The organism is Vibrio sp. 1151_11, assembly GCF_029478525.1.
In the GTDB taxonomy this organism is placed as follows: Bacteria; Pseudomonadota; Gammaproteobacteria; order Enterobacterales; family Vibrionaceae; genus Vibrio; species Vibrio anguillarum.
Window position 1 is genome coordinate 57,672 of record NZ_SHMN01000001.1, and the last position, 115,343, is coordinate 173,014.

At 44.2% G+C, this 115,343-nt stretch carries 103 protein-coding genes (2 of these 103 cut by a window edge); 69 read left to right on the plus strand and 34 right to left on the minus strand.

Translation table 11 applies throughout. The annotated features are described in order from the left end of the window. The 3 genes from tssC to EXZ60_RS00240 all read right to left on the minus strand — a co-directional run. On the minus strand, window positions 1–97 hold the beginning of the coding sequence (tssC, locus tag EXZ60_RS00230; protein WP_026027753.1) for a type VI secretion system contractile sheath large subunit. 1,379 nt of this gene lie to the left of the window's left edge; only the first 97 of its 1,476 coding nucleotides appear in the window; its start codon is at window positions 95–97; its stop codon lies beyond the left edge, outside the window. 49 nt (window positions 98–146) lie between these two features. Next, window positions 147–656, minus strand: coding sequence for a type VI secretion system contractile sheath small subunit (gene tssB, locus EXZ60_RS00235; RefSeq protein ID WP_017043584.1), 510 nt, complete (start codon window positions 654–656; stop codon window positions 147–149). Window positions 657–1,043: 387 nt separating this feature from the next. Further along, a complete protein-coding gene (locus EXZ60_RS00240) occupies window positions 1,044–2,132 on the minus strand; it encodes a sel1 repeat family protein (protein ID WP_277435084.1) in 1,089 nt (362 codons plus the stop codon). A gap of 574 nt (window positions 2,133–2,706) precedes the next feature. Here EXZ60_RS00240 and EXZ60_RS00245 point away from each other — a divergent pair. From EXZ60_RS00245 to EXZ60_RS00290, 10 genes are all read left to right on the plus strand, one after another. Continuing rightward, complete coding sequence (locus EXZ60_RS00245) at window positions 2,707–4,404, plus strand: RluA family pseudouridine synthase (protein WP_277435085.1); 1,698 nt, start codon at window positions 2,707–2,709, stop codon at window positions 4,402–4,404. Between the two features lie 94 nt (window positions 4,405–4,498). Next, entirely contained in the window at window positions 4,499–5,932 is a 1,434-nt protein-coding gene (locus tag EXZ60_RS00250; RefSeq protein ID WP_064626564.1) for a DUF3404 domain-containing protein, read from the plus strand. Then, window positions 5,929–6,582, plus strand: a complete 654-nt coding sequence (locus tag EXZ60_RS00255; RefSeq protein ID WP_064626563.1) for a response regulator transcription factor — start codon at window positions 5,929–5,931, stop codon at window positions 6,580–6,582. The genes EXZ60_RS00250 and EXZ60_RS00255 overlap by 4 nt, the downstream gene beginning before the upstream one ends. Further along, window positions 6,575–7,402, plus strand: coding sequence for a DUF2861 family protein (locus EXZ60_RS00260; protein ID WP_064626562.1), 828 nt, complete (start codon window positions 6,575–6,577; stop codon window positions 7,400–7,402). The genes EXZ60_RS00255 and EXZ60_RS00260 overlap by 8 nt, the downstream gene beginning before the upstream one ends. A 75-nt stretch (window positions 7,403–7,477) precedes the next feature. Beyond that, window positions 7,478–9,775 (plus strand): glycoside hydrolase, encoded by a 2,298-nt coding sequence (locus tag EXZ60_RS00265; RefSeq protein WP_277435086.1) that lies wholly within the window; start codon window positions 7,478–7,480, stop codon window positions 9,773–9,775. 173 nt (window positions 9,776–9,948) lie between these two features. Continuing rightward, window positions 9,949–10,545 (plus strand): TetR/AcrR family transcriptional regulator, encoded by a 597-nt coding sequence (locus EXZ60_RS00270; protein ID WP_038148298.1) that lies wholly within the window; start codon window positions 9,949–9,951, stop codon window positions 10,543–10,545. A gap of 84 nt (window positions 10,546–10,629) precedes the next feature. Further along, entirely contained in the window at window positions 10,630–11,661 is a 1,032-nt protein-coding gene (locus EXZ60_RS00275; RefSeq protein ID WP_105976657.1) for an NADP-dependent oxidoreductase, read from the plus strand. A gap of 13 nt (window positions 11,662–11,674) precedes the next feature. Beyond that, on the plus strand, window positions 11,675–12,289 hold the full coding sequence (locus EXZ60_RS00280; protein ID WP_064626559.1) for a glutathione S-transferase: 615 nt from the start codon (window positions 11,675–11,677) through the stop codon (window positions 12,287–12,289). A 145-nt stretch (window positions 12,290–12,434) separates the two neighbouring features. Continuing rightward, the gene (locus EXZ60_RS00285) at window positions 12,435–13,988 is read left to right on the plus strand and encodes a YjjI family glycine radical enzyme (RefSeq protein WP_170907349.1); all 1,554 of its coding nucleotides are present in this window, start codon (window positions 12,435–12,437) and stop codon (window positions 13,986–13,988) included. Next, a complete protein-coding gene (locus EXZ60_RS00290; RefSeq protein ID WP_277435087.1) occupies window positions 13,988–14,869 on the plus strand; it encodes a YjjW family glycine radical enzyme activase in 882 nt (293 codons plus the stop codon). Before EXZ60_RS00285 ends, EXZ60_RS00290 begins: the two co-directional genes overlap by 1 nt. Window positions 14,870–15,122: 253 nt before the next feature. Here EXZ60_RS00290 and EXZ60_RS00295 read toward each other — a convergent pair whose 3' ends face one another. Then, complete coding sequence (locus EXZ60_RS00295; RefSeq protein WP_050934249.1) at window positions 15,123–16,859, minus strand: SulP family inorganic anion transporter; 1,737 nt, start codon at window positions 16,857–16,859, stop codon at window positions 15,123–15,125. A gap of 216 nt (window positions 16,860–17,075) precedes the next feature. Between EXZ60_RS00295 and EXZ60_RS00300 the strand changes: the two genes are divergently transcribed. Next, window positions 17,076–17,732, plus strand: a complete 657-nt coding sequence (locus tag EXZ60_RS00300) for an HAD family phosphatase (RefSeq protein WP_064626556.1) — start codon at window positions 17,076–17,078, stop codon at window positions 17,730–17,732. Between the two features lie 129 nt (window positions 17,733–17,861). Here the strand turns inward: EXZ60_RS00300 and EXZ60_RS00305 are convergent, their stop codons facing one another. From EXZ60_RS00305 to EXZ60_RS00315, 3 genes are all read right to left on the minus strand, one after another. After that, the gene (locus tag EXZ60_RS00305) at window positions 17,862–19,097 is read right to left on the minus strand and encodes a Rid family detoxifying hydrolase (RefSeq protein WP_064626555.1); all 1,236 of its coding nucleotides are present in this window, start codon (window positions 19,095–19,097) and stop codon (window positions 17,862–17,864) included. Between the two features lie 446 nt (window positions 19,098–19,543). Further along, complete coding sequence (locus tag EXZ60_RS00310) at window positions 19,544–20,770, minus strand: DEAD/DEAH box helicase (protein WP_064626554.1); 1,227 nt, start codon at window positions 20,768–20,770, stop codon at window positions 19,544–19,546. 45 nt (window positions 20,771–20,815) lie between these two features. Beyond that, complete coding sequence (locus EXZ60_RS00315; protein WP_017046832.1) at window positions 20,816–21,568, minus strand: UTRA domain-containing protein; 753 nt, start codon at window positions 21,566–21,568, stop codon at window positions 20,816–20,818. Window positions 21,569–21,780: 212 nt separating this feature from the next. Here EXZ60_RS00315 and EXZ60_RS00320 point away from each other — a divergent pair, with 212 nt between their 5' ends. From EXZ60_RS00320 to EXZ60_RS00375, 12 genes are all read left to right on the plus strand, one after another. Beyond that, complete coding sequence (locus tag EXZ60_RS00320) at window positions 21,781–22,842, plus strand: ABC transporter substrate-binding protein (RefSeq protein WP_277435088.1); 1,062 nt, start codon at window positions 21,781–21,783, stop codon at window positions 22,840–22,842. Window positions 22,843–22,851: 9 nt separating this feature from the next. Then, window positions 22,852–23,655: an alkaline phosphatase family protein gene (locus tag EXZ60_RS00325; RefSeq protein ID WP_129532922.1), complete on the plus strand. Its 804-nt coding sequence runs from the start codon at window positions 22,852–22,854 to the stop codon at window positions 23,653–23,655. Beyond that, on the plus strand, window positions 23,655–24,554 hold the full coding sequence (locus EXZ60_RS00330) for an ABC transporter permease subunit (RefSeq protein ID WP_277435195.1): 900 nt from the start codon (window positions 23,655–23,657) through the stop codon (window positions 24,552–24,554). Before EXZ60_RS00325 ends, EXZ60_RS00330 begins: the two co-directional genes overlap by 1 nt. Then, window positions 24,541–25,344: an ABC transporter permease gene (locus EXZ60_RS00335; RefSeq protein ID WP_277435089.1), complete on the plus strand. Its 804-nt coding sequence runs from the start codon at window positions 24,541–24,543 to the stop codon at window positions 25,342–25,344. The genes EXZ60_RS00330 and EXZ60_RS00335 overlap by 14 nt, the downstream gene beginning before the upstream one ends. Further along, entirely contained in the window at window positions 25,341–26,390 is a 1,050-nt protein-coding gene (locus EXZ60_RS00340) for an ABC transporter ATP-binding protein (protein ID WP_017046834.1), read from the plus strand. Before EXZ60_RS00335 ends, EXZ60_RS00340 begins: the two co-directional genes overlap by 4 nt. A gap of 4 nt (window positions 26,391–26,394) precedes the next feature. After that, complete coding sequence (locus tag EXZ60_RS00345) at window positions 26,395–27,054, plus strand: HAD family hydrolase (RefSeq protein ID WP_019280796.1); 660 nt, start codon at window positions 26,395–26,397, stop codon at window positions 27,052–27,054. Window positions 27,055–27,151: 97 nt separating this feature from the next. Further along, window positions 27,152–28,108 (plus strand): HlyD family efflux transporter periplasmic adaptor subunit, encoded by a 957-nt coding sequence (locus EXZ60_RS00350; protein WP_064626548.1) that lies wholly within the window; start codon window positions 27,152–27,154, stop codon window positions 28,106–28,108. Continuing rightward, a complete protein-coding gene (locus EXZ60_RS00355; RefSeq protein WP_017044975.1) occupies window positions 28,108–29,034 on the plus strand; it encodes an ABC transporter ATP-binding protein in 927 nt (308 codons plus the stop codon). The genes EXZ60_RS00350 and EXZ60_RS00355 overlap by 1 nt, the downstream gene beginning before the upstream one ends. Continuing rightward, window positions 29,031–30,128, plus strand: a complete 1,098-nt coding sequence (locus EXZ60_RS00360) for an ABC transporter permease (RefSeq protein ID WP_277435090.1) — start codon at window positions 29,031–29,033, stop codon at window positions 30,126–30,128. Before EXZ60_RS00355 ends, EXZ60_RS00360 begins: the two co-directional genes overlap by 4 nt. 50 nt (window positions 30,129–30,178) lie before the next feature. Further along, entirely contained in the window at window positions 30,179–30,553 is a 375-nt protein-coding gene (locus EXZ60_RS00365) for a rhodanese-like domain-containing protein (RefSeq protein ID WP_017049317.1), read from the plus strand. Between the two features lie 154 nt (window positions 30,554–30,707). Further along, window positions 30,708–32,261, plus strand: a complete 1,554-nt coding sequence (locus EXZ60_RS00370; protein ID WP_277435091.1) for a cryptochrome/photolyase family protein — start codon at window positions 30,708–30,710, stop codon at window positions 32,259–32,261. Window positions 32,262–32,359: 98 nt separating this feature from the next. Then, window positions 32,360–33,118, plus strand: coding sequence for an EAL domain-containing protein (locus EXZ60_RS00375; protein WP_026028439.1), 759 nt, complete (start codon window positions 32,360–32,362; stop codon window positions 33,116–33,118). 32 nt (window positions 33,119–33,150) lie between these two features. Here EXZ60_RS00375 and EXZ60_RS00380 read toward each other — a convergent pair whose 3' ends face one another. After that, window positions 33,151–34,179 (minus strand): VirK/YbjX family protein, encoded by a 1,029-nt coding sequence (locus EXZ60_RS00380; protein ID WP_017046842.1) that lies wholly within the window; start codon window positions 34,177–34,179, stop codon window positions 33,151–33,153. A 113-nt stretch (window positions 34,180–34,292) separates the two neighbouring features. Here EXZ60_RS00380 and slyA point away from each other — a divergent pair, with 113 nt between their 5' ends. Genes slyA through EXZ60_RS00395 form a run of 3 tightly spaced genes read left to right on the plus strand, consistent with a single transcriptional unit; the run spans window position 34,293 to window position 36,884 of the window. Beyond that, window positions 34,293–34,775 carry a transcriptional regulator SlyA gene (gene slyA / locus EXZ60_RS00385; protein ID WP_019283056.1) on the plus strand — a complete coding sequence of 161 codons (483 nt, stop codon included), beginning with the start codon at window positions 34,293–34,295 and terminating at the stop codon, window positions 34,773–34,775. Window positions 34,776–34,781: 6 nt separating this feature from the next. Further along, complete coding sequence (locus tag EXZ60_RS00390; RefSeq protein WP_277435092.1) at window positions 34,782–35,837, plus strand: HlyD family secretion protein; 1,056 nt, start codon at window positions 34,782–34,784, stop codon at window positions 35,835–35,837. 12 nt (window positions 35,838–35,849) lie between these two features. After that, entirely contained in the window at window positions 35,850–36,884 is a 1,035-nt protein-coding gene (locus EXZ60_RS00395) for a DUF2955 domain-containing protein (RefSeq protein WP_277435093.1), read from the plus strand. A gap of 46 nt (window positions 36,885–36,930) precedes the next feature. On the opposite strand, the gene EXZ60_RS00400 is transcribed toward EXZ60_RS00395, so the two are convergent. Together EXZ60_RS00400 and EXZ60_RS00405 are read right to left on the minus strand one after the other, a co-directional pair. Beyond that, on the minus strand, window positions 36,931–38,166 hold the full coding sequence (locus EXZ60_RS00400; RefSeq protein ID WP_019283053.1) for a zinc-dependent metalloprotease family protein: 1,236 nt from the start codon (window positions 38,164–38,166) through the stop codon (window positions 36,931–36,933). 55 nt (window positions 38,167–38,221) lie between these two features. Further along, entirely contained in the window at window positions 38,222–38,878 is a 657-nt protein-coding gene (locus EXZ60_RS00405; protein WP_277435094.1) for a hypothetical protein, read from the minus strand. A 1,177-nt stretch (window positions 38,879–40,055) separates the two neighbouring features. Between EXZ60_RS00405 and EXZ60_RS00410 the strand changes: the two genes are divergently transcribed. The 3 genes from EXZ60_RS00410 to nhaD all read left to right on the plus strand — a co-directional run bounded on the left by EXZ60_RS00410 (window position 40,056) and on the right by nhaD (window position 43,904). Further along, the gene (locus EXZ60_RS00410; RefSeq protein WP_013868258.1) at window positions 40,056–40,499 is read left to right on the plus strand and encodes a DoxX family protein; all 444 of its coding nucleotides are present in this window, start codon (window positions 40,056–40,058) and stop codon (window positions 40,497–40,499) included. Between the two features lie 482 nt (window positions 40,500–40,981). Then, the gene (locus tag EXZ60_RS00415) at window positions 40,982–42,286 is read left to right on the plus strand and encodes a dicarboxylate/amino acid:cation symporter (protein WP_258428556.1); all 1,305 of its coding nucleotides are present in this window, start codon (window positions 40,982–40,984) and stop codon (window positions 42,284–42,286) included. Between the two features lie 178 nt (window positions 42,287–42,464). Beyond that, complete coding sequence (gene nhaD / locus EXZ60_RS00420) at window positions 42,465–43,904, plus strand: sodium:proton antiporter NhaD (protein WP_277435095.1); 1,440 nt, start codon at window positions 42,465–42,467, stop codon at window positions 43,902–43,904. Here nhaD and EXZ60_RS00425 read toward each other — a convergent pair. From EXZ60_RS00425 to EXZ60_RS00440, 4 genes are all read right to left on the minus strand, one after another. Next, entirely contained in the window at window positions 43,901–44,830 is a 930-nt protein-coding gene (locus tag EXZ60_RS00425) for a Gfo/Idh/MocA family oxidoreductase (RefSeq protein ID WP_277435196.1), read from the minus strand. The genes nhaD and EXZ60_RS00425 overlap by 4 nt on opposite strands. 105 nt (window positions 44,831–44,935) lie before the next feature. After that, complete coding sequence (locus EXZ60_RS00430; RefSeq protein WP_010319258.1) at window positions 44,936–45,466, minus strand: MltR family transcriptional regulator; 531 nt, start codon at window positions 45,464–45,466, stop codon at window positions 44,936–44,938. 61 nt (window positions 45,467–45,527) lie between these two features. Beyond that, window positions 45,528–46,676: a mannitol-1-phosphate 5-dehydrogenase gene (locus EXZ60_RS00435; RefSeq protein ID WP_094133868.1), complete on the minus strand. Its 1,149-nt coding sequence runs from the start codon at window positions 46,674–46,676 to the stop codon at window positions 45,528–45,530. Between the two features lie 116 nt (window positions 46,677–46,792). Further along, window positions 46,793–48,742, minus strand: a complete 1,950-nt coding sequence (locus tag EXZ60_RS00440; RefSeq protein ID WP_277435096.1) for a PTS mannitol transporter subunit IICBA — start codon at window positions 48,740–48,742, stop codon at window positions 46,793–46,795. 639 nt (window positions 48,743–49,381) lie between these two features. On the opposite strand from EXZ60_RS00440, the gene EXZ60_RS00445 reads away from it, so the two are divergent. Together EXZ60_RS00445 and EXZ60_RS00450 are read left to right on the plus strand one after the other, a co-directional pair. Beyond that, window positions 49,382–50,329 (plus strand): M23 family metallopeptidase, encoded by a 948-nt coding sequence (locus EXZ60_RS00445; protein ID WP_017044959.1) that lies wholly within the window; start codon window positions 49,382–49,384, stop codon window positions 50,327–50,329. 8 nt (window positions 50,330–50,337) lie between these two features. Next, a complete protein-coding gene (locus tag EXZ60_RS00450) occupies window positions 50,338–50,634 on the plus strand; it encodes a polymer-forming cytoskeletal protein (RefSeq protein WP_305951630.1) in 297 nt (98 codons plus the stop codon). Between the two features lie 127 nt (window positions 50,635–50,761). Here EXZ60_RS00450 and nagB read toward each other — a convergent pair whose 3' ends face one another. Beyond that, a complete protein-coding gene (gene nagB / locus EXZ60_RS00455; RefSeq protein WP_277435097.1) occupies window positions 50,762–51,562 on the minus strand; it encodes a glucosamine-6-phosphate deaminase in 801 nt (266 codons plus the stop codon). A gap of 311 nt (window positions 51,563–51,873) precedes the next feature. Here nagB and EXZ60_RS00460 point away from each other — a divergent pair, with 311 nt between their 5' ends. Further along, the gene (locus EXZ60_RS00460) at window positions 51,874–52,125 is read left to right on the plus strand and encodes a DUF3081 domain-containing protein (RefSeq protein ID WP_017044957.1); all 252 of its coding nucleotides are present in this window, start codon (window positions 51,874–51,876) and stop codon (window positions 52,123–52,125) included. Window positions 52,126–52,391: 266 nt separating this feature from the next. Here EXZ60_RS00460 and EXZ60_RS00465 read toward each other — a convergent pair whose 3' ends face one another. Then, on the minus strand, window positions 52,392–52,751 hold the full coding sequence (locus EXZ60_RS00465) for a DUF413 domain-containing protein (RefSeq protein ID WP_013868249.1): 360 nt from the start codon (window positions 52,749–52,751) through the stop codon (window positions 52,392–52,394). A 148-nt stretch (window positions 52,752–52,899) separates the two neighbouring features. On the opposite strand from EXZ60_RS00465, the gene EXZ60_RS00470 reads away from it, so the two are divergent. From EXZ60_RS00470 to EXZ60_RS00485, 4 genes are all read left to right on the plus strand, one after another. Continuing rightward, on the plus strand, window positions 52,900–53,790 hold the full coding sequence (locus EXZ60_RS00470) for a LysR family transcriptional regulator (protein ID WP_094134235.1): 891 nt from the start codon (window positions 52,900–52,902) through the stop codon (window positions 53,788–53,790). 177 nt (window positions 53,791–53,967) lie between these two features. After that, a complete protein-coding gene (locus tag EXZ60_RS00475) occupies window positions 53,968–55,320 on the plus strand; it encodes a DNA-3-methyladenine glycosylase 2 family protein (RefSeq protein ID WP_194663132.1) in 1,353 nt (450 codons plus the stop codon). Between the two features lies 1 nt (window position 55,321). Beyond that, window positions 55,322–55,813, plus strand: coding sequence for a methylated-DNA--[protein]-cysteine S-methyltransferase (locus tag EXZ60_RS00480; protein ID WP_019283044.1), 492 nt, complete (start codon window positions 55,322–55,324; stop codon window positions 55,811–55,813). Next, window positions 55,810–56,217: a hypothetical protein gene (locus EXZ60_RS00485; RefSeq protein ID WP_194574743.1), complete on the plus strand. Its 408-nt coding sequence runs from the start codon at window positions 55,810–55,812 to the stop codon at window positions 56,215–56,217. Before EXZ60_RS00480 ends, EXZ60_RS00485 begins: the two co-directional genes overlap by 4 nt. Window positions 56,218–56,232: 15 nt before the next feature. On the opposite strand, the gene EXZ60_RS00490 is transcribed toward EXZ60_RS00485, so the two are convergent. Then, window positions 56,233–57,090 (minus strand): Vmh family MBL fold metallo-hydrolase, encoded by an 858-nt coding sequence (locus EXZ60_RS00490; protein WP_194663069.1) that lies wholly within the window; start codon window positions 57,088–57,090, stop codon window positions 56,233–56,235. 241 nt (window positions 57,091–57,331) lie between these two features. On the opposite strand from EXZ60_RS00490, the gene EXZ60_RS00495 reads away from it, so the two are divergent. Next, a complete protein-coding gene (locus tag EXZ60_RS00495; RefSeq protein WP_017044953.1) occupies window positions 57,332–58,198 on the plus strand; it encodes a hypothetical protein in 867 nt (288 codons plus the stop codon). A gap of 79 nt (window positions 58,199–58,277) precedes the next feature. Here the strand turns inward: EXZ60_RS00495 and EXZ60_RS00500 are convergent, their stop codons facing one another. From EXZ60_RS00500 to EXZ60_RS00510, 3 genes are all read right to left on the minus strand, one after another. Next, a complete protein-coding gene (locus tag EXZ60_RS00500) occupies window positions 58,278–58,709 on the minus strand; it encodes a YccF domain-containing protein (protein WP_026027764.1) in 432 nt (143 codons plus the stop codon). Between the two features lie 73 nt (window positions 58,710–58,782). Next, the gene (locus EXZ60_RS00505; RefSeq protein ID WP_013868241.1) at window positions 58,783–59,505 is read right to left on the minus strand and encodes a sulfite exporter TauE/SafE family protein; all 723 of its coding nucleotides are present in this window, start codon (window positions 59,503–59,505) and stop codon (window positions 58,783–58,785) included. Between the two features lie 115 nt (window positions 59,506–59,620). Next, window positions 59,621–60,259 (minus strand): NAD(P)-dependent oxidoreductase, encoded by a 639-nt coding sequence (locus EXZ60_RS00510; protein WP_017043238.1) that lies wholly within the window; start codon window positions 60,257–60,259, stop codon window positions 59,621–59,623. 125 nt (window positions 60,260–60,384) lie between these two features. Here EXZ60_RS00510 and EXZ60_RS00515 point away from each other — a divergent pair, with 125 nt between their 5' ends. The 6 genes from EXZ60_RS00515 to EXZ60_RS00540 all read left to right on the plus strand — a co-directional run bounded on the left by EXZ60_RS00515 (window position 60,385) and on the right by EXZ60_RS00540 (window position 66,020). Then, window positions 60,385–61,272 (plus strand): LysR family transcriptional regulator, encoded by an 888-nt coding sequence (locus tag EXZ60_RS00515; protein WP_017043237.1) that lies wholly within the window; start codon window positions 60,385–60,387, stop codon window positions 61,270–61,272. 620 nt (window positions 61,273–61,892) lie between these two features. Beyond that, window positions 61,893–62,273: a hypothetical protein gene (locus EXZ60_RS00520; protein WP_115339970.1), complete on the plus strand. Its 381-nt coding sequence runs from the start codon at window positions 61,893–61,895 to the stop codon at window positions 62,271–62,273. Window positions 62,274–62,314: 41 nt separating this feature from the next. Beyond that, window positions 62,315–62,710: a hypothetical protein gene (locus EXZ60_RS00525; protein ID WP_277435098.1), complete on the plus strand. Its 396-nt coding sequence runs from the start codon at window positions 62,315–62,317 to the stop codon at window positions 62,708–62,710. A gap of 185 nt (window positions 62,711–62,895) precedes the next feature. Then, complete coding sequence (locus EXZ60_RS00530) at window positions 62,896–63,786, plus strand: hypothetical protein (protein ID WP_277435197.1); 891 nt, start codon at window positions 62,896–62,898, stop codon at window positions 63,784–63,786. Window positions 63,787–63,798: 12 nt separating this feature from the next. Further along, window positions 63,799–64,908, plus strand: coding sequence for a cytotoxin MakA (gene makA, locus EXZ60_RS00535; RefSeq protein WP_017049338.1), 1,110 nt, complete (start codon window positions 63,799–63,801; stop codon window positions 64,906–64,908). A gap of 50 nt (window positions 64,909–64,958) precedes the next feature. Further along, a complete protein-coding gene (locus EXZ60_RS00540) occupies window positions 64,959–66,020 on the plus strand; it encodes a non-hemolytic enterotoxin lytic component L1 (protein ID WP_277435099.1) in 1,062 nt (353 codons plus the stop codon). Between the two features lie 35 nt (window positions 66,021–66,055). Here the strand turns inward: EXZ60_RS00540 and EXZ60_RS00545 are convergent, their stop codons facing one another. From EXZ60_RS00545 to EXZ60_RS00565, 5 genes are all read right to left on the minus strand, one after another. Beyond that, a complete protein-coding gene (locus EXZ60_RS00545; protein ID WP_088729338.1) occupies window positions 66,056–67,309 on the minus strand; it encodes an aromatic amino acid transport family protein in 1,254 nt (417 codons plus the stop codon). A gap of 444 nt (window positions 67,310–67,753) precedes the next feature. Next, window positions 67,754–68,617, minus strand: coding sequence for an NAD(P)-dependent oxidoreductase (locus tag EXZ60_RS00550; protein ID WP_088729337.1), 864 nt, complete (start codon window positions 68,615–68,617; stop codon window positions 67,754–67,756). 167 nt (window positions 68,618–68,784) lie between these two features. Continuing rightward, window positions 68,785–69,501: a YebC/PmpR family DNA-binding transcriptional regulator gene (locus tag EXZ60_RS00555; protein ID WP_017044945.1), complete on the minus strand. Its 717-nt coding sequence runs from the start codon at window positions 69,499–69,501 to the stop codon at window positions 68,785–68,787. 89 nt (window positions 69,502–69,590) lie between these two features. Next, entirely contained in the window at window positions 69,591–69,800 is a 210-nt protein-coding gene (locus tag EXZ60_RS00560; RefSeq protein ID WP_017046863.1) for a DUF3283 family protein, read from the minus strand. 159 nt (window positions 69,801–69,959) lie between these two features. Next, window positions 69,960–70,157, minus strand: coding sequence for a hypothetical protein (locus EXZ60_RS00565; RefSeq protein WP_017043498.1), 198 nt, complete (start codon window positions 70,155–70,157; stop codon window positions 69,960–69,962). Between the two features lie 355 nt (window positions 70,158–70,512). Between EXZ60_RS00565 and EXZ60_RS00570 the strand changes: the two genes are divergently transcribed. Next, complete coding sequence (locus EXZ60_RS00570; RefSeq protein WP_013868228.1) at window positions 70,513–70,968, plus strand: hypothetical protein; 456 nt, start codon at window positions 70,513–70,515, stop codon at window positions 70,966–70,968. Between the two features lie 189 nt (window positions 70,969–71,157). Here EXZ60_RS00570 and EXZ60_RS00575 read toward each other — a convergent pair whose 3' ends face one another. After that, the gene (locus tag EXZ60_RS00575; RefSeq protein WP_017043500.1) at window positions 71,158–73,134 is read right to left on the minus strand and encodes a replication initiator protein RctB domain-containing protein; all 1,977 of its coding nucleotides are present in this window, start codon (window positions 73,132–73,134) and stop codon (window positions 71,158–71,160) included. A 1,229-nt stretch (window positions 73,135–74,363) separates the two neighbouring features. On the opposite strand from EXZ60_RS00575, the gene EXZ60_RS00580 reads away from it, so the two are divergent. Next, the gene (locus EXZ60_RS00580) at window positions 74,364–75,581 is read left to right on the plus strand and encodes a ParA family protein (RefSeq protein ID WP_026027506.1); all 1,218 of its coding nucleotides are present in this window, start codon (window positions 74,364–74,366) and stop codon (window positions 75,579–75,581) included. 7 nt (window positions 75,582–75,588) lie between these two features. Further along, entirely contained in the window at window positions 75,589–76,560 is a 972-nt protein-coding gene (locus EXZ60_RS00585) for a ParB/RepB/Spo0J family partition protein (protein ID WP_194574871.1), read from the plus strand. Window positions 76,561–76,632: 72 nt separating this feature from the next. Here the strand turns inward: EXZ60_RS00585 and EXZ60_RS00590 are convergent, their stop codons facing one another. Continuing rightward, on the minus strand, window positions 76,633–77,667 hold the full coding sequence (locus tag EXZ60_RS00590) for a spermidine/putrescine ABC transporter substrate-binding protein (protein WP_017044942.1): 1,035 nt from the start codon (window positions 77,665–77,667) through the stop codon (window positions 76,633–76,635). A 173-nt stretch (window positions 77,668–77,840) separates the two neighbouring features. On the opposite strand from EXZ60_RS00590, the gene EXZ60_RS00595 reads away from it, so the two are divergent. From EXZ60_RS00595 to EXZ60_RS00660, 14 genes are all read left to right on the plus strand, one after another. Next, a complete protein-coding gene (locus EXZ60_RS00595) occupies window positions 77,841–79,904 on the plus strand; it encodes a GNAT family N-acetyltransferase (protein ID WP_277435100.1) in 2,064 nt (687 codons plus the stop codon). Window positions 79,905–80,211: 307 nt separating this feature from the next. Continuing rightward, window positions 80,212–80,475 carry an STAS domain-containing protein gene (locus tag EXZ60_RS00600; protein WP_019283030.1) on the plus strand — a complete coding sequence of 88 codons (264 nt, stop codon included), beginning with the start codon at window positions 80,212–80,214 and terminating at the stop codon, window positions 80,473–80,475. 23 nt (window positions 80,476–80,498) lie between these two features. After that, the gene (locus EXZ60_RS00605) at window positions 80,499–80,858 is read left to right on the plus strand and encodes a response regulator (RefSeq protein ID WP_040122889.1); all 360 of its coding nucleotides are present in this window, start codon (window positions 80,499–80,501) and stop codon (window positions 80,856–80,858) included. Window positions 80,859–80,917: 59 nt separating this feature from the next. Beyond that, window positions 80,918–83,074 (plus strand): chemotaxis protein CheA, encoded by a 2,157-nt coding sequence (locus EXZ60_RS00610; protein WP_277435101.1) that lies wholly within the window; start codon window positions 80,918–80,920, stop codon window positions 83,072–83,074. Between the two features lie 21 nt (window positions 83,075–83,095). After that, a complete protein-coding gene (locus EXZ60_RS00615) occupies window positions 83,096–83,626 on the plus strand; it encodes a chemotaxis protein CheW (RefSeq protein ID WP_017044938.1) in 531 nt (176 codons plus the stop codon). After that, window positions 83,626–84,090 carry a chemotaxis protein CheW gene (locus EXZ60_RS00620; protein ID WP_013868216.1) on the plus strand — a complete coding sequence of 155 codons (465 nt, stop codon included), beginning with the start codon at window positions 83,626–83,628 and terminating at the stop codon, window positions 84,088–84,090. Before EXZ60_RS00615 ends, EXZ60_RS00620 begins: the two co-directional genes overlap by 1 nt. A 10-nt stretch (window positions 84,091–84,100) precedes the next feature. Next, on the plus strand, window positions 84,101–86,125 hold the full coding sequence (locus tag EXZ60_RS00625) for a methyl-accepting chemotaxis protein (protein ID WP_094132875.1): 2,025 nt from the start codon (window positions 84,101–84,103) through the stop codon (window positions 86,123–86,125). Beyond that, window positions 86,110–86,970: a protein-glutamate O-methyltransferase CheR gene (locus EXZ60_RS00630; protein WP_017044936.1), complete on the plus strand. Its 861-nt coding sequence runs from the start codon at window positions 86,110–86,112 to the stop codon at window positions 86,968–86,970. The genes EXZ60_RS00625 and EXZ60_RS00630 overlap by 16 nt, the downstream gene beginning before the upstream one ends. A gap of 10 nt (window positions 86,971–86,980) precedes the next feature. Next, window positions 86,981–87,622 (plus strand): chemotaxis protein CheD, encoded by a 642-nt coding sequence (locus tag EXZ60_RS00635; protein WP_019283027.1) that lies wholly within the window; start codon window positions 86,981–86,983, stop codon window positions 87,620–87,622. Continuing rightward, complete coding sequence (locus EXZ60_RS00640) at window positions 87,619–88,662, plus strand: chemotaxis response regulator protein-glutamate methylesterase (protein WP_277435102.1); 1,044 nt, start codon at window positions 87,619–87,621, stop codon at window positions 88,660–88,662. The genes EXZ60_RS00635 and EXZ60_RS00640 overlap by 4 nt, the downstream gene beginning before the upstream one ends. 44 nt (window positions 88,663–88,706) lie before the next feature. Further along, entirely contained in the window at window positions 88,707–89,885 is a 1,179-nt protein-coding gene (locus EXZ60_RS00645) for a methyl-accepting chemotaxis protein (RefSeq protein WP_277435103.1), read from the plus strand. Between the two features lie 11 nt (window positions 89,886–89,896). Beyond that, a complete protein-coding gene (locus EXZ60_RS00650) occupies window positions 89,897–90,196 on the plus strand; it encodes an STAS domain-containing protein (RefSeq protein WP_013868210.1) in 300 nt (99 codons plus the stop codon). An 18-nt stretch (window positions 90,197–90,214) separates the two neighbouring features. Further along, window positions 90,215–91,909, plus strand: coding sequence for a fused response regulator/phosphatase (locus EXZ60_RS00655; RefSeq protein ID WP_017044934.1), 1,695 nt, complete (start codon window positions 90,215–90,217; stop codon window positions 91,907–91,909). Between the two features lie 188 nt (window positions 91,910–92,097). After that, entirely contained in the window at window positions 92,098–93,774 is a 1,677-nt protein-coding gene (locus tag EXZ60_RS00660) for a FapA family protein (RefSeq protein WP_094128638.1), read from the plus strand. Between the two features lie 81 nt (window positions 93,775–93,855). On the opposite strand, the gene EXZ60_RS00665 is transcribed toward EXZ60_RS00660, so the two are convergent. From EXZ60_RS00665 to EXZ60_RS00680, 4 genes are read right to left on the minus strand one after another with little or no spacing between them, the layout of a single operon-like run. Then, complete coding sequence (locus EXZ60_RS00665) at window positions 93,856–95,970, minus strand: type I secretion system permease/ATPase (protein ID WP_013868207.1); 2,115 nt, start codon at window positions 95,968–95,970, stop codon at window positions 93,856–93,858. Window positions 95,971–95,984: 14 nt separating this feature from the next. After that, window positions 95,985–97,895, minus strand: a complete 1,911-nt coding sequence (locus EXZ60_RS00670; RefSeq protein WP_013868206.1) for an EAL domain-containing protein — start codon at window positions 97,893–97,895, stop codon at window positions 95,985–95,987. Window positions 97,896–97,900: 5 nt separating this feature from the next. Then, window positions 97,901–98,563, minus strand: coding sequence for a transglutaminase-like cysteine peptidase (locus EXZ60_RS00675; protein WP_026027195.1), 663 nt, complete (start codon window positions 98,561–98,563; stop codon window positions 97,901–97,903). Window positions 98,564–98,607: 44 nt separating this feature from the next. Further along, a complete protein-coding gene (locus EXZ60_RS00680; protein WP_013868204.1) occupies window positions 98,608–99,999 on the minus strand; it encodes an HlyD family type I secretion periplasmic adaptor subunit in 1,392 nt (463 codons plus the stop codon). A gap of 297 nt (window positions 100,000–100,296) precedes the next feature. Here EXZ60_RS00680 and pdxH point away from each other — a divergent pair, with 297 nt between their 5' ends. Beyond that, window positions 100,297–100,932 (plus strand): pyridoxamine 5'-phosphate oxidase, encoded by a 636-nt coding sequence (gene pdxH / locus EXZ60_RS00685; protein ID WP_013868203.1) that lies wholly within the window; start codon window positions 100,297–100,299, stop codon window positions 100,930–100,932. A 39-nt stretch (window positions 100,933–100,971) separates the two neighbouring features. On the opposite strand, the gene EXZ60_RS00690 is transcribed toward pdxH, so the two are convergent. The 3 genes from EXZ60_RS00690 to EXZ60_RS00700 form a co-directional block, all read right to left on the minus strand. Further along, window positions 100,972–101,688: a helix-turn-helix transcriptional regulator gene (locus EXZ60_RS00690; RefSeq protein WP_017044931.1), complete on the minus strand. Its 717-nt coding sequence runs from the start codon at window positions 101,686–101,688 to the stop codon at window positions 100,972–100,974. Between the two features lie 309 nt (window positions 101,689–101,997). Next, window positions 101,998–103,818 (minus strand): SUMF1/EgtB/PvdO family nonheme iron enzyme, encoded by a 1,821-nt coding sequence (locus EXZ60_RS00695; protein WP_277435104.1) that lies wholly within the window; start codon window positions 103,816–103,818, stop codon window positions 101,998–102,000. Window positions 103,819–103,974: 156 nt separating this feature from the next. Then, a complete protein-coding gene (locus EXZ60_RS00700) occupies window positions 103,975–105,078 on the minus strand; it encodes a PEGA domain-containing protein (RefSeq protein ID WP_026028446.1) in 1,104 nt (367 codons plus the stop codon). Window positions 105,079–105,504: 426 nt separating this feature from the next. Between EXZ60_RS00700 and EXZ60_RS00705 the strand changes: the two genes are divergently transcribed. The 8 genes from EXZ60_RS00705 to EXZ60_RS00740 all read left to right on the plus strand — a co-directional run. Next, entirely contained in the window at window positions 105,505–106,329 is an 825-nt protein-coding gene (locus EXZ60_RS00705; RefSeq protein ID WP_017042345.1) for an AraC family transcriptional regulator, read from the plus strand. Between the two features lie 291 nt (window positions 106,330–106,620). Beyond that, entirely contained in the window at window positions 106,621–109,743 is a 3,123-nt protein-coding gene (gene putA, locus EXZ60_RS00710) for a bifunctional proline dehydrogenase/L-glutamate gamma-semialdehyde dehydrogenase PutA (RefSeq protein WP_277435105.1), read from the plus strand. Window positions 109,744–109,764: 21 nt separating this feature from the next. Then, entirely contained in the window at window positions 109,765–110,463 is a 699-nt protein-coding gene (locus EXZ60_RS00715; protein WP_017042347.1) for a 1-pyrroline-5-carboxylate dehydrogenase, read from the plus strand. Window positions 110,464–110,531: 68 nt separating this feature from the next. After that, window positions 110,532–112,022: a sodium/proline symporter PutP gene (gene putP, locus EXZ60_RS00720; RefSeq protein ID WP_017044927.1), complete on the plus strand. Its 1,491-nt coding sequence runs from the start codon at window positions 110,532–110,534 to the stop codon at window positions 112,020–112,022. A gap of 215 nt (window positions 112,023–112,237) precedes the next feature. After that, entirely contained in the window at window positions 112,238–112,465 is a 228-nt protein-coding gene (locus tag EXZ60_RS00725) for a hypothetical protein (protein ID WP_013868195.1), read from the plus strand. A 218-nt stretch (window positions 112,466–112,683) separates the two neighbouring features. Next, window positions 112,684–114,573 carry a methyl-accepting chemotaxis protein gene (locus EXZ60_RS00730; protein ID WP_013868194.1) on the plus strand — a complete coding sequence of 630 codons (1,890 nt, stop codon included), beginning with the start codon at window positions 112,684–112,686 and terminating at the stop codon, window positions 114,571–114,573. A 221-nt stretch (window positions 114,574–114,794) separates the two neighbouring features. Beyond that, window positions 114,795–115,277: an Lrp/AsnC family transcriptional regulator gene (locus EXZ60_RS00735; protein WP_010317305.1), complete on the plus strand. Its 483-nt coding sequence runs from the start codon at window positions 114,795–114,797 to the stop codon at window positions 115,275–115,277. A gap of 21 nt (window positions 115,278–115,298) precedes the next feature. Then, on the plus strand, window positions 115,299–115,343 hold the beginning of the coding sequence (locus EXZ60_RS00740; protein ID WP_088729797.1) for a coniferyl aldehyde dehydrogenase. It continues 1,371 nt past the right edge of the window; 45 of the gene's 1,416 nt are visible here — the first part of the coding sequence; the start codon lies at window positions 115,299–115,301; its stop codon lies beyond the right edge, outside the window.

Below are 115,343 nucleotides of genomic sequence, written 5' to 3' on the forward strand. Positions count from 1 at the left end.
CTTCAGTCGGTGCAATGCGCGTTTGTGCCATGATTTCATCAAGTAAACTGCCTTGGGTGGCACTTTGTCTCTCTAAGACGGCTTCAGTAGTAGACATCAATTTCGTTCCTAAATTTGATTAAATAAAAAGTTGGGTTGATCAAGCCTTATGCTTGAGGCTCTTCTTCTTTGCCGCTCACTAGGCTTAGCTCAGATAGAAGTTTTTCACGCGATTCTTCCGAATTTAGTAGCTCTTGTAGACGCTCTCTAAACGCGGGAATATTGCCCAAAGGACCTTTTAAGGCCACAAGAGCTTGGCGTAGCTCAACCAATTTATTTAATTCTGGAACTTGTGCTGCCACTGAATCCGGTTCGAAGTCAGCAAGAGATTTGAAACTAAGCTCAACAGGAAGCTCAGCATTTTCATCGCCACTCAGTTTATTGCGCACTGTAGTGGTCAGTTTCAAATCGCTTTCACGCATAACCGCTTCAAAGTTGTTCTTGTCCACTGAAACGGTCTGTCTCTCTTCAAGTGGGGTCTCTTCGGTATGGCCTTTAAAATCACCCACCACCAGAGTTTTTAGCGGTAACTCAACTTCAGCCTGTGCATCTCCCGTTGCTGGAATATACTTAATATTAATCCGCTCTTTAGGAGCTACACTTCCTTCTTTAGACATATTACGTCTCCAATACCTATGCCAATCATTGTCAAAATTACGGACAAGAGCGTAGCTAAACTTAGTTACCACTTACTCAGGCCGAGGGTTACATAACGTTGTAAAAATTAAAGTTAAATCTATTGGACTTAAGTTCTAATAGAACTCAAGTCTCTTAATATTTATTATCTGGTAGATTTTAATGAGCATTTAAACAATAAATCCCATTAATTAGCATTAGCTATTAAATTCTTCCCTAAACTACCCCATCAGATTTATCGATATTTTCATGGGGATTTAAAATTCTCGGCACATTCTATTCATATAGGAGCATTTTAAATATAAAAAATCACAAAAACATGATCTTCACCCAAAAAAATATGCCGTTTCTAATACTGTATAATTTAACTAATTAATATCCCAAAAGACATCATGATAATAAAAATTCAGACTATTCTTATAGTTAACAAATATGCCATTAGCTTGTGCTTTTTCTTCCTCACTCATCTTACCAGCAAGGCTTTCTTCCTCTAATTCCAATATTGAGTAGAGCGACTGCATACGTTCAGTACCAGCAGCAGAGAGATATAAATCTAAATAGGCTTGCGCTTTGATCCGATCGGGAGTCACAAAATGATAGGATGCGCTATCGCCGAGCAGAATCTTAACTACCGTTGCCAAAGAGGTAATATCACCTTGCTCTAACGCCATCAGTCGCCATTGATAGGCATCTTCAAAACGGCCTTTGCTCTCTAAAATACCGATGTAGCGTCTCATCGCAGGGATATAGTTTGTCTTCGCAGCCGCGAGATAGAGCTCTCTCACCTTGGTCTCCCTTTCTCCAGGCATTAAAAACAGGCCTCCACCCGCTTGAACTTGCTTTGCTTTATCCATCAATGCTCGTGGATGATTAAAACTGACCGCTTTATCGAGATAGTAGCTATACATCTCGTTATCCATACCTTTGTAAAACTGGGCAAGCTCGTAAGTGGCTTGTGCAGGTTCATCTCGTCCTAAACGAATCAAACTATCGTAATACTGGCTTTTCCAATACTGCACATCGCGATCTCTTAACCACTTGGCATCAGTATAAAGATGTTTCATGGCGCGACGATTGCCTAATTCTGCGGCTTTAAGCAGATATTCACGCGCTTCAGGAGGCGTTCTAATGGTCGTTTTGTAGTTCGAAAGCTCCATCGCGTAGAGAAAGGCGGCATCCGAATTGTCGTTGTCTGCCGCGTACTGGAGGTATGGTCGCGATTCCATATTTTTGTATTGCGCTCGAAGCAGTCGTCCGGTAGCAAACGCTTTTTCTGGAGACATATTTCCTACTTCATACACTTCTGCTGCAGACGTTTCTTGCTCAGCATGTAACACCATCGAAGGAAATAAGGAGAGCGCTAAAATGGCATATGTTTTATTAATCCACATTGACGCGACTTCCAAACTTGACGCTTGCGGAACACACAATGATAGACGTTGGCAGAAATCCATCATGAACCGTTTCCATATTACCCACTACAATACTCTGACTCATTATATTTCCTTAACTGACTAACCATTTATCCATAAACACGTAAGCAAAAATCATTCCCTTCAATTACGCTTACTTAAGAATAAAGCCCCACAGCCCGAGCGGGCAAAAAATTGCCCAACCGAGCAACAAATTGCCCGAGCGGGCATAATATTGCCTATATGATAATCAATACTCAGCCTTTACCCATCAAAATTAAAAACAATACACTCATTAAATTAAATAGAATCAGGAACCAATCACTACAAATAGAATTAATGACAAAAAACTAACATAAATCTGACATTATTTTTCTCGGAAATAAAATTAATTAATCCTCCAATCATTCTATATGTTTTAAATAAACGTATAGCATCAGGTTAAATCGACACTGTTAACTTATTTTTTTGGGATTCACTAGGCTATATTAATGATATTAATAAGCTAGTTACATTAATTAATCGTGTCATCATCGACGTTCAACCAGAAACTGGCATTTCTAGGTCAAATCAGTACAATTCTGCGTTCTCCACCACCATCCACTGCGAGCCAGAGAAAATGCCGACACCAGCGCCCTGTTTTACTGCCTTTAAAAAACCGATTGAAGGCTACTCTCTGCCTGAGCGTTTTACTTTCCCATTTTGTTACGAGCCGCATCCGCTTTGCGAATTAGCGGCAAGCCAGCTGCAACAACACCTGCTGAACCAGCAGAATTGGCAACATAATTTTGGGCTCGATAATCACGGCGTGCTAAACCAGCATCCGGAAGCTATCGGGAAAATGTTTGGCGTTTTAGTGGTGCGTAAACAAAGTGGAGAGCTAGGGTACCTGTCTGCATTCTCGGGAAAGTTAGCTGAGCAAAACCTGCTGCCGCATTTTGTGCCGCCTATATTTGACATGCTCACTAACGATGGTTTTTTCTTGGAAGGCAGCGTACCAATCAATCAAATTAATCAGCAAGTTGAACAATTGGAGTGCGATCCACAGCGTGCGCTACTTCAGCGGCAATGGGCCACGGCCCAACAGCAGGCGCAAGATGAATTAGAAGCGCATCGCCAACTGATGATTCAAGGTCGTGAACAGCGTAAACAGCAACGCATCCTTGCCGAACAATCAAATGATGCCCAACAATTGCGTGAAACCTTAGATTGTCTCGCCAAACAAAGTGTGGCTGAAAAAACGTTCCTCAAGCAATTAAAACGAAAATGGGACGTCAACCTCAACGAACTACAAGCGCAAATAGACGCATTTCAAGAACAGATTGATGCATTAAAAGAGCAGCGTAAAAATCTCTCTAATGCGTTGCAGCAACGACTTTTTTCTCACTATCGGTTTCTCAATCAATACGGCACTGAAAAATCTCTGGGGGAGATTTTCCGTCTTACGGCTAACCCTGTTCCACCAGCAGGATCTGGAGAATGCGCCGCACCAAAATTGCTGCACTACGCGTTTCAACATCAGATGACACCGATTTCACTCGCCGAATTCTGGTGGGGAGCGTCACCAAAATCTGAAATTCGTCAACACAAGAAATTCTATCCTGCTTGTCAAAACAAGTGCCAACCGATTTTGGCTCACATGCTTGATGGGCTGAAGCTCGATGATAACCCGCTATTGCATAACCCAGCGCAAGGCAAAGAGATCGACATCATCTATCAGGATGAAGCCATTATTGTCGTCAACAAACCTGCCGAGTTTCTATCCGTTCCCGGAGTCAACATTCAGGACTCGGTTTATACTCGTCTGCAACAAATGTTTAGCTCAGATGAAGGGCTTTTTGTGATCCACCGCCTCGATATGTCTACTTCAGGTTTATTGGTGTTTGCTCTCACCCGCCGAGCCAATAAAAGCCTGCAGAAGCAATTTATTACTCGCGGCGTTGAAAAACGCTATCTTGCCTTACTCGCTGGTGAATTACAGCAATCGCATGGTGACATTCGCTTACCGCTGCGGGGCGATTTAGATGACAGGCCGCGTCAATTGGTCTGTTTTGAACATGGCAAACCCGCTGACACTCACTGGCAATTAATTGAATGCCGGGATGGATTCAGTAAAGTCTACCTCTACCCCAAAACAGGACGAACCCACCAATTGCGCGTGCATTGCGCTCATGTGGAAGGACTCAACCTGCCCATCGTTGGCGACGATCTTTATGGCACGAAAGGAGCGCGTTTACATCTACATGCTGAGTCACTGAGCTTTGATCATCCTTATACCAAGCAAAGGATGACATTCACGGTGGATGCCGAGTTTTGATCGACCATTCCGCTTTAGTGACATTGAGGTGACAAATCCTGACTTAGCACAGCTATAATTTCGTGAATGCGAACCTTTTTCTAAGTGCTTAACGTTGAGAACACGGCTGCTGTACCTTTTGATCACACTCACCGCAGTGCTAGGGCAATCAAACCTAGCACACGGGCAAGAGCAAACGCTGCAAGATCGTTGGCAGCATTTTCTACGCCAAGCCGAATCGCTATCGGCTGCGCGAGCCTTGCCATTGCAAAGTATTAACTCATACCCTGTCGATCTTCTGCTCAGCGCCAGCGCCTATCCTGATTTTTCCCGTTATTCATGGCAAACCATAACCGAGCTCAAAGCGATAGCCTCACAGTGCGCACTGTCGCCCGGTTTATCAAAAACCTTGGCATCACGCCCTGAATTGCAAAAAGCAGCGTCGTTTGAACTCGCTTTATGCCAAGGCGATGAATTGCCCATCCGTTGGTTTAAGACGGCTCCGTTTCTGCATCCTGCAGGCGGGAGCTACGCAGAGCGATACTTAGCTTTTTCTACTCATAACATAACGGCCGAGCTACAGCCCTACACGACTCTCTCTGACCCTCATCATCCGCTGTACACCTTTTTTACCGATTTAGAAACGGCAGGGCGAGATGCCTTGGTCAGCGGTTATCGCGCTTATATTGACCGTCAACAACGGCTATGGATCAGTGGCGATTTCGGTATTCGCGTACTGAGCGCATTGCAATGGAAAAAAGTCGCGCTCGATCAGCAATTGGTATTGTCGGCCATCACAGCGGCTACTCAAAGTTGCCAATTACGCTACAGTAATCTGTGTATCTCTAGCCAAGAAAAACCCAATATCTCACTGTGGTTATCGGTCATATTACTGCTGTTACTCGCAGCAACGCTGAGTAGGACGCTCTGGTTACGCCGCCAACAAGCCAAAGAAAAACGCTTTATTTTACAGTTGCTAACGCATGAACTACGCACCCCTATCACCAGTCTTGGCTTGACCGTTGAGCAGTTTCGCCAGCAATTTGATACTCTGCCAGAGCCAGCCCAAGATACATTCGGCCGCTTACTGGCCGATCACCAACGTTTAGCTCAGCTTGCTCAGACCAGTAAAGGATTTTTGAGTAGCGACCCAAATGAGCCGTTTCAATGTCAAACCGCTTATCTCTCAGATTGGTTAGATCACTGCGTAGCGAAACACGAACTCAGCTATGAACTGACACAAGATATCGAGCTCACACTGCCGTATTACTGGCTTGGGATCTGTTTGGATAACTTGATCCGTAATGCCAAGCAACATGGTCAAGGGACAATCTCAATAACGGCCAGCGTGACTGACACTCAACTGCGGCTTTGCGTTAGCGATGAAGGCGAGTTTCCCTCTCGTCTAAAACGGCTATTTTCCCGTTCTCGCACGGCTTCCAATATGGGGATTGGGCTCCGTCTTGTGAGCCATTTGATGCTTAAAATGGGTGGTAAACTGACGTGTAAAGCCCACCCCACTCGCTGCCAATTGGAATTACCATTATGAACACACTGTTATTGGTCGAAGATGATCCCCTACTCGGGCAAGGTTTGCATGATTACTTGCTACAGCAAGGTTTTGATTGTTTGTGGGTACAGCAGCTCTCACAAGTCAAAAAAGCATGGTTTCGCGCCGATTTGGTGATTTTAGATAGGCAACTGGCTCAAGGAGACAGCTTGGATCATCTGCCTCAATGGCTAATGGCCAAAGCCGTGCCAGTGATCATCCTGACGGCCAAAATCGAGGTTGAGCAAAAAATAGCAGGTCTGATGGCGGGGGCGAAAGACTACGTCACCAAGCCATTTTCGCAACAAGAATTACTGGCGCGAATTCAAGCGCAACTGCGACCATTAGGAGAAAGCTTGCTTTCCTACGCTGATATTGCCATTGATCTCTCAAAGCGCAGCGTTACCTTAGGTGAGCAGTTGATGATGCTAAAACCGAAACAGTTTCAGCTATTACTGCTGCTGGTTCAAAACCAAGGACGTGTTTTTCACCGTGATGAACTACTCAATAAAGTGTGGGGCTACCAAGCCTTTCCCTCAACTCGAACCGTCGATAACCATGTTTTACAGCTAAGGCAGCAGTTACCCTCACTCAATATCGAAACCGTTCGTGGCGTTGGGTACCGTTTAGTCGAGGTGTCCAATGCGTAACCTTTGGCTGTTTGCACTGTTCGTCGTTAGTCCAAGCCACGCCGTGAGTGATGATTGGTTTATGGCCACACCACTGCAATCAACCTATCGCGCTTTAGCGAACCATCAGCCACAGCTTGCCTGGCAAGAGTTGGTCCTCGCACTCAATAACCAAACCATTGCCACGCCATACTGGGCAAGCGTCAAAAATACCATTATTGAACAAACCCAATGTGGCCAACAGCTCTTAAGCGATGTGGTACCAAATGCGGCGCTGATCAAAGTCTCGATACAAAAAAAAACCAACGTGATGCAGCAAGGTTACCAGTTCAAATTATCAATGGAGGGAGCGAAGCTGCCTAGCCAGGTTGAACTTCTTGGCCCTGACAATGGCTTGATCATCTCACAGAGCCAAGTAACGTCATCAGCCCCTTATATAGAATTAGAAAGCCCAGAACTGCTCTTTGCTCCGCAAGATGGCGTTTATCGACTGACACTCGACAAACAACACTATTGGTTAGTTCTTACCATGCCTTTTGGCTCCACATGGTTGCAATCCGCCTCTCCCAACGGTGGCTACCCACTAACACTTGAGTCCCCCACAGTATTGACAAACTGCCCCCCAACAAGCCTTGCTTGGCAATGGTTTGACGACCAATTTCAGTTAATCAAGCAGCAAGATATGGTAGCTATGAGTAATACTCAGCAATTATTAAATAAACCAAGCTCATCCCCCAGCTCGGCTAAATGGCTCAGTACTCTGATCAAAACTGTCGAATATCAAGGAGCAATCAAAGTGGAATATGTACAACGTTTGACTCTGCCAAATCAGGCTCAATGAAGACATCAGGGTGACAATTGATTTGTCGATTTCTTATGTAATCAACACACCGAGACACACTGGAAATGACAAACCATGTATAAACCACTTTGTTCTTTATTGATCACTTGTACGCCACTTTTGGCGTTGGCTAGCCAATCACAACCGGCGTCAATTACACTGCATAATCAAAACCAAACCGTGCAAATAGAGCCACAAAATTTTGCTATTGATTGGCAGCAAAATGCCCAGCTAACCATTAACCAAGGCCAGCTAACCGTTAACGGCCAGCCACAGCAAGTCAGCCAACTGCAACAAGATAATCAACATCACGCCTCTTGGCTGCTTGTTCCTAGCCAGTTAAAGGTTGAGGCCAATTTACAACAAACATTGAAGCTGTCGATTACCGCGAGCGCTGAGAGTAAGATCTCTCGTGCTAAACCGTTAACCGTGCAGTGGTTTGAACTGCCTGAGCAGCAAAGCAAAACGCTCATTCTTCCTTTTAGTGAAGGAATGCGGATTCCAACTGATAACCCACAGTGGGTGAACTACCTCATAGCGGAACGCTCTACCAGCAATACCACCCAAGATCTCAAAATGCCATTTTGGAGTGTAGAAGCTGGCAATGAGCAGTATGTGAGCTACCAACTCAATACCGCCACCAACAACAAACTCAATTTTAGCGCCAAGCAAAACAAGCTGGACATGCAAGCCACGCACGCTTTCACTGTGCTCAATAAAGATGAGCCTTTTGAGGTGGAAATCTCCCTTGGCAACTCACCACTAGATGGTGCCAAACGCTACCGTCAGTGGCGAAAAGAGAATGGGTTATCACAAACGCTCGAACAAAAAGCGCAGCAAAACCCAGCCATAAAACAGCTTATCGGCGCAAGCCATGTCTATCTGTTTGGTAGAGACTTACTCTCTGAGCAAGATGTTAGCGACTTCTGGGCATTGAAAGCTTGGTATTTTGAGCAGCCGCAGTGGACAGCATCAAACGAAGCACTCAAAGAACTCAAACCGCTCATCAAGGGCAAAGATTTCTTAAGCCGCTATCATAAACGTTTGCTGATTGAAGAGGTGAATAATGGGCTGAACTCTTGGATCAAAGAGTCGCCCTCAAATAACGAGGCTGGGATCGCCAGCCAGTATCAAGCCGCTCAGGCACGAAAAGCATGGCTCGCAGAGCAGAAACTACCGTTTCTACGTGATGCCAGCACTTGGGGACAGGGGCTATCGACATCCATGATTGACGCACTCAGCTCAGCTGGTTTGCAGCACCTCTGGCTAGGTTTGGATAATTGGATGCCCGCCTTTTACCAGCCACAAGTGGTTGATCAAGCAAAACAGGCTGGCTACTTAGTTGGGGTATACGACTCCTACAATACCGCCATTGCAAAAGGCATCAACGATGGTTGGCTTACCGCGCAGCTACCGGATGCAATGCGCAAGCAATGTGCGATAGAAAACGCCGACGGCAAAAAACAAAAAGGGTTTCGTGGCAACGGCTTTTACCTTAACCCAGCCTGCCAATTAGGCTTTGTGCAGCAACGCATTGAGGCGATTTTAAAATATGGCCGTTTTAACAGCCTGTTTCTTGATGTAGATGGGACCGGAATGGCCCGTGAAGATTACTCATACCAAGAGGGCCAAGGAATGAAAGAAAGCGCGATGCTGGAGGCATTTAATCAACGCATGCGCTGGATAGCCAATGAACAGAATGTGGTTCTCGGCTCTGAAGATGGTAACAGCCTGACGACACAAGGGCTCTCTTTTGCTCATGGTTTAGAAACGGTAGGATTTGGCTGGACAGATCCTGATATGAAAACTAACCGCCAATCGCCTTACTTTCTTGGAGCATGGTTCCCAACAACGAGCCCAGATTTTTTCTTTAAACCCACACAAGTCAAAGAGCCGTACAAAACACTGTTATTTGCACCGCAATACCGTATTCCTATCTATCAGACCGTGTTCCATGATGAGGTGATCAACAGTCACCACTGGCACAACGACAGCGTGAAGTTTTCCAACGTGCAAGCGGAGCGAGATTTAATCGCCATGCTGTACAACACCCCAGCGATGATTCACCTTAGCCGTGATGAAGCGACGCCTAACAGCGCACGAGTTAACGCATTACGCCGTTATCAGCAAGGGTTTGCACCAATCCATGGAGTCGTGTGGAACCAACCTTTAGTCGATTTTAAATGGCTTGATGAACAAGGGATGGTACAACAAACAACCTTTGGTGATGGCAGTAAAATTACCGCCAATTTCTCTACGCAGCCATATAAAAAAGAGGATAAGGAAATAGTTCCAGCCTTGAGTATTCAAGCTGAACTCAGCAATGGGCAAAACCTCATTTGGGCATCGGATACGCTAAAGACAGAAAAATAGTCTCATCTCTCACTCATTAAAAGATAAATAACTCATTAAAAGATAAATAATAGTGCGACACTTCAAGGAGGAAGTGTCCATTTCTATCATTCAGCAACCATAGCCAGTAGCACAAATACAATATGAACAAACAAAACTAGACGACTGGTCTAATTTAAATTATAGTGCCGTCCATGAATACAAAAACCCATGATACTCGCCAACACATCCTTGAGGTCGGTTACCAACTTGTCGTAACCAAAGGCTTCACCAGCGTAGGCTTGTCTGAATTATTAAAAACCGCTGATGTGCCCAAAGGCTCTTTCTATCACTACTTTAAGTCAAAAGAGCAATTTGGCGAGGCACTGATTACGGACTATTTTCAGCACTATTTAGTACGGATTAATGCCCTTTTTGACCAAGAAGAAGGCAACGCCTATCAACACTTGATGCATTATTGGCAATGTTGGTATGAGCAGAGCAATGGCTTATGTAACGCACAGCGCTGCTTGGTGGTGAAATTAAGCGCTGAAGTTTCAGACTTGTCTGATGCGATGCGTATTGCTTTACTTAAAGGTGCAGATAGCATTATTGAGGCGGTCGGAAAATGTATCCAGCAAGGGATCGACGACGGCTCCATTCACGTACAACACAGCCAGCAAACCGCAGAATTGCTTTATAACCTTTGGCTCGGCGCAAGTTTGCTCAGTAAACTGCGTCAAGATAACCAAGGGCTTGCACAAGCGCTTACGAGCACCGAACACATTTTGCAAGGCCAGTGCCCTAGTTAAGATTTACCCCGCTATTTCGATAGCGGTTTTTTTGAAACTCAAACTAGACGACTGGTCTAATTTAAAATAATAAAGGACTCTCCAATGACTGAACAAACTAACCGCCGCATTGTACTCGCTTCACGCCCTGTCGGTGCACCAACGCCTGCTAACTTTCGCTTAGAACATGCGCCTAAACCAACACCTGCCGCTGGTGAAGTGCTGCTGCGTAGTGTTTATCTTTCACTTGACCCCTACATGCGCGGCCGCATGAGTGACGCTAAATCGTACGCCGATCCTGTCGCAATTGATGATGTCATGGTAGGCGGGACCGTGTGTCAAGTGGAAGTATCAAACCACCCAAAATTTGAGCAAGGTGAGTGGGTACTCGCTTATACCGGATGGCAGGATTACGCTATTTCTAACGGCGAAGGTTTACTCAAACTCGGTAAAAATCCAACCTCACCCTCATACGCACTAGGCATAATGGGAATGCCCGGTTTTACCGCTTATATGGGTTTGCTAGACATCGGCCAACCGAAGCAAGGTGAAACTGTGGTAGTCGCCGCCGCCACTGGCCCCGTAGGGGCAACGGTTGGTCAAATTGCTAAAATCAAAGGCTGCCGCGTGGTCGGCATTGCTGGCGGTGAGGAAAAATGTCGTTACGCTAAAGAAGTATTAGGTTTTGATGAATGTATTGATCACAAAGCTGACGATTTTGCAGAGCAATTGGCTAAAACATGTGCTCAAGGGATTGACGTTTACTACGAAAATGTCGGTGGCAAAGTCTTTGATGCGGTTTTACCTCTGCTTAACACAGCAGCGCGAGTTCCGCTGTGTGGCTTGATTTCTCAATACAATGCAACGTCGCTGCCTGAAGGACCTGATCGTCTCTCTATGCTGATGGGCACCTTGCTTACCAAACGAATCCGCATGCAAGGTTTCATTATTTTTGATGACTACGGCCATCGCTATAACGAATTTGCTACTGACATGACTCAATGGCTAAGCGAAGGGAAAGTGAAATACCGCGAGCAACTGATTGACGGTTTAGAAAACGCACCACAAGCCTTTATTGGTCTATTGGAAGGCAAAAACTTTGGCAAACTGGTTATCCAAATCAACCAACCACTTTAATAAGGACCACATAATGATCAAACTTCACCATCTAAATAAATCACGCTCTAAGCGCATTATCTGGTTACTTGAAGAGTTAGGGGTTGAATATCAAGTGGTTCCATATCAACGTGATAGCGTGACCTTTCTGGCACCGCCGGAGCTAAAAAGCGTGCATCCGTTAGGTAAGTCACCTGTGATTGAAGACAATGGCTTGGTGATTGCTGAATCTGGCGCCATTACCGATTACTTGATAGAAAAATACGGCCAACACTTTGCGCCTCAGCGTGGCAGCGTGGAATATGTGCAATACCAGCAATGGCTCCACTTTGCGGAAAGCTCTGCCATATTGCCGCTGCTATTAAAAATGTTTGTTGCCAAAGATGGCTGCCAAACCAATTTCCTTGGTGGCTATGCAGAAAGCGAAACGGCCAAAGTGATGAGTTATTTTGACCAGTGTTTAGCGGATAAACGCTACTTAGTAGCCGATCAACTCACTGGCGCTGATTTCATGATGTCATTCATTGCTGAAATATTGCTGACCAACGGAGCGATTACTCACTTCCCGAATATTGAACGTTACTTAGAGCAGCTCGCCACTCACCCTGCTTATCTAAAATCGAACCAAATCGAAGCGCAATACGCCTAACCTTAGGTTCCTGATGACGCCACTTCGACGATAACGAAGTGGCGTTTTTATTTCCATAATGGAAATGACTACTTGATGTATTATCAATAGTGAAAAGTAACCAAACACATTAGGATTAAACCACAATAATATAAGGGTTTAATTCATGAGCCATTCACTCGATACACAGCAACGCTTCCAAGCCATCGTTACTGACGCACACCTCTCGCCTAAACAAAAGTCACACTTCCTTGCGCTAGAGGCCGAAGCAAGCTTGCCCTATCTGAAACTCTCTCCTGAGTTGGCTCGAGCAATGGAACAAGGCATTATCTGCGATATGTTTGAAGGCCATGCCCCTTTTAAACCACGTTACGTGTTGCCTGACTACGCAAAATTTTTAGCACAAGGCAGTGAGTATTTAGAGCTTTCGCCTGCCAGTAATTTTGATGAAGCACTCAATATGCTGACCATTTTGTACCATCACGTGCCTTCAGTGACCTCTATTCCTGTCTATTTGGGGCAATTGGATAGCGTGTTATTGCCCTATGTGGGCGAACTGAGCGAAGCGTCGATTTATCAAAAATTGAAGCTGTTTTGGATCATGCTTGATCGTACTCTGCCCGATGCTTTCATGCACGCCAACATCGGCCCGAGCGACAATATTATTTGTCGTACTATTTTACATATCGATGCTGAACTGAAACAGATCGCTCCCAACCTTACCTTCATGTATGACCCTTCCATCACTCCTGACGATTTACTGCGCCAAGCGACCGATAATATCTGTCAATGCAGTAAACCGCACATCGCCAACTATCCGATTCATACCACCGCCTATGGCGAGCAAGGTTTTGGTATTGTCAGTTGCTACAACTCACTTCCTTTAGCGGGAGGCTGCAATACTTTAGTCAGAATGAATTTAAAAGAGGCCGCGAAAAAAGCCAGTGACCGCCAAACATTTTTAGATCAGATTCTACCCACTTACAGCCAATATATGATTGAGCTGATGGATGTTCGAGCTGCTCATCTACACCAACAATCTCATTTTTTTGAAGGTTTTCTGACTCAAGAAGGGTTGATTGAAGAATCCCGTTTCGCACCGATGTTTGGCATTTATGGTATGGCAGAAGCCGTTAATCTATTACTGGAAAAGGAGCAGAGTAACGCTCGTTATGGCCATGATGATATCGCCAACCAATTAGGCATCGCCATTTCCGCCAAGCTGGCCGACATTGTACAAAACTCACCAGTCAAATATGGCTTCAACGGCCGTGCTTTGCTGCACGCGCAAGGTGGTATTAGCCTTGATCTTGATGTCACTCCGGGCGTGCGCATCCCTTATGGTACCGAACCCAACCCGATTGAATATGTGCAAGCAACGGCTGGACATCATCAATATTATACCTCTGGTATCAGCGATATTTTAACTCTGGATGAAACCATAAAGGCCAACCCAGAGGCGATGTTCAACCTATGTAAAGGAGCCCTCCACTCGGGCTATCGCGAATTTACGGCCAACGTGGCTTCGAACGATTTAGTTCGCATTACGGGTTACATGGTGAAATTATCTGAAATAGCGCAATTTGAGCAGCGCGGATCACGCACCAACACCACATTTCTTGGGGCAGAAGCGGCCAAAAACACAGCCGTGCTCAAGCGAAAAGCACGCGTGGTTAGCCATGAAATGCAATCGGCTTATCAACCAAACTCTGTCAACTAATGGTGAGTGGAAAACAGCCGCTCCGAGCAAAAGTCAGCCGAGTGCTGACTTTCTCCTGCGTTGATGGCCCGGGCAACCGACTGGTCATTTTTATGCAAGGTTGCAACTTCAATTGCTTGTCTTGCCATAACCCACATACGATTCGTCACTGTCACCATTGCGGTGATTGTGTGCCAACCTGCCCATCGCAAGCACTGCGCCTCAATGCTGACCAGCAAGTCGAATGGCTAGCGAATAAATGCACTCACTGCGATCGCTGTATTGAGCACTGCATGCACCAATCAAACCCAAAAATTCATCACTACAGCGTTGAACAACTCGTGGAACTTATCCGCCGAAATCATTATTTCTTAGCCGGTATTACCATTTCAGGAGGGGAAGCAACCCTACAACTTCCGTTTATCATCGCTCTTTTCAAAGCCATCAAACACGATGAAGAATTGAAACATCTCAGCTGTTTTATTGATAGTAATGGCTCACTATCAGAATCGGGATGGGACAAAATCTCGTCCTATTTGGATGGAGCGATGATCGATTTAAAAGCTTGGCAAGAGGAAACCCATCGGTGGCTAACCGGACGCAGTAACCATAGAGTGATACGCACTATTTTCCACCTCGCTACACTGAATAAACTGCACGAAGTGCGACTGCTGCATATACCGGACAAAAGTGATTTAGAGACTGAAATTACCGAAGTGGCGCATCTGATTAACCAGTTGCCTGCGAACGTCAGCATTCGGCTCAACGCCTTCCAACATCACGGTGTGGTCGGCAAGGCCTTAACTTGGCAACCATGCAGTGAAGGTGCAATGTTGCAGTTTCATCGAAAACTGGCCGCTCAAGTACAGCGAACTATTTACCTGCCGACACGCTACGCCTAGCGTCGAAAACCACCATATCCATAGGCTACCTATATTAGATTAATAACCCGTACCATTTTGCCTAATGCATAACGCTCACCTATGCTTATCCAAACAGGCACCAACCGTTTAGCAAAAGGCCGAGCACTCGCTCTCATCACATAAAAAGGAAAGCATCATGATTGAATGGGATTTCTTACATCTTTTCGATACTCAAGAGCTCTTTATCTTTTATTAACGAGAACCAATATTATTAACGAGAGCCAACCTCATTTTAAATAGCAGCCGCAATTTCACCTTCAATATCCTTTTGCGGCTCTTTTTGTACTGGCGGAACTTGCCCTTCTTCTACAGCGTGTTGGTAACATCCACTTAGCTTAATGGCTAAATACATGTCCGCACGAATCACCACGCCGCCATCACCCGTTGAAATTCCAGCGATCTCACACCATTTTCTCAAACTGCGTTTACGCCCCGCTAGCACTAAACGAATGCCTCGTTTTTTCAGAATGCTTTGCACGTCCGATAACATCGCCATGACGCTTAAATCTAAATGGGTAAAACTCGACACCGCATCAATAATCACACACCCCACACTCATGCCCGCCGATTCAGTGTGAAATAAAATACGACGTTTAAAGTAAGGCGCATTGAAATAAGTCAGCGGAGAGTTGAAACGATAAATCACCAAACCCGGTATTGGTTTCGCCTTCGCTGACGTATCAATCGTGCGAATCGTGCCTTTATCATCCAAACCCAATGTTTGATCACTTGGCCGCATCACGGTGCGTAAGAACTGGAACAGACCCAGTAATACCGCAAGAGTGATGCCGGGGATAACGCCAATGACCAATACAGCGATGAAGGTTAAGCTTGCCAAATAAAAGGCGTCTTTATCACGCTTGTGTAAACTCCAAATCCCTTTCAGATCCAGCAACGAGATAGACGCAATAATCAACACCACCCCCAATGCAGCAATCGGAATGTATTGTAGTGGCTGATACGCCACAATCGCGACAAATCCAATCACAATCGCTGCAATAATCGAAACTAATTGCGATTTTCCACCATTAGCGTCATTCACCGCCGTACGTGAATCCGCCCCACTGATGGCAAAACCTTGTGAAAATGCAGAAGCGATATTAGCTAAGCCAAGCGCGCGAAACTCTTTGTCGGCGTCAATATCGTAACCATTTTTTGCCGCAAAACTGCGCGCAGTGAGCATCATACTGACAAAGCTCACCATCGCTAAGTTCAAAGCGGGCATGACTAATTCGCGGCTCACCCCTAGATCAAATAGAGGGGTTTGGAATATCGGTAACCCACCTTGGATTAAACCAACGACTTTAACGCCAAGATGTTCAGCGCCAAAAAACCACACCCAAAATGCAGCAGCGATGATAGCCAACATCGCTGCTGGCCAATTGGGCCTGACACGCTTACACAGAAAATAAACCACCACTGTCAGCGCACTTATCAATAAGGTTTGCCAATGCAAATCAATCAGTAAGGATGGCGCTTCCACGATACGCTCTAGTAGATATTGCTGCTCATATTTCAGCCCAAACACTTTAGCAAATTGACCCACGATAATGGTCAGAGCAACACCGTTTAACAACCCAAGTAAAATAGGGCGAGAGAGAAAATCGGCTAAAATACCGAGTTTGAAACGACTGGCCAGCAAACACCATACACCAGTCATTGCCGTCATTGTCATGACCAACTGCCAGTGTTTGAGAGGATCGCCCATCGCCAGCGGTGTCACTACCGCCGCAATCACTGCGCAAGTTGCCGCGTCTGGGCCTAAGATCAACTGCCTAGACGTGCCAAAAATCGCGTAAACCAACATCGGCAATACGCAGGAATATAAGCCGACAATCGCGCTTACTCCAGTGAGCTGCGCGTACGCTATCGCGACAGGCAGTGCAACCGCAACCACAGAAAGCGCCGCACGTACGTCATCCATCAACCAGCGAGTTTCATAGTCTTTCAGTTGGTGTAAACCCGGCATCCACTGTTGTACAAATGCACTATTCAAATTGCTTCCCCCTCTTCTCGCAACAAGGTTTTCACATTAAGCATAACTCATTGCTAACAAACTAGCGCTTATAATTGGCTGATTTTATTGAAGTATGAGAAAAAGAAAAAGTGCAGGAAAAAGATCGCCTCCATAGGTCGACTTATGTGAAAATAGCCCACTCCATTTCACTCGCCTAAAGTTGTACTTATGAAATTTCAAGCTGCCATTTTTGATATGGATGGACTGTTACTCGACACGGAACGTGTCTGCCTTACAATATTCGAACAAGCTTGCCACGCAGTTGGCGTCCCATTTTTAAAAGAGGTTTATCTCTCGGCTATTGGTCGCAATGCGGCAGGCATTGAACAAGCACTGCGCGCAGGCTACGGGCCAGAATTAAACTATCCGGTATTACATACGGAGTGGCGTAAACGTTACGATGCCGTGGTGAAACACCAGGCGATCCCAGTGAAAGAAGGGGTTATCGAGTTATTACAATGGTTAAAAGCGAATCGTGTTCCTACTGCCGTCGCAACATCAACCCAAAAAGACGTGGCACAAATTAAGCTGCGCCTTTCAGGCCTTGAGCAATACTTTGACTCGTTCACAACCGGTTGTGAAGTGACACATGGCAAACCCGATCCAGAGATTTATCTACTCGCTGCGCAACGTCTTGGCGCTGAACCGACCCAATGTTTAGCCTTTGAAGATTCTAATAACGGCGTGCGATCCGCCGTGAGTGCGAATATGATCACCTACCAAATTCCTGATCTCGTCGAACCCAGTGAAGAAGTTTTGGCGCTTGGACACCAAGTGGTCCCCTCACTACATCACGTTTTAACGGCCCTGAAAAACAGTAATTGAGCGGTTTTTCATGCGTCGGCTGATTTTGATTACCACAGCCAGGCAGCGTGGTATTGCAATTACAGGTAGCTAACAAGTAACAAGGGGATATCGTTGATACCCCCTTCTTTAGTCAATAATAAAGATTCGTTAATGTTTAGGTGGCGTACCTTCACAATTAGAAACCACCGCGTCAATTTGTATTAACGCATCCATAGGCAGCTCTGAAACACCAATCACGGTTCTCGCAGGTAGCTCATGGTTAAAGAAGGTTGTGTAAACTTCATTGACAATATTAATGTCATCCATATTTTTTATTTGAATATTGACTTTAACAATATCATCCATAACATGCTCAACACTTTCTACAATATTCTTTATATTTTCTAAACACTGCTTAACTTGTTCTTTTATTCCACAAGCAACAACTTCATTATTTTTTGGAGATAAAGGTAACTGACCTGAAATATGATTATAATGAGAAAAAGCAACAGAGTGGGAATAGCCGACTTTAGGTGCATTCACGGTATTATTTGCTTCAATCACAAGTAAGCGAGCATCTTCAGGAAGCTGTGGCGGTGTACCATCACCATGTGACACAACAACATCAATTTGCACCAATGCATTCATAGGCAAGTCAGCAACACGAACTAGGCTTCGCGCAGGCACATAACTTGGGAAAAATTGTCCACAGACTTCATTGATGGCTTCTGCATCAGATATATCTTTAAGAAATATCGTTGTTTTAACGATATCAGCCATCGTATGACCAATACTTTCTAAGATAGCATTAATATTATTCAAACACTGTTGACTCTGTTCTTTAATACCACCTTGTACTATTTCTCCCGTTTTAGGTTCAATCGGCAATTGAGCCGAGAGGTTATTATAATGAGAGAAGGCCGCGGTTTGAGAGTATAGACCTTGAGGTGCATGCTCAGTATTCCTTGACACTTTGATGAGCTCACAAGGCGCTTGTGGAGCAGTGCCTTCACCGTTTGAAATAAGAGCATCAATTTGCACTAAAGCATCACTGACAGGTAAAGCCGTAACCGCCGCTATGGTCACTGTAGGAAGCGGCCCCTGAAAAAAAGTGGGGTATACTTTTTTGATGGCATCAATATCTGAAATATTCTTTACAAAAATATTCATTTTGACCACATCATCCATAACGTGACCAATACTTTCTACGATAGACTGTATATTATTCAGACATTGCTTTGTTTGGTCATTTATACAACCAATAACAATTTCACCCGTTTTAGGATCTATCGGTAGTTGTGCTGAAATATTATTATAATGAGAAAAAGCGACAGTTTGTGTAGAGACAGCACATATAGGTGCATTTTCTGTGTTTCTTGAAACCTTTACAATATCGGCAGCCATATCGAAATTTATCCTATTATTAGTAGAAATAAGAATTTATATTTAATAAGTGTTTTTTGATAAAACAATCAAAGTGGCGAAATGGTAAGTTAAAAAATTTTCAGTAAATGTGACATACATTAAAATATTATTTGACTAGAAAGTCATCGCTTATATTGATAATGATTGATTAACGACTAATTATCCACAATCGTGTTAATAACGTGGATTAAAGAATATTTATCCTAGAAATGATTCTAAAATTGTGAATATAATCTCATGAAACTGAATACTGCATTTTCTTGATTTAGTCCAATAATGATAGGTTGTTCACAATAAGCTGCTGAAAATTTACACATAAACTCGATTAATGTGCCATTTCAATCGTAATAAATGCATAAATTTCCTGAGTCACTTAGTTTCCTTACTCCATCAAAACGCACAATAGCATGCGTATATTGAGCTACTTAATGGCTTGTTTTCTGCTGAAACTGCTTCACGCTGCGCTTTTGAGCACTGCGGCGGTTGGCTTGCTTATCGCGCGGTTTGCGCTTCGGTTCACCGCTAGTAGGTTGGTCTGTCACTGGAAAATCGGTCAACGCCTGCAGCGGTAAAGCGCGCTGCGTTAAGCTGCGGATTGCCTCCAGCGCTTGGCTTTCACCATGGCAGACCAGTGAAATTGCCACACCACCTTGACCAGCACGCGCTGTGCGGCCCACGCGGTGAATATAAACTGGCGCACTAGGCGGTAAATCAAAATTGATCACCACTGGCAGCGCGTCAATGTGAATACCACGCGCCAGTAAATCGGTGGCCACCAGTACATCCACTTGATTCGCTTTGAAATCGGCTAACGTTTGCTCGCGAATAACTTGATCTTTTTCACCATGCAAAGCTGCCGCACGAATACCCGCTTTGAGTAATTTTTTCGCGACCGCGTCAGCACTATCACGAGCGCTAATGAACACTAATACTTGCTGCCCAGCCCGCTGTTTAATCAGAGCAATTAATGCTTGTGCTTTACTGCCCTTATTCACAAGGTAGAGCTGCTCTTCAATTTCTTCCACCACTTGATTGGCTTGATTCGCCTCTATCTTTACCGGGTTATTTAACACGGCCAATGCCACCTGTTCGAGATCGGCGGCGAGTGTGGCGGAAAACAACAACGTTTGTTTGGTTTGGGGCATAAAACTGAGCAGGCGTTGTACATCCGGCCAAAACCCCATCTCTAACAGTCTGTCAGCTTCATCTAACACCACACAGTGCATCGACTCCAATGAGATCAGTTGCTGTGTGAGTAAATCAAGCAAGCGGCCCGGTGTCGCGACGATTAAATGCGGTAATTTGGCCAACTGCGCAAGCTGCTCTTCTTGGGCCACTCCCCCGCATAAAGTGCATAAGCTAATGCCCATTTTGCTTGCCACGGTACTCAGCTCTTGGCTGACTTGTTGTGCTAATTCACGGGTAGGAACAATGACAACCGATTGAATTTCAAGAGTATTAACTTCAATCCGTTGCAGTAAAGGCAAACCATAAGCTAACGTTTTACCACTGCCCGTCTGCGCGAAGGCAAGCACATCTTGCCCAGAAAGTACGGCTGGAATAGCCAATTGTTGGATTTTGGTCGCCGTGTGTCGCGACGCAGGCAGCGCAGCCATCAAAGGGGCGCTTAAGTTAAGCTTAGAAAAATTCATAAACGACTAGCAGGGTGAAAAAGGTTGCGCCGAGTCTAAAGCTATTCATTCTCCATCACAACTGTCGATACGGATCAGGACTGAATCTGGCCGCCAGTACTCAAATTCGCAGTCCATGATCTCGCCATCTTGTTTGTAATTAACTCGACAAATTTTCATTACAGATTGGCCAGCAGCCAAGTTAAGGGCTTTTGCCACATGAAGAGGCGCAGCCGTAGGGATCACCTCAAAACGAGAACGCGTGGTGATGTAACCGTATTTTTGCTGATAGAGATGCGTTAACGAAGCGGTTAAATTTTCCTCTAATATCTTTGGAAACCACTGCGCAATCAGGCAGTTTTCGACAAACAGTACCGCTCGCCCGTCAATCGAGCGCAACCGTTCAATAATATGAATGGGCGTAATTCGGTCAATATCCATCGCTCTTGCATACTCACGAGAAGCCATCACGCTGCGTACCGCAACTAGCTTAGTTTCTGCGATTCGGTGCTGCTCGCGGATCATCTGGTGGAAGTGGCAACGCGATAGCGGGTTATAATGAATTCGCGCCGGAGAGACAAACCAGCCACGCCGCTCTTCTCGGTAAATCAACCCTTCGGTTTCCAGTGAAACCAAAGCGTCTTTAATTGTAATGCGCGTTGTATTAAACAATTCACTCAATTCACGTTCAGATGGCAGTTTTTGTCTGTCGCTCAGCATCCCACTGCAAATTTGCTCACGAAGGGTGCCTTTAATATTACCAAGTTGGGTCTTTTCTAAAGGAGCATTTGCCACTGGCAAAGGGCTGCGAAATCTCATGCGTGACCTAGTCCAATATTATACAGAGTGAATAAACGTCTTTTAGACTACTTAAGGCAGATAACAGATTTATGACAGGCTAATTGATTGAATTTGAAATAAAAGTGCAATAGAAAATCATCAAAAATGTCAAATAACTACACCGAAAACGTCACAATTCTTCCCTAGGATAAAAATCGAACTTACTGACCTAGTCCAGAAGGATAGCGACAATGAAAACCTTATTTACCCGCGCAACGACTGCCACAGCACTTGCGCTGACTCTTTCAACTTCGGCTTTTGCTAAAGAGGCTGATTTACAATCTTTGATCAACGCAGCGAAACAAGAAGGCCAAGTGTACAGCATTGGTATGCCCGGCAGTTGGGCTAACTGGCAAGATACGTGGAGCGATTTAGGTAAGATTTATGGCCTAAAACACCAAGATACGGATATGAGCTCAGCGCAAGAAATTGCCAAGTTTGAAGCCGAAAAGAAAAATGCGACCGCCGATATCGGTGATGTTGGCTTTGCGTTTGCTCGCGTGGCGGTGAAAAAAGGCGTAACTCAAGCGTACAAACCGAGCACTTGGAATGACATCCCTGACTGGGCCAAAGATAAAGATGGCCACTGGGCTCTGGCTTATACGGGCACCATTTCATTTATCTCGAACAATAATCTAGTCAAGAATGCGCCAAAAACGTGGAACGATTTGCTCAAAGGCGATTACAAAATCAGTATTGGTAATGTCGGTGTTGCTGCGCAAGCAAATAATGCCGTACTAGCCGCTGCTTTTGCTCATGGTGGCAGTGAAAAGAACCTCGATCCGGCAATCGAATTTTTTGCCAAACTCGCCAAGCAAGGGCGCTTATCATTTACAGACCCAAGTATCGCTAACCTCGAAAGAGGTGAAGTTGAAGTGGCCGTATTGTGGGATTTCAACGCCCTAAGTTACCGTGACCAAATTGACCGTAACCGCTTTACCGTTAACATTCCGCAAGATGGTTCTGTGATTTCCGGCTACACCACCATCATCAATAAATACGCCAAAAACCCAAACGCGGCCAAGCTAGCACGTGAATACATCTTTAGCGATCAAGGCCAAATCAACCTTGCACAAGGCTATGCTCGCCCGATCCGCAGCAACGTTGCACTGCCTGCTGCGGTACAAAGCAAATTGATTGCTAACGATCAATACCAGAACGTGAGCCCAATTAGCGACTTTAATGCTTGGGAAAAATCAGCTCGTCAATTGCCACGTCAATGGCAAGAAAATGTCATTATCCACCAGCAGTAAGAGGCAACCATGAACAATAAGGTGATCCTTGTTGTTCTTGATGGACTCAATTATTCCGTAGCCCGTGATTGCATGGGCTACTTAAACGGCTTAATTGAGCAGCAAAGAGCAACCTTATACTCCCTACAATGTGAATTGCCTTCGTTATCGCGTCCTTTGTATGAATGTCTACTCACTGGCGTAAAGCCTGTCGAAAGCGGCATTGTTCATAACCACATTGTGCGCCTTTCACATCATCAATCCATCTTCAGTTTGGCAAAAGAGCAAGGGCTGACAACAGCCGCAGCGGCGTATCATTGGGTCAGCGAGCTCTATAACCGCACGCCTTTTGATGCAACGCGCGATCGTTTTACCTGTGATAAAACACTCAATATTCAGCATGGCTGTTTTTATCACTGGGATCACTATCCCGATGAAGCACTGTTTTTAGACGCCGAACACTTACGTCGTACTCATCAGCCTGATTTTTTACTGATCCATCCAATGAATATCGATGATGCTGGACATAAGTTTGGCCTTGATTCAGGACAGTATCGTAATAGTGCACGCATGGCCGATGCGCTGTTATCTCACTTTTTAGAAAGCTGGCTAAACGATGGCTACCAAGTGATGGTGACCAGCGATCACGGCATGAACAATGACAAGTCACACGGCGGAATATTAACCGAAGAGCGCAACGTCCCGCTTTTTGTATTGGGCGATCAATTTTCGCACCAAGCTTGTGAGATCAAACAAACTGAGCTCTGCGGCCTATGCTGCCAACTGCTTAATCTTGATCACAATAAGCCCTTTTCTGCGGAGTGCTTAGCATGATCAGTAGCCAAGTTATTAGCAAGCCTAGCGCCGTGCTGAGCCAATCAACACACTGGGCACGCAAACTCAAACCTGCGTTATGGCTTACTCCTTTTGCGCTGTTTTTCTACTTATTTCAGCTCGCCCCCATGCTGTGGGTTTTGTTCAACAGCTTTATCTCTGACGATCAATGGTCACTAGACCATTATCGCGAAATCTTCAGCTCATCCTTTATTTTACAAGGGCTGGGCAATAGTTTGTGGCTCGCCATATGGTCCAGCGTCGCGGGCCTTGCGATTGCGGCAATGTTGGTCGCCTCCTTACGCCGAGTCGATGGCAAGCTGCGCGATGGTGTGATCGCCTTTACCAATATGAGCAGTAATTTTGCTGGCGTCCCTTTGGCATTCGCTTTCATTATTATTCTTGGGGTCAACGGCGCACTGACTTTGTTGCTCAAGCAATACGGTTTGATTGAAGAGTTCAACCTGTACGGCAAATGGGGACTGCTGGCGATGTATATCTACTTTCAGATCCCTCTTGGCGTGCTGCTGCTCTATCCTGCATTTGATGCGCTCAGTGATGACTGGCAAGCGGCGGCGTCCACTCTGGGTGCCAACGGATGGCAATATTGGCAAAAAATCGCCTTGCCTGTGCTTTCACCAGCCCTACTCGGCACCTTGATTATCCTAATCGCCAATGCGATGGGCGCATATGCCAGCGTCTACGCACTCACATCCGGCAACTACAACGTCATTACGGTACGCATTGCCAGTTTAGTGGCGGGAGATCTGTTCTTAGAGCCCAATTTAGCCGCCGCCATTTCCGTGGTATTGATGCTAATTTTAGCCTTCATTACTGTGATCAATCAGTGGCTAATTGCGAAAAGCTATAGCGCAAGGAGCACTCATGCAAAACGCTAATCCTACCCTTAATAAAATCACCTTTCATAAAAGCGTGGTCTATTCCATCGTGGGAGTGATGTTGCTGCCCATTTTGGCCACCTTGGTTTATTCCTTTTCTTCACGCTGGGGCGCAACGATTTTACCCGATGGCTTCACCTTTGACTGGTATCTCAAACTGCTGACCGACCCTCGCTTTCTCGATGCATTTGGCCGCTCATTGCTGATTGGCATCGCTTCTCTGACACTCAGCGCGGTTTTGATTATTCCGGCGATCTTCGTGGTGTTTTACTATTTCCCTCGTCTCGATAAAGTAATGAACCTGCTGATTTTAATCCCTTTTGCGGTACCGCCTGTGGTCTCTTCAGTTGGATTACTGCAACTGTACGCCGATAGCCAATTTCCAATTGTGGGTACACCTTGGATTTTGATTGGCACTTATTTCACCATTGCGCTGCCGTTTATGTACCGTGCAATTGCCAACAGTTTTGAGGCGATCCATCTGCACGATCTCATGGACGCCGCGCACCTGCTCGGCGCAAGCACCAGCCGTGCTTTTTTACTGATCGTACTGCCAAACATTAGAAAAGGGTTGATGGCTTCGCTGTTTCTATCCTTCTCTTTTCTACTTGGCGAGTTTGTATTTGCGAACATTCTGGTCGGCACGCGCTATGAAACCTTGCAGATTTATCTCTACAACATGCGTCAGACTAGTGGTCACTTCACCTCCGCGTTAGTGATGACTTACTTCCTATTTATCTTTTTACTGACTTGGCTCGCCAGTCGTTTTAGCCGAGGATCCACTCAATGAATTCGACGACCCACACAACCTCTCGCTCTGATTACGTCCACGTCGCCAACCTCACCAAACGCTTTGGCAACAATACCGTTTTTGAAGGGATTGAATTTTCCATTGAGCAAGGGGAATTTGTCACGCTACTTGGTCCGAGCGGCTGCGGGAAATCGACTCTATTACGCAGTTTGGCTGGCTTAAATCCCGTCGATGACGGCGAAATTTGGGTCAACGGTGAAAACATCACTAACCAAACACCACAGCAACGCGGCATTGGCATGGTGTTTCAATCCTACGCTCTGTTTCCGAATATGACGGTGGCTGAAAACATCGCTTTTGGCCTCAAAATGCAAGGGCAAGACAGAGCTTACATCGCGCGCGAAGTACAAAAAGTGGTCGAACTGGTTTCGCTGATAGGGAAAGAAAAACACTATCCCAACCAGCTCTCGGGTGGGCAGCGCCAACGCGTCGCTTTAGCTCGCGCCTTAGTGGTCAAGCCGCGTATTTTGCTACTTGATGAACCCCTTTCAGCACTGGATGCCAAAATTCGCAAACACTTGCGCCAGCAGATCCGTGATATTCAAAAAGAGCTCAATCTCACCACCGTATTTGTAACCCATGATCAAGAAGAGGCGATGATTCTCTCTGATCGTATTTTTTTAATGCACCAAGGTGAAATCGTTCAGCAAGGCTCCCCAGAAAGCATTTATACTCAGCCAGCCAATGAGTTTGTGGCTGGTTTTATGGGCCATTACAATTTAGTAGAGGCGGCCACCGCCAAGCAGTTGTTTAACATAGACACGGCTTGGAAAGTGGCTATTCGCCCCGAATCCATCTACGTCAAGGAAGCTGGGCGGAGCTATGGTGCCCATGTTTCTGCGCCGCAACATGGCACCATCAAGCATCACCAATTACTGGGTAATGTCATTCGCTACCATGTGGATGTGCGAGGCTGCGAGCTCACGGTCGATTTACTCAATCGTTCGTCAGAGCGATTATTTGCCACTGGCAGTCAGCTAGAATTACTGTTTAACCTTAACGAAATACAACCTGTGAGAGCCTAAATAGATGCCGACACCTCTATACGTTTTTGATATGGACGACACATTGATTGACGGCGACTGCGCAATGATTTGGAGCGAATATTTGGCCGATAAGGGCATAGCGAGCGACCCTGATTTTGTCGCGCAAGATAGGCTGATCATGTCACGCTATGCCAGCGGTGAAATGGACATGGAAGATTACCTCGATTTTGCGATGCAACCTTTGCTCACCCTACCCACAGAGCAAGTCCAGCGCTTGGCGGACGATTGTGTCGCTACACGCATCGTACCTAGGCTATTTCCTCAAGCCAAAGCACTCATTAAACAGTTAACGGACGAGCGTATTCAAATGCTCATTATTTCGGCGTCGGTCAGTTTTTTGGTTAAAGCTGTCGCCCGTAAAATAGGCGTTGCAGAGGCGATGGGTATCGATATGGTCATAGAGAACAACCATTACACCACGCATATTTTGGGAACACCCACCTACCGAGACGGTAAAGTCACTCGCTTAAATGAATGGCTAGCTAAGCGCCCACAATACGTGGGTCAAGTGCATTTTTTCACTGACTCGATCAATGATTTACCTTTGTGTCTACACGCCGATTTCACCTATTTGGTCAACCCATGCACGCGCCTCATCCAATACGCTCAGCCCCAACAATGGCCGATATTAAAGTGGGGCTAATCACATCCTCTACTTTTGATGAACCATGTAGCTTGAGGCGCTGGCGGTAAACTTCTAGTATGAAGACAATAAGTTAACCGAGCCTCTCGCCATGAGCATGAAACATCGCATTGCCTTTATCTCTCTTTTACTGTCAACTCTCAATGCTTGCTCGCCGGAAAATAGCGCGCAAGCATTGGGCACTTTAGAGCGAGACCGCATCACTTTTTCCGCCACCGCCAATGAGATCATTCGCGCGCTTCCTGTCGCGGAAGGCAGCGCAGTGCATGCTGGCGAAGTATTGGTTCGACTAGATACCAGAAATCAGCAGGCGGTGCTGGCCCATGCACTCGCAGAGGCGGCCAAAGCGCAAGCGTATTTGCTCAAACTGAGTAATGGTGAACGCCAAGAAGACACGGCAGCCGCACAAGCCAAAGTCAATCGCGCACAAGCCAAACTGACAGAGGCGTTGCAAAACTTCAAACGTGTGGAAGAACTGGTTGGTAAAAAGCTCCTCAGCCAATCAGAAAAAGACAGCGCCACCGCCACGCGTGACGCCGCTCGTGCCGAACTCGATTCTGCAAAAGAAGAGTTTGCTAAGCTCACCGCTGGCACTCGCCCTGAAGATATTGAACAAGCCCAAGCGGCGCTGACCGCCGCCAAAGCCGACGTCTCACTGCAACAGCAAAAGCTCGACGAGTTAACCATTGTCGCAACCCGCGATGGAATTTTGGATAACCTCCCATACAACTTGGGTGAGCGCGTTCCAAGCAACGGCATTGTCGCCATCATCCAAGCCAGCCGCATCCCTTATGCTCGCGTCTACGTTCCCGCACCACACCGTTTAGCTGTCGTGCCGGGCGCACAATTTCCAGTGCATATCGACGGTATAAAAGAGCCGTTGCAAGGCACAGTGCGTTGGGTGGCAACGGAACCCTCTTTCACGCCTTACTACGCACTGACCGAAAATGAACGCGCCCGCTTAATGTATCTAGCCGAAGTGGATCTGCCCGAATCCGCGCAATCGCTCCCTTCTGGCATTCCAGCGCAAGTCGATTTAGCGAGGCAAAAATAGTGACTGAACTCGCCATTCACGCCCGTAATGTGGTCAAAAAATTTGGTGATTTCACTGCGATTGAAGGCATCAATCTGAGTGTCCCCAAAGGAACCATTTACGGTTTTCTCGGCCCAAATGGTTGTGGCAAATCGACCACAATTCGCGTGCTCACGGGTTTATTAAGCCCTACCTCCGGCAGTGTTGATGTACTGGGGTTAGCGATCCCAAAACAATCCGAGCAATTGCGCCTAAAAATTGGTTATATGACGCAAAAATTTTCGTTATACGATGATTTGACCGTAGAGGAAAACCTACAATTTATTGGGCAAATTTTTGGTATGCCGCGCAAAGCATTGGCACAACGGCTCAATGAACAGTTGTGCACTTATGGGCTTGATCAGCGCCGAAAACAACGCGTAAGTGGGATGAGTGGCGGCCAAAAGCAGCGCTTGTCACTAGCAGCAGCCACGATGCATAAACCTGAACTGCTGTTTTTGGATGAACCAACGTCGGCGGTCGATCCTGAAAATAGACGGGAATTTTGGGAACAATTGTTCGATCTTTCAGACCAAGGCACCACCATTTTGATCACCACTCACTACATGGATGAAGCGGAACGCTGCCACCGTTTAGCCATCATGGAATCGGGTTTAATTCGTGCAGATGGTGAGCCAGAAACCTTAATGAACACGATGGGCGTCAACATTGTCGAAGTCCGAGCCCATAATTTGCGCCAATTAAAAGAAAAAGTCATGGCTCGGGCGGAGGTTCGCTCTGCTGCGCAACTTGGCATCCGCTTGCGGATCCTTATTCATCAACAAGTCACACAACCTATCGCGTGGCTAAAAACAACCTTCCCTGAACTGGCTGAAGCTGAGATGAATCTAGCTCGCCCAAGTTTGGAAGATGTCTTTGTCACTGTGACTGGCAAGGGGCGTCAATGAAAGCACTGTTTCGAATGAAAGCGGTGATGGTGAAAGAGATACGCCAACTCTCGCGAGACAGAATTACGTTTGGCATGGTAGTGATGATCCCACTGATCCAGTTGTTGCTATTTGGCTTTGCCATCAATACTGACGTACGCAATATTCCGATCGCCATCGTTGATCAAAGTGAAAGTACCCTCGGACGGTTAATTGTAGAGTCAGTCAAAGCCACACAGGTTGTGAGCGTCAAACACACTTTTGCCACAGCAGATCAAGCTGAACATGCAATTGAACAAGGTAACGTGAGAGCAGCGCTGATCCTGCCAAAAGATCTCACCCAGCGCGCGGTGCAAAACCGCGTGTTAGGCCAGTGGATTGTTGATGGCTCCGATACGATGATCAGTGCCTCCATTTTAGGTCTGCAATCCATGCCGCTGACCGATTTTGATTTTGACATTCGTCCAGCTACCGTCAAAACCTTTGAAGTCACGCTGTTTTATAACCCCACTCGCCGCTCTGCGGTTAATATCGTGCCCGGTTTACTGGGGGTTATTTTAACCATGACGATGATCCTCTTCACCAGTGCCGCGATTGTGCGAGAAAAAGAGCGCGGCAATTTAGAACTGCTGATCACAACGCCAATTCACTCTATTGAGCTTATGGTCGCCAAAATTGTGCCCTATATTTTTGTCGGATTAATTCAGGTCTTCATCATCTTGGGCTTAGGGCATTTTATTTTTGACGTGCCCATTAATGGTACGATCAGCCAAATTCTCTTCGGTACTTTGCTGTTTATCGCCGCCAGTTTGACCTTAGGTTTGGTGATTTCAACCATTGCTTCCACTCAACTGCAAGCCATGCAAATGACTGTTTTTATCTTACTGCCTTCAATTTTACTTTCTGGATTTATGTTTCCCTACGAAGGCATGCCAGTAGCAGCGCAGTGGATTTCTGAAGCGTTGCCCGCGACCCACTTTATGCGCATGATCCGCGGGATTGTGTTGCGCGGTGCTAACCTCATGGATCTATGGCGAGATGCATTATGGATGTTAAGCTTTACCGTCGGTGGGATTATCGTCGCGTCGTTGAGATTTAAGAAATCCCTTGATTAACGCCATTCACATTTGAAGGCTAATTTTTAAGCCAAAAGAAGGAAACTAACATGTTAAAGTCACTGATGACCAAAGCGTTATTGTGTGTAGGCCTGATCTCCAATACCTCAGATGCATTGGCATCAGAGCGCTCAACGATAGCATGGCAATGGATTGAAAATGGCGCGCTTTTAGTCGATGTTCGAACCGCAGCAGAATTTGCAGCTGGCCATATTGAAGGTGCGCTAAACTACCCACTTGATACTGTTAGCAGTGCTTTTTCTCACATCGATAAACAACAACCGATTGTGGTTTACTGCCGCAGCGGCAATCGATCGGGCCAAGCCATGGCCTATTTACTCGAGCAAGGATTCACTCAAGTACATAACGGCGGCGGTTTAGAGGAAATGATCATTCATCCTTCGGCAATAAAGCCACTCAATTGATGTTAGCCTACTCACATTCACGTTATCGCTCTGTTTGTTCTTAATTGGCTCTCAAAGCGCAACAGAAAGACAGCGCTTGTTATTCGGCAACAATGATCGATTTTTTGATTGGAACGTAGAAGATGTTCGATAACCAATCTCAACGGTATACAGCATGCGAACGTACAAAACCTTACGCTTGATCCTAGGCGATCAGCTCAACATCAAGCACTCTTGGTTTAACAAAACGGATGATTCCGTACTGTACGTGATAGCTGAACTTAAACAAGAAACAGGCTATGTAAAACATCACATTCAAAAAATCTGCGCCTTTTTTGCCGCGATGGAAGCTTTTGCCGAATTATTGCAAAGTGAGGGACACCAGGTTCTCTACTTGACCCTTGATGAAACTGCCGATTATTTGCAGCTACCACCATTGATTAGCGATCTGTGTCATCAGATCAACGCAGAATACTTTCACTATCAGCGACCTGATGAATACCGAGTTTGGCAACAGTTGCAGGAGCTAAACCTCTCTCATACACAAGTGACTTGTTTTGATACTGAACACTTTTTATTGCCTTTTGACGAGATCACTCAGCATTTTAACACCAACAAAACCACTATTATGGAGCCGTTTTATCGCAAAATGCGTAAGCGATTCGGTATTCTTCTGCAAGATGATCATCAAACGCCTTTGGGTGGGCGTTGGAATTTTGATCACCAAAATCGCAATAAGCTCAGCGCGCAAGACATAGAAAACCTACCCAAACCACTTAGCTTTCAAAACGATGTCAGTGCAATTTATAACCGTTTACAGCACCATAATATTCACGTTTTCGGCCTGTATACTCCTTCATTGTTATGGCCGATTAACCGCTCACAAGCGCTGTCATTATTGGCCCACTTTTGTCAGTACGGCTTGCCGCTGTTTGGTCGCTTTCAAGATGCAATGACGGCAAAGAGCCCACATCGTTGGAGCCTCTACCATAGCCGGCTCTCTTTTGCACTCAACTGCAAACTACTATCGCCTGCAGAAGTCATTCAAAGTGCACTCATGCGATTTGAGAATGACAATACGATGGATTTAGCACAAATCGAAGGATTCATTAGGCAAATTTTGGGCTGGCGTGAGTACATTCGAGGCATTTATTGGGCGAACATGCCCCAATACGCCAAGCACAACGCCCTTGACGCTCAACGACCTCTTCTTCACTATTATTGGACAGGGGATACTCGTATGCATTGTGTTAAACAAGCCGTAACTCAATCACTGGAATTTTCCTACGCACATCATATCCAACGTTTGATGATCACGGGTAATTTTGCACTCCTATCAGGTTGCGAGCCGGATGAGGTGGATGACTGGTACTTAGGTATTTATATTGATGCATTGCAATGGGTAGAAATGCCCAATACCCGAGGTATGGCTCTGTTTGCTGATGGGGGAATTGTTGCTACCAAGCCTTATGCCGCAAGCGGCTCTTACATCAATAAAATGAGTGATTACTGCAAAGATTGTCACTACCAAGTAAAGAGCCGTAGTGGTCTAAATTCATGTCCATTCAATAGTTTATATTGGCAGTTCATGCTCACTCATCGTGAACGGTTAGCCAAAAATCCAAGGATAGGTATGATTTATAAAAATTGGGATAACACTGAAAACGCCACTCAACAAGCAATCTTAGATCAAGCTCAATACTATCTACACCATATTGAAGAGCTGTAGCTCGTCGGCTTACTGGTCACGTTTTTATTTATGCAATTTGGTGAGCACGCTGCAAGTAACTATAATCATGCTATTCGATTAAATATCAGTGAGTGATTATGCAACAACAGCAAGTCCATATGGACCAACGTATTTGCCAGCAATGCTCAGAAAAACAAAACTTGCCTTTTGACTTCACCATGGCTTTCCAACCCATAGTGAACGTTGCAGATAACACCATCTTTGGCTACGAGGCACTCGTACGAGGTCTGAATAATGAATCGGCTTACTCCATCATTGAACAAGTCAGTGATGACAACCGATACCGCTTTGACCAACTTTGTCGAATCAAAGCGATTAAACTCGCGGCTAAACTAAAACTGTCAGGTATTTTGAGCATTAATTTTTTACCTAATGCCGTTTACCAACCAGAGCGCTGTATCCGCACCACATTAGAGGCAGCAAAGCAGTTCGGTTTCCCGACAGAACGGATCATGTTTGAATTTACTGAGGTGGAAAAAATCGTAGACACAGCGCACATAAAACGGATCGTCGCTTATTACTCCAACCTAGGATTTACTACCGCGATTGATGATTTCGGTGCAGGCTACGCCGGGCTTGGGCTATTGGTTAACTTCCAAACTAAAATAGTAAAATTAGATATGTCACTGCTGCGTAATATCGATCAAGACATCACGAAGCAAGCAATCGTCCGTCATACTGTCGCAATGCTCATTGAGCTAGGGATTTGTCCACTCGCTGAAGGTATTGAAACTCAACAAGAAATGTTATGGCTAAAACGACTCGGCATTGAACTCATGCAAGGCTACTATTTTGCGAAACCTGAGTTTGAAGCATTGCCTACAGTGACGTTTTGAACCATAACATCAGCCTCTAATTTTGGGATCCATCAAACCACGAAATGCTTGGGCATAAGTTTCAACTGTTCAATACGGCCCGACATGGCTGTTTCCACCTCGGCTAACCACTCATAACGTTTAGTATATAGACGGCGTTTATTGCGATTTAGCGTCTCAACACCTTTACGGTTTGGTGTGGTTGGCAAACGGTACAAATATTTACTCATTTTCTCTGCTTCGTACTCTGTCCACAGTTCATCGTAATCAAAGCTTACTGATTTGCGCTTTGAGCCAATATAACGCAACGCTTGATACATATGGCCGCGGTTAGAAATCGCATACAGGTTCTCAACCCCTAAAATACGCGCTAGCGTCATGATCATTTCAACCATCAGTGCTTTAGTTCTTAAGCCGTGAGTCGTGCGCGTCAAATCTTTAATGATTTGATTACGATCGGTCACACCACTGCTTGGACCTTGTAGTGAACCAATGTAAATACTGCGCCCTTGATCAGAAACATTGAAACTGATCGAGTAAATTTTCTGCCCTTTTTCATCCGTCAGTTGCAGCCCCAACGAGCCTTCTCTTATCTCTCCACTGCACAGGCTTAATGAATAACTCGCCCCATTTTTGTCGTAAAAATCAAAAATAGAGAAGCCTGATTCTGAGAAAAACTTCGCAGCATTAAAGCCAAACTGTTCAACTAAGTAGATAAAATGTTGATTAATGTGCCATGTACGCTCTTTGGCAGACCAATTGACGCAGAGATAAGGTTTTAATGGTTTTTCCAAAAACTGTGGGCATTGCTTCAATACCTCCGCTAACTCGGAGCACGAAAACAGCCTCAGCATACTTTTTAGAGCATAGGCATTGGTCACGCCCCATAAACAAAAACGGATATTCTTCCTGATTTTAGACCAGCCTTTGGTATTGGGGTAAATCGTTTCGGAGAGTTCAGACAGGCTAAACAGGTAGTCGAGTTTATTTTCAATTATCATAGTATGGACCAGAATTTCAGCAGCTAGGACAGCCTCAAACATTGGGGAGTCGCTCATTGAAAATAATGTACAGTGTTTCATTGAGAGGTGCTGTCCTGAGTTTGTATGAAAATGTCAGCCTTCGTCATTAGCTATTTACTTAGCGCGCTAACTAAACTATATTACTTAGCACGCTAAGTAATATGTGACTCGTTATGATTGAAAACACACACACCCTGAAAGAATTATCACTCGCTGAGCAGTTTGCTCGTCTCTCACGCTTATGGAAAATGGTGGCGGACCGAGAACTCTCACCCTTGGGCCTTACCCATCCTCGTTGGACCGCATTGTGGAAATTACAGCGTCTCGGTGACAACGTCAGTCAAAAAACCTTAGCCGAAGCGTTAGAAATAGAACTGGCTTCTTTAATGCGAACTTTAAAGCAGCTCGAAGAACAATCGCTGATCGAACGTCACTGCTGTCACAACGATAAGCGCGCTCGAATCGTCAGTTTGACGAGTAACGGGCGTGCTCTTATCAAGCAGATGGAAACCCGTATTTTGCAAGTTCGCCAAAACTTACTGGGTAATATTGACGATCAACAATTGCACCAACTGACTCTTACGCTCGAACAAATCTCACACAACGCTCTAGATACGCTCAGCAAACCGATAGCAACACCTTCAAAGGAACAATAATTACTTATGACACCTGATCAAAAATTTGCACTTTGGATCAAATATTCCATCGTTGCTTTTGTGGCGCTCTTTGCCTATTTTTTGGTGGCCGATTTGGCTATGCCTTTAACACCGCAAGCCATGGCAACGCGGACTGTGACCAAAATATCTCCCCGAGTTAATGGTCAAATCAGTGATGTTTTTGTCACTAATAATCAAACCGTACACAAGGGTGAAGCACTTTTCACCATCGACCCACAACCCTATCAACTGGCGGTAGAGCAGGCCCAACTCAATTATGAACGTGCGGTACAAGGTAACGCTCAATTGGATGCATCGATTGCAGCCGCAGAAGCTAATGTCACGGCAAGCCGTATCGTTGCCGATCAAAAGTTGCGCGAAGCTAACCGATTAAACACTCTGTTTGCACGCAATGGGACTTCTCAGCAACTTAAAGACGATGCACAAAGTGGCGCTACCGCCGCGAAAGCCAATTTGGTTGCAGCGCAAGCTCACCTGCAAGAATTGCACGTCAGTCGAGGTAATAGTGACGAGAGTAATGTCAGCATTCGCGCCGCTTTGAACCAATTGGCGCAGGCCAAGCTAAACCTTGCCTACACACAAACGCTAGCAGAGCAAGATGGTGTCATTACCAACTTACAGCTTGAAACGGGCACCTACGCCGCAGCAGGTATGCCGTTAGTTGCGTTGGTAGCGACGGATGTAGACGTGATTGCTGATTTTAGAGAAAAAAGCTTACGCCATTTCCCAGACAATAGCCGCGCCCTAGTTGCTTTTGATAGCAAACCCGGCGAAGTCTTTACCGCGCGTATTCGTAGCCTGGATGCTGGGGTAAGCACTGGTCAGTTTGATGCGAATGGGCGTTTAGCCACTCCAACAGAATCTAATCGCTGGGTGCGTGATGCACAACGCATGCGTGTGCACCTTTCGCTCGATGAAACGATGTCAACATTGCCTTCCGGTGCTCGTGCGACGGTACAGTTGCTACCAGAAAGTGGCCCGTTTGCTTGGCTGGCAAAAATGCAAATTCAGTTTCTAAGCACTCTGCACTACATCTATTAAGCGGAGTAAAAAATGCGACTTTGGGATCATCCATTATCTGAAAATGATTTTCGCCAATGCGTCAGAATTGCAACAGGTGCGACGCTTGGTTTTACCTTTTGTAAACTACTGGGTTGGAACTACGGGGTATTTTTTACCGTAACACCGATGCTGTTACTGGGCATGGTGCCCGTCATGAATACACACGCCGCAAGGCAACTGCTCGCTTCCGCCGTCGTTTGTGGCTTAGAAGTAGCCATTCTCGGGGGGCTGTTTGGCGCTCATCCGGCACTGATGACGATGATGGCTTTCGTATTGTTTCTCTACAAATTTGCTTGTATGTCGAAAGGCAGCTTATTCTTGTTTGGAGCGAACAGCGTATTGAGCTTGAGCATCATGCTGCACTTTGCAAGCTACCCCACAACTGATCTTAGCGATCTGATTACCAGTAACTTTATCGCGAATTTGCTTTCGGTAATGGTCGCTTATCTGGTGACATTTTGTATTCCCGACGTACAGAAAAGGCAACCTCCCGCTCATGCAAGCGTGCCAAAAGAGTCACATCGTATGCGTCATGAAGCGCTCATGGGCGCAACCATTGCCACACTCTCTTTCGTTGTGTTTCAGGTGTTTGATCTGCAAGATTCAATGTCCGCGCAAGCCACAACCTTGTTGCTACTTTTCCCGATGCATTGGAACGGAGCGCTAGGCTACGCACGCAAACGCGCGATGGGTACTCTGCTTGGTGTCACTTTCGGTATTGCGGTCCAACTGCTGCTCTACGATTGGTCAGGTCAGCTTTTATTTGTTATTCCGCTGCTGTGGATAGGTGCGATGCTCTTTAGCTACTGGCATGTAAAAGAATCCAGCGGTTCAGGGGTCGGCTTTGGCTCATTGACTACCTTGGGGATCTTGTTTGGTCAATATTTGACGCCGGGCAATGATTTAATTTTCAGTGCCCTGTACCGAGTCGGCAGTATTTTGTTTGCTATTGTCGCCACATTACTTACAACCTATGTGATCCATCGATTGCTGAATCAATTCAAAGCCACCCAATTTGGCCAGTAATTAAAAACCCTGCACATAGGTGCAGGGTCAACATCACAGCAAACCTTTATTCAAAGGATAAGCGTGCCGAATTTAATACACCAGTTAAACCTTGATAGTGATCCGCCACGACTAAACGCCACTGGCCTTGCACGTTCATTTGTTGCATTCCGCTGAGTGTAAAGCGAACACGATAAGCCGTGTTGCGATCATACTGGTTATACGATTTTAAGTTCCAATAGCCACCATCAGGTGCATACAACTTGACTGAAACATCACCCACAAATGGGTGTTCAATATTAAGTTGAATAGTGGCCGTTTCCGCATTTCCTTGATAAGTTACATTAATCGGAAGTGCTAACTCTCCTTGTGCATGATCGGGAATGGCAAAAGGCCCTTGTAAATCATAGATGGCTTGTTGGGGCGAAGTCGGTTCAGTGGGTGACGTTCCTCCGTCATTACTCCCATCTGGACGTGCATAAATCGCCGCAATGTGTGGTGCGCTCAGGCCAATCGCTCGCACCGAGTTCGCGTAGTCAGTGACACCACATGCTTGACCTTTACACACTTTGCTTGGGTTAGAGAATGTGTAAGAACGGCTATGAATACCAAATAAGAAACCATAGGCCATGGTCGTCGCAAATTGGCCTTGAACCCCATAACCATACGCATCTTGCTCTGTACCATTTGAAAGATGAGGTTCGCCATTGTACTGTTCATGAGCATGGTTCAAGCCCAAATTGTGGCCTAATTCGTGAATAAACGTATCATCGCCACACTCATTCAAATAGCTATGACTGTACATTCTAGATTGCGCATAACGCGCACTATTGTTCCAATACGCGGCAGGGATTATCCATGCTAGACCACAGCTCAGCATGTAAGTACCATTGCCTTTATCTTCATAATCAGGAGAATTTTTAATATCTAGATTACGAAACAGCGCCACCATATCCGCGCCAACCTGCTTACGATATTGCTCAATATCGGCAAACGCCGGATCTTGTTTATTGCCGGGAGTAATCGCATCAAGCGCCTGCTCTTGCGATTTTTTCAGCCCTCTTTGCGTATCGTATTTTACTTCTTTCGTGCCAATTAAGTTGACTTTGATGTCCAGACCACTTTGACGCAGAATTTCATTTCCCACGTTAAATCGGTGCTGGATTTCAGCCACGTGATCTTGCTGAAACCACTCAGCCGTGCCGGGTGTATAAACACCTAGAATATCAATTTCTGTGGTTGCGCTACTCGGTAACGCATGCGTTGCTAACACCACGGCTAATGCCAATGACGCTATTTTCATAAAAAACTCCTACATTATTTATTTTATTAACACACAAAGCCGTGCGTTTGAGGTATCAATGGCTGGTCGAGGTTTCGTCATAGCCATGATTCGGTGGTACTCGGTAAACCCATGCTTCACTGCCGTTGCCTTCAAGCTTCACTTGACCACTGGGATGACCAATAAAACCAAGTATTGCCGTTTTGCCGAAAGTGAATGTGGCCGGGTAAACTTCCCCGTCGAGTTCAAACTGCCCAGACCAAGTCCGGACGCCTTCATTCTGAATTTCTGATGAAGTGACTTGGATATTGACTGGCTGGTTATCAGGCATAGTGACCGTGACAGCATCGCCCGTTGCCAGAACTCGGAATTGTTCAATATTTTCGATTTCGATCGCTTTGATTTCCGTCACTGCATCACTTTTTGGCCTAATGGCTTGCAACGCTGGGCTTGGGTTGATGTCGTGCCATACTTCATCAACGGTTTGCGCCGCAAGCATGCGCTCTTTAGTGATAGGCTCTGAATTCAGAGCAGAACGAGCATCTCCTGCGCTCGATGCATCTTCTCGTGGTAGCTTCATCAGTTGACGCTCATCAGCAACTGTTGCGGCTTTAAAATCAGTATCCTCGTTATTATTCGGTGCTTTTTGGGCAGGCACTAATGTTAATGAACTATGGCTAATGTAATATTTACCAACAATGAGACCGAATATTACTAATAACAAAATGGTCATTATCTTAACTTTCAAACTTTATATCTCCGACAATTAGATGTGGCATATATATAGATACATAAGATGTATGAATACAATTAAATAATGTGATCTTAAGTCAATAAAGTTAAGGTTAAATATAATCAAACTTTATAGATTTGAATGATGATCTAATTTTCAAAAAAATGAACGCAATGCGCTAAATAAAATATCAAGCCAAAAGAAAAACAATAATCCGTAATTAATAAATTAGTTATTATCGTTTGATGGCAATAAACAGAGAAAATTAAAGAAGAGATGGTACTTTTGATAACGGCGAGTCTTATGAAAAAGGCACTTAAAAGCGCAAAAATACAGTTTAGGCTGTCTATGACTAAACAACTTGAAGTTGCAGGTCGATATGGTAAGTGAGCACCCCATAGCAATAGCTAAAAGCGTAGCCAACATCGCTACAGCTACAAGTGGGAAGGAAAAACCTTCATTCTCAACGCTCTTTAATCTATGGCTGAGCACTTTGCTGGAACTGCAAACCAACTAATTTGGTATTTTTTCAAAACGTAATTCACTATTTACCCTAATAACCAAAATAAGATATTTATCTATTCGGACATAAATCTGATTATTTCTTGACATTTATTCCATTATTTTAATATTTGCACTTTTTATAAACCATCGGAAAGAGAAAACAGATGATGAATGACATTGTAAAGAAAGATATAGCTAACGCCCCAAAGGTAGCCCGTTTACTTTAGTAACCTTCTTCGTTTTTTAATTCATTATCTGCTCCTTTGAAAAGACACTACTATGAAGTACAGGTCAATCCGAATACTATTAGCGTCCGTATAAATGATAATATTGTGTATAACTAAACAACTTGAAGTGGCAGGTAGGTTGGAAAGTAAGTCTCCCCCATGAGCATAGATAAACGATTTGATGAAGTGAGCGAACGTAACCAACACCGCTGCAGCTTCAAGTAGGAAGGGGATATCAGACGATCAATCGACATGATTCATCATAGATAGAAGGTCACAACATTCCCCGCGCTAAGAAAAGTACTCGATAAATCTTGTTCAATTTTTTCGAACTTAATCATCAAACGGAGTGAGTTATCTCAGGTTACGAATCACTCTACACTGGCTCCAACAGCTAGGAAGCCGCTGAGCACCTACTACCTTTTAATGAATCTGAGGACACTTTAATGAAAGCACTATTGAAACAACTAACCACATCAACTTCTGGATTTTCTGCGCTTGCGCTTCGTTTCCCAATTGGCATCATTTTTATGGCGCACGGTGCGCAGAAACTCTTTGGCTGGTTTGGAGGATATGGATTAGAAGGCACTGGTCAATGGATGGCTTCAATTGGCTTAAACCCAGGTGTGCTGATGGCATTTTTAGCGGGTAGTGGTGAATTCTTTGGGGGCCTATTCATTTTGCTTGGCTTACTAACTCGCCCTGCCGCCTTGCTTCTTTCTATTACGATGATCGTCGCAATCGCTTCTGTACACTTAGGTAACGGCTTATTCATGGCTAATAACGGTTATGAGTTTGGCCTTGCGCTGCTTGCAGCCAGTGTATCGTTGGTTTTCTCTGGTGCTGGCAAATTGGCACTTGATAACTGGTTAAATAAAAAGCTCGCATAATCTATGCCTAAGGCCAGCATACCGTTTCATTGAAGGAGGCCAAGCCTCCTTCAAACGTTAAAATTTTCAGTCGATAACATTCAACTTAGTATCACTTTCCTTCCTTTCTCTACTTGTGTTGCATGCCCTTCTTTTTATGCTACATAAAAGTGCCGTTGAGACCCTATTCATATAAAGCAACCTTAATGGGTAAATATGCAACCAAACGAGCTTAAAATTGAATGAAAACTAGCGAATTACCATTAGATGAGAATAGTGATATTTGTTAACACAAAAGACTCATGTGTTGCCAAATGATAAAAAATAAAAATTTAAAACCAAAAATAGGTTATTAAAACGTAAAGGATGGGCGATTTTAAGTGATAAAGATCACAGCAATTAACCGTTAACATTATTTTACTTTTTGATTTGCACTCAGCCCTGCTAACCTGCGGCACGCTTTGAAATGATGTCGAAGTGCATAAAATAAAGGAGTGTTCACAATGAATACCAAAAAACCGATGTCGCTTACCGGCCGTGTTATTTTAGGTATGGTAGCGGGTATTTTGACTGGCTTTGCCATTCGAGCCCTATTTGCTGAAAACGGATTTGTTGACGCGTATATCGTTAACGGCTTATTCGATGTTGGCGGAAAAATCTTTATCGCCAGCTTAAAAATGTTAGTTGTACCCCTCGTGTTTGTTTCTCTCGTTTGTGGTACGAGCTCACTGAAAGATCTCACCACACTTGGCCGCATGGGCGGTAAAACCCTAGCCTTTTACATCGCAACCACTGCGATTGCCATCACACTGGCACTGACAATGGGCACTGTGTTTCAACCGGGGTCCGGAGCCGATTTAACCGCAGCAAGCTCATTCCAATCTGCGCAAGCCCCTTCTTTGGGCCAAGTGTTTATTGATATGTTCCCGACCAACCCAATCAGCGCGATGGCAGAAGGTAAAACACTGCAGGTCATCGTCTTTGCAGTACTATTTGGCATAGCCATCAGTGCCGCGGGTAAACCGGGCGAGCGTATTGCGGGCGTTTTTAATGACTTGAACGAAGTTATTATGAAACTAGTCGCCTTGTTGATGAACCTTGCCCCATACGGCGTATTTTTCCTGATGGCAAAACTGTTCACCAGCCTTGGTTTAAGTGCCATTTTGAACCTCGCAGAATACTTCGTAGTACTGACGGTTACCCTGCTGCTACACGGTTTTGTCACCTATAGTTTGATGTTGAAAGGCTTTACTGGTTTAAGTCCAATCACCTTCTTCCGTAAAATGGAAGATGCCATTATGTTCGCTTTCTCTACAGCCTCTTCCAATGCGACTATACCCGTCACCATGGAAACGGCTAAAAACCGCTTAGGGGTTGATAACAAGATAGCTTCTTTCACCATTCCGCTAGGTGCGACCGTTAACATGGATGGCACAGCGATCATGCAAGGCGTTGCGACAGCATTTATTGCCCAAGCGTTCAATATCGACCTAACCATGGGTGACTACGTGATGGTCATCCTCACGGCAACACTAGCCTCTGTTGGTACAGCAGGCGTTCCGGGTGTTGGTCTTGTCATGCTAGCGATGGTGCTAAACCAAGTCGGCTTGCCACTAGAAGGTATTGCTTTGATTATGGGTGTTGACCGCTTATTAGATATGATCCGCACCGCAGTCAATATTACTGGTGATAGCTGTGTGACTCTTATTGTGGCGAAAACAGAAGGCGCGTTAGATGAAGCTCGCTTTAATGATCCACAAGCTGGCGTGAAAGAAGAAGAAGTCCATTTAACAAAAGCTCAAGCCTAACTTTCTTCACTTCCACTAATCAAAATCAAACCCTGTTGCTATTGCTACAGGGTTTTTCTTTATTCGCTTTACAGGTCAAGAATAAGATTAAAAATCAAGTAGATCAGAGCTATCTCACACCGAGCTATCTTCAATAGATCTAGAATTTTATCAGCCTAACTTTCTAGGAGTGAACACAATGATACCTCGACGCACATGGCTTCTTTTGTTCTGCACTTTACCCTTTCCTTCAGTCGCTCTCGCTTCCTCTAACGATATCGATTCGTTAGATCTAACACACTCAACGATTGGTTATGCCTCTTTAGTCATTTTTACTCTGGCATATACTTTGGTCATGATGGAGGAGTACCTTAAGCTACGAAAGTCTAAACCTGTGTTACTTGCAGCTGGTTTAATTTGGGCCATGATTGGTTATGTTTATCAGCAGTATGAATTAACCGAGATTGCCAAAAACGCGCTAGAGCATAATTTGCTGGAATACGCCGAATTATTGCTGTTTCTGTTAGTCGCGATGACCTACATCAGTGCAATGGAAGAGCGGCGATTATTTGATGCATTACAAGCGTGGATGGTGGGAAAAGGTTTTGATTTTCGTGCTCTTTTTTGGATCACGGGGCTGCTTGCATTTTTCATCTCGCCAATTGCCGATAACCTAACCACCGCGCTGTTGATGTGCGCTGTCGTACTAAAAGTGGCAGGAAACAACCCACGTTTTATCAACATTGCTTGTATTAATATCGTCGTAGCGGCTAACGCCGGAGGCGCTTTTAGCCCTTTTGGAGACATCACCACCTTAATGGTTTGGCAAGCGGGCCATGTGCCATTTTCACAGTTCCTTTCTCTGTTTCTCCCTTCTGTGATCAACTACCTTGTTCCTGCATTGCTGATGTCATTTTTTCTGCCCAAGGAAAAGCCAACCACCCTGCATGAACATGTCGAGCTTAAACGTGGAGCCCGCCGTATTGTCGTACTTTTCATGTTAACCATTGCTACCGCCGTAGCATTCCATGCTGTGGTGCGCTTTCCACCCGTGATGGGCATGATGATGGGGCTTGCTTACTTACAATTTTTTGGCTACTTCCTCAGGAAAACCTTACCTACTTCGCTGGCCAAAAAAACCGTAATTGCGATTGCAAATAATGACGAGGCCGCCCTAAAACGTATTGGCTCTGTGGTGCCATTCGATGTCTTTAAGCGAGTTTCACACGCCGAATGGGATACGCTACTGTTTTTCTACGGGGTGGTCATGTGCGTAGGAGGGCTAAGCTTACTGGGTTATTTAGGCTTGATCTCGGAAGTGATGTATAGCCAATGGAACCCCATATGGGCAAACGTGATGATTGGGTTTCTTTCGGCGATTGTCGATAACATTCCCGTCATGTTTGCAGTACTGACGATGGAGCCCGATATGTCCACCGGAAACTGGTTGCTCGTCACATTAACAGCGGGCGTCGGCGGCAGTTTACTCTCGATTGGCTCAGCCGCTGGAGTGGCTCTGATGGGCGCTGCACACGGCAAATACACCTTTGTAGGCCATCTAAAATGGACACCGATTATTGCAACAGGCTACGCCGCAAGTATTGGTGTCCACTTACTACTCAATCACGCTTTGTTTTAACGAATTTGCTTCGCAATATAATGACACAACGCCTCTGCCAGCTGGTGCGAGGCCAAGTTGCGTGCCACCACTTCTGAAGCCAGCTTTCCGCTGTTTATCACGCCAATCCAATCGTCAATCATGGCGCTAAAGCCTTTACTGGTCAGCATTGGCGTCCAATCTTTTAAACTAAGGGCTTGCTCTTGCCCTTGATGCCAACGTTTTCCTTGTGTAAACGAGTCAAACTCAAAACCTTCATTCACAAAGCTCGCGCTGACTCGCTCAGCGGTTATGCCAAACTGGCGATTCATTGAGGCATGCAGCAAACTTTCGCCGTGTTGCCATTGAACATCCAAGCGGGATAACTGACCTTGATGCTGCTGGTAGGTAATATAAGCATCATCCAATGTGGCTTTAGCATTCACGTTTACGCTGTCTAGCGGATGGATAAAATCATCAAAGATAAAGGTGCGCACATCACCGGGCAGATCATAGCGGTGCTTTTCCCAACGAAGCGAACGTAAGTCGTTTCTATTACCAGTTTGCACTGCATTTAGGTGTTGGTTATAGAGCGGAATATGACGGCGATTAAACCCCACATACAAAGGTTGACGATGCTTTTCTGCAAGATCATACAACATTTCACAGGCGCTTGCGCTGTCGGCTAGCGGCTTATCAACAAAGGTTGGAATTCCGTGTTCAAGGAAAAATTGGGCGATTTGAGGGTGAGCCGAGGTCGCCGCATGGATCATAACCGCATCAACGTTATAGCCAAGTAGCTCTCGATAATCCGTGCAATTCTCTGAAATGCGGTAACGCTGCGCTAGTTGCGTAACAAGAGCTGAATTACGAGTACAAAATACCAATTCTAAATCTGGGCGCTGTGTGATGACCGGAAGATACGCCTTTTGCGCGATATCACCTAGACCAATAATGCCAATTTTCATCATCAAATCTCTTTTCGTTAGATGAAGGTTAGGCTAACACAAGAAGATTAAAAAGGGAGGTGTAGAACTCAGTGAAAAGGCAATCCTTGCCTGTCTGGGATGAGGTTAAAATGGGCTCTCTTTGTTCAGCTCATTGCAAATTTCGACAATCGCCAATGAGAGCCCGGATTTGATGATTTGTTGCTGACGCTGAAGTTGAAGCTGGTAAAAATCCAGTTCAATGTCGCCATCCGGTTCCAATACTTCCAACTGCACCATGCCCATTTTGGCCACCAAATGGAGCTTTTTTATCGGCACCAAAATTTTCGGGTCGGTGAACTCGTATTCAGCACCATCACTATTGAGTTGATTACGCAGTTTGATGATATCTTCAATATCGTGATAAACATCATCAGGTAATACCCCAAGGCCAAACAGCAGTTTTAGCCTGACAGACAAGTTGCCGAGTGGTCCAGAATCTTGCAATAGAGGGCCAACTACTGATTGGACAGCGAAGTTATCTTTGCGAAAAATGCGTTGCATTAATGCGTCAATCGCCTCATTGAACACTTCAACCGTCGTAATAAAGAATCCGCGCACCGAATGGGCACTATTCAGTCGTTCAATTATATCGCTTTCGTTAATTCTATCTGCCATACGCTGTACTAATTGTTGTTATAAAGGGAGGGCATTAGCGCCCTCCAAAGTATTTATGTGATTAAAGCTGTTTGTAGATCGCTTCAATTTGCTTAACCTGCTCGCTCTGCTCATCTAACCCTGTGTAATGGGCTAGTGTTTTACATACGCCATATTGGTTCAATGATGTTTGAAGCTCGACCGCTTGAGGATCGCTGTCGTTGGTATACTTAAGGGCCGCCGCAATCCCTTTCAATAGCATTTTGTTTTCAACACCGTACTCGATTGTACCGAGTAATGGCTTGATTAATCTATCATTGGGGCCTAATTTTCGTATTGGCTGACGACCAACGCGATCCACTTCATCCACCAAATATGGGTTGGCAAAGCGGCTCAATATTTTTTCGATATAAGCGGCGTGCAATTCAGGGTCAAAACCGTAACGACGAATGAGTACTTCACCGCTTTCGTGCATGGCTTGCTTCACTTGCTGACGAATTGCAGGATCTTCAATTGCTTCACGAATCGTCTTATGACCACTCAAACAACCCAAATAGGCGGTAATGCAGTGCCCAGTATTTAGAGTGAAGAGTTTACGCTCAACAAAAGCCATCAGATTATTGGTTTTTTCCATCCCTTCAATGTTGGGGATCTCACCTTTAAATTGCTGTTCATCAACAATCCATTCGCTGAAACTTTCAACCGTCACGGCCAACGGGTCATCGTTCGCGGCTTCGACAGGTGGCACAATGCGATCCACCGCGGAATCAACAAAACCAATTAACTCATCGGTTTTAGCATGCAGCGATGGGTCTAGATATTTATACACTTCGCCTTTCAGGTGTGTTGTACCGCGCACCATGTTTTCACAAGCGATCACATTGAGTGGCTGTTCATTGCCCGCTTCAAATCTTTTGGTGATGCCTTTGGCGATCGTTTTCGCAATGATATCAAGCACTGCAGGGCCGACAGCTGTAGTGACTAAATCCGTTTTTACAATGCGATCAATCACATCATTACTGGCTGAATTCACCGCAGTGACATGAGTGACAGTATCAATTTTGCACTCAGAACCCACCACCTTTACTTTGTATTCTTGACGATGACTCAATTGATCGACCAAAGGTTCATTGACATCGGCAAAAGTCACTTCAATGTCTGCATCGGCCAATAATTTACCAATAAAACCACGACCAATGTTACCCGCGCCAAAATGTACTGCATTTTTCATAATCTTACCTACCAAAAACTTATCTAAAAGAGAAAAGAGCGCTTAATGCTTCAATTGAGGTGAGGTCAGCAGTATAGGGGAACAGCCGACCTCGTTTTGCCTCAGGAGCAAAAGCGTTACGCTGCTTGGTTACCCGATAGGATGGCCAAGATATCGCTCACGTCTCTGGTTGAGGTGAGCTTCTCGATAGCATCAGGCTCATCGAGTGCGTTGGTAATGGCGGTAATAACTTGAATATGTTCATCATTTTTGGCGGCAATACCGATAACCAGTTTCGCTACGCCATCTTGGTCGTCCGTAAACTGCACACCAGCAGGATATTGGCAAATCACAATACCCGTTTTAATCACACGGTCTTTGGCGGCGACGGTGCCATGAGGAACGGCAATCGATTCTCCAAGATAAGTGGATACCATTTTCTCACGTTCAAACATGGCATCAACATACTCAGGCTCCGCATAGCCAAGCTCAACTAACTTATTGCCAGCGAAACGAATGGCTTCTTCTTTATTAGCGGCATTCAAACCTAAGTGAATGTTTTCTTTTTGGATTTGAAAAACAGACGGTTTTTGAATTTCAAAGCTGTCGTCATTCGCAGCGAGGATGGATACTTTAACCACATCGCTATCATTCGCCGCCTTAGGGCGTTGAGCTGCCAAAAGCTTAGTCACAAGCTGGTTGTACATTTCACTGTCTAAAAAGTTGCTCAGTGAAATATGCTGTGCACTGGGTGCATGTGTGCGTGCGCGGCCAGTCAGGTCTTTATGAGTAATCACGATTTCTGCGTTCTCCGGCAAACTATTGATGGCAAGGTTAGTGACGTGAATCGCTAAGCCCGCATCTTTGATTTTTTTACGCAACATGCTTGCGCCCATTGCGCTTGAACCCATACCCGCATCGCAAGCGACAATAATGCTTTTCACGTTGGCTAAATCAATATTGCTTTTTTGAGAAGCCGTCGTCACATTGCCCTTTGCGCTCGATTTCATCTCTTTCATTTGTGATGTGGCTTTTTCTAACGCCGCTTCATCACCTTCTTCCTCGGTGCTGCTCTGTGCTTTCATCAATAATGATGCAACGGTAAAGGACACACCTGCCGCACCAAATATTGAGCATAATACGCCAACAATCGATCCTTTCTGTGTCATCAGTAGCACTGCAAAGATAGAGCCAGGAGACGCTGGAGAAACAATACCTGCATTGAAGAGAGTCAAAATGAACACCCCTGTCATACCACCAGCAATCGCTGCAAGAATCAGACGTGGATTCATCAGTATGTATGGGAAATAAATCTCATGGATGCCGCCGAAGAAGTGAATGATGGAAGCGCCACCAGCTGTTTGACGTGCTGTACCTTTACCAAACACCATGTAAGCCAACAAAATACCGAGACCAGGACCAGGGTTTGCTTCAATTAAGAAGAAGATTGACTGCCCCATTTCACTGGCTTGTTGAATACCTAACGGTGAGAAAATACCGTGGTTAATCGCGTTGTTAAGGAACAAGATCTTCGCGGGTTCAACAAAAATAGAGGTGAGTGGTAAAAGGTGTGCTGAAACTAGGAAGTTTACGCCTGCGGCTAAACCACCAGAGAGCACTTTGACAAATGGCCCAATAAGGTAAAACGCCAAGATTGCGCCAAGCATACCAATAATGCCTGCCGAGAAGTTGTTTACCAACATCTCAAAACCGCTTTTTACTTTACCTTCAACACGTTGGTCAAAGGTTTTGATCGCCCAACCACCCATAGGGCCAACCATCATGGCTCCCATGAACATGGGGATATCTGTTCCGACAATCACACCCATTGTGGTGATGGCACCGACAACAGCGCCACGTTCTCCACCAACCAATTTACCACCCGTGTAACCAATCAGCAGTGGTAATAAGTAAGTAATCATCGGCCCAACCATAGATGCTAACGTTTCATTCGGTAGCCAACCTGTTGGGATAAATAGTGCGGTTATAAAGCCCCACGCGATAAACGCGCCAATGTTTGGCATAACCATGTTAGATAAGAAGCGACCAAAATTTTGTATCTTGATCTTTGCATCTGGTGATATCATGTGGATTCCCCGTTCGATGTTCTGATGAATATTGTTGTTGTAACGGTTCTGCGAAAAACCGTTGATTGCTTAGTACACAATCAATTTACCACACAATTTCATTCTGGAACTGACGACGGGTTTTTCGTGATCAGCCCCTCATAAATCCTAGCTTACAAATCATTTCTTCGTGATCATGGTCATTAAATTGACATGTAAATTTACAACAAAAAACAAAAATACAACTTGTCAACAATATTTAATCGATCAATATCATACTTTTTGAATTTTAACTTTTGATAAAAAAGAGATTCAAATCACAATCTAACTCTAATTATTAAAAATTAAAGAACCTAAAGTGATAAACATCACAATTACATCTTTATTTCACTAATCAAAATAAAGCCACCACTTCCATATTGTCTATTTTGTAACTTATATACACAAAACCATATTAATATTAGCTCATACATTAATATGGCTTTTTTTACTAACAACATCGGATCTTCTTCTAAAAGCAGGCCAAGGATACGCTCCAATTCACAAACCGAACAATAAGAGGTGGGACGAGTATAGCCTTACAACGCAAAATGTTTTGACCCTGAGCATTCCCTGTTAGAATCGGCTGTACTGTTAACCATAGACGCTGTGAACGAATTCATGAAAGAAAGAGTGGTTGTTTCCGTTTCATCCATCCATGGGACGAAGCACTTTCATCTCGGTAAATGGTTCCGACATTTTTTAAAAGGTTTTGGCTATGTGCTGGTTGCCAGCATTCTCGCCACTGGCGGCGTTATCTATTACCTTCTTGATGAAGTTGATTTTGCTAAACTCAAGCAACAAGAGTTAGAGAGCCAGTCGATGTCACTGACCGAAGAAGTCACCTCTTTAAAGGAGCTAAAAAACAGCTTAGAGAATGACCTTCTCGAACGAGAAGAGAAGATGCAGGTTGTTTCAGACAGGCTCGGCGATCTTGAAAAAGTATTGGGGATGGATGAAAGCGGAGCGGAATTAGAATCACGTTTAGACACCGCCGCTATCACTTCTTCAGTTAGAATGGTGATGCTGACCCAAATACCCAGCGGTGCACCTGTGCATAATGCGAGAATTTCGTCAGGATACGGTGAGCGTATTCATCCTGTCACTGGCAACGTCAAAATTCACCGCGGGCAAGATTTTGCGGTTAACATAGGCACGCCAATTTATGCACCAGCCGATGGCGTTGCCGAAGTCACTCGCGCCAGTGATAAAGGGTCAGGCAATTTTTTACGCTTACAGCACTCTTATGGATTTACCAGCTCCTATTCTCATTTGCAAAAATTTGCCGTGAAAGGGGGCGATTTTGTACAGAAGGGCGACTTAATTGCTTATTCTGGAAACAGTGGGTTATCTTCTGGCCCACATTTGCACTATGAAATTCGATTTGTCGGCCGTTCATTAGATCCAAGACCTTTTGTTGATTGGGGCGTGAATGATTTTGAAACGATATTTAGTAAGGTAAGAGGTATCCGATGGGAATCTTTAGTAAACAAAGTCGAGCTAAGAGTCAGCACTCAGCTACAACTCTCATCGCAAAAGGCTGTTCCATTAGTGGGGAACTCAGGTTAGAAAGCGACATTCAAATTGACGGGTCGGTAGAAGGTCAATTGCACGTTGATAAAACCATCGTCATTAGTGAAACAGGCACGGTTAATGGTGAGCTGTACGCAGGCCACATCATCATTAATGGCGAGTTCCAAGGCACATGTCACGCGACTAAAATTGAAATTTTAAGCAAAGGGAGCGTCACAGGGTCTATTTATAGCGACGACTTGAGCATTGAACAAGGTGGGCGCTTTAATGGAGTAACCTACCCTGCCCCGGAGAAACAAGTAGTTGAATTAAAAGAAGCGAAAATCGCTGCTGAAGGTTAATTCAACTACCGATTTCGTTCGCACTTCCCCATTTGATAGAAAGTCCCATTTGCTACAAAGTGTAAAAAGGCCTGCTGATGTTAGCAGGCCTTTTGTTTATGAATGTCCTTTCCCAGCAGGGAGAGACTTAGAAACCTTCGATATTTTTTGCTTCTAATTCCGCAAAGTATTTTACGGTTTTCACTTTTAGTTCTTGAGTCGATGGTTCATCACATACAATCACTGATTTCGCATGAAGTTGTAGTGCGGAGACGGTCCACAAATGGTTGACGCTTCCTTCCACGGCCGCTTGCAAAGCCAGCGCCTTATTGTGGCCTGTCACCAAAATCATGATCTCTTCTGAATCTAGCAGTGTGCCTACACCAATCGTTAGCGCGTATTTAGGAACTTGGTTGATATCACCATCAAAGAAACGAGAGTTTGCAATGCGCGTATCTTCTGTCAGTGTCTTAATGCGAGTGCGCGACGAAAGTGAAGAAGCAGGCTCGTTAAATGCGATGTGCCCATCATTGCCCACACCGCCCATAAATAGATTAATGCGGCCGTATGATTTAATTTTGTCTTCATAGCGCTTACATTCTGCATCAACATCTGGTGCGTTGCCATTCAGTAAGTTGATATTTTCTTCTTGAATATCAACATGATTGAAGAAATTGTTATACATAAATGAGCGGTATGACTCCGGATGATTTTCAGGAATACCAATGTATTCATCCATATTAAATGTCACGACATGCTTAAAGCTCACCTCGCCTGCTTTATGCATTTCAATCAGTGCATTATAAGTCGTCAATGGTGTACCACCAGTAGGTAAACCCAATACAAAAGGACGGTCTGCCGTTGGGTTGAATGCGTTGATACGTTTTACGATGTGTGCTGCTGCCCACTTGCCGACTTGTGCAGCATGTTTTAACGGGATAAGTCTCATGATTGGCCCCTAGTTATTGGAATATTATGGTGTAATAGAACATTAATTCGCATTATAAAATAAGTATTGGGTAACTGCCATTGTTTTAGGTCAAATTTTCGCTCTTTCTTCAAATCCGAACCAGAAATGCGCTTAAATTTGTAGCAATTTCTACAGGTAAGCTTAACTAATACGGCACATGCTATAACCAAATGAGATAAAAATTCATCTATAAAATTAAGTAAAGTTTGAGTCGCTATCAATCCACTATCTGGCGAAGCGTGCATTCATTACCCATACTTGGAGTAACAAGCAAGAAAGGAGCAAATGCCATGAAAAACGAACTTGAACCCGCGAAAATTCTCCATGCTTATGAAACAGTAATGGCGCATGGTACACCGACTGAATTCGGGAAAATCTATGAAGGTATCGAAGCTTTTTCAGACTATGACGGCTATAACATTTACATGCGAGGAAATGGTGTGGAGCTAAAAGTTGGCTTCCACAATACCTACCATCTCGATTATGACCAAGAGCATCTACGCGACAGCTTTTTGAAAAAAGTAGCCATTTTGGCTAAGTAGCGGTGTTGACCCAGCTCATGGATTGGCTAAGCGCGACCAAATGAGCAGAGTGGCGATAATGCAAAGCCCGAGTGAATCATCAATACTAGGGCTTTGAGCGAAAGCACTTTTCTCATCTTGATTGAGTCACACTCTTTTGCACAGAGATCTCTTATATGAAAGGCGATGCGAGCGAGTTTGTCAGCCCTATTGAGACAATAAGGCTGAAGAGATAAATGAGAAAGCTGACCAAATTACGGCTTAAGATCCTGCATTAGAGATACAGATTAATCTTCTTCCGTTAAGCTGACTTCTTCATCATTATAATCGTCACCACTTTCCGGTTTATTGCGACCGTTCAACGTATGGAAACGCTTACGACCACGAGCAAGTTGAGTGTATTTTAACCAGACACGCTCTAACTTAGATTTCGCTTTACCTGGGTTTTCAATCGCCTTAACAAAATGAGCTTCTTCAGCATTCTCTGGCGTGAGTTCACCAGATTCAAGACCAAGCATGGTACCACCATAAATGGCGAGAAGTTCTTCTTCTGCAAGAGTAAAATCACCAGACTTAGCAAAGCCTCGTGGAAACTTTGTATTGTCGTAAAAACGTTTTTTTCCGTGACGGAATTCAGTCTCAGACATATCAACCTCATGTGAATGGCGCTACTACCATGTAGCGATAGATCACGCGAAAATTAGGCGTAAATCTCCGAAAAGAAAAACAAAAATTTTTTATCGTCATAATTGCACTTCCTTGTTAATCTGACGGGGTAATTTCAGAGGATTTAATATGGATGTAAAAGTTTTTCGCACTTTTCTCGAACTCGCCAAAGTACGTCATTTTGGGCGAGCAGCTGAAAACCTTTATTTGACCCAAGCCGCCGTCAGTGCACGCATCAAGCAATTAGAAAATTATTTTGATGCTCAACTGTTTACGCGTGATCGCAACAACATAAAGCTCACATCGGCAGGAGAACGACTCGTTGGCTATGCCGAAGTGATGGTGGCAACCTTGCAACAAGCCAAGTTTGAGCTCTCTTTGGAAAATGGCCGAGCTTTACAGCTGACATTAGGGGGAACGCCCAACGTTTGGGATGCTCATCTACAAAACTGTTTAAGCGTTGTGACTGATGCTTTTAGCGGTTATGGGTTTATGGCGGAAGTCATGGGGCGCGAGCAGCTCAACCGCAGCCTACTGGAGCGTACCTTAGATATGGCGTTTGCCTTTGACCCAATTAAAGCCGAAGAGCTAAACTGCAAAAAAGTCGCAGATTTAGTACTGGTGTTGGTTTCGACGCGTCCTGACACACTGGAAACCGCCTTTGATAATAAATACGTGTACGTCGATTGGGGAAGCCGTTTCGCCTCCGAGCATGCTGAGCGACATCCGAAGACGCCAACCCCCTATTTACGCACCTCGACCGCTCGTATCGCACTTGATTTCATTTTAGAAAAAGGGGGAAGCGCTTACCTTCCTACCTCACTTGTTGAACCTTTTATCCACTCTGGCCAATTGTATCGAATTGGCAATGTGGAAGATTGGCAGCGTCCCATCTTCCTCAGCTACCGAAAAAACAGCTCATCGATAGAAGCCATTATGCAAGTGGAAAAGTTAGTCAAAAACATCAACCCTAGTAGTGCTTACTCATTACAACAAGCGGGCGAGGTCATTCTCGACTGACCCAACAAATTCATAACGCTGTAGCGGGTATTGAATACAGCGTTATGAATATCCTTTTTCAAGAGAAGCCTCAGGAAAAGCCATCCAGTTCCGAAAATGGCTAGTATCGACAGAATTCATGCATACACTTAGCTTATAAAAACTGCATAAGGCTCGTTATACCAAATGACACCATGGATGGAACTCGATAAAGAACAATGCCAACAGGCTCGCACTAGCCGTGATCCGCGATTTGATGGACGATTTTTCGTTGCCGTCAAAACAACCAACATCTTTTGTCGCCCAATATGTCCGGCAACCCTGCCAAAAGAAAAGAATGTTGAATACTTCGCCAACTCCGCACTGGCTCTACAAGCGGGCTATCGGCCATGCCTGCGTTGCCGCCCAGACAGTGCACCTCATTCTTGGGCATGGAAAGGGGTTGAAACCACCTTTTTGCGTGCAATCAAGCTTATTGAGCAAGGTGAATTACAATCGAGCAATCTGGCTCAATTTGCCGAACGTTTGGGGATCAGTGACCGCTATCTACGACAACTGTTTCAAACTCATTTAGGAGTGTCACCGAAACAATATGCTCAGTACCATCAGTTGATGTTTGCTAAGCAGTTGTTGCATTCCAGTGCTCTGTCCATTACCGATATAGGATTCGCTTGTGGGTTCAACAGTACCCGCCGCTTTAACGATGCGTTTATCAAAACGTTGCAACTGACCCCCAGCCAAGTGCGGCAATCTAAAACTGCATTGATGACAAAAAACCTATTAACACTCTCTTTTCGCGGCCCTTTCGATTGGCAACATATGCTAGATTTCTATCGATTACGTGCAGTAAACGCCATTGAACAGGTCAGTAACAATCATTATCAACGCACCTTCAACATACACAATACGACCGGCTGGTTTCGTGCCAGCTTAAACTCTACGACCCATTTAGAGATTGAATTCGAGTTGCAAGACATCACCAAACTGCGTTACTTGGTGGCAAAACTACGCCGCCTATTTGACCTTGAAGCCGACATCAGCCACATCGAGGCCTATTTGGAAAACTGCGCTCCGGGTTTAGTCACTCGTTCAGGAATCCGTATTCCCGGCGTTTGGAATTGTTGGGAGGCGGGAGTCAGAGCTATTTTAGGTCAACAAGTTTCGATAAAAGCAGCCATTGGCCAGCTCAACCGATTAGTCGATGCGGTGAACCCAGCTCAAAACACGAGCAGTTACTTTCCAAGCCCGGAACAAATCGCACAGCTTGACTTGCACTTTTTAAAGATGCCACACAGCCGAAAAGAGACCTTAACACGCTTTGCTCAATTCATGTGCCAACACCCTGAAGCCGATGTTGATGCTTGGCTTTCACTAAAAGGTATTGGGCCGTGGACCGTAAACTACGCTAGGTTAAGAGGTCAGTCCGATTCAGATTGCTTTCTAGACACTGATTTGGTGGTTAAGAAGGCCTTAAGCCATTTTCCTGAGCTGAACGCAGACAAGGTTTCACCTTGGGGAAGTTACGCCACCTTTCACTGTTGGAATTACTAATATGAATAGCTTCACCCACTATCACAGCCCCTTAGGAATCATGACATTGCAAGCCTGCGAGCAAGGTTTATTGGGGGCTTGGTTTGAAACCGAAACCACCATGCCAACAGAGTTAGGGGTAAAATCCGAACACTGCACTATACTCATCAATACTATCAAACAGTTAGATGAGTACTTTTCCGGGAAACGGACTATATTTACTTTACCTTTAGCGGCAAAAGGCACCGAGTTCCAACAATCAGTGTGGCAAGCATTATGCAAGATCCCTTATGGCGAAACTTGGAACTACCAACAGATTGCAGAGGCGATCGGTAACCCCAAAGCCGTAAGGGCTGTCGGCTTGGCCAATGGTAGAAATCCAATTTCGATCATCGTTCCTTGCCATAGAGTGATCGGAAAAAGTGGTAAACTCACTGGCTATGCGGGGGGCTTAAACCGTAAAGCGAGCTTATTAGAACTTGAGCGAACAACAACAGAGGTTGCAGCAACATGATAAGATCTACGGCAAAATCAATCAGTATTCTCGTCCTTACAGCCACTTTACAAGGCTGTTTTCAAGATGACCTTGAACGTTGGTTAAACCGTGAAACTTATGAGTTCAAAGGGACTTATGACAACCAGTTCAATGATGACTTATTGATTTTCGAAGAGGGTGTTGTACGTGCTGAATCTGAAACTCAGCACTGGTCTCGCGCTTACAGCGTGGATGGTAATCAACTGACGATCCAGCTACGCAATAACTCGAAAGAAAAACGGGAAGATATTGTGATGGTGATCCATGGTAAAGGAGAAGTGCTCACATGCAGTGTCTGCGCCATGTATAAATTGAGTAACGTGTGGGCAAAAACAGGTTATGTGGAAGCCAAACCGTCTGGAGTAGACAACGCGAGCCAATGACTCGCGTTGATACTGTTACCAAGTACGCTCACCCATATTCACTTGCGCACTTAATTCAAGGTCCTCTTTACCTGGAAGCGCTGGATAAGCTGCAACCATTTTAGATACCACTTGTGCCGAGTCTTTCGAGGCTGAAATAGCCTGTTCGAATTTCTCCAAGTATGTCTTAGTAAATTTTACGGCTTCGACACCCTGCGGTATATCAGCAAAATAATGTCCAGGAATGACTTTCTTTGGCTTAAGCATCTGCATTTTCTCTAAAGCTTGAACCCACTCACCACGCGCTTTCGGGGTTTGGCTATCAGCCGTCCAAACATGCATACCAGAGACAACCGCTACACCACCGACAATCGTTTTTTCAGAAGGCACCCATAAGTAAGCTTGGTGTGTATTAAGCTCTTTCACTTCGATCTTCTCACCTTCTAATGAAAACTCGCTGTGGTCAAAAATCTTAGGAACAATAATTTTATTTGGCGCACTCTCTCCTAGTATCGGACCCCAAAACTGTAGCTTAGCGTCTTTCGTCGACTTGATATGCTCAACAATCGCTTGGCTTGCTAAAACATCAACGTTAGGAAACGCCGAAACCAACGGTTCTAGACCAAAATAATAATCAGGATCACCAGCGCTAATATAGATGGCCTTAAGTTCTTTACCTGACTGCTTAATCATGTCCACTAAAGCTTGGCCATCTTTTATACCAAACTGAGCATCAATTAAAATCGCTTGTTTCTCACCACTGATCAGTGTTGAGCTAACTGGAAAGACTCCATTTTCCCCTGGGTTGTACGTTTGAAACGTCAATGCGGCTAAGCTTGAGAAAGAAGTGCTTGCTAGCAAAAAACCCGTTATCAACGGTTTTGAAATTGTCATTGTGTTTACCTTTCATTCATTGTTCGAAGTAATAACATCTTATTGTTTTTTATTTAGAACAAATAGATCCAATAATGAACTTCACTGATTCAATTTAAGATACTAATAAAAGCATTATTCACTCAAACCACTCCGTTTTTTAAAAACGATCTCATGCTCTCACACTGTCATTTATTAAAAATTCAAGTAAGGTAGGGATATCAATCTGTTGGATCGATTTCAAGAGAGATAGGAGAGAACGATGGTAGAAAAACATTCAACCTCGGCACTGGCTAAATTGCGTAATACAGACGCTAAACAACTATTCAGTAACCTCCAAAAAGCAGGGTACATTAACCGCTTCGATAACAAGTGGGTATTAACAGAGCTGGGAGCAAAATTTGGCGGCGAATACGCCCAGCACACGCAATATGGCCAATTTATTGTCTGGCCGGAAAACTTGCTCGTCGACACACAAGCCACCAACGGGAAAACGTTAAGTGCCACTCAACTTGGCGATCATTTCAGGCTCAACCCAAAAAAAATAAATCAACTATTGAGTGAGTTAGGCTGGATATCTAAAACAGAAAAAGGTTGGCAAGTAACGGAGGCTGGGCTCAGAGCTGGCGCTCAGCAACGTGAAGATAAATCTTCTGAGCAATTCTTTGTTGTTTGGCATGATACGGTGACTCGCCATAAACGTCTGAAACAATCCATTGTCGAATTTTTAGGGCAAGAGGCTCACAGCCAATCGACCGATAAATCATTGTCCCACTTTCGCCAAAAATTTGAGGCAAAACATCGCACCTTAGACGGCCACTATGTTCGCTCAACCGGCGAATTATTGATCGATAATTGGCTCTATTTGGCGGGCGTCGTCCACGCTTATGAGCGTCAGTTGCCGATAGAAGCTGATGTGATGTGCGATTTTTATCTGCCAACAGGGAAAGTCTATTTACAATATTGGGGTTCAGATAGTGGCGCAACCGACGAAAAAACGCGCTTACAAACTCAAGCGATTTACTACGATCACGGCTTTGCTCTGATTAATATTCATCCGCAAGACATTGCGCATTTAGATGACATTCTGCCTAGAAAACTGCGAGAGTTTGGGATTAAAGCGTATTAATCGCGTTGGCAAGATGCCCCCTTCCCCTCGTCACTGAGAGAGCAACACGAGAGAAAAGGAGCAAAAAATAAAACCTATATTAACGATAAGAAGAATAGCGAGCTCTAGCCGCCTCTTCTTTCGGGACGATGGTTTTACCAATCGGAGCCAAAGAAATAACCGCGAGTTTCAAATGCTGTAGTGCGAAAGGGATGCCAATAATGGTAATAAAACACGCCACCGCCGATAAAATATGACCAACGGCTAACCAAAAACCTGCGAAAACAAACCAAATCACATTGCCGATTAAGCCAAATGGGCTGGTACCAATATCTTGCTGATTGGTCAATTCATCACGGGAAATAGCCTCTTGTCCAAAAGGAAAAAACGAAAAGTTACCGATAACAAAGCAAGCACGCCCCCATGGAATGCCAATAATGCTGATAAAGGCAAGGAGACCAAAAAACCACCAAGCGAGCCCCATAAACACTCCGCCCAGTAAAAACCAAATAATATTGCCGATTGTTCTCATCACTGCTACTCCGTATAAAATAGACCCATAAACCCTTTCAGTATCATTGCATGACCTGAACGGAAGATTAACGCTAAGCTAAACCATGCCATACCGCCGTAACGCCGCTTATCGTACAAAGCAGCAACGCGGCGAAACGGATGTTATCTTTGGGCAGTGATTGCGTGGTCATCATCGCCAACTTATAGCCCAACCAAGCTGAGGGGATAAGCGGAATCGTTATCCATAAATGATGCAACGTCAGAAAACCTGCCGGTATTTGAATGATCAAAGAGATGATCGAGCTAAACACAAAAAATGCCGAAAGATTACCACGCAACTGATTCGCTTCTTGATGCTGTAGGATCAACGCCATCGGCGGCCCACCAATCGCGGAACTGGTGCCAAAGAAGCCGGAGAAAAAACCCGCAATACCCATTTTTATCGGGGTAGGTTCGATGCGATACGGCAATAAACTAACAGCCACGGCAAATAACACCAATAAACCAAGCCATAACGCCAGTACATCCGTCGAGACTAAAACCAGAAGGATACCGCCCGCAATTGAACCGGGAACGCGACCAATCAGCGCCATTTTTAAACCGCCAAGCTCAATGTTCGAGCGATGCTTTAAGGCGTTCAAGATAGAAATAAACAGCGCCACGATACAAATGGGGGCAGGAACGTAATCGGCGGAGATCAAGAACAGCAAGGGCGCTGCGACGATCGCTAAACCAAAACCAATCGCCGTTTGCACAAATGAACCCAAGAAAATAAGAAACATGGCGATAAGCGCCGTACTACTGAACATTTCCATTAAAATGCCTATAAGCGAAACAAAGAAAAGTAATGCCCATAGAGAGCATTACTTCGTTCACGTTATCAGCAATTTTCGATCAAGAGAATAGCCAAATGGATCTATCGGACTGGTATCAGTAAGCAACACCAATACGTTGACGAGGGTGAGCGGCACTTTCTAACTCATCGATCATCGCGAGGGCATAATCACTGACTGAGATTTTGCTGTTACCTTCAGCATCAGACAATAGAGCGTCACCGCCCACACGGTAAGCACCTTGTTTCTCACCCGGGAAAATCTCAGCGGCCGGGCTAACAAATGTCCAATTAACCTTGCTTGTACTCGCACGGAAGAGATCCAACGCTTCGCCTTGCGCTAATGCTTCCCCTTTGTACTCTTCAGGGAAACCTTCTACGGTCACCAATTTGATACCGGGAGCGACTTCCAATGAACCCGCACCACCAACCCACAGTAGACGATCCACACCCACTTGCGGTAGATCCGACAGCAGTTTTTGCGCCGTAGCCGCAACAATATCGTGGTTGCCAGCTGCACGTCCGCCGATAGAAGCGATCACGACATCAACACCAGCTAACGCAGCGCTAATTTTTGACAAAGGCTGTTGTAAGTCAAATAGTTGAACGCTAACACCTTCAGCATCAACTTTACTTGAATCACGCACTAACGCGATCACCTCGTGGCCCCGTGCTTTTGCTTCATTGACAATGTGACTACCAATCCAACCTGATGCGCCTAATACTGCAATTTTCATAATTTATTTCCTCATTCGGTTTCTGTTTCTCGACAACAATTGTAGTCTAGTAGTTAAACGAAGGAGGAAAAACACCCAAAAATGATGTAGATTGTATCAATATTCGTATCTAATAAAGGCCTACCATGGACAGACTAACCGCCATGCGCAGTTTTATCGAAGTGGCAAATACTGCCAGTTTTACCAAAGCCGCAGACAACTTGAGCTTAAGTCGATTACAAGTGTCACGTCATGTCCAAGAAGTTGAGGATTGGTTAAAGCAGAGGTTACTGCACCGCACGACACGCAAAGTCAGCCTAACCACCGCCGGTGAAGAGGCTTTAATCCGTTGCGAACAAATTTTGCACCAAACTGCCGAACTTGAAACACGGGCGTTGGAACAGTCACAACTCTTAAACGGTACCATTCGCATTGCCGCGCCGATAGGCCTTGCTCAAAACATGTTATTGGCCGTTGTTGAAGACTTCACGCAACGACACCCCAATGTGTTAATTGACATTGTCGCTTCAGATCGCCTTTCACAACTGGTCGATGAACGCGTGGATATTGCCCTGCGTTTTACCCAACAGCCGGATGATACGCTCATCGCTCGCCGTTTAATGAGCGTCGGCACCGTCATATGTGCTTCCCCCAGCTATCTCAACCAACACCCTCCTATCAATACACCCAGTGACTTAACCCAGCACAACTGCTTTGTGCACATGAGTAATAACAAGTGGGATGTGGTTAAAGACAATGAACAGCTCTCTGTTACCGTGAATGGAAACATCCGCGCTAATGATATGGAAATTTTATGCCGCGCTGCCCTACATCACAAAGGCATCGTACGGCTACCATGCGATCTTGCAAATGTCTTTATCGCCTCAGGAACACTAGTACGCGTTTTGCCAGAGTTTCACAGCCCAAGCAGCGCACTATGGGCTGTGTATCTTTCTCGTAGCTATCAAACCCCATTGGTTCGCCAATTCATTGATTTCATCGCTCAAAGCTGGAAAAACGATCTCATCGCTTAGCGTTAAGTCATTCTAGCTAATAATTTAATCAATATTATTAGCTAGATTAAACATAGCGTTAATGCCAAAAATGAAATTATCTATAATTAATATTGTAGATGACCTCATTTATCTCACAGACATACCACCTACCTATTAAAAAGTTAAGTAAAAATATATTTTTACTTACACTAAAACAATCAACAATAAATATTGATAAATCACCCAATACTATTAAGTAAAAATAATCAGCATCGTTGAAATCATCGTTTAACCATGAAATAAAAATTTCATCAAGTAAATGAGCATTTATTATCCCTTTCAATATCTCACGCAAAAACATGATTAAGCCAGCAAATTAAGCGCTTAATAAATAACAAAAATGAAATTAAACTTAAGATCTATCCATTGATATCATTATAAAATTATTTTATTTACATACTGATATGTACATATTAGTTATGCAACCTTGATTAACTGAAATCACTAACTATATTTAGCCACATAAAGATTATAAACATGTAAATATCAACACTAATATCAATAATATTTAATAGATATAACCACAAAAACCATTCGAAATGGTTAAATCAGTACAGTGATATTCTGTGGATCCATAAATAAACGTCAGTAGGTATTGAATGAAAAAAATAGAAATACTTATCGTGGTTGATTGTGCCGGAGCATTAACAACCACGAGCTTAATGGATAACGTTTACTTAATTGATAGTAACCAATGGCTTGGTTCTTGGGATGAAGGAACGTGCCAACTCCACACGGTATCTCAAGATGGTCAGTTTATTTGCTGGCGTAGCTGCGCCATTTCGCCAGATGACGAAGTCAATATAACGGGATTCTCTGGCGACATGATTGATCAAAAAGCTTGCTTACCAAGCCCTGTTAATGACGCGTGGGAAGGTAGAGTTCAGACTCGCGGGGATACTGGGCGTTATCTATATACCATTTCTCTTTCAATAAACGGAATAACAATGAATTTGTCACCTTATCTCGAAGTTCAATAACTCTATCTATTCAATAACTCCATCTAAATAAGGAACATTGTATGAAAAAAGTAGAAATACTCATAGTCGTAGATGCAGCAGCAGCGCTTGCAAGTCGAGATCTGCAAAGTAACATTTATCTCATTGATACAAATAAATATATGGGCTCGGGTAATGAAGGCCAAGCTGAGTTAAAAACAGCCTGTAAAGACGGTCAATTATTATGCTGGCGAGTTGTCGCTATTTCACCAGACAATGAAGTTGATATTGTCGAGTTTAATGGGCAAATGATAAATGACAGAGTTTGTATACCCACTAAGCAAGGACTAAGCGGTGATGAATTCTGGGAAGGCCGAGTTGAAGCGCAAGGACAAGCCAGCACTCAACAATACAATGCGACCTTGTCTATTGATGGTGCAAGATTAACGTTTGATCCTTTCCTCGTTATTTCACTGTAGAGGGCGAACTCATGTTAAGCCCAAATGTTGATACCGCATTAAATATGCTGACCGACGTATATACTGATTTTTTAGGTATTAGTAACTACGATGCAACGTGCAACTCTCTCTTTATTGGCCATGTAGCAAAAGATCCAAACTGGCTCGTAGAAGTTCGAAGTAGGACTGAGATCTTAAGAGCAGTAATGAATGAGTTTATGCAACAAAAGCCTAAAATTTTTGCGCAAATTATTACATCGTTTATTAATTATCAGACCACGTTCGATGCCTGCGCACAAAACAGTAAGACGATAACAAGTACGAAGCAATGGATTGAATGCTTACAATTATTGCAAAAAACGTTAAAGCAAAATATCACGTTAACAAATGAAGCTCAGCAAGTTTTCACAAAATCTTACAGCCAAGCAAAAAATGCAGAGGAGCTGCTCGCATCCAGCATTCAAGATGGCTGGAATGAACTTGCGAGTGAAGAACAAGCAATGGTACGCATTGCAACAGAGATAGGCTCTCTATCGCAATCCATTGCCAGTTTAGGAGCCAATGTCACGGCGGCCCAATTAAGAGCAGGAAAAGCTTACATACAAAGTATGGTCACTATTTCCTACGGTGTCGTAATGGGAGCAACGACGTCTGTACCATTCCTTTCCTTTGCTGGTGCGCTATTCACGGTTGGTTACAGTGCATACAGCACAATATCGAGCGCGAAAGAGGTACAACAAGATTTAGACAAACTCACTCAATTACAAACACTAGCCAGTGAAGAAGCACAAGCGGCTGCCATTACTAAAGCCATTATTCAAACCCTCAGCAACATGAGCGAAGAATTCCTAAAGATTGATGATAGCTTGCCAGCACTTTCATTGTTATGGCAAGACGAATTAGACAAGGTAAACGAACTGATCAACGCCTTACAAAGCGGTTCAGACCCAGCCCTATTGACTGATTTGCAAACCATCAAGATTGCTTCAGCCTCATGGAAAACCATTTCAGAATTTGTGCAACTCATTAGTTTACCGCCAAACGTTGGAAAACCCGTTTTAGTCAACACACTAAATAACACCATTCAAGAACAGTAAAGGAGATACACAATGTCACAACAAGTTACTCAGTTGAACCCAACACAGCAAACCACTCAATCTGCATTTTTGGCAACCACAGTCATCACAGCGCAGTGCCATGCCATTTTAAACACACAATTTACGCCACCTACGGTAAAACCAGATTGGTTTGATGACCTGAGTAAAAAATTAGACTCAGCCAAATTGGTTGCTAAGCAATGGATTGACGATTTGGGACCACAAGTATCAGCATCGATTCCCTCCAGCGTAATTAATTTTGACGCCACTTTCCAAGCATCAATCGATGCCATTCATGAGTTATATAAAGCGGATCCAACAGCAAGTGGCAAAGACAATACGACGGTTCAGCAAGCTTCACAGATTATGACCGCCCTATCTTCTCAAGTCAGCGGTATCGAAGCCACAGTCAAAGGGATGAATAAGGAACTCTCTGATTGGGGGGTGAAAATGCAAGCAGCACATGATGACTTAGTCAATGGTGCGACCAATATTCAAAAAACAATTATCGATTTACAAACAGATATTGAAAGTATGAATAACGCAATAGACAACAATCGTGCAGCCATTGAGAAACTGAATAAAGATCTAGTCTATGCACAAGTTGCGGTTGGTGTTGGCATCTTTATGCTCGTCGCAGGCGTTGCGCTTACCATCGCAACCGCTGGCACCGCAGCTGTAGTCTCCGGCGGTATCGCAGCCGTCGGCGCGGCATCGATTATTGCTGGTGGCGTTACGTGGGGCGTATTACAAAATCAAATTGATGATGACTACGACAGCATCGCGCAAGAACAAAAACAAAAAGCTGAAGATCAGCAACAGATTATCGCTTTACAAGGGCTTTCCAATGCCAGTAGCGCCGTCGTTTCAGCGATTGAAACATCGACATCAGTATTATCTGATTTTGAAACGACGTGGACTGTCTTTGGTAACGAGTTAGATGATGTAGTAACCAAGCTTAATAATGGTGCATCCATGCAGAGCATTATTATGGAAAAAGTGATGTCTGACGCAGCGAAAAACGAATGGGATGATGCGGTTGAACTTGCTAAACAGCTAGCTAGCGCAAAAATAGCTATCGAAACGAAAGAGTTAGCACCTGCAGTAAAACAAGCAGCTTAAACATTACTAAGGGGGGTTACGCCCCCTTTTATTCTTTTTCGAGGACCATCATGAATCAATCAGCCAGCGAGCAACTTCAAACCGACATTCCTGCATCTATTAGCGCTATGGTGTTACTAAATTCTGCATGCCAAGGCGTTGTTGAAACTTATATTGATCAAGGCAATGCAGAACATTGGTATGCTCAGGTAGAACAAAATTTAAATGCGGTGCAAAAACTGGTACGGCAATGGCGTTTGAGTGGTAATTTATATTTTTCAAATGACATTATGGACAGTGTTCTTTCCATTGCGAATACATTCAAAGATTCTAATGTTCAAATTTTAACGTTATTCAAAGCACTAGAAACCCGTTTTGATACCGCCCAACTACAGCAGCTCACTTCATTAATCTTAACATTACAAAATCCGATTCAAAGTCTTACATCAAATATAAAACGTTATGATGAGGGATTGAATGCTTGGGCTAGCCAAGTGGAAGATGCTCATAACACATTGCAACAAACTATTGCACAGATCCAGCAAGAAGAAGTTTCCATCCAAGCAGAAATTATCGCCACCAACGCCCAAATTGATCTAATGAAACAGCAGATAGCAGCATTTAAAACCGCCATTGCTAACGCTCAATCGCAGCGTAAGAAGGGGATATTTGAAACGATTTTTGGCGTGGTGCTTGCTCCGTTTACACTGGGAGGTTCTTTGATATTGGCAGGGTTTGGTGTTAGCTCTATTGTAGAAGCACAAAGTGAAATATCTAGCCTGCAAAGCGATATCCAATCATCTTTAAATACCATCAACCACGATCAACAAACGCTCTCTCAAGATCAACAACAAATCGCGTCTCTCAATGCCCTATTGCTAAGTGTCGATCAAGTTAACAACGATTGTGCGGCGATCAGCCGATCCTTAGATACACTACAAACCACGGTGCTCAGTTTATACAATGAAACCAACAACGTCGTTTCTAACCTTACCAAAGCACAAGATTCACAAGCGGTCATTCTGGAGCAAGTTTGGTACCAATCAGCTTACAATGAGTGGCAAGATATTCTGGAGGTAGCATCAACGCTCAATAATGCACAACCTCAAATAACAAAAGCTCAAATCAAGTAATTGATTTGGCTCCAGTGACGGAGCCAATGGCTGATTTAATTGAGCAAGTTATAAAGCAATGCCGATACCGCCAATAACCCTATCGCCATGACAAAGGGTGTACTCATCTGCTGTTGATACTTCGCCAGCGATGGCACTTTGAATACAGCAATCATCGGCATAATAAACAGAATCATAGCGATCACGGGGCCTGAAAACGCTTCCATCATTCCCAGAATGCTGGGGTTGAGTATCGCGACAATCCAAATCGTGACAAACAAAATCGCAATGGTGAGTCGCCCAGCAAGACGCAATGACAGACCAAAGTTTTTACACAACAGCCCCGTAAGGCTTTCTCGCGCACCAAGGAAATGCCCTAAAAAGGAAGAGGTAATGGCAATAAACGCCACTAAAGGGCCTAGAGTGGCGATAAAGGGATTATCTGTGACATTGGCAAGGTAAGTCAGCACTGAAATATTTTGCACTTTTGCTTCTTGCAATGCCTCTGGTGATAAAGCCAATACGCAAGAGAACACGAATAACAAGACAAACAGAATTAATACAAGACTGGTGTAACGCAGAATCTGCTCTGATTTTTTATCCGCTATCACGCCATAATGACGACGTTGAACATTGGCAAAACTTGAGATCGCCGCTGCGTGGCTAAAAGAAAACACCACGACAGGAATGGCTAGCCACACTGTGTGTAAGAAATCACTCGTTTGCGGCAATGCTAATGACGGCACTGACCAATACGGGATCAAATAGAGCGAGAGAAATAATAAAATAGCCGCCAATGGATAAACCATAACAGCAAAAGCGCGCAACATGATCTTCTCGCCACCCAGCATAATGGCAATTAACGCAAAGACTAAGCCACCAGAAAGCAGCACCCGAGGGGGAGCGACCATCTGCGCTTGATTAACCAAAAAGCTATCAACCGTGTTAGTTAGACCTACACCGTAAATCAGTAAGATTGGGAAAATAGAGAGGAAATACAGCAAAGAGATCAAGCGACCAGCCCTTTGGCCAAAGTGTTCTTCAACAACGTCGGTAAAATCAGCATTAGGACGGCGCGATGAGAGAACAAAACGTGCAAGACCACGATGAGAGAGATAAGTCATCGGAAAAGCGAGTAAGACCATTAACACTAATGGCCAGAAACCACCTAACCCAATGTTGATTGGCAAAAATAGAATGCCAGCCCCAACGGCCGTACCAAATAAACTGAGTAGCCAATAGGTGTCGTGTTTAGTCCAATTGGAAATCTGAACATGACTAAAATGAGCCATTTCCTTAGTGTCTTTCACTGCTTTTTCACTTATATAAAAATAATAATGTCGCGAATCCTACTCCTATTAATCATTATGATCATTTTGAGACCTTGGTCATAATCACTATAATCAAGGGGCTTGGCTTGGATTGAAAACCATGAAAATACCGAATTAACAGCATATTAAACTGGATTCGTGTGACTTTATTGAAACTAAAAACCAAATTTTAAGATTTTTCAGTAAATGTAATTAGTTGACGATTCATCCAGCACAGTCACGCACAGCAAACAAAAATGAAGGACATTTGTCCTCCCTAATCGGTAGGCGATCATGGTTTTATACAATTGTTTTTCGAAAAGAGGCACACAGATAGACACTGTAGGTATGCGGGGCCAGAAGATAAATAGGAATCGATTTATAGGTTTACAGTGTAAATGGCCCTAAATAGGGCCAATTGAGTCTATCTCTGAGCTGTGATATTTATGAATTAACGGCTTTGATAAGGATAGAAGTATCCATTCTTCCCTCACCTTGCTCAGACAAGGCTTGGTAAGCATGATAAGTTTTTTCTGTCATCGGCAATTTTAGATCGTTTCGTTGCGCTTCATCCAAACAAAAGCCCAAGTCTTTGATCATCCAATCAATGGCAAAGCCGTAATCAAACTTACCTATTGACATATTCACAGCGCGGTTTTCCATCTGCCATGAACCTGCGGCTCCATTTTTCAAACAATCAACCAAAACGCCAATATCTAGCCCTGACTTTTCCGCTAAGATCAATCCTTCCGACAGACCATTTAATACGCCAGCAATGCAAATTTGATTGACCATTTTTGCGCGTTGTCCTTGCCCTGCTTTCCCCATCAGCACCGATGACTTGCCATAAGCATGAAATACGGGTTGCAGCTGCTCAAACAGTTCGGCATCTCCACCACACATAATGGTTAGCACACCATTTTCAGCCCCTGCTTGGCCACCAGAAACAGGAGCATCCATAAAGCGAATGCCCGCTTTATGAGCCGCAGACGCCAGCTCTTCGGCTAACAGTGCCGATGTGGTGGTGTGATCAACCAAAATTGCGCCGCGTTTCATCGCCCTTATCGCGCCGCCGTCACTAGTCGTCATGCTACGGACATCATCATCATTGCCAACGCAGGTTAAAACCACATCGGCATCTTGCACGCACTCTGCGACTGTTTGCGCTGCATGCCCATGATGCTGCTGTGCCCACTGCTGCGCTTTAGCTTGAGTGCGGTTGTAGACGCTAACATCAAATCCTGCGTTTTTTAGATGCCCAGCCATAGGGTATCCCATAACCCCTAATCCAATAAAACTGACTTTCATTAACTTCTCCTTTTATTATTACCCAGCAGCCCAAACGGACGAACACACGTAACTGAGTGTGGGCTGTATGTATCCTTGCGTCATTCTCTATGAATAAGACCACGGTTAGCAATGCACAGATAAAAAAAAGCCGAGTCAATCACTCGGCTTCTCATTAATTCGCTCTATTACAGCTCAGCGTTATGGTAAACCTGCTGAACATCATCACAGTCATCTAGCATGTCGAGGAATTTCTGGAATTTCTCCGCCTCTTCGCCCGTGACCGGTGTGTGTGTTTGTGGAACGAACGTGATTTCTTCCACATCGATAGTCAAATCAGGGAACTGATTATTTAGCGATGTTTTCACTTTGAAGAATTCAGTGTTAGGTGCAAATACAGTGATCACACCATCTTCCAGTTCAACATCCGTCACATCGACATCATCCATCATCAGTGCTTCAAGGATAGAATCTTCATCATCCCCTTTGAACTGAAATACCGCTTGGTGATCAAACATGTGTGATACGGTACCTGGAGTACCAATTTTCGCACCCGTTTTAACAAAGCATTGACGCACATCTTGGAACGTACGGTTGCCGTTATCTGTTAAGCAGTCAACGATAACACTTGCGCCGCCAGGGCCAAAACCTTCGTAACGAGCAGGTTGGTAGTCTTCACCACCACCACCACTGGCTTTATCTAGCGCTTTATCAATAACGTGGCCTGGAACTTGGTCTTTCTTCGCTTTTGTGATCAGGTGGCGCAAAGACAAGTTCATGTCTGGGTCCGAACCACCATTTTTCGCACACATGTAAATTTCTTTACCGTATTTGGAATAGACTTTAATTTTTGCGCCTTGAGTTTTCGCCATTGAGGCTTTGCGCACTTCAAAACTTCTTCCCATAGGGATGATCTCTCTAATTCAATTTAACGCGAGGGATTTTAGCAAAAAGTGGGATCATTTCAATTTTCCACTTAGCAAAGACATGAATGCTACGCAACACCCATCACTCTTTTGTATTTGTTCACCGATTGTAAAAACCACTCTTTTTCGGCCTCACTGGCAATTTTAGACTGCTGCTGAGTGATCGCTTCAGGCCCTGCTTTTCCTTGCTTGAGTTTCCAAACAAGAAAGGAAGCTTGTTTATCGAGCTCTACTTTGTTTTTCTCTTCAGCGGCAAGTAAAGATAGGTTGAAGGACATGAGTTAGCCTAGATCGGTAAATACGTGGCACGAAATATAGCATAGGACATAGGAAAATTAAGAGCATAAATGTGCAATTTATCGGTATGAAATCAAGAAAATTGGAAAATATAAAGGGTGGCTATGCGCCACCCTTAGGGGATTAATGGTGAGAACTCGTCAGTGAAGTATGCCTAGCTCCTTCGCTTCTTCAATGGTTAAACCACTTTCTCGAATCTCTCTTAATGCTTCAATACGACGGCGAGCTTCGGCTGATTTAAGGTTTTTAACTGGTTTTTGAGTTTCTACTTCTTCCGTGAAGTCCCACTTATTTGCAATATCAGTCATTTCGTCATGGTCAATAGAATTTATGGACATTGTTACCTCCGAACAAACCACGTAAGGGACATGTAATCTGTAGCAAACGACATTTGATTTGTTAAGCATATTTCGTCCATATTGTGATTTTGGCGATGGTTTAGAAACCTTATTTTTAAAACTATTAATATTACTTTGCCAACCTTGCTAGACGAGGCTAAATTTAAATATTGCGTACATGAATTCAAGCGTTTTAGCGCTCATTTTATACTGTTGCATACTATCGCAGTCCCCCCTACCCCACGCTCTTTCAATGTGCTGATTTTTAGCACATGGTTCCCCATTTCTGTTTGGCAAATAAGCTTGAAATGCACCAGACTGTAGTTAATACATTTAAAGTTGTAGGTAAGACGCGATGTGTAAGCTTCACGACTGGTTAACCGAGATCCATCAATGGCATCTGAACAAGCGCTATGACCAGGTGGCTCAATTACAACCTCTGATCCTTAATGCTCCACAAGAGATCTGGGGGCCGGATCTGAGTGATGATCAAAGTAAAGCAATTGCTTGTTGGCTTGATGCTTGCCTGCGCCAATATGAGTACTACAAGCTCATTGACGGTGAGCTTGCCTTCCAATATCTGCAGCTTGCTTACGCTCGTTTTCAGCGTTGTGTCTCGGAGCCGAGTAGTGAACTTGAGTTAAAATCTTGGTGTATAAAACGGATGCAGCAGTTGATGGTACTGAGTTTGGAGCATCTCAACCAACAGCACGTTGATGAGGCCTTATCCCGAAGTTTAATTGATGCTCATGTTCGATTTCTTGCATATTACGCGTGGAACGATGATCAAGGTATAAAGCGAGGGTATTAATTGATTGCAGGGATCAACAGATAAAAAAATAGCGAGTTATATAACTCGCTAAAAACATATATGAGCCAATCTATTAATTCATCAGATAGGACAAAAGGTTGTCTATTCGTTTTCTATACTAACGAACCTTCTAAAACAAAATGTCAGCTACATGTCAAGGTTGTGTTGTAAATTGGTTTTAAATACCTTTTAAATACCAATAGCGACTTCATCAAGTGCCCGGAATACGGATTCATCTAAATGCCCCTCGTACACTTGCTTGCACACTTTGCGGCGTACCGCGAGACCCGAGATCAAACGTTCGATCGATAAATGTTTATTCTCGTTTTTCGTGTTATAGAGCTCGATCAATTTACTTAACGTCTCATAAGAGATCGCCTCATTTCCAACCCTCAGCCAATCCAGCTTATCAATCAGCTCTGTACACTCTTCCTTGATAGAGGATGGTGGATGCCCAGTCATTGCTGATAACGCCGTTATACTGCGTTCTAGGGCCTCTGGAGAGGTATATTTAGATAAGGTAATCGTAATTTCATCGGCATTGATCTCTACTAGGTGTTTGCGCTGCTTAACTCTTCGTCCCAGCTTACCCTTTGGAGATGGTGCTTTACGTTGAATCGGTTCAAATTCACCATCAATGATCTCAGAAAGTTCTTCTAATTTTTGCTTAGAAACCATCTCATTGCGCAGTGGGTTAGGCAACGTTGGAGCCATGTTGCGTTTGCCTGCATTGGTGGTACGAGCGCGCGAGTAGCGCAGGACTTCTTCCACATCGCACTTAATGTCGACTTGGTAATCCATCACTTTTTCTTTATCCACCAGTGTGGTGACCGTCAAATGATAGCCCCAAAGATTCACGACAAATAACGAATCGCTGCCCTTTCCTTCCGATAATCGTTTTAGCTCACGGACAAGATCCATCGAAAAACGACGCCATTCGATATTACGGGCCAACTTTTGGTTCAATTCACTCAGTAGCATGCTGTCGGTATGGCGACGCGACATGCGACTGCGAAAATAGGAGTAGAGTTGGAAGACCAACGTATGTTGCTTTAGGATCTCTGGTGGAAACAAGAAAAAGTAATCGCGAGTGAGTAACTCTTCGTAGAATGAAGGCTCCCACACCAAAATGTACAAATTAGGTTTGATCCTAATTTCACCATCAGCGCCTTCCGTTGGCGCTTCTTCAGAAGCGGTGATCGTTCTTGCTAGGAACCGAAAACGATCACTCTTAAATCCTTCTGGCATGTTTTCACTCAGCCAACGGCCGGTTAACTCATGCAGTTGGAAGTCTGTAAATTCAATCCGATCAATACTATCGCGAATAGAATCTCTTGCTGGGCCACTATCTTTTTTACCGCGAAGCGACAAAATATCAGTAATGTACAATGGGGTTTTATTCGGTGTGTGTTTGGTATTAAGTTGGTAATCTTCTTGGTGGTGATCGTGGTATTGCACCGTTAAGGTGAACAGTGCAAACAGTGTCATTAGATCATCCACTGTCATGATATTTTTGGAAGAACGAGTTTCAATGATCGCACGGGTACCAGAAATCGACACCATTGATTTCTGGTAGCTTTTACGAGTTCTCGGTGGAGCTAATGCTTGATCAATGATCCCAGCCCAATTGGTGGGTGAAACCACAAACTGATCCGCTTCGTCTTTCATCGCTGGTGGAATATTTAGCCCATGTTCTGTCAACAAACGCTTATTGACCTGAGTTTGAGCCAGCGCTTTTGAACGCTTGCGTTTTTCTGTCTGTTTTACTGATTCAGTTACCAGACTGGTTGAACCAAGCACAGAGATGAGCTTATTTGGGTTAACAAATTTATGCAGCATTGTCTTGCCAGCTAAACCTTCTTCAAATCTCACCGGGATCTGTTTAAATAAACCAATACTTACTGCAGCACGTAGCCGTTGCTGAATAGCCGCTCTGGTCAATTGGCCATCGGTTGCTTCAATTAACTCTGTTGTTGAGACTAACCCATCTTGGCTGCGGAAACCTCTTAATGAGATTAGGTTAAGAAGTTCAACGATACTTTTGGTAACACCTTTAAAATGTTGGTATTGATCAACCCAATCAACAGCAGTTTCTGAAACTTCAAAAAGATGCCCATCTTTGTGGCTCCTTGGTGCTTTGATCAATATTTTTTCGTCTGCGTTCATTATTAGATCCGTATCACACTAGCCGTAATATCGCTATAGTTCCAATAGAATAAAGAAAAAGAGATCATAAATAAAGAAAAACTTATTGCTTTTAACCAACTGATCTTTTTGATTATTCTGATCTATATTGCTTATATGATCTAATGATCATGCCTTAATGAGCAGCCTAATTGATTGTTTTATAGGGATAAAAAAAAATCCCCTTCAGAAGCATGATCATAGAAAACTGAAAACATGATCATTGTAGAGAAGAAAGCATGATCAATCACATTCCGAACGATGATCATCAGACGACTGAATCAATGATCAAACACTTTCTTAAAGCATGATCATGGCTCATGCACAACTTATCCACATGATGAGTTGAAGTGATTATTTTATTTGAGCTAGATGAAGAATATGGGCTTGGTTTTTCTTTGGAAAGATGATCAAGGAAGTGCATTAAATGTTCTTTCAAAGTCGATTTTGGCATAAACACGAATTGAAATGACAAATAACTCTTTTAACGGCTTCTATTATAAGGAGTGAGAGTGTGTCGAAAGCATGATCAAGAGCGTATTGAAGAAGGTTTTGTTATTTGGTGTGTTTTAAATTTTACTTGTTATGTACTAGGTATCTTGCTCAGCCCCTACTCCATCTGCAATCACCCGTAATTATGCGCTATTTTTACATGCTTCCGAGCTTAAATCACACTTGATCATTGATCCGATGAAGATCCATTTGTTTTCTGATTATTTGCCGATAAGGAAGGCGCTAATTCCTCTTGATCATTGTTCCTGTGGCGAGGGATCTCTTCGGACGCATGATCATCATGTTAGCCTTGATCATGCGTCCTGTTTCCCTGACTAAAAGGATAAGTTTCCCCTGCCCTATCGCTCTAGTTATTATTATTCATGTTGTACGATTATTTAATTGATCTGCCGGGGGAACATCATTCCAAATGACACATACCGTAAATTATGCTGCTTCTCTAATCGTTCCGGCTATTTTAAGCTCATTTACAATGTAAATAAGTTACGTTGTAATATTTTTAATGTTCAAATAAATAATGGACTAAGTTACCCATTATTTAAGGAAAAATGATGACCATAATGAGGTCAATTCATTAAATTCCGATATGTTTTTCTATTTATTGTGATATTAATCTAAAAGTGAATGTTCACCTTTTTGTTGAGTATTAAATTGTTTGCTGTACAATCTACGTTAGGTACTTATTATGGAATTTGGCAATGAAAAGAGAACAAACCATAGCGAATCTCTACCAGCTCGCCGAGCAAACTCAACAGGTGCAAGCTGACCGAATTGAAATTGTTTTAGAAGAACGTAGTGATGACCATTTCCCAGCGATGTCAAAAGCGCTAATGGAAACTCGTTCAGGCTTAACACGCCGTAAGCTAGATGATGCCATTTCCAAAATGGAACAAGCTGGCCATCAATTTACTAAAAACAATGCAAATCACTATTCAATTTCTTTAGCGGAAGCTCACATGCTCATGGATGCCGCTGGTGTGCCTAAGTTCCACCAAAGGAAAAAGCATGGTGATCATAAGCCTTGGGTCATCAATGTTCAGAACCAAAAGGGGGGGACAGGTAAATCAATGACGGCTGTCCATCTAGCCGCGTGCCTCGCCCTGAATTTGGATCAGCGTTACCGTATCTGCTTGATTGACTTAGATCCGCAAGGTTCATTACGGTTATTTCTCAACCCGCAAATAAGTTTATCAGAGCACAGTAATATCTATTCTGCCGTTGATATTATGTTAGACAACGTGCCTGAAGACACTGAAGTGGACAAGGCGTTCTTACATAAGAACGTGATGTTGCCAACCCAATATCCCAATTTAAAAACCATCTCTGCATTTCCTGAAGATGCAATGTTTAACGCAGAAGCGTGGCAGTATCTTTCGCAAAACCAATCGCTTGATATTGTTCGACTACTGAAAGAGAAACTTATCGATAAGATTGGCGATGATTTTGACATCATTATGATTGATACTGGCCCACACGTTGATCCATTGGTATGGAATGCAATGTATGCTTCCAATGCATTACTGATCCCGTGCGCGGCTAAGCGATTAGATTGGGCGTCAACCGTCAATTTCTTTCAACACCTTCCTACGGTTTATGAAATGTTTCCAGAAGATTGGAAAGGGTTAGAATTTGTACGTTTGATGCCGACGATGTTTGAAGATGATAATAAAAAGCAAGTCTCGGTATTAACGGAAATGAATTACCTGTTGGGTGATCAAGTCATGATGGCGACGATTCCGCGTAGCCGAGCATTTGAAACCTGTGCTGACACCTACAGCACCGTTTTTGATCTCACCACCAGCGATTTTGAAGGTGGTAAAAAGACGCTAGCGACTGCGCAAGACGCTGTGCAAAAAAGTGCACTGGAGCTTGAGCGAGTGCTTCACAGTCATTGGTCATCACTAAATCAGGGATAAGTAAAACATGGCAATTAAAACGTCTGAACTAAATGCGAAACTGTTTGGTAAAGCGAATAAGCGACGTGCAACCACCCCGCAAGAAGCCCAAACGGCAGCGAAAGAACAAGCGCAAATCATCGAATTGGCGGTTGCGGGAGAAGAGTTAGTCACTTTCGAACTGGTCAAGATTCCCGCTGATCAAGTAGCGGAAAAGACGATTGTTTTTACGCAGAATGCGCGTGAACAAGCTTTTCTGAATGAGCATGCTCTATCTGATGTATTGAGTACATTACGCGAGCGTGGTCAGCAATATCCTGCGGTTGGTCGTAAAACCGCTGGGGGCAAAATTGAAGTCCTTGATGGCAGCCGTCGTCGAATGTCTTGTATCTTGGCGGGTAAAGAATTTTTGGTTTATGTTGCTGAAGACATAAACTCGGAACATGCGAAGTTTCTTTCGGATGTGGCAAACGCGCACAAGCCGCTTTCTCTTTATGAGAAGGGTAAAGAGATGCAAGCGAAGCTGGATAACGGTGAAGCGGAAGACCAAAAAGCTTTAGCTAAGATATTTCAGTGCAGTGAGGCCCTAGTAAGTGGTGCTCTAAAAGCAGCGGCTTTGCCACTTGAGCTGTTGCAAGCTTATCCAAATGTGGTTGAATTAGGTCGTCCAACCATAGTTAAATTGCATAAACAATTTAATGAACTCGATGCAAAGCAACAAGCAAATTTGTTGGAAAAGTGTCAATCTGAAGATGGATTTGTTTGGCAGCGTAGTAGCGTACAAGGTGTTGCCCGATTGACGAAAGAAGTCACAGAGACAATTGAGTCTTGGATACAAGAGTTGTTGCCACCTAAGCGCACTGAGCATGTAAAAATTGATCTGATCAAAGGCCGCGTAAGTTACAGTCGTAAAGGCAGTAATTTAGCGCTTAATTTGAAAAAGGTGGATGATGCTACGGTGCAAGAAATATTAGATTTTATTCAATCTAAGCTTGATTAAGCATCCATCATGTAAAGAATAAAAAACCCGCCACGGCGGGTTTTTTAGTAACTAAGTCTATTCAGTTCGAATCTATTGATTTCTTAAACGCTGCCAGTATTTTTCGTAGATAGCGAGCGCTTCAGGCCCAACATCATTAATGAATTCCCCTTTAGCCATATCTTCATCGGCTGGAAAAATCGTTGGATTGTCGCGAAGTTCTGCTGGAAGCAACGCTCGGCCGCTTTTTGTTGCCGATGCATAACCTAAGCTATTCACAATCTCAGCTTGGTTCTCTGCTTGATACATGAAGTTGATGAATTTATGCGCCAACGCTTTGTTGTTGCTGCCTGATGGAATAGTAAAGTTATCCATCCACAAGACTGCGCCTTCTTCCGGCATTACAAATTTTAGCTCTGGCATCTCAACTTGGCCTTGGTAGGCATTCCCGTTCCATTGCATCCCTAACGCTGCTTCACCTGAGACATAAGGCACATGTGGCGCATCAGAGTTATACAACAGTACATTATCTTTTAACGCGACCAATGATTGGTAGGCTTTTTCAATCTCTTTTTCATTTTTTGTATTAATACTGAAGCCATTTAAGATCAGAGCCATACCAAAGACATCGCGAATATCGTCAATCAACATCACTTGTTGGCTATATTTCTTATCCCACAAATCAGCCCAGCGAGAGACACCTTCTGGTACTAATGCTTCGTTATAGCTGAGGCCAGTGATCCCCCAAATATAGGGCAGGGAATAACTATTTTTGGGATCGTGTGCTTGGCCGAGTAGTGAAGGCATGGCATCTTTCATGTTCGGGATTTGTGCATGATCCAGCTCGGTTAGTAACCCTTCACGTCCCATTTTTTCAATGAAATACGCTGAGGCAAAAACCACATCATAACCGCCACCTTTGAGCAACTTGAGCTTGGTATACATTGACTCGTTATTTTCAAAGGTCGAATAGTTAATCGTTACCCCTTCCTGCTGCTCAAACTGCTTGAGGGATTTTTCTGGAAGATATCCTCCCCATGCATAAACGTTGAGTGTTTTGTTGTCTGCGCTTACGTGTGAAGAAGTTAGAGCTGCTGCCAAAACCAATCCTTTGATGAAAGTTTTCATTGCATTTGAATTCCTTAAATAGCCCAGAAGTGTACTGGGGTGTAGGTGAATAATTAGTTAAAAATGGTCACGATTAAAGCAAATATAATTTGTCGTAAAGAAAAATATTTTTAACGACGCACAGTGATTATAGCGGCTGTGCTACCATTGCGTTTCAGCGAGGTGGCGTAAATATGAACATGATAGCGGCTTATTTAGATGATTTGATGGTGCAGGCTGAGAATAGCCTATGGCGTATGGGGCTCTTAATCCGTGGTGAGCCTCAATGGCAACAACACGTGCTTATGCATTTTCTCGCAAAAAATGAGGGGCAAGCCATATTTCAGTTAGGCGGAGAACCGTTACCATGCGTTCGTTATGCCCCCTTCAACAAAGGGCAGCAGTTTCTTGGTCAAGAATGCCATTTACTTATTTGTGATAATCACCATGGTTTTGATGCGAACAGTTTCAGTGCTGCGCTGGGTTCACTGGTCGGTGGTGGGTTACTGTTGATCATTGAAGCCCCTCAGCGTAATGACTCTTTTGCTGAGCGCTGGTTAACGCGAGCGTTCGAACAGCTTGTTGTTATAGAACAGAATCAACCTTGCCCTCCTTTACCCGTTTATCCACGAGTCAGTTCTCAATCACCGATTTATGAACAGCAAGTTGATGCGGTTTCAGCAATTCTTCGTGTTATGGATGGGCATCGCAAGCGACCATTGGTTCTCACTGCCGATCGGGGACGAGGGAAAAGCAGTGCGCTTGGTATTGCTGCGGCTAAATTGATGGCGTCTCGTTCATTAGATATTGTGGTCACGGCACCCTCAATCCATGCCGTAGCGCCGATATTTGAACATGCGGCTAAAGGTTTAGCAGGCGCTCACGTCACCAGACAATCCCTTACTTGGCAAAACTCGTCATTGACGTTTGTGGCACCGGATGAGCTGATTTTGCATCGGCCACAGTGTGATCTCCTATTGGTAGATGAAGCGGCCGCGCTGCCTTTATCAATGTTAAAAAACTGGGTTGAACACTATCATCGTGCGGTCTTTTCTACCACCATTCATGGCTACGAAGGGTGTGGGAGAGGGTTCACGCTTAAGTTTCAAACTTGGTTAGCACACCATCGAGCTGGGACTCGAACTCTCCATTTAGATCAGCCGATCCGTTGGCGTCAGGGTGATCCGTTAGAAGCGTGGCATTACGATACTTTCCTCCTTCATTATGATTTAGGTACATTGCCGACGATGACATCAGAACAGTTAGCGACACTTAACATTGAGCATCTGGATAAGGCTCAACTCATTGCCAACCCGACACGCTTAGCCGCTATTTTTTCGTTATTAGTGAATGCTCATTACCAGACATCACCGAACGATCTATTTCATTTTTTAGCGGACGATAAAGTTCAGCTAGTTGCTGCAATGGTAGGCGAGGTTTGTGTCGGTTGTTTGCTGACAGTTCGTGAAGGTGGGCTTTGTAGCGCTTTAGTGGAAGAGATCCAACGAGGAAAGCGGCGTCCTAAAGGTCATCTAGTTCCTGTTTGCTTAGCTAATCAAGTAGGTATTACGCAGGCAGCGCAGAGTGTTTGTCAGCGCATCATGCGTATTGCAGTTCATCCCGAATTACAAAATCAAGGGTTGGGCAGCCGCTTGATTGAAGCGTGCATGCTGGAAAATGATGCCGACTATTTAGCGACGAGTTTTGGCGTAACGAGCGATTTAATGGCTTTTTGGGCTAAGAACCAATTTGTTCCGATAAAATTAGGGAGCCACAGAGACAGTGCGAGTGGCTGTTTTTCCTTAATCATGGTTCAAGCGAAAAAATTGGATTGGTTAACTCGGGCAGAACAGATTTTCGAACAGCATTTCATTTTCTCTCTATCTGATTCTTTACAAAGTTTAGAGCCGGCTTTGGTTCGGACCACCTTGTCATTGGTCCGAGATCGTGTCGCATGCGCGGATTCAAATGAAGTTAATTTCCTACCTTATTCATTGCTGCGTTGTTACGCACAAGGCGGTGCGGATTATGAGAGTGTGAGTGTATGGATTCATCGGCTAATTACTTCATTGGATAAAGCTGCTCTATCACGATTATCTGATCTACTTATTGTCAAAGTGTTGCAAAAGAAAAGCTGGCAAGAGTGTGCCAGTCAATTAAACCTCACTGGACGGAAAATGATTGAGGCTACCCTCCGTCATGACCTCAATCGACTATTAGATGATTTACACTGTAAAGTGGATCATTCAACGCAATGAACTGCAGCCAATTTACAGTGTAAAGCGTGAATAATGTAAGAGCAGACACCTTCTCCAGATGTACTGTGCTTGTCATATGACAAAAAAGTCCTACTACTTACGTCTTAAGAGTAGGATTTTTTGTTCTAGTCACAGAATAAAAAATCTAAACTATATTAATGAGTTAACCATACGGTCACCATTATTATGAGGTTTTTATTTTTGTTCCTAACGTGTTCAATCATTTGCTTAATGAGTATTCCCTCCTACACTCAAAGTCAGGTGTTCTCCTAAAACATAGAATATAAATAGTACGTAAGGATGAGATATGGATCTTTTGTTGGCGGAGTCTTTGGAAATTTCAACGGTACTAGATTCCAAAGCAAATTATCTTCAATGGCTAAGCCTAACTCCTCCTTTAACAATAGATGCATCACGAGTCAATAGCGTGGATGCTGCCGGTCTACAACTGCTTGCTACTTTGTTTATGACAGCAGAGCGAGCTGGAATTGAGATCACTTTAGTTAACGCAACAAACACGCTCAATGAAGGTATTGCGCTACTGGCTTTAGAAAGCTTGTTCGCAGAGTAATGAGATTTTGCAAGGAAGAGGCTATGACAAAGATCCTCGCGGTTGATGATTCGGTTTCAATTCGTCAAATGCTAAGCCATACATTGAAAGATGCAGGCTATGAAGTTGAAACTGCTATTGATGGAAGTGATGCATTACGTAAGGCACAACAAACCAAATTTGATGTTGTTATTTCGGACGTCAACATGCCAGTGATGGGTGGTTTTGAGTTAGTTAAAGCGATACGTGGTCATGCTCAATATAAGTTTATTCCTATTTTGATGCTAACCACCGAAACGAGTATGGAAAAGAAACAAGAAGGAAAACTCGCTGGAGCTACAGGATGGTTGGTTAAACCGTTCAACCCTGAGACGCTATTGAAAACACTAAAACGGGTCATATAGAACACCGTATTTTATTAGAAGCTTCATTCGTTAAACGACGTTAACTGGCAGGAAGAGTTATGGCTTTAGACATGGAACTGTTGCGCAAGATGTTTTACGAAGAGTGTCGTGAAAATCTTGAAGTGCTTGAAAATGTACTGCTTAATCTTGACCCTAATCAGGTTGAGAAAGAGACTATTAATACCATTTTTCGGGCTGCCCATTCGATTAAAGGTGGCGCGGCGACCTTTAGTTTACTGGATATCAGTGAATTTACCCACTCTGTCGAAGCGTATCTTGACCTCGTCCGTAACGAAAAATCAACTCTCACCGCTCAAAGTGTGGACATTTTACTGAAAAGCGGTGATTGCATTCGCAATATGCTCGCGGGGCATGAGAGCCATGATGAGGTTGATAGTGAGCTTCAGCAGAGAGTCAGCCAGTCACTGCATGCTTTACTTGCCGACAATTCAACGGTTGATCATGAACTAGCAGACCATCACTCGCTTGACGCCGAAGATGAACAGACGTCATCGCTCTTAAAGGCTTCTGACAACGAGAACCACTTAGGTTGGAAAGTCGTTTTTACTCCGCATAGAGAACTTTATTTCAGTGGTAATGATCCACTTCGGTTGCTGCGAGAGCTTTATGAACTGGATGATCAGTGCAGGGCGGAAGCTCAGCTTGAACACCTTCCCGAATTGGCGGAAATAGAGGCTGAGCTTTGTTATTTAAGCTGGACTATTTTCCTCAGTAGCCAAGTGCAAGAGAGTGATATTCGCGAAATTTTTGAATGGGTTGAAGATGAATGTGACTTAATTGTTGAACCTTTAGTACAAGAATCGACGACCCAAGGTATGATCAGCGAGAGCGAGGAATCTTCGGCCGAGGTGCCACCTACGTTTCATGCGAACGCTGTTCCCCCTACCGCATCTGCAGAGCAAGTAGATCTCATAAAACCCATCGATCTCATAAAATCAATAGAGTCTACGCCCGCTGCTGCACCCAAAGTGGCGAAAGCAGAATCCAGCGTAAGCTCTATTCGCGTCGATATTGAGAAAGTCGACAGCCTGATTAATTTGGTTGGGGAACTTGTTATCACCCAATCAATGCTGACCGAAATCGGTAACGATTTCACCATGGATAAATTAGAAAAGTTGCAAGCAGGCCTAGTTCAGCTTTTGCAAAACAGTAAAGATTTACAAGAAAATGTGCTCAATATTCGCATGCTGCCGATGAGCTTTGCTTTTAGCCGCTTTCCTCGCCTTGTGCGAGACTTGTGCGGCCGACTTGAAAAAAAAGTAGAACTGAACATCATTGGCGAGCACACCGAGCTCGATAAAACCGTCCTTGAACGTATTGTTGATCCATTGGTTCATTTAGTCAGAAATGGTATTGACCACGGAATTGAGCAGCCACACATTCGCCTTGAACAAGGCAAACCAGAAATCGGCACCATTGAACTACATGCTTATCATCAAGGTGGCTCGATAGTGATCGAAGTGAAAGATGATGGCGCGGGGATAAACTGTGAAAGAATATTTCAAAAGGCGCTAGAAAAAGGTGTATTACCTAAAGATACACGGCGTGAAGATATCACCGACAAACAGATCCTTAACCTTATTTTTGCCGCAGGGTTTTCAACAGCAGAACAAGTGTCTGATATTTCAGGTCGTGGCGTCGGTATGGATGTTGTAAAACGTAATATCGAAGAGTTGGGTGGGCATATTGATGTCGAATCCACGTTAGGTAAAGGCAGCCATTTCACTATCTGTTTACCACTCACTTTAGCCATCCTCGATGGGCAATTGATCAAAGTAGGCGGGGAAGTTTACATCATCCCACTGCTCACCATTATCGAATCTATCCAAATCAACTTAGCTAATGTGAAGTATGCCGCCGGTGGGGTTGAGCTGTACCGGCTTCGTGACGAAAATATTCCTATCTTACGTCTGCAAGATGAACTGGAAATGGGATCAAGTGGTGCTTTGCCCGATAGAATACTCTGCTTTGTTGAAGCCGCTGGGTGTCGCGTTGGCTTATTGATTGACGAGCTGCTAGACCAGCAGCAAGTGGTTATAAAGAGCTTAGAGTCAAATTACTGCAAAGTGGCAGGCATATCAGGAGCTACGATTTTGGGAGATGGTTCCGTTTCGCTCATTTTAGATATTCAAGGGTTAATCTCCACGTACTCGAATCGACGTTCAAGTTTATCTCCCAAGATTATTGCCGCTTAGTGAAGGTGACAGGGAAGAGCCATGGAATATGATTATTCACCAAATCATCAACAAGAGAATCAAACACAGAGTGTTTTGAATGCTGTTTATGAAGAAAGAAGCTGTGAGGCCGATTTTCTGAGTTTCCGGTTAGCGAATGAGTTGTACGGGGTAGCAATTCAAGATGTTGAAGAGATTCGAGTATGGGAGCCACCTACGCCTATTCCTCGAGCGCCTAGCTTTGTGAAAGGTGTGATTAATTTACGCGGCATGATTGTGCCTATTATCGATCTGCGCCTTCGATTTGGTATGGAGGCTTGTGGCTACTTTCCCACGACTGTGGTGTTGGTACTTCGTAGCCTGCAACAAGAGCGGCCTCGTATTATGGGCTTAGTCGTTGATGCAGTGAGTGATGTGATTGGCCAGGGAGATAATGTGCTGTTTCCTGCCGTGGGGGAAACACCTGCCGCTGCGTATTCGCTCGGTTTGCTCAATGTTGGCGAAGAGGTCATGTCACTGCTCGATACCCAAGGGCTCCTTGATATGCACCGAATACTGAGTGAGGAACCCTGATGTCTAAACAAGAGTTTCTTAGTTTCGTGCTAGATAATGATGAGTACGCTGTGCCAATCCTTGAGGTCCGAGAAGTTCGCGGCTGGAGTGATGTGCGCTCTGTACCCAATGCACCGGATTACTTAGTTGGCTTACTCAATATCCGTGGTGAGTATGTACCGATTGTTGATCTTCGAATTCGTTTTCGTCTGCCACCTGCACAGATTGGGGCCACGACAGTTGTTATCGTTTTGAATGACGCGCAACGCAATCCGCTCGGCATTATTGTCGATGGTGTTTCAGAAGTGTATGACTTAGCCGCTGAAGAGATAAAACCTGTACCAGCCTTATCCACCACGGTTGAACCACAATTTATGAAGGGAATTGCTAGTGTGGCTAACGGTCATTTGATCCTAATTAATATCGAGACCCTTTTTGATGTACCTGGGTTAAATCAGACATTCGTAGAAGACGCTATTTTGTGAGGGAATACTCATGGCATTTTGGAACCGCAAACCAGAACCAAAAAAATTTGTTGAGCAGATAGAAGATCCATTGGTCGATGAGAATGAAGGGCTCTCCAATCAGCAGCTTCTTTCTGCTCTTAATGCAGCAAAAACCGCATTGATGATGATTAACCGAGATTTTCAAATCACCTATCTCAATAAGCAGTCATTGATTCTACTCAAGCAGCATGAAGTGCTTTTTCAAAGTGTCTGGCCTGATTTTAAAGCTGAAGAGTCGTCATTGATTGGCTACTGCATCGATGGTTTTCACGTCAATCCACAGCATCAACGCCAAATGTTGTCGAATCCAGCCAACTTGCCTTTCACTACCATGATTACTATTAAAGGAGTGAAGATCGAGCTTAATGTTGGCGCCATTATTGATGAAGACGGTATTTATATCGGGAACACATTAGAGTGGCGTGATGTCACTCAAGAGATTGCAAAAGAGCAAGAAATAGGCCGCTTAGCTTCGGCAGTCGAGGGGATGACAACCAACCTAATGATGGCCGATAAAGAGGGTATTATTCAATACTTAAACCCTTCATTGACCAAGTTGATGCGTACAAGAGAAAGTGAGTTGAGGACAGTATTAACAAGCTTTGACGTCAATAATCTGGTCGGACAAAATATCGATATCTTTCATAAAAACCCGGGCCATCAACGTAGCATTATTGCCAACCCTGATCGTTTGCCATTTTCATCCAACATCAAAGTGGGGGCGCTGCAATTTAATTTAACTTGTATTGCGATGCACAATCACAAAGGGGAATACATTGGCCCTGCATTGCAATGGATCGATATTACCGAACAACAAGATGGTCAATACCAAGTAGAGAGCCTCATTCAAAAAGCTATCGCAGGGCAGTTGAATGAACGAATTGATACCACCGTGTACAGCGGATTTATGCGGGAGTTGGGCGAGGGGATTAATAACTTGCTTGATACCTTAGTTTCACCGCTGGCTCAGTGTATTGACGTCATGAGCAAAGTGGCGGATGGCGATTTGAATACCAAGATGGAAGAGGGTAGCCAAGGTGAGTTTGGTCAACTGCAAAATGCGGTCAATACCTCGATTGCTAACCTGCGCGATATGGTTGAAAAAATCACCATTTCTTCTGCCAGAGTGGCTACGGCGTCAACAGAAATCGCGCAAGGCAATAATGATTTGAGCCAACGGGTGGAAGCTCAAGCATCCAATTTAGAAGAAACGGCCGCGAGTATGGAAGAGATGACAGCGACCGTGCGCCAAAATGCAGATAACGCCAAAGGTGCGAACGATCTAGCGAGTGATGCTGCCAAAAAAGCCAGTAAAGGTGGTGAAGTGGTGGGGCAAGCGATCTCGGCCATGTCGGAAATTAATCGTTCGAGTAAGAAGATTGCCGATATTATTGGAGTGATAGACGAGATAGCCTTTCAAACCAATTTATTGGCTTTGAACGCAGCGGTAGAAGCGGCAAGAGCCGGAGAACAAGGGCGTGGATTTGCTGTTGTTGCTGGAGAGGTTCGAAACCTTGCGCAGCGCAGCGCAGCAGCGGCGAAAGAGATTAAAGGGCTGATTAAAGATAGTGTTGAGAAAGTAGAAGAGGGATCGCGTTTAGTTGATGAGTCAGGAGCAACATTGAATGAGATTGTGGACGCTGTAGCAAAAGTATCTGATCTCATCGCCCAAATTGCATCATCAAGCATTGAACAATCGACGGGCATTGACGAAATCAATCGTGCAATTACAGCCATGGATGAGATGACGCAGCAAAATGCCTCTCTTGTTGAACAAACCTCTGCGGCCAGCCAATCGTTGAAAGATGAAGGGAAAGAGCTGATTAGCTTGATGAGCTATTTCACCACCGATGACAACATCAAAACGTTCGAGCCCAAAAGAACACCCATCTCCGCCCATCAACCCAAACCCAAACCCAAGGTCAAGAAAGTGGCAGGCATTAAAGCCACCAATAACGTTGCCAATTCTGGGCTCAACCTCAATGAGGATGGAGATGAATGGGAAGAGTTCTAACAGATAGCCATCCAATCATGATGAACAATGACCAAGAATTTGAACTCACCGCAAAGGATTTCAAATTCATCCAGTGGTTTATGCACAAAACGGCTGGCATTTACTTGTCGGATGCTAAGCGAGCGATGGTTTACGGCCGTTTGAGCCGTCAGATGCGTCGACGGGGGATTCAGCGTTTCTGTGATTACAAGGAGCTTATTGAGCATAATGAGCAAGAGCGGATCCACTTTATCAATGCGTTAACGACTAACAAAACCCAGTTTTTTCGCGAGTACCACCACTTTGAGTTTTTAGAAAAAGTACTGCTCGATGAGTGGCGATCACAGGGCGTGCGTCATCCTAAAATTTGGTCTGCTGGCTGCTCTAGTGGTGAAGAGCCATACAGTTTTATTGCGTCGCTATACAGCAGCGGTTTATTTGATTTCGCAGACAATGTTGATATCTACGCAACAGATTTAGACACACAGGTTTTGGCACATGCGCAAGCGGGCATTTATACCGATGAGGCTGTGGTTACTATTCCACAGCACTATCTTAAAAAGTGCTTTGTAAAAGGGCGCGGTATCAAACAGGGAAAAATAAAAATCGCCAGTCAATTACAACGTTTTGTCCATTTTCAGCAACTGAATTTATTATCTCCTTGGACGTTACCTAAGAATTTAGACCTCATTTCGTGCCGAAACGTGATGATCTACTTTGATAAACCCACGCAGGAGGCTTTGATCGAAAGGTTCTATGAATGGTTGAAACCGAATGGGATTTTATTTTTGGGTCATTCAGAAAGTGTGGGGCGCTGTGCTGATGTTTTTCATCATCTCGGCCACACCATTTACGTGAAAAAATGAGGAATAATTAATGACCTCGTTGGCGATGCATTTGGCAACCGACAATCGGAATTTCAGCCGATTTTATCATCCCCAACAAAAAGTGGATTGGGTAAAGGTTTTGCCCGGTGGGTTGTACTGTACGATGCGACAAGAGGTCATTTGTACCGGTTTAGGTTCTTGCGTTACCGCCTGTATGTGGGACCAAGCGGCCAAAGTTGGGGGGATGAACCATTTTTTATTGCCTTTTGATAATTATTCACAAATTGATCACTGGCATCCTGATGATATTGCTTCAACCGCCTCTCGTTATGGTTGCTATGCGATGGAGCTACTGATTAATCAGTTGATCAAAATGGGGGCTGAGCGTCAGCGCTTACGAGTAAAACTCTTTGGTGGAGCACAAATGCTGGGTTTTAAAGCCATGATTGGCCAGAAAAACATAGATTTCATCAAAAACTATGTTGAGCAAGAAAGGCTTATTGTCGAAGCCAGTGACTTGGGGGGTGACGAACCGAGAAAAGTCATTTTCGAACCCATGACAGGTAAAGTGTGGCTAAAAAGAATTCCATTGACCGAAGTGAGCCGGTTAAGTTTTCAAGAAAAGGTTTATGCCACACAGTTGGATCGTAAAGCGCATAAAGAGAGTGATGATGTGGAGCTATTTAAATGAAAAAAATCAAAGTGCTGATTGTCGATGATTCTCCCGTTTTTAGAGCACTGCTCTGCGAGCTGATTAATGCTGACCCTATGTTAGATGTCGTCGCAATGGCACAAGATCCTTACCAAGCCCGAGAGCTTATCAAGCAGCACAACCCTGATGTGCTAACGCTAGATATTGAAATGCCAAAAATGAATGGCGTGCAATTTTTAAAAAATATTATGCGGTTACGCCCTATGCCGGTAGTGATGATTTCAACCTTGACCCAGCATGGCGCTCAAGCCACGTTAGAAGCATTAGAGCTTGGTGCAGTGGATTACTTCCCTAAACCGTCGGTCGAAAACACGGCTGAAATGGCAAGTTATAGGGAACTGGTGAACGACAAAATAAAAATGGCGGCAGGGGCAAATGTCGTTCAATCGCATCATTCTGCGGCGGTTAATCAGGTCGAACTGATAGCGGCTAGCCACCAAGAGGCGCGTTATCAGTTGATCGCGATTGGAGCCTCAACGGGCGGAACAGAAGCATTAAAAAGCATATTCTCTGTTTTACCAGCAGGGTTGCCACCGATCGTGATCACTCAACATATCAGTGCGATGTTTACTCGCCCCTTTGCAGAGCGTTTGAATCTTTGTAGCGCCGTAGAGGTGAGAGAGTTGTCCGCTAATCAAGCGCCTTTAGTGAATGGATGCGCTTATGTTGCTCCCGGAGATAAGCATCTGATGGTGATAAAAAAAGGCACTCGCCTTTACTGTCAAGTTGACGATAGACCTGCGGTCAATCGTCATAAACCTTCAGTAGATGTGATGTTTGATACGGTTGCTGAAAATGTGGGAGACAAAGCCATCGGTATCCTCTTAACCGGGATGGGTAAAGATGGAGCGCAAGGCATGCTCAAAATGAAGTTGCGTGGCGCATTGACTTTAGCTCAAGACGAAAAAACATCAGTGGTGTGGGGAATGCCCAAAGCGGCAGTAGAGATTGGCGCAACACAGAATATCAAAGCGTTAAATGCCATACCACAATGGATTTGTGATGAACTCTATCGCTAGTGTTGTCTCATTAAATAAGCTCAACATAGATAAGCAAGGAATGGGTGATGATAAATAAAACAGTGACACCAAAAGCAAAATATATTTTAGCTTTAGTTTTGCAGCTAATGGCCCTTTTTTCCGTCATGCTTCACTCCCCTAATTTATGGAGCATGGGGCTAATGATTTTTGCGGCAGCAATACCTTGGCTAGTATTGTCTATGAATTTTAGTGAACAAAACAAAGCTAAAGCCAACCAAAATAAGGTTGAAGAAGAGTCCACTCTTGAAACGCAGCAACATCTACAGAGTATTGAAAAACTGTTCAAAGAGACGCTACCTAAAGTGAGTAGCCCTTTAACCATGCAGCACACCGTGATTGAAGGTTCAGTAGAGACATTAAATAACGCATTTTTTGGCTTGCAAGATATCAGCCAAAAACAGAGTCACGTTTCAAGTACCTTGGTCAATAACTTATTGGCAAACCAAGGCAGCGAATATGATCTCACCACCGTACTACCAAAGACTGAGGCGATTATTGATGGCTTTGTACAAATTCTGATTGATATTTCGGAGAAAAGTATTTCAGCGGTACACAGCATTCACGACATGTCAGAAAAATTGGATATGGTATTTAAACTGTTAAATCAAGTGAGAAGCCTATCGGAACAGACCAACTTATTGGCGCTGAATGCGGCGATTGAAGCGGCGCGAGCGGGCGAGGCAGGGCGAGGCTTCGCGGTCGTGGCTCAAGAGGTGCGCGACTTGTCGGTTAAAGCAAGAACGCTGAATACTCAAATTGAATCAGAAATTAATGTTGCTCAACAAACAGTACAAAGAGCAAACAAAACCGTTGGCGAAATGGCATCGATAGATATGACTCACGTGATTGAGTCGAAAGAGAAAGTGGACCACATGCTACGTGGTGTCCAACAAGTGAATATAGAAATAGAGCAAGAAGTGCAAAAAATTCAAGAATTAGGACAAGAATTAACCCAGCAAGTGAGTAATGGCGTCCGTGCCCTTCAATTTGCTGACATTGTGGTTCAACAAAGTGATTATGCGCATGCGTCTATTGATTATTTGCAAGAAGCAAATGAGCTATTGAACGCTTTACTAACACAAAGCATGACTAAAGCAGCATGGGCAGAACAACTTCACCAATTGACAGAGCGCCTGCACAATCGAAGTGGTCCCGCCGCAATCCAAACTAATATGGACGAAGGCGAAGTCGAGCTTTTCTAGGAGGGAGTACGATGAGTATAGAAACTGAAATAGATAGCAATGCGAAACACATTACTATCGCGATTGATGGTGCTTTTGGCTTTAACTTAGTTAAAGAATTTCGTAATAGTTATTCACCCTATCGAGGTTTTAGATTCACCATTGATTTACGCAAGGTGGACTATATTGACAGTGCTGGTCTTGGCATGCTGCTCAATATGCAGAAATATCTTGAGCAAAGTGATGGCATGATCCGAATTACCAATACCTTACCCCAAATAAGGAAAATCTTACTGATTTCTCGGTTTGATAAAAAATTTAGTATCGAATAATGCTTAAGGAGTGAGCCGATGCGCGTAACGATTGTTGATGACCATAAATCAAATAGAGAGCTCTGTCGGTTTATTTTATCGCCTATTGTTGAGCACATAGATACCTTCGAAAATGGTGCTGATGCTGTTGAGGCGATGCTCGTCATGGACGTCTTACCCGACGTTATTTTGTTGGATGTGATGATGCCAGTTAAAGATGGTTTCACCACCGCAAAAGAGATCCGCGACTCTTTTCCAAATCACCATATCCCCATTATATTTTTGACCGTGCTTGATGATCATGATTCGTTTGAACGTTGCTTATCGCTGGGCGATGATTTTATTCTTAAACCAGTAGAGCGAAGCGTACTGCTCGCTAAAGTGCAGGCTCATTACCGTATTGTGAAAATGCATAATGAAGTCACTCAACAGCGAGATAAACTCAATTATTTCAACGAACAAGTACAATATGACTATGCCATCGCCGAATCCATTTTCACCAATTTAATGGAGGAGATGAGTGCAAAAGTCAGCAATATCTATGGCATCAGTTATATCTCCACACCTTCGACCATTTTTAATGGTGATCTCATCATTGTTGCGAACCGGCCCTATGGTGGCGTCTACATCATGATCGCCGATGCCACTGGGCATGGATTACCTGCCGCGATTTCAACGATCCCTGCTACGCGTACTTTTTTTTCAATGGCTGAAAAAGGGATGTCGCTTGGCGAAATGGTCGCAGAACTTAATAGTGCGCTAGTAAAGTTTTTGCCTGTTGGCATGATGCTTGCGGCCAGTGTATTTGAGATACGAGCCAACGGCTTTGAGGTTTCGTGGTGGGGAGGTGGTTTGCCTGATGGTTACTTACTGGATGAAGAGAGCAACATCGTTCGTCGTCTCGTTTCCACACATATGCCGCTGGGAGTTCTGGATGCTGATGAATTTGAAGTAAATTTAGTTCATCTCAAATTAAAACCTAACCAAACTATCCTCTGTTATACCGACGGTATTACCGAAGCGATGAATGAAAACGGGGAACAATTTGGCCAGTTGCGACTCGAACAAGTTTTGCAACGGAACGGTAAGACTCAGATTTCAGATTTGTACGATGAAGTATGCCAGTTTTCCAATCGTGGCCATGGTGATGACCTCTCAATTCTTTCAATGACATTTCCAATTACCAATAATAATGAAATATTAGCGTCGCAAAAAAAACAGTTTCTTAGCCATATACCAATGCAAAGCCATCTCTTTTTTCCTGCTTCAATTCTTAAAAAGATTTCAATTATGGTCGAGATGCGTAACATTGTTCGCGGTTTTATCAGTGGTGGCGAGCATCTTGACCTCGTTTGCTCTGTATTGTCAGAACTGTTTGCTAATGCCATTGAGCATGGGTTATTAAAACTTAATTCTTCACTAAAAGATGACCCAGATGGATTTCTCACTTTTTACCAACGACGTGAAGAGTGTATGGATGAGTTAGATGAATCGTTATGGATTAAACTAGACATTGATTATGACCCAACGGTGGGACAATTGAGCTTTTCACTTGAGCATAATGGCGAAGGCTTTGACTACCAACATACGGTTGCAGACGGCAACTGTACACACGGTCGAGGGATTATTTTGGTCTCTAAATTGTGTGAGTCATTGGAATATTCAAAAGATGGTTGCACTGTTAAGGTGACTTACGCCTTTAACAGTAAACATGATTTTCCGATATTGTCTTAATACTGAACAGATTATTTACACTGTAAAATTCTGCGTAACTCATTCTTTCGTTTATTTTTAGGTTATATAGTTCGTTTCGTCGTGACTAAGTGATGTAGCCCTTAATTTGGTTGCCTAAAGATTTAGTCCATACTGTAAATTGTATACACTGCCATACGAACGGAATCTAACCATATGGGTTAAGTAGTATGTGGAAACGCTTAATTTCGCTTTCAGAGGACAAAAAACAAGTCATTGCCCAGTTGCCTGGGACGGAGTCCATCGACAAAAATTTTGACCAAGCAGGCTTGAAAGAAGCATTGTTTGAGTTATCTGCATCGACATTTTTCTTAAATGAAACTGAAGTTACCCGCTTTATCAACTGTGCAAAAGAGGGTAAGGGTGAAGCATTCTCTGGAATCACCATTGCAGAGAAAAAGAACGCTTCGGTTGAGATTGAATTTAGTGATCGAGATATGTTAGCCAGCATGGTTGTGACGGGTGCATATGGTGGCAGAGCATTGCGCGGTAGTGAGTTGGTGTATGCATTGGCTCATTCCCACGTGACAAAAGGCATCAACAAACTGGCTTTAAAGAAAGTGTTAATGGTAAGTAATACCTTGAAGCCAGGGGAAGTATACACTCAACCTGTTGCGCAGGGGCGCGAACCCATTCAAGGTAAAGACGCACAATTTGTTCCTTTGGTTGAGGATGTCAGTAAGCGCGTGTTAGCACCGACCAAAAAGCAAGGACAGAACAAAATTGATATGCGCAACTTAGGTGAAACCATCACTGTTGGTCAAGATGATGAAGTGATGCGTCGAATTCCTGCAACCAAAGGAACGCCAGGCTATACCGTGCAGGGAAAAGTGCTGGATCCTAAACCAGGTAAAGACTCGGCCTTAGTTGCAGGAAAGGGGTCTTACATCTCACCCAATGATCCGAATGTGCTACTGGCCAGTCAAGCGGGCATGCCTATCCTGAAAAGTAAAACGGTTGATGTCGATAACGCTTTATGTTTAAACAACGTCAGTGTAGCAACTGGCCACGTGAAATTTAAAGGATGTGTTGTCATCACGGGCGATGTCGAGCCTGGTATGATCGTGAGAGCGACGGGCTCAATCACCATCGGTGGGTTTGTTGAGTCTGCTGATGTTCAAGCCCAAGGTAATATTGATGTTGGTAAAGGCATTATTGGCCATACGGTGTTTGATGATGAAGCAAGAACGTGCATTATCAAATCAGGAGGCTCTATCACGGCTAACTATGCTCAATTTAGCGAACTGCAAGCGGCAGATGACATCAATTTAGCGGTTCACAGCATGAGCAATGAATTACGCTGTGGCAATGATCTAAAAGTATTAGATAGTAAAGAGAAGCAAGGCACACTCAGCGGTGGTCACGCGAAAGTTGGTGGTAAGATCGTTTGCTTCAATCTAGGCGTTGAAGGCGATACTGCCACGGCTGTGCAGGCTTTTGCTCGTTATGCTGTGTATAAAGAACGGGTCGCGAAACACAAAGAACATTATAAACAAGCGCAAGAAGCGACGATGGAAGTGATCCGCCGTGAGATTGAATTTAAGAAAAAGCCTAAAGCGGAACGCTCGGAAGAGGAACTGCTAAAAATTGATGAATTTAAGAAACAGACTAATGATCGTTTAGAAAAAGCAAAATTGGCGTTGGATATGCTGGGAGAGGAGTTTGAGCAATTGCTCGAAATGAATACGATCGAAGTCAAAAATAAAGTTTATACCCATGTTTCGGTGCAATTTGATGATGAGCGGATCATCACCAAGCGGGCTCATGGCGCTAGTATCTTCTCATTTAACCAGTATGAGATTAAATGTGCTTCGATGCTTGAAGATGAAGATGTCGGAGGGATCTAACATTCTTATCTCAGAGTGCTAAGCAAAAAACGAGGCATTTTGCCTCGTTTTTTGCTGATCATGTTATTTCTAGTAAGGTGGCTATTGCACTGATCTCACTTTGCCCTGTTTGAGATCGTTTAACACCATCGATTTAGGACCATCGGCAATGACACAGCCTTTCTCCATCACAATGACGCGATCAACCACATCGAGCATTGACGTTTTATGAGTAATTAATATTAACGTCTCACTTGGTGTCAATTGAGACAGTTGATGTTTGATGTGCATTTCAGAACGATTGTCCATGGCGCTGGTGGGCTCATCAAGTAGCAAAACGGGTGGGCGTCCGAGCAGTGCACGAGCAATGGCTACCGCTTGCCTCTGACCACCAGACAGCAACAAACCGCCTTCACCCACTTGTCGTTCTAACCCCGCGGGGTCTTGCTGTGTGAACGCGGTAACTCCCGCTCGGTTGGCGGCATCCATCACATCTCTATCATCAACTAATGGACGCCCGAGCGTAATGTTATCGCGAATTGAACCGTAAAATAGGTTGCTGTCTTGAGGTACACAACCAATATTACGTCTCACATCAATGTGATGCAGTTGCGCGATATCGGTGTCATCAATACGAACATTCCCCTCGGTCGGTTGATATAACCCCATAATAAGGCGCTCTAAGGTGGTCTTCCCTGAGCCGATGCGGCCTATGATCGCTACTTTTTCACCCGGATGAATCGTTATACTTAAGTCACGTATTGATGCAACGGGCGCATTAGGGTAGTGAAAAGTGATTTTGTCTAGCTCAATTTTACCTTGCACAATCGGACGATGAATATAGCGTTTACCTTCTTCTTGCTCATCGGGCATTTGCATCACTTGCTCAATGATTTTTAAGGACGATTTGGCTTGGTTGTAGCGTGTTGAAAGTAATGATAGTTGCACCATTGGGCCAATCGCACGGCCGCTGAGCATGGTTGCGGCGATGAGCCCACCCATGGTTAAATCGCCGTTGGATATCAGATAGACGCCTAAGATGATCATGCCAACGTTCGCGGCTTGCTGAACAAAGCCGGCAGTATTTTGAATACCATCAGTAATTCGACGGCTTTTAATGTTCCAGTTCGCCATGTGCGCGACCGCTTCTTCCCAGCGATATTGAAACTGACTTTGAGCGCCAAAGAGTTTCACCGTTTCAAGTCCAGCTAAACTTTCAATCAGGTTGGCGTATTTTTGTGATGCCAGTCGAGAGCCCTCTTCAATCGCCCGTCGTAGAGGTGCTTGGATGAGCAGAGAATAGATAGCAATGATCAGTACACCAGCGATAGGTACCAGCACTAAGCTGCCCGCCATTAGCCAGATCAGCACTAAAAAGAGCAGTGCAAATGGCAGGTCAATCAATGATGAGATGGTTGCTGAGGTAAAGAATTCGCGTATGGATTCGAACTCTTGTAAATGTCGCGCAAACGCACCGACAGAAGGAGGACGAGACTCCATTCTGATCCCCATCACTTTACTAAAGAGCTTGGAAGAGATCAGAATGTCAGATTTTTTGCCCGCCACATCAATAAAATAACTGCGAAGTAGTTTGAGGAGCAGATCGAATAAGAAGATCACAAAAATCCCGCTCGCTAATACCCACAAGGTTTCAAACGCAAGGTTAGGCACGACTTTGTCATACACTAAACGGCTGAACATTGGTGCCGCAATGGCAAACAAATTGATTAAAATAGAAGCGATCAACACATCGCGATAAATGTGCTTTGACTGCCATAACGTACCCCAAAACCAGTGGCCATCACGGGTCTTTAATATTTCTGGTGAGCGCTCGTCATAGCGAAACTGTTTTTTCACCATGAAGTAGCGGCCAATATAACGTTCAGTCAGTTCCTCTAAGGGAATAGCTACGGGGATTAGACCAGACTCAGCAGTGACGACCTCAGCTTCTTGATTCGCTTCGTTGATGCTGCTGAGCACACAGGCCTCACCGCCTTTTAAAATTAAGATAACGGGGAAAACCAACTTTGGGATTTGATCCAATGCTGAGCGATTTTCCTTGGCGATTAACCCCGCTCTTTCGGCTGCTCGAGGAAAGAGAAAAGGTGTCAGTTTGCCATCTGATAAAGGTAGGCCGTTGATCAGTGCTTCTGGGGAATTCGCCAGTCCATAATAACGACTCACATAGATAAGCGAATTGAGTAGCGTGTCTTGCATTACATCTGACCTTTTTATTTATCCACAATAAAGCCTTGGAAGACTTCTATAAAATGCTCGGAAAGGAAATCAAGTTGAGTTTGCGTTTCTACCCTTGACGCAATTGTGGTGATTCCTAAATTGTGTGCTGTGCGAGAAATCGACGTTAAGGTGAACTTTTGCTTTTCATCGTCGAGATGGTGAGTAAATAGATAATCGAGTTTCACGTATTTTGGACGGTACTCGTTGATGTAGTCTAATGATTGGAAATTCCGGCCATAGTTATCGACACCAAAGTCTGCGCCGGCTGCTCTTATGGCATTACAAAATAGCGCTGTATGGTGAGGGGCGTTGAGGAATGCGTTTTCCGGTATTTCAAAGTGTAGGTTCTCACAGATAGAGCGATGCTTCGCCAGAGTCTGAGTGACCCAACGAATAAAACTGGGTTGAGAAAGGCTGCTTTGAGCGATATTAATGGCTAATGGTTCGGCTATCTCTCCCGTTTCGAGCTTGCGAATCATCGTTTCAATAACATATTCATCAAAAATATGGCTGGCATTGAGTTGGTCGAGTGCAAATAAGTATTGGTTAGCGCTGTAGCGTTTGCCATCGTGCTCAATCGCTGAAAAAACTTCGCGGTGGAAAGTTTGTCCCCAGCTATTATTGGCTGACTGCAAACGGAAACTGAACCAATCGTTATGGATAGCTTCTTCAACCAATGCTTTCCATTGCTGTTTACCCATCACAGTTTGTTTGGTTTCACTGCTGACAAAGCCGTAAATCAGCTCTGGATTTGCAGTTGCAATGGCTAACGCGTTGTCGAGCAAGGAAAGTAACTGCGTTGAAGATTTTGGTTCTTTATTATGAACAACACCTAAAGAGACTTTGGCTGATGCCATGCCAGTCGGGTCGGCTAGAGTGTCTTGCACAAAATTCATAATACTATCGGCGATGATTTTGAGTTCACTCTCTTCCATGTTGGGCAAAATAAAGCCAAACTCTTCGGTAGAAATGCGTGCCAGAGTCACATCAGGTGAAGTAATCGACACTTTTAGATGCTCAGCCAAATGGCGTACCATACCATCGCCTGCTTCATAACCCTTTTCTTCGTAAAGCTCTTTAATAAACTCTGCTTGCAAAATAGCAGCGCCACCTATGGCACTTTCTGATAGCCAACTACTGAGTTGACTCATGTAATAGGCGCGGTTGCCAAGTTGAGAAACTGGGTCAATATAAGCACGCTCACGCAGTTGCTGCGCTTCTTGCGCCTGAGCTTTGAACGCTTTTTCAACCTGCGCTGACATGCTATTGATACCATCAACTACATAAATCAGATCTTTGGTCGCTGGCCGCGGTAGCGGTTCACCAAAATGGTTGCGTGCGACTTGCTCCATTTTTTCGACAATCATCTGTAGCGGGCGTAAAGCGCGCTTCAGAATGAAAGCGATGGCGGCAAGGCCAATCACAAAAATAGCGCTAAACGCGATAAGTAGCCGAATCAGCGCCTTCCATAATTGCGCATAGGCCTCGCCAGGGTGGCTGACAATTTCGACTTCAGCAAGCTGCATCCAACCACTGGTTACAACGCGTTGATCATGGATCGGTGCAAACAGGTGTAAATTGGTAAACCATTGCGGAACGTTATTAGGTTTTACAGGGTAAGATCGCAGAATCTCTTCGTCATCGTCTAGAAAAATCAATCGTACGACTGAGTAAGAGCTGCCATCAAACAAGGCATTGATAACCGACTCAACCGCAATCTTATCTTTCTTCTCCAAATAAGGTGCCAGCGCCAAACCGACGGTGTTGATGGTGTTGTTGACTTCAGAGCGCTGCTGCTGCTCTAAGTTGTTGCGGGTCGTATTGAATTCAATAATAAAGACTGAAGTCATCAGCATAATGAAGACGGCAATCATTCCCGCGACAAGTTGTTTATATAGCGTCATATTACTTACTCATCGTAACTTACAATTGGTTTATTCAATTTTAGCGAGCGTTCCCGTTCACGTAAGTCATTCCAAAGACTTAATCGTGAAGAGTCTCCTGCAAGCTGGCCATTTTTGGATTTCATTAGCCATAAATTTTTACCGTTAAAGCTGTAGATCGGTAACAGATCACGGCGTGTTGATGCTGGCTTAATCTCAGGGTTTATATTGTCTAAAATTAAGGGCTCGGCATTGGGTGTTGAATAGTACGCAAGAACCATATGAAACTGATTTAATTCAATGGCTTTAACATACACGAGGCGCAACTTTTTATCATCGATACCCAGTTCAAGCAGGGAGAAGTACTTCGCAATTGTGAAATCTTCGCAATCCCCTGCGTTGCTTCCTAGAAACTCAAGTGGTGTCGCCCAGTAGTCATTTTTCCCCCATAAATCGATATCATTAACAAAGTACAGCTGATTGAAAAATCGATTTATTTCGGTCAATTTGTCACGTTCGGGAGCATTTTGGTGCTTGGCAATTTCTTTGCGCCATGTTTCGACGCGTTTTCCCGCTCTTGTGCCATAGGTAAGCGCGACCGCATCGACCCACTGCTGCTCTTTGGTGTTGAGCGCTTGGGGGGATGAGGGCATAAATAGCAATAAAACCAGTGGCAGCCAAAACTTCATCAAAAACCGTCAATCATGAATATATTAAAAAGCATAAGTGAACCTTATTCTCTTAGCGCATTTTTTTGTGCACTGAGTATGGGCTTTAGTAGATAATCCATCACGGTTCGTTTACCCGTAATAATATCAACAGAGGCCGTCATTCCTGAGATGATAGGCAGGTTAGCATCATGCCCTAAGCTGGTTTGATTGGTCCTTACTCGGACTAAATAATAGCTTTTGCCTTCTTCATCTTGAGTTGTGTCGGCACTGATATGCTCAAGTGTCCCTTCCAAGCCGCCATATTTGGTGAAATCATAGGCGCTGAATTTTACGATGGCGGGCAACTCTGGTCTTAAGAAGGCGATGTCTTGTGGGGCAATTTGCGCTTCAACAAGCAAGGTATCCTCTGTTGGGACTACTTCAACAATATCCATACCGGGCTGGATAACACCGCCAACGGTGTTGACGTAAAGCGTCTTAATCGTTCCTGTCACAGGCGATAGCACAACAGTGCGATTTACCTTATCTTCAAGCCCAACGGCTGATTCTGTGATTGCTGAAAGTCTATCTTGGGCTTCGTTCAGTTTGTCTTGCTGCTGTGAGCGAAACTTTTGAGCCGCATCAATACGGTTGAGCACCGCTTCGCGAATCGCTGATTTTAATACTGGGATGTTAAGCTCGCTGGTGGTCATTTCACGGCGAGTATCGTTTACTTGGCGCTGTAGTTTCAGCAGCTCAATTCGTGGCACGACACCTTCGTCTGCTAAAGGCTTGGTTATCTCAAGCTCTTTATTCGCAAAATCATAACTTTGGCGCAAATTTTTCACGCGCGCTTGTATTTCAACCAACTCTTGTAGTTTCTGTTTGACTTGTTGATCTAAAAGAGAAAGTTGGTTGCGTAAGTTATTAAGATCTTGCCGATAGGCGGCCCTTTGTCTATTAACTAAATCGGGTTGGTTGTCTGTTAACAGCGGTGGAAAGGCGAGTTTGTTATAGTCAATTTTGACGCTATTTTGCCAGTTGTCATCATCAATCTCTTCGTTGATCATCACGCTAGTAATGGAAGCGGATAGCTGTAGAACACTGGCGGTAAGGTTAGCGACTTGTTGTTCACGTTCGCGGTAGTCTGAGCGGAAACGAGTGTCATCAATTAATAACAGTTGTTGGCCTTTTTGCACTCGTTCACCTTCGCGAACCAATATCTGTTTGACTAAGCCTCCTTCCAAGTTTTGAACCACTTGAACTTGCGATGACGGAACGACTTTGCCTTGTCCAACTGTCACTTTGTCGACCTGTGCCCATGAGGCCCAGACGATGGCTAAGAGAAAAAAACAGACCATAACCCAGAGCATCACACGTGCACTGTTGGGCGTGTTCAGTAGCAGAGCCGCCGTTTTGTCGTCTACGTACTCCAATTCTGTCGAAGAGAGCTTGTTATAACTCTTGTTGCTCATCGCTTATCCTTTGCGCCTAATCGTAGTGTATTTCCCTTTTCTACTTAAAGCTGTAGAGGGAGGCTACAACTGTAAGTTGTTTGGGTATAGTTGCTTGATTTTATTACTTGTCTAGCAAAATGTTAAGGATTTGCCACTCATCATGAGATTACTATTCACCATTTGAATTGATTGTACTTCCTATTGCGTACGTTCTACAGAGTTTAGCTGTGAATTACTGATTTTGTTGAACCTTAGCACTCTTGAGTTATGACGATGATAGGCGCACAATCGTCAAAAATTTCATAAGGAGCAGAGATGGAACTTTCAGACATCCGCCGCGAATACATAAAAGGCGGTTTAAGACGCAAAGATTTGCTTTCAAATCCCATTGAGCAGTTTAACCTTTGGCTGCAACAGGCCATTGATGCCGGTCTTACCGATCCCACGGCGATGACAGTGGCAACGGTTGATGAAAATGGACAACCTTTCCAACGTATAGTGCTATTAAAAAATGTCGAAAAAGACAGTTTTGTTTTCTACACCAATTTAGGCAGTCGCAAAGCGCAGCATATTGAACACAACAATAAAGTCAGCTTGCACTTTCCTTGGCACCCATTAGAGAGACAAGTGCACATCACAGGAACGGCTGAAAAATTGTCGGCTTTTGAAAACATGAAATATTTTACTTCTCGTCCTAAAGATAGCCAAATTGCCGCGATAGCGAGTCGCCAGAGCAGCCGTATCTCAGCACGTGGTATTTTGGAAGGTAAATACTTGGAGTTAAAAAAGAAATTTGAACAAGGTGAGATCCCAGTTCCGAGTTTTTGGGGAGGATATCGCGTTAAAGTTGAATCGATAGAATTTTGGCAAGGTGGTGAGCATCGTTTGCATGATCGCTTCTTGTTTACGCAACATGATCAACAGTGGGACGCTGAACGTTTAGCACCATAAGGCCTACTTGTTAAAAGTCAGTCGCAATGAATGCCTCATTTATATGGGGCATTCACTATTGAGTACCACGGATAATTGCGTTTTGAGCAAGGTCTTGGGGATGTTTGAGCCATAACCTTGGTCTAGAGCCATATCGATAAGTTGCTCTTTACTGTGGGCTGCAAATTTATGTCGCAATTTTGCTTCATAGCCTTCCACTGTTTTTATCGAAATCTTCATCACCCGAGCAATGTGTTTGGGCTTTTTTCCATAAAGCAGAAGAAAAAGAACCTCAGATTCTCTTGTGGTTAGGGGCCCGGAAATGGGCTCTAGAACACCCGCGGAATGCTGTGTGGTCGTTAAACCTGTTGCTCGGCATATCCAATGGCCTACTTCCAAAATAGCGGTATCAGTTAGCTCTTGCCCGAAAAAAATTGTACCTTGAACCTCACCTTGTGCGTTGAACCATGGGGTTTTGGTGAAAATATGAGCGCGCCAAGAACCGTCAGCATAGGGGTGGATATCCAGCACTTTTAACGGTTTTTTTGTGGAGATTACACATCGATCTTGTTGCTGGAATTCTGCGGCGCAAGCGGTTGTCGGGCTTGGCATTTCAAAGTCAGTTAATCCAATGCACTGTTTTGCATCACTAACACCAATTAATTTGCCATAAGCATTGTTTGCGTAAACAAAAACCGAATTAAGATCTTTGCAACCCCAATATCCCGGAAGCTGTTGAAACAATGAAATTTGTTCTGCGCTGAGGAAGTTGACCATAGCGGGTTCTCCTAACAATGATATTGATATAATACCAATGGCATGGCGGGTTGTAATCCATAGCGGCATTTGAACATAAAAAAGCCAGCCTGAAGAAGGGCTGGCATAAATACAAGAATTGCTTCTTGTCGACGTGCAGAAGAGGTTCTATGAATGCTGCGAGGGTGTTGCAAATTCATAGGGATACCACATGGATATCAAATATCAAACGTGTTTGATATTTAACACCACTTTAGACGACGAGAGTGCAATAACAAAGGGGGGAATTCCCCCCTTTGTTATATAAATGGTTGGGCTAGTTCAGCTTACCTAAAGTTCCCTAATGACCCTGAAGCCAACATAATTTGCAGAAGTAGCAGGAGCAATAAACAAATTACCATAAGCCGCCGCCGTTGCAGGGGAGAAGCTCCATGCTCCACCTTTTGCTTGACCCCTTGAGTCATTTGTCCATTCCCACACGTTACCGACAACATCATAAAGGCCTAGGCCATTGGGAGCGAAAGACTTCACAGGAGAGGTACTTTTATTTGACCAAGGTGTACCACTCCAGCCAGTATTCGCTTTCCCAGTTCCGAAATCATCTCCCCACCAATAGTCTGTTTGTGTACCAGCGCGAGCGGCAATTTCCCACTCTTCTTCAGTCGGCAAACGGTATTTATAGCCAGTTTCCTTACTTAGCCAGCGAGTATAGGCCTTCGCATCATTTTGGCTAATACACACCACTGGCGAGTTGCTCAACTGCTTAAAACCAGGGTCGCGCCAATAGCTACCTGCAATCGGGGTAATTTCAGATTCGGCGACTGCTGTGCACAGTTTTTGTAGCTCAGCATCAGTTTGGTAGGTGGTTTGATTCACAAAGGTTTCAAATTGACCCACAGTTATGGGGGTTGAACCAATTGCGAAAGCATGATCAAGGAAAACTTGTTTCGATGCGTGCTCGCCAATCAAATATTCGCCTGAGATCAAAGTGACTAACTCAGGAGCTTTAATATCCCCTTTGAGGGAATCAGCAAATTTATGTCCAGGTTTAAGTAGGTTGTCTTTTTCTCGTAGGTTCGCTCTTAATGTATGATCTGAGGTAATTTTCAGCTCTTGATTAAATGAGTAATACCCTTCTTTCTCAATCGTAATCATGTGCGGTCCCACTGGAAGCATCACTTCGACGGGAGTACTACCATAGTTTACATTGTCGATAGAGACTTTATCACTGTATTGGTTCGAGCGAATCGATAGGGTAACCCAAGCAATTTCTTTCTGTTTTTCTGTATTGGCTGAGTATTCGCCTGGGGCGAAACAGTATTGTGATTCGACATTCAGCAACCGACATGGTGTGTTTTCATCCGGTCTTGCATCAAGCTGAACATCTAGTACGGCTTTGTACTTATTGCCATTGTAGAAACCTGAATCTACGGTTTTATGGCGCAGTACATGAATATTAAAAGAGACATTGGCCAGATGTTGTTGGACGAGCTTGGCCTCACTTGTGGCCTCTATTAACTTGGTTTGATACTGGTTTACCGCTTTCTGGAGCGCTAAGTCAGTGGTCTGTTTCGAGCATTGAGCCAATGTCATATCGGCACTACAAGCGTTAGTAAAGCTAACTTTCTCGGTGCTACTCTGTTTGAGTTCATCTCTTAAGCGCTCAACTCGCGCGCGTAATTTATGCTGTTCTAGCTCATTGATATTTTTGCTGACCGTGCTCTGCTCGGCCCTTTTTTGTGCCAGCAGTGCTTCTGACTCTTGGCGTTTTTGTTCAGCTTCTAAACGGTTTTTTTGATTCTGCTTTACATTAGCCCAAGCCGCTTGGTAGGCATTTTGTGAAGGCATGATGTCCAGTTCAGGATCATCAATCATTTTCATGTAATCGCGTTCTAAGTCAGTTTTTGCTTTTGCAAGTGCCTTATCAAAGAGTTGGGCTTGCTTTGTTAGCCTGTCTAACTCACTGTTGTGGTTGTTCACAACCACTTGTTGTTCATGGGTGGCCTTCTGGGCTGCCTGTAATTCGGACTGTTTAGTAAACAACGCATCATCAATGGCAATTACTGAGGAAGGCGTTCCTTCTGCCATCGTCGATGTTGCCACTAAGCAAGGCGAAAGTGCTAATAAGAGAGCGGGTAAACCTTGTCGCATTATTATCTACTTCAGTTAAGTTATTAGTTCATTGTGTCTATTCTAAACGAAAACACCATTTTGTCTGAAGTCATCTTTCAATAACTTAATGACAAAATGGCGTTTTAACCGCATCTTTGTGAATTACGACAGAAAAACAGAGTTTTTTTGAGGTAATTAACCCTCTTTATTCGGTCTTAGCTTTATCCAAACCGTATCGTTGCCGTTAATTGTTAATACCCGGTTGTAGGTTTCGTAGCCATCTTTAGAGACGGTAACTTGGTGGCGGCCATTGGGCAAAACAATCTCAACAGGTGTACTGCCGTAGTTAATACCGTTGATGGTTACGGCATCGTTGTATTGATCCGACCTTACGGTCACATTTGCCCACTGTTTGTCATTTTTTTGCGTACCTTCAGACACGCCGCCTTTCAAACAGTATCGAGTTGACACGTTAAGCAGTTTACACGCCGCCACCGCTTCTGGTTTCGCTTGAAGCTGAGCTTGCATTTGGGTGAAGTATTCGTTGTTGCCTTCAAAGCCACTGCGAATAATTTGGCTATCTTGTACATGGATATTAAGTTCCACGCCTTTCAGGTTTTGCTTGGCAATGACCGATTCGGTTAGGTCATCAAGCAACTTGGCCCGAAACGTTTTTACCGCTTTTTGTTTGGTAAGGTGCTGTCCCTGATTTGAACACTCACCGAGTGTCATTGTCGTTGAACAGGTGGTTTTATAGCCAGTTTCAAGAACACTACTTTCACGCAGTTCGGCTTCGAGACGTTTGACCCTAGCTTCAATGCGCGACTCTTCGAGGTTCGCATACTCATTACTGAGACGAGCTTGCTTCTGTTTGATTTGAGACAAGCGCATTTCAACTTCGGTCATCGCTTGATTATTCTCAAGGCCTTCAGCTTGGTTCTGCTTCACTGATGCCCATGTTTCTTGGTACTTCTTTTGAAACGAAGCTAAATCTGTGTCTGGATCATCTAAAAGACGGCTATATTGTTTGTCCAAAGCAGACTTGGCTCGATTGCGTTTAGCATCAAGTTCTTCACTTTCTCGTTTAATACGAACATGTTCATTTTTAAGTTGTTGAAGCTTGGCTCCCTCTGCTTCGTATTCTGCAGAAATCGCGTCGATTTCCGTCTGTTTAGTAGTCATTTTTTCATCGATAGCGGTGACAGGATCTACCTGAATAACTTCTTCCGCGTACACCGATGCAGATACCCAAAAAGGGCTTAGCGCAAGCAATAGCGCTGGGATGCGACGTGTGATCATAGGTCCCTGCAACAAATTAACGTTTAACCACAAAAGTGGGAAAGACAAACTTTTGACAGCTTTAATGGATAAGCTGTATTCATAATGCAAAATTTATTCCGAACAATAGCAAAATTCACTGAAATCTATTACTAGGTGACTGATTTTGTAAATTTTATAATTGTGCATCTTCATTTTGAGCCTAATAGCGAAATATGCAAGTCTCTATTTTCGATCTATTTAGGGGTTTTGGGATTGAACACACATTGACCGTAATTTATGTGCACTTGATCATTGTTCCGTTTTGAAAAATCGATCTCATTTCACCCCTAAACTTAAGCTTCATATGCACTTTGATGTTTAATTTTTAAAAAAATACAGCTTTGTTTTCGCTCCTGATAGTTTTGTTATAACATCAGCTTCTAACCTCAACCATGATGCAGCAATATGAGTGACTTTTCTTCGGCTAAGCTATCTAACTATCAACAAAATGACAAAGTTTTGTCGCCTAGGCCGGCAGAGTTAGTGACATTACCCTCGTACATGGAGTGTCATGATCATAGTTATACCCAAGTCGTTATCGGATTAAAAGGCCAAGCTGAGTTTGAAGTACAAGGTGTAGGCAATTTGGTGGGGCCGGGGCAAGGTTGTGTCGTTACCTCTGGAACTGGCCATGCGTTTGGTGGCGTCGTTGGGCAGTCGGATATTTTAGTGCTTAATCTTCCAATCTCCTGTGGAGATGACCCTTTGCTTCTACAAAAAATGAATGAGCTGTCGAATGCGGATATTTACTTTCAACTGGATGGACAAATCCAAAAGCTGATCCAATTGCTGGTTAAAGAGATGCAATCGAGTCCTGATGATTTACTGTTGAGCCGTGCCTGCAATGACACCGTGATGGCATTACTGCAACGTCATATTTCTGTATTTGAAACGCATCGCAAAGAGTCTCGTTTTGATCTTGAAGCGATTGATCGTTATATCGATCTGCACCTTGGTCGTAAAATTTCAGTCGCTCAATTAGCGGGCCGCGTTTATTTAGGTGAAAGCCAATTTCATATGTTGTTCAAAGAGCAAATGGGGATCACGCCTCATCAATATTTGTTAGGTAAACGAATTGATATGGCAAAAGATTTGATTGAGCAAGGTTGTTTGAGTTTTGGTCAAATTGCGGAATTAACGGGCTTTTCTGGACAAAGTACCTTCACTCATTCATTTACTCGCTTGCAAGGTATTTCTCCATCGCAATACCGAAAATTGTGTCGTCGCTAATTCTTTATATCCCTGCCTCTTTTTTGTTTGTAATTCCCACATCATTTTTATATTGCTTGCCTTGAACTATCGGCAACACGTGCACCTTTGGTTAAATTTTGGAAACAATGTTGCTATTTTCTGCTTTGTGCATGATGTCAATTGATGTGATTGTGTTTTTATTTTGTTAATAGCCAGAGTTTTTAGCAAAAAACTCGGAGTTTTTGACAAGTATTCTTCTCGCGCTCAAAATACACTGCCAGCCATTGCAGGAAACCCGACCTTTTTCGGGAGTGAGATTGAGGAAAACGCATGTTTACAGCAACAGATGTGTTGAATGCAGAGTTTATCGAGCAACCGCTTGATAAGCTGTGGTCGCTGATCTCTCCACTTTATATGGTGGACGAATCTCAATGGCTGAAGCAGTTATTACCGCTGGCAACAGCTACAGAATCAGAAAAATCGGCGATATTAAATAAAACAACCCAGTTAATCGAAGCGATCCGAGCCGACAAAAAAGCGGTGCAAATGATCGATGCCTTATTACTTGAGTACAGTTTAGATACGCAAGAAGGTATTTTGTTGATGTGTTTGGCTGAAGCTCTGATGCGCATTCCCGATGCGGAAACCGCGGATGCTTTTATTAAAGATCGCCTCAGCGTTGCGGATTGGAAATCTCATCTGAAAAATTCTGACTCTGTCTTTGTCAATGCGTCCACGTGGGGGTTGATGCTGACTGGTAAAGTGATTGGCCTTGCTGATGTGGATACGACTAGTCCAACGCAGGCGGTTAATCGTCTAGTGAATAAGCTTTCTGAGCCAGTGATTCGTAAGGCGATGCACCAAGCGATGAAGGTGATGGGCCACCAATTTGTGCTAGGCCGAACCATTGAAGAAGCACAAAAAAATGGCCGTCCTATGCGTGATAAAGGCTATACCTATTCATTTGATATGCTCGGTGAAGCGGCGTTAACCACGGCCGATGCCAATAAATATTTCAAAGATTATTTGATGGCGATTGAGGCGGTTGGCCGCGAGAAATATGGCTTATCAACCAGCCCGGCACCGTCCGTATCAATCAAGCTTTCTGCATTGCATCCGCGTTATGAAGTGGCTAATCAAGAGCGCGTGCTGAGCGAGCTTTATAGCACACTGCTACAGCTTTTAGCCCGTGCTATCGAGCTGGATGTGGCGATCACTATTGATGCAGAAGAAGCAGACCGTTTAGAGCTGTCATTAAAGCTATTTGAAAAGATATATCGCAGTGAGCCCGTGAAAGGGTGGGGGAAATTTGGTTTAGTTGTACAAGCTTACTCTAAGCGCGCTTTACCCGTTTTAGTTTGGCTTAATAGGTTGGCGAAACAGCAAGGTGATGTGATCCCACTGCGTTTAGTCAAAGGGGCGTATTGGGATAGCGAAGTGAAGTGGTCTCAGCAAAGTGGCTACAGCAACTATCCGGTATACACACGTAAAGAAGCTACTGATGTCGCCTATTTGGCTTGCGCTCGTTTTCTTTTAAGCGAGGGTGTTCGTGGTCATATTTTCCCTCAATTTGCCAGCCATAATGCACAAACCGTGACCGCGATTGCGGTGATGTCACAACACAAAGATTTTGAGTTCCAGCGTCTGCATGGCATGGGTGATGCTCTTTATCATCATGCAATGAAAGCCTATCAACAATCGGTGCGAATTTATGCTCCAGTAGGTAGTCATAAAGACTTACTGCCTTATTTAGTTCGTAGATTGCTTGAAAATGGTGCGAACAGTTCGTTTGTGCATCGTTTAGTTGATGCACGTTGTCCTATTGATACGTTAACGCAACATCCCGTCGATATGTTGCTCTCGTTTGATTCTTTACCAAATAACAAAATTCCTTTGCCACCGCACATCTTTGCCGAGCGCGTTAATTCCTATGGTGTCAATATTGATATTGAAAGTGAGGCAACGCCTTTTGAAGCGAAAGTAAAATGTTGGCTCAGTAAACAGTGGCATGCTTCTCCTATCATCAATGGTGTTGCTCAGTTCGAAAGCATGATCAAGGCAGGGGCATCGCCGGAAGTTGTGACTGCGCCTTATGACCGTAGGAAGCATGTTGGACAAGTGGTATTTGCCAACCTTGATCATGTTTCCGAAGCTATCTCAATAGCGGAGCAATCCTTTGCTGCTTGGAAGCAAGAAGAGCACAGCGTTCGCGCGGGCAAACTTGATAAACTTGCTGATTTACTCGAAGAGAACTTGGCTGAACTGGTCGCCATTTGTCATCACGAAGCAGGGAAAACCATTCACGATAGCATTGATGAAGTCCGCGAAGCGGTAGATTTTTGTCGCTATTACGCCAAACAAGTTTCCGCGTTAACACCCTTTGAAGTGACGAGTTTTGATAATGAAAAGCGTAAAGTGAGCCGTGAAGGTCGCGGTGTTTTCGTGTGCATTAGCCCATGGAACTTCCCTCTTGCGATTTTTCTTGGGCAAATCACGGCAGCGTTAGTGGCGGGTAATACGGTCGTTGCCAAACCCGCAGAACAAACCAGTTTGATTGCTTCGCGTGCCGTGGAACTGATGTTGGAAGCTGGCTTTCCTGCTGGCGTTATCCAATTGTTACCTGGACGTGGTGCAGAAATTGGTAGTGCGCTGACTTCTCACCCTGCCATTGCAGGTGTCGCGTTCACTGGATCAACGGCGACCGCGCAACGTATCAATCAAGCTCTTGCTCAACGTGACGCCGCGCCAGTGCCGTTGATTGCAGAGACGGGTGGGCAAAACGCGATGATCGTTGATAGTACGGCTTTACCCGAGCAAGTGGTGAGAGATGTGATTCGTTCTGCCTTTGCTTCGGCCGGGCAGCGCTGCTCTGCATTACGAGTGCTATTTGTTCAACAGGATATTGCCGATCGCATCATCAGCTTGATTCATGGTGCGATGAATGAGCTCAAGATTGGTATTCCTTACCTCCACAGTACAGATGTCGGCCCTGTTATTGATGAAAAAGCCAAACAAAAGTTGCTCTCTCACATTGAACAGATGACCAAGACACAGACCAAAGTTGCGCAATTAGAACTCAGTTCGGAGTGCCAACACGGCGATTTTGTACCGCCAGCGGCTTTTGAAATTTCAGATATTCACTGCTTAACCGAAGAGCAATTTGGGCCGATCTTGCATATCGTGCGCTTTAAAGCGCGTGAGCTGGCCGATGTAGTGCAGCAAATTAATCAAACTGGTTTTGGTTTAACCATGGGGATCCATAGCCGCAATGAAACGACGTATCGTTGGATAGAAAAACACGCCCGAGTAGGTAACTGTTACATCAACCGTGATCAAGTGGGTGCGGTGGTGGGCGTGCAACCATTTGGTGGGCAGGGGCTTTCTGGTACCGGACCAAAGGCAGGTGGCCCACATTACTTATACCGTTTTACTCAAACTGAATTTTCTCAGTAATAAAGGCTCAGGAGAATTAGCATGGTTCATCAAGTAACACGTTTTTCTGACGCTTTTTCAGCATGGGAAAATTGGAATATCACCGATTTTGATTCTAAATGTGAGTGCTTACTTTCATTTAAAAATCTACTAGAAAGCGCTATGCCACAACTGGCAACAGTGATTTCTTACCATCTTCATCAGGCATCGGCGCTGTTGGCGCATTCGCATCAATTGATCGGTCCTACTGGAGAAACCAATGAGCTATACACCGCAGGTCGGGGCGTGGCTGTGATCATCCAAGGTGAACACAGTGATAAAGCGCAACAGGCGGTGGCAGCTCAGCTTTGTGCCGCTCTTGTGGCAGGCAATAGCGTCGTCTTATGTAGTGACGATGCGATGTTGATTCGAACACTGCAAGCGGCATTTGAGCAGTCAACACTCCCTACTAATCTCATTCAGTTTACGTCTTTTGATGCTTATCATCCGTTGATGGCGTCGGACGTTCGAAGTGTAGGTTACGTTGGGAACACTTCGGTTGAGCGTAGCCTCAACCGTCAGCTAGCTGATCGTAATGGTGCGATTGTCAGCCTAGTTTCTGAAACGGACTTGAGCGCGATCCCCGTGGCTCATGATCCTCACTTATCGTTGCGCTTTATTACCGAGCGTACTCGCACAATAAATATAACAGCAGTGGGTGGTAATGCGACCTTGCTTGAGCTTGGTAGCGAAACCCATTAATCCTTTCTGTTTTATCCTCTTCTTCGGAAGAGGACATGGAAGGCGATCTTTTAAAGAGGACAAACACAATGGAAAATAGCTTTGCTATTACAACCACCTTTATCCTGTATCTTATTTTGATGCTGGCTATTGGTGTGGTTGCATACCTTCGAACGAAAAACTCCGCAGATTATTTCTTAGGAGGGCGATCACTGGGCCCTTGGCCTGCGGCTTTATCGGCGGGTGCATCTGATATGAGCGGTTGGTTATTGCTCGGTTTACCTGGTTACGCGTACGCCGCTGGTATTGAGGCTTTCTGGCTAGCGGGTGGCTTATTATTGGGCACATGGGCGAACTGGTTAGTGAATGCTAAGCGCTTGCGCACTTATAGCATCACGACAGATTCATTAACATTACCTGAATTTTTATCACGCCGTTTTAATGATAAATCTAAACTGATTCAAACCATTTCAGCCTTCTTTATTTTGCTGTTCTTCCTCTTTTATACCAGTTCTGGCCTTGTGGCTGGCGGTAAACTATTTGAAACGGTATTTGGTTTAGATTATTCAACCGCAGTTATTATTGGCACCATTTGTGTGGTGTCTTATACACTGTTTGGTGGATTTTTAGCCGTTTCTTGGACTGACTTAGTGCAAGGCCTATTGATGGCAGCGGCATTAATGATTGTGCCCATCGCGGCAATCAACGGTGGTTTGGGTCAACTGAGTCAAGATCTATCCGCAATAAACCCAGAGCTATTGACGCTGTGGCATGATGTGAAAGGTGAGCCGTTAACAGGTGTTGCCATTATCTCATTAATGGCATGGGGGCTTGGTTATTTTGGTCAACCCCATATTTTGGCGCGCTTTAAAGCGTCTCGCTCAAATAAAGATCTCACCACTGCACGTCGTATTGCGGTCATTTGGACCGGTTTATCCATGGCGGGAGCCTTGTTGGTTGGCTTAGTTGGGCTTGTTTATGTGACGAACACAGGTTCGCTGGAGCTGGCAGATGGTGAAAAAATCTTCATGCTGCTAGTGAATGCGATTTTCCATCCAGTTATTGCAGGTATTTTGCTTGCGGCTATTCTTGCGGCAATTATGAGTACCGCTGACTCGCAATTATTAGTTTCTTCCTCTGCGTTAGCGGAAGATTTTTATAAGCAAGTCATCAAGCAAGATGCAACGTCGGAGGAGATAGTTCGTGTTGGCCGCTTTGCTGTGATTCTAATTTCTATCGTTGCGTTAGTGCTGGCCATGACACCAGATAGTTCCGTGCTCGGCTTAGTTTCGTATGCATGGGCGGGCTTTGGCGCCGCATTTGGCCCTGCAGTGGTATTGAGCCTTTATTGGTCTCGAATGAACCGCAATGGTGCACTAGCCGGCATTATTGTTGGTGGCGTGACAATTGTGGTTTGGAAACAACTGTCTGGCGGTTGGTTTGATGTGTATGAAATTGTTCCTGGGATCATTTTCTCTGTACTTGCGATCGTTGTGGTGAGCTTAGCGACAGCTGAACCCGAAGAGAGCGTGAGAGCACAGCACGTGACCTTTAAAAAGCAGCTGGTTGAACTAGATTGACATTCATACCGTTGTTCAATAACTAGCCCCTTTCTGAGGGGCTTTTTTGTACAGGTTAGATTGTGTAGTGTGCTTAGCAGAAAATAAGGAGATTGGGATGGACGTTTTTTGAAGATAGCTCACGAAACACACACTAAAGTTTGAGAAAAATGAACCTGTAGGCGCAAAATGTGTCAATTATCAATAATGATGCAAATTGTAGGGATTATTGGACCATGTCAAAAGCTTATTGCACCTGTTGTCGTAAAGAGACACCACATAAAGTCGTGATGAAGCGCTGTCAGTCAGAACCTTGTTCAACGTGGCAAGGTGTTCAAAAGTTTTTTGCGCTCATTATACAAGGTGAACCTCATTACAAAATGGAAAAGCAAGGTTTTTGCCGAGTATGTAATCACCCATCAACATTAAGCCACACCGACTTCTCACGCGTCCGCGTTCTCTAAATACTTCCAGCACTGCGCTAAGGTTTTTGGCGTAGTGCGCCTCTCGCTCAAAAGATAATTTTGCTTTTATTCGGCTGACTAAGTTTGATTTAGTGCACATTTACGTGCCGTTCTATTGCACGAGTGTCAAGTATTGGGAACTTAGGCAAAGTAATAATCCATAGTTGTAATACTCTCAAGCCCATTACTTTGGTGAACAAGCTTCAAGGAGCATTGCAATGCAATTGAGTTTAAAGAGAAAAATGGTGTTCTCTGTGGTTGCTGCTATTACATTGACAGCCGCTGCATTGGTTATGGTTGGCTATCAAACCTTTAAAACCGACAGCTGGAGAGCGATTGAGAGTGAAGCGCGTAATACATTACAGGCTCATGCAAAAGGGATTGGTGACTGGTTTAATGGTAAACAAAAAACGCTGCTAGGATTAAAAAACGAAATTGAGCGTAATCCACAATTAGACATTGTTCCTCACCTACGCCAAACCTTGGAGTCTGGTGAGTTTGGGCTGAGTTATTACGGTAATGAACAGGGCGATATGATCCGCAATGACGGATCGCGTAACCAAAATGGTTATGATCCTCGTGAGCGTGGTTGGTATAAAGAAGCCAAAGTCGCGGGTAAACCGATCACAACCGCCCCCTACGTCAGCGTTACCATGCAAACCTTAGTGGTGACATTGGCAGAACCTGTCCGTCAAAATGGCCAACTGATTGGCGTCGCCGCTTCCAATTTAGCTTTGGGTAAATTGATCAAGGACGTCTTAGCTATTGAGGTTCCCGGGAAGGGCAATGCTATTTTGGTGAATACCAAGGGGCTAATTGTTGCCCATCCCAATCAAGAGCTTATTTTAAAACCTACCCAAGAAATGGCCTCACAACTGACCATTCAAAGCATATCAGAGGCGGCAAATTCTCAATTACCACTCTTTGTTGATATTGATGGTCAGGCCAAAGTATTGATGGCGCAAAGTATTGAACATACCGACTGGCTGTTGGTTATGGTGATGGACAAAACGGTTCTTGAACAGCCACTCAATGACATGCTATTGAAACAGAGCTTGATTGGCTTGATGATTTTAGTGATCTTGGCATTAGCGACCTCATGGTTCGTCGCTCGTCAGTTGAATGAGTTGAGTAATATTGCTCAAGCTTTGTCAGATATCGCCGAAGGTGATGGCGATTTAACCCGTCGTTTAGCCGTTCGCAGTGACGATGAAGTCGGTATCTTAGCGGATAAGTTCAATAAATTTGTCGATCGCATCCATGTCATGGTGCAAAGCGTGCGTGATGTTTCCGTTTCCCTTAACCAAGGAGCGACACAGGCCGCAAGCTCAGCCAGTCAACGTAGTGAACGGATTCGTACTCAACAAGATGAAATTACTATGGTTGCAACTGCGGTAACTGAAATGGCATCTGCGACCGCTGAAATCGCGGGCAATGCTGATAATACCGCTAAAAATGCCAATGAATCGGTTGAGCTTGGCGCACAAGGCTATCGCCAGATGCAGCAAAGCAAACAGTCAATCAATCAGTTAGCACAAGAGCTTAGCAGTGCTGTGGGCATCATTGGTGAATTAGAAGTGCACGCTAATGAGATTTCAACCATTCTGTCGACCATTCGCTCGATTGCAGAGCAGACAAATTTGTTGGCCTTGAATGCGGCGATTGAAGCAGCGCGCGCCGGAGAGCAAGGTCGTGGCTTTGCCGTTGTAGCTGATGAAGTCCGAGTGCTTTCTCAGCGCACTCATGCCTCTACCGAGGAGATCCAGTCTAAAATTTCCGGTTTGCAGAAGGTAACGACCAATGCTGTTTCTGTCATGACGGAAAGCCATAAACTGGTCGAAACAAGTGTGCAAGATGTGAACCACACAGGAGAAAGCTTACACGCAATCAGCGAAGCCATTCAGATGATCAGTGATATGGCGACGCAAATTGCATCAGCAGCAGAAGAGCAATCTTTGGTGACAGCGGATATTAATGGCAACACCGAATCGGTACGTGAAGTCAGCGACCAACTCGCCAGTGATGCGCAAAATGCAGTGCAACAAGCTCATGAAATGCACCGTTTAGCGAATGAGTTAGATAAAGAAATTTCTCGTTTCAAACTGTAATCATCTCAACGTACTCAAAGTAAAGAGGCGATAAATAGATTACAACCAAGAAAGTGGGTTCTTGCTCACTTTCTTTTCCTTTTTTCTCCTCAGTCTTTTTATTCTAACGTTCCCCTATTCTATGTGATTTATATCACAATGCCTTGTGATGATAGGTTGGTTTAACGCTGTAAGCCATTATTGTATGCCATATCACTTTTTTTAGAGCGCCGTGTAAAACCATGAGCCTAGACCGCATCGACCAACAGATCTTACGTATTTTGCACAGTAAAGGACGGCTTCCCGTTGTTGAGCTGGCAAAGTTGGTGAATTTAACCACATCTCCTTGTTCTGATCGTGTCAAACGCTTAGAAAAGGAAGGGTACATCAAAGGCTACCATGCAGAACTGTGCCCAGAAAAGTTAGGTCTGGATGTACAAGTGTTCATTCATATTCGATTGGATCAAACCAGTTTCTCTATTTTTGAGCGCTTTTCACAAGCAGTGGCGGACATCCCAGAAATTGAAGCATGTTATTCATTGTCCGGTGATTTTGACACCATGATCAAAGTGAGAGTGAAAGATATGAAAGCCTACCAAAGTTTTATGTCTGGCAAGTTGGGTACATTGCCGGGAGTGATTCAAACGCGCAGTGAATTTGTGATTGAAGAACATAAAGCCAGCTTTGGCATTAATCCTGAGCTCATTTCCAAGACGCTGCCTTAGCTGCGAATGAGGTGAAATACGGTGCAAGAAACAGAACAGCAACAGCCCTTAACTAAAGACGTTACG

Bases quoted from the DNA above. Each gene is read 5' to 3' on its own strand.
- EXZ60_RS00690 (WP_017044931.1), bottom strand. From the start codon at position 101,688: ATGGTCAACTTCCTCAGCGCAGAACAAATTTCATTGTTTCAACAGCTT.
- EXZ60_RS00620 (WP_013868216.1), top strand. From the start codon at position 83,626: ATGTCTAAACAAGAGTTTCTTAGTTTCGTGCTAGATAATGATGAGTAC.
- EXZ60_RS00570 (WP_013868228.1), top strand. From the start codon at position 70,513: ATGTGTAAGCTTCACGACTGGTTAACCGAGATCCATCAATGGCATCTG.
- EXZ60_RS00580 (WP_026027506.1), top strand. From the start codon at position 74,364: ATGAAAAGAGAACAAACCATAGCGAATCTCTACCAGCTCGCCGAGCAA.
- EXZ60_RS00350 (WP_064626548.1), top strand. From the start codon at position 27,152: ATGAAACATCGCATTGCCTTTATCTCTCTTTTACTGTCAACTCTCAAT.
- EXZ60_RS00430 (WP_010319258.1), bottom strand. From the start codon at position 45,466: ATGGCAGATAGAATTAACGAAAGCGATATAATTGAACGACTGAATAGT.
- nhaD (WP_277435095.1), top strand. From the start codon at position 42,465: ATGATACCTCGACGCACATGGCTTCTTTTGTTCTGCACTTTACCCTTT.
- putA (WP_277435105.1), top strand. From the start codon at position 106,621: ATGTTTACAGCAACAGATGTGTTGAATGCAGAGTTTATCGAGCAACCG.
- EXZ60_RS00470 (WP_094134235.1), top strand. From the start codon at position 52,900: ATGGATGTAAAAGTTTTTCGCACTTTTCTCGAACTCGCCAAAGTACGT.
- EXZ60_RS00530 (WP_277435197.1), top strand. From the start codon at position 62,896: ATGAATGAGTTTATGCAACAAAAGCCTAAAATTTTTGCGCAAATTATT.
- EXZ60_RS00390 (WP_277435092.1), top strand. From the start codon at position 34,782: ATGACACCTGATCAAAAATTTGCACTTTGGATCAAATATTCCATCGTT.
- EXZ60_RS00380 (WP_017046842.1), bottom strand. From the start codon at position 34,179: ATGAAACACTGTACATTATTTTCAATGAGCGACTCCCCAATGTTTGAG.
- EXZ60_RS00485 (WP_194574743.1), top strand. From the start codon at position 55,810: ATGATAAGATCTACGGCAAAATCAATCAGTATTCTCGTCCTTACAGCC.
- EXZ60_RS00360 (WP_277435090.1), top strand. From the start codon at position 29,031: ATGAAAGCACTGTTTCGAATGAAAGCGGTGATGGTGAAAGAGATACGC.
- EXZ60_RS00375 (WP_026028439.1), top strand. From the start codon at position 32,360: ATGCAACAACAGCAAGTCCATATGGACCAACGTATTTGCCAGCAATGC.
- EXZ60_RS00650 (WP_013868210.1), top strand. From the start codon at position 89,897: ATGAGTATAGAAACTGAAATAGATAGCAATGCGAAACACATTACTATC.
- EXZ60_RS00730 (WP_013868194.1), top strand. From the start codon at position 112,684: ATGCAATTGAGTTTAAAGAGAAAAATGGTGTTCTCTGTGGTTGCTGCT.
- EXZ60_RS00400 (WP_019283053.1), bottom strand. From the start codon at position 38,166: ATGAAAATAGCGTCATTGGCATTAGCCGTGGTGTTAGCAACGCATGCG.
- EXZ60_RS00680 (WP_013868204.1), bottom strand. From the start codon at position 99,999: ATGAGCAACAAGAGTTATAACAAGCTCTCTTCGACAGAATTGGAGTAC.
- EXZ60_RS00415 (WP_258428556.1), top strand. From the start codon at position 40,982: ATGAATACCAAAAAACCGATGTCGCTTACCGGCCGTGTTATTTTAGGT.
- EXZ60_RS00575 (WP_017043500.1), bottom strand. From the start codon at position 73,134: ATGAACGCAGACGAAAAAATATTGATCAAAGCACCAAGGAGCCACAAA.
- EXZ60_RS00585 (WP_194574871.1), top strand. From the start codon at position 75,589: ATGGCAATTAAAACGTCTGAACTAAATGCGAAACTGTTTGGTAAAGCG.
- EXZ60_RS00275 (WP_105976657.1), top strand. From the start codon at position 10,630: ATGACTGAACAAACTAACCGCCGCATTGTACTCGCTTCACGCCCTGTC.
- EXZ60_RS00340 (WP_017046834.1), top strand. From the start codon at position 25,341: ATGAATTCGACGACCCACACAACCTCTCGCTCTGATTACGTCCACGTC.
- EXZ60_RS00515 (WP_017043237.1), top strand. From the start codon at position 60,385: ATGGACAGACTAACCGCCATGCGCAGTTTTATCGAAGTGGCAAATACT.
- EXZ60_RS00490 (WP_194663069.1), bottom strand. From the start codon at position 57,090: ATGACAATTTCAAAACCGTTGATAACGGGTTTTTTGCTAGCAAGCACT.
- EXZ60_RS00435 (WP_094133868.1), bottom strand. From the start codon at position 46,676: ATGAAAAATGCAGTACATTTTGGCGCGGGTAACATTGGTCGTGGTTTT.
- EXZ60_RS00705 (WP_017042345.1), top strand. From the start codon at position 105,505: ATGAGTGACTTTTCTTCGGCTAAGCTATCTAACTATCAACAAAATGAC.
- EXZ60_RS00590 (WP_017044942.1), bottom strand. From the start codon at position 77,667: ATGAAAACTTTCATCAAAGGATTGGTTTTGGCAGCAGCTCTAACTTCT.
- EXZ60_RS00465 (WP_013868249.1), bottom strand. From the start codon at position 52,751: ATGTCTGAGACTGAATTCCGTCACGGAAAAAAACGTTTTTACGACAAT.
- EXZ60_RS00700 (WP_026028446.1), bottom strand. From the start codon at position 105,078: ATGATCACACGTCGCATCCCAGCGCTATTGCTTGCGCTAAGCCCTTTT.
- EXZ60_RS00255 (WP_064626563.1), top strand. From the start codon at position 5,929: ATGAACACACTGTTATTGGTCGAAGATGATCCCCTACTCGGGCAAGGT.
- EXZ60_RS00425 (WP_277435196.1), bottom strand. From the start codon at position 44,830: ATGAAAATTGGCATTATTGGTCTAGGTGATATCGCGCAAAAGGCGTAT.
- tssB (WP_017043584.1), bottom strand. From the start codon at position 656: ATGTCTAAAGAAGGAAGTGTAGCTCCTAAAGAGCGGATTAATATTAAG.
- EXZ60_RS00605 (WP_040122889.1), top strand. From the start codon at position 80,499: ATGACAAAGATCCTCGCGGTTGATGATTCGGTTTCAATTCGTCAAATG.
- EXZ60_RS00550 (WP_088729337.1), bottom strand. From the start codon at position 68,617: ATGAAAGTCAGTTTTATTGGATTAGGGGTTATGGGATACCCTATGGCT.
- nagB (WP_277435097.1), bottom strand. From the start codon at position 51,562: ATGAGACTTATCCCGTTAAAACATGCTGCACAAGTCGGCAAGTGGGCA.
- EXZ60_RS00300 (WP_064626556.1), top strand. From the start codon at position 17,076: ATGAAATTTCAAGCTGCCATTTTTGATATGGATGGACTGTTACTCGAC.
- EXZ60_RS00640 (WP_277435102.1), top strand. From the start codon at position 87,619: ATGAAAAAAATCAAAGTGCTGATTGTCGATGATTCTCCCGTTTTTAGA.
- EXZ60_RS00525 (WP_277435098.1), top strand. From the start codon at position 62,315: ATGAAAAAAGTAGAAATACTCATAGTCGTAGATGCAGCAGCAGCGCTT.
- EXZ60_RS00315 (WP_017046832.1), bottom strand. From the start codon at position 21,568: ATGAGATTTCGCAGCCCTTTGCCAGTGGCAAATGCTCCTTTAGAAAAG.
- EXZ60_RS00625 (WP_094132875.1), top strand. From the start codon at position 84,101: ATGGCATTTTGGAACCGCAAACCAGAACCAAAAAAATTTGTTGAGCAG.
- EXZ60_RS00240 (WP_277435084.1), bottom strand. From the start codon at position 2,132: ATGATGGATTTCTGCCAACGTCTATCATTGTGTGTTCCGCAAGCGTCA.
- EXZ60_RS00320 (WP_277435088.1), top strand. From the start codon at position 21,781: ATGAAAACCTTATTTACCCGCGCAACGACTGCCACAGCACTTGCGCTG.
- EXZ60_RS00405 (WP_277435094.1), bottom strand. From the start codon at position 38,878: ATGACCATTTTGTTATTAGTAATATTCGGTCTCATTGTTGGTAAATAT.
- EXZ60_RS00285 (WP_170907349.1), top strand. From the start codon at position 12,435: ATGAGCCATTCACTCGATACACAGCAACGCTTCCAAGCCATCGTTACT.
- EXZ60_RS00480 (WP_019283044.1), top strand. From the start codon at position 55,322: ATGAATAGCTTCACCCACTATCACAGCCCCTTAGGAATCATGACATTG.
- EXZ60_RS00595 (WP_277435100.1), top strand. From the start codon at position 77,841: ATGAACATGATAGCGGCTTATTTAGATGATTTGATGGTGCAGGCTGAG.
- EXZ60_RS00495 (WP_017044953.1), top strand. From the start codon at position 57,332: ATGGTAGAAAAACATTCAACCTCGGCACTGGCTAAATTGCGTAATACA.
- EXZ60_RS00365 (WP_017049317.1), top strand. From the start codon at position 30,179: ATGTTAAAGTCACTGATGACCAAAGCGTTATTGTGTGTAGGCCTGATC.
- EXZ60_RS00280 (WP_064626559.1), top strand. From the start codon at position 11,675: ATGATCAAACTTCACCATCTAAATAAATCACGCTCTAAGCGCATTATC.
- EXZ60_RS00655 (WP_017044934.1), top strand. From the start codon at position 90,215: ATGCGCGTAACGATTGTTGATGACCATAAATCAAATAGAGAGCTCTGT.
- EXZ60_RS00660 (WP_094128638.1), top strand. From the start codon at position 92,098: ATGTGGAAACGCTTAATTTCGCTTTCAGAGGACAAAAAACAAGTCATT.
- EXZ60_RS00305 (WP_064626555.1), bottom strand. From the start codon at position 19,097: ATGGCTGCCGATATTGTAAAGGTTTCAAGAAACACAGAAAATGCACCT.
- EXZ60_RS00565 (WP_017043498.1), bottom strand. From the start codon at position 70,157: ATGTCCATAAATTCTATTGACCATGACGAAATGACTGATATTGCAAAT.
- EXZ60_RS00735 (WP_010317305.1), top strand. From the start codon at position 114,795: ATGAGCCTAGACCGCATCGACCAACAGATCTTACGTATTTTGCACAGT.
- EXZ60_RS00505 (WP_013868241.1), bottom strand. From the start codon at position 59,505: ATGGAAATGTTCAGTAGTACGGCGCTTATCGCCATGTTTCTTATTTTC.
- EXZ60_RS00410 (WP_013868258.1), top strand. From the start codon at position 40,056: ATGAAAGCACTATTGAAACAACTAACCACATCAACTTCTGGATTTTCT.
- EXZ60_RS00560 (WP_017046863.1), bottom strand. From the start codon at position 69,800: ATGTCCTTCAACCTATCTTTACTTGCCGCTGAAGAGAAAAACAAAGTA.
- EXZ60_RS00555 (WP_017044945.1), bottom strand. From the start codon at position 69,501: ATGGGAAGAAGTTTTGAAGTGCGCAAAGCCTCAATGGCGAAAACTCAA.
- makA (WP_017049338.1), top strand. From the start codon at position 63,799: ATGTCACAACAAGTTACTCAGTTGAACCCAACACAGCAAACCACTCAA.
- EXZ60_RS00370 (WP_277435091.1), top strand. From the start codon at position 30,708: ATGCGAACGTACAAAACCTTACGCTTGATCCTAGGCGATCAGCTCAAC.
- EXZ60_RS00715 (WP_017042347.1), top strand. From the start codon at position 109,765: ATGGTTCATCAAGTAACACGTTTTTCTGACGCTTTTTCAGCATGGGAA.
- EXZ60_RS00510 (WP_017043238.1), bottom strand. From the start codon at position 60,259: ATGAAAATTGCAGTATTAGGCGCATCAGGTTGGATTGGTAGTCACATT.
- EXZ60_RS00520 (WP_115339970.1), top strand. From the start codon at position 61,893: ATGAAAAAAATAGAAATACTTATCGTGGTTGATTGTGCCGGAGCATTA.
- EXZ60_RS00295 (WP_050934249.1), bottom strand. From the start codon at position 16,859: ATGCCGGGTTTACACCAACTGAAAGACTATGAAACTCGCTGGTTGATG.
- slyA (WP_019283056.1), top strand. From the start codon at position 34,293: ATGATTGAAAACACACACACCCTGAAAGAATTATCACTCGCTGAGCAG.
- EXZ60_RS00260 (WP_064626562.1), top strand. From the start codon at position 6,575: ATGCGTAACCTTTGGCTGTTTGCACTGTTCGTCGTTAGTCCAAGCCAC.
- EXZ60_RS00540 (WP_277435099.1), top strand. From the start codon at position 64,959: ATGAATCAATCAGCCAGCGAGCAACTTCAAACCGACATTCCTGCATCT.
- EXZ60_RS00630 (WP_017044936.1), top strand. From the start codon at position 86,110: ATGGGAAGAGTTCTAACAGATAGCCATCCAATCATGATGAACAATGAC.
- EXZ60_RS00270 (WP_038148298.1), top strand. From the start codon at position 9,949: ATGAATACAAAAACCCATGATACTCGCCAACACATCCTTGAGGTCGGT.
- pdxH (WP_013868203.1), top strand. From the start codon at position 100,297: ATGGAACTTTCAGACATCCGCCGCGAATACATAAAAGGCGGTTTAAGA.
- EXZ60_RS00440 (WP_277435096.1), bottom strand. From the start codon at position 48,742: ATGATATCACCAGATGCAAAGATCAAGATACAAAATTTTGGTCGCTTC.
- EXZ60_RS00445 (WP_017044959.1), top strand. From the start codon at position 49,382: ATGAAAGAAAGAGTGGTTGTTTCCGTTTCATCCATCCATGGGACGAAG.
- EXZ60_RS00695 (WP_277435104.1), bottom strand. From the start codon at position 103,818: ATGCGACAAGGTTTACCCGCTCTCTTATTAGCACTTTCGCCTTGCTTA.
- EXZ60_RS00310 (WP_064626554.1), bottom strand. From the start codon at position 20,770: ATGAATTTTTCTAAGCTTAACTTAAGCGCCCCTTTGATGGCTGCGCTG.
- EXZ60_RS00290 (WP_277435087.1), top strand. From the start codon at position 13,988: ATGGTGAGTGGAAAACAGCCGCTCCGAGCAAAAGTCAGCCGAGTGCTG.
- putP (WP_017044927.1), top strand. From the start codon at position 110,532: ATGGAAAATAGCTTTGCTATTACAACCACCTTTATCCTGTATCTTATT.
- EXZ60_RS00460 (WP_017044957.1), top strand. From the start codon at position 51,874: ATGAAAAACGAACTTGAACCCGCGAAAATTCTCCATGCTTATGAAACA.
- EXZ60_RS00665 (WP_013868207.1), bottom strand. From the start codon at position 95,970: ATGCAAGACACGCTACTCAATTCGCTTATCTATGTGAGTCGTTATTAT.
- EXZ60_RS00610 (WP_277435101.1), top strand. From the start codon at position 80,918: ATGGCTTTAGACATGGAACTGTTGCGCAAGATGTTTTACGAAGAGTGT.
- EXZ60_RS00500 (WP_026027764.1), bottom strand. From the start codon at position 58,709: ATGAGAACAATCGGCAATATTATTTGGTTTTTACTGGGCGGAGTGTTT.
- EXZ60_RS00395 (WP_277435093.1), top strand. From the start codon at position 35,850: ATGCGACTTTGGGATCATCCATTATCTGAAAATGATTTTCGCCAATGC.
- EXZ60_RS00245 (WP_277435085.1), top strand. From the start codon at position 2,707: ATGCCGACACCAGCGCCCTGTTTTACTGCCTTTAAAAAACCGATTGAA.
- EXZ60_RS00345 (WP_019280796.1), top strand. From the start codon at position 26,395: ATGCCGACACCTCTATACGTTTTTGATATGGACGACACATTGATTGAC.
- EXZ60_RS00635 (WP_019283027.1), top strand. From the start codon at position 86,981: ATGACCTCGTTGGCGATGCATTTGGCAACCGACAATCGGAATTTCAGC.
- EXZ60_RS00600 (WP_019283030.1), top strand. From the start codon at position 80,212: ATGGATCTTTTGTTGGCGGAGTCTTTGGAAATTTCAACGGTACTAGAT.
- EXZ60_RS00670 (WP_013868206.1), bottom strand. From the start codon at position 97,895: ATGACGCTATATAAACAACTTGTCGCGGGAATGATTGCCGTCTTCATT.
- EXZ60_RS00335 (WP_277435089.1), top strand. From the start codon at position 24,541: ATGCAAAACGCTAATCCTACCCTTAATAAAATCACCTTTCATAAAAGC.
- EXZ60_RS00325 (WP_129532922.1), top strand. From the start codon at position 22,852: ATGAACAATAAGGTGATCCTTGTTGTTCTTGATGGACTCAATTATTCC.
- EXZ60_RS00615 (WP_017044938.1), top strand. From the start codon at position 83,096: ATGGAATATGATTATTCACCAAATCATCAACAAGAGAATCAAACACAG.
- EXZ60_RS00475 (WP_194663132.1), top strand. From the start codon at position 53,968: ATGGAACTCGATAAAGAACAATGCCAACAGGCTCGCACTAGCCGTGAT.
- EXZ60_RS00265 (WP_277435086.1), top strand. From the start codon at position 7,478: ATGTATAAACCACTTTGTTCTTTATTGATCACTTGTACGCCACTTTTG.
- EXZ60_RS00725 (WP_013868195.1), top strand. From the start codon at position 112,238: ATGTCAAAAGCTTATTGCACCTGTTGTCGTAAAGAGACACCACATAAA.
- EXZ60_RS00675 (WP_026027195.1), bottom strand. From the start codon at position 98,563: ATGAAGTTTTGGCTGCCACTGGTTTTATTGCTATTTATGCCCTCATCC.